114 protein-coding genes, 1 tRNA gene, 1 pseudogene and 1 riboswitch (1 of these 117 running past the window's edge) are annotated in these 113,594 nt (G+C 53.3%); of the genes and pseudogenes, 39 read left to right on the top strand and 77 right to left on the bottom strand.

The genetic code is table 11. The annotated features are described in order from the left end of the window. From BN2591_RS19170 to BN2591_RS24595, 4 genes are all read right to left on the bottom strand, one after another. Positions 1–664 carry the beginning of a beta strand repeat-containing protein gene (locus tag BN2591_RS19170; protein WP_086873439.1) on the bottom strand. 3,101 nt of this gene lie to the left of the window's left edge, so 664 of the gene's 3,765 nt are visible here — the first part of the coding sequence; its start codon is at positions 662–664; its stop codon lies off the left edge, out of view. 681 nt (positions 665–1,345) lie between these two features. Continuing rightward, entirely contained in the window at positions 1,346–2,377 is a 1,032-nt protein-coding gene (pstS, locus tag BN2591_RS19165; protein WP_425268961.1) for a phosphate ABC transporter substrate-binding protein PstS, read from the bottom strand. Positions 2,378–2,827: 450 nt separating this feature from the next. Continuing rightward, a complete protein-coding gene (locus BN2591_RS19160; RefSeq protein ID WP_086873437.1) occupies positions 2,828–4,384 on the bottom strand; it encodes an MFS transporter in 1,557 nt (518 codons plus the stop codon). A gap of 424 nt (positions 4,385–4,808) precedes the next feature. Then, on the bottom strand, positions 4,809–4,976 hold the full coding sequence (locus BN2591_RS24595; RefSeq protein WP_162842164.1) for a hypothetical protein: 168 nt from the start codon (positions 4,974–4,976) through the stop codon (positions 4,809–4,811). Positions 4,977–5,141: 165 nt separating this feature from the next. Here BN2591_RS24595 and BN2591_RS19155 point away from each other — a divergent pair, with 165 nt between their 5' ends. Then, a complete protein-coding gene (locus BN2591_RS19155; protein WP_086873436.1) occupies positions 5,142–5,834 on the top strand; it encodes a class I SAM-dependent methyltransferase in 693 nt (230 codons plus the stop codon). A 4-nt stretch (positions 5,835–5,838) separates the two neighbouring features. Here the strand turns inward: BN2591_RS19155 and BN2591_RS19150 are convergent, their stop codons facing one another. The 4 genes from BN2591_RS19150 to budA form a co-directional block, all read right to left on the bottom strand. Then, positions 5,839–6,606: a class I SAM-dependent methyltransferase gene (locus BN2591_RS19150; RefSeq protein WP_086873435.1), complete on the bottom strand. Its 768-nt coding sequence runs from the start codon at positions 6,604–6,606 to the stop codon at positions 5,839–5,841. 130 nt (positions 6,607–6,736) lie between these two features. Beyond that, positions 6,737–7,507, bottom strand: a complete 771-nt coding sequence (locus BN2591_RS19145) for a (S)-acetoin forming diacetyl reductase (RefSeq protein ID WP_017457519.1) — start codon at positions 7,505–7,507, stop codon at positions 6,737–6,739. A 16-nt stretch (positions 7,508–7,523) separates the two neighbouring features. After that, positions 7,524–9,203, bottom strand: coding sequence for an acetolactate synthase AlsS (alsS, locus tag BN2591_RS19140; protein ID WP_086873434.1), 1,680 nt, complete (start codon positions 9,201–9,203; stop codon positions 7,524–7,526). Positions 9,204–9,225: 22 nt separating this feature from the next. Then, positions 9,226–10,005 carry an acetolactate decarboxylase gene (gene budA, locus BN2591_RS19135; protein ID WP_086873433.1) on the bottom strand — a complete coding sequence of 260 codons (780 nt, stop codon included), beginning with the start codon at positions 10,003–10,005 and terminating at the stop codon, positions 9,226–9,228. Positions 10,006–10,112: 107 nt separating this feature from the next. Here budA and BN2591_RS19130 point away from each other — a divergent pair, with 107 nt between their 5' ends. Beyond that, positions 10,113–10,985, top strand: coding sequence for a LysR family transcriptional regulator (locus BN2591_RS19130; RefSeq protein ID WP_086873432.1), 873 nt, complete (start codon positions 10,113–10,115; stop codon positions 10,983–10,985). A gap of 30 nt (positions 10,986–11,015) precedes the next feature. On the opposite strand, the gene BN2591_RS19125 is transcribed toward BN2591_RS19130, so the two are convergent. The 3 genes from BN2591_RS19125 to BN2591_RS19115 are packed head-to-tail and all read right to left on the bottom strand — an operon-like array spanning position 11,016 to position 12,078. Then, on the bottom strand, positions 11,016–11,372 hold the full coding sequence (locus BN2591_RS19125) for a TehB family protein (protein ID WP_086873431.1): 357 nt from the start codon (positions 11,370–11,372) through the stop codon (positions 11,016–11,018). Between the two features lie 24 nt (positions 11,373–11,396). Beyond that, on the bottom strand, positions 11,397–11,735 hold the full coding sequence (locus BN2591_RS19120; RefSeq protein ID WP_086873430.1) for a DUF1869 domain-containing protein: 339 nt from the start codon (positions 11,733–11,735) through the stop codon (positions 11,397–11,399). A gap of 10 nt (positions 11,736–11,745) precedes the next feature. After that, positions 11,746–12,078 carry a TehB family protein gene (locus BN2591_RS19115; RefSeq protein ID WP_086873429.1) on the bottom strand — a complete coding sequence of 111 codons (333 nt, stop codon included), beginning with the start codon at positions 12,076–12,078 and terminating at the stop codon, positions 11,746–11,748. Between the two features lie 210 nt (positions 12,079–12,288). Here BN2591_RS19115 and BN2591_RS19110 point away from each other — a divergent pair, with 210 nt between their 5' ends. Then, positions 12,289–12,876: a flavin reductase family protein gene (locus BN2591_RS19110; protein WP_086873428.1), complete on the top strand. Its 588-nt coding sequence runs from the start codon at positions 12,289–12,291 to the stop codon at positions 12,874–12,876. Between the two features lie 38 nt (positions 12,877–12,914). On the opposite strand, the gene BN2591_RS19105 is transcribed toward BN2591_RS19110, so the two are convergent. From BN2591_RS19105 to BN2591_RS19085, 5 genes are all read right to left on the bottom strand, one after another. Beyond that, entirely contained in the window at positions 12,915–14,009 is a 1,095-nt protein-coding gene (locus tag BN2591_RS19105; RefSeq protein ID WP_086873427.1) for a pectinesterase family protein, read from the bottom strand. Between the two features lie 10 nt (positions 14,010–14,019). Then, the gene (locus tag BN2591_RS19100) at positions 14,020–15,603 is read right to left on the bottom strand and encodes a rhamnogalacturonan acetylesterase (protein ID WP_086873426.1); all 1,584 of its coding nucleotides are present in this window, start codon (positions 15,601–15,603) and stop codon (positions 14,020–14,022) included. A 239-nt stretch (positions 15,604–15,842) separates the two neighbouring features. Beyond that, the gene (locus BN2591_RS19095) at positions 15,843–16,877 is read right to left on the bottom strand and encodes an ABC transporter ATP-binding protein (protein WP_086873425.1); all 1,035 of its coding nucleotides are present in this window, start codon (positions 16,875–16,877) and stop codon (positions 15,843–15,845) included. Position 16,878: 1 nt separating this feature from the next. After that, a complete protein-coding gene (locus BN2591_RS19090; protein ID WP_162494960.1) occupies positions 16,879–18,453 on the bottom strand; it encodes an ABC transporter permease in 1,575 nt (524 codons plus the stop codon). Positions 18,454–18,474: 21 nt separating this feature from the next. Beyond that, the gene (locus tag BN2591_RS19085) at positions 18,475–19,491 is read right to left on the bottom strand and encodes an iron ABC transporter substrate-binding protein (RefSeq protein ID WP_086873424.1); all 1,017 of its coding nucleotides are present in this window, start codon (positions 19,489–19,491) and stop codon (positions 18,475–18,477) included. A gap of 341 nt (positions 19,492–19,832) precedes the next feature. Between BN2591_RS19085 and BN2591_RS19080 the strand changes: the two genes are divergently transcribed. Next, positions 19,833–20,060: a hypothetical protein gene (locus tag BN2591_RS19080; RefSeq protein WP_086873423.1), complete on the top strand. Its 228-nt coding sequence runs from the start codon at positions 19,833–19,835 to the stop codon at positions 20,058–20,060. Between the two features lie 312 nt (positions 20,061–20,372). After that, positions 20,373–22,562 (top strand): TonB-dependent siderophore receptor, encoded by a 2,190-nt coding sequence (locus BN2591_RS19075; RefSeq protein ID WP_086873422.1) that lies wholly within the window; start codon positions 20,373–20,375, stop codon positions 22,560–22,562. A 284-nt stretch (positions 22,563–22,846) separates the two neighbouring features. On the opposite strand, the gene BN2591_RS19070 is transcribed toward BN2591_RS19075, so the two are convergent. Beyond that, on the bottom strand, positions 22,847–23,326 hold the full coding sequence (locus tag BN2591_RS19070; protein ID WP_244173033.1) for a hypothetical protein: 480 nt from the start codon (positions 23,324–23,326) through the stop codon (positions 22,847–22,849). Between the two features lie 435 nt (positions 23,327–23,761). Between BN2591_RS19070 and BN2591_RS19065 the strand changes: the two genes are divergently transcribed. The 4 genes from BN2591_RS19065 (at position 23,762) to fucR (ending at position 27,074) form a co-directional block, all read left to right on the top strand. Further along, entirely contained in the window at positions 23,762–24,319 is a 558-nt protein-coding gene (locus tag BN2591_RS19065) for a DsbA family protein (protein WP_086873420.1), read from the top strand. A 66-nt stretch (positions 24,320–24,385) separates the two neighbouring features. Then, the gene (gene yghU / locus BN2591_RS19060) at positions 24,386–25,249 is read left to right on the top strand and encodes a glutathione-dependent disulfide-bond oxidoreductase (protein ID WP_086873419.1); all 864 of its coding nucleotides are present in this window, start codon (positions 24,386–24,388) and stop codon (positions 25,247–25,249) included. A 131-nt stretch (positions 25,250–25,380) separates the two neighbouring features. Then, complete coding sequence (locus BN2591_RS19055; protein ID WP_086873418.1) at positions 25,381–26,367, top strand: sensor domain-containing diguanylate cyclase; 987 nt, start codon at positions 25,381–25,383, stop codon at positions 26,365–26,367. Beyond that, positions 26,364–27,074 (top strand): L-fucose operon activator, encoded by a 711-nt coding sequence (gene fucR, locus BN2591_RS19050; RefSeq protein WP_086873417.1) that lies wholly within the window; start codon positions 26,364–26,366, stop codon positions 27,072–27,074. The genes BN2591_RS19055 and fucR overlap by 4 nt, the downstream gene beginning before the upstream one ends. Here fucR and hybG read toward each other — a convergent pair. The 11 genes from hybG to yghX all read right to left on the bottom strand — a co-directional run bounded on the left by hybG (position 27,065) and on the right by yghX (position 37,712). Beyond that, entirely contained in the window at positions 27,065–27,319 is a 255-nt protein-coding gene (gene hybG / locus BN2591_RS19045; RefSeq protein WP_086873416.1) for a hydrogenase maturation factor HybG, read from the bottom strand. The two genes, fucR and hybG, sit on opposite strands and share 10 nt — an antisense overlap. A gap of 7 nt (positions 27,320–27,326) precedes the next feature. After that, a complete protein-coding gene (gene hypA, locus BN2591_RS19040; protein ID WP_086873415.1) occupies positions 27,327–27,665 on the bottom strand; it encodes a hydrogenase maturation nickel metallochaperone HypA in 339 nt (112 codons plus the stop codon). Then, positions 27,658–28,137 (bottom strand): hydrogenase-2 assembly chaperone, encoded by a 480-nt coding sequence (gene hybE / locus BN2591_RS19035; RefSeq protein ID WP_086873414.1) that lies wholly within the window; start codon positions 28,135–28,137, stop codon positions 27,658–27,660. The genes hypA and hybE overlap by 8 nt, the downstream gene beginning before the upstream one ends. Next, positions 28,127–28,624: a HyaD/HybD family hydrogenase maturation endopeptidase gene (locus tag BN2591_RS19030; protein WP_086873413.1), complete on the bottom strand. Its 498-nt coding sequence runs from the start codon at positions 28,622–28,624 to the stop codon at positions 28,127–28,129. The genes hybE and BN2591_RS19030 overlap by 11 nt, the downstream gene beginning before the upstream one ends. Continuing rightward, on the bottom strand, positions 28,624–30,327 hold the full coding sequence (gene hybC, locus BN2591_RS19025; RefSeq protein WP_086873412.1) for a hydrogenase 2 large subunit: 1,704 nt from the start codon (positions 30,325–30,327) through the stop codon (positions 28,624–28,626). The genes BN2591_RS19030 and hybC overlap by 1 nt, the downstream gene beginning before the upstream one ends. Then, positions 30,324–31,496, bottom strand: coding sequence for a Ni/Fe-hydrogenase cytochrome b subunit (gene hybB, locus BN2591_RS19020; protein ID WP_086873411.1), 1,173 nt, complete (start codon positions 31,494–31,496; stop codon positions 30,324–30,326). Before hybB ends, hybC begins: the two co-directional genes overlap by 4 nt. Further along, the gene (gene hybA / locus BN2591_RS19015) at positions 31,486–32,463 is read right to left on the bottom strand and encodes a hydrogenase 2 operon protein HybA (protein ID WP_086873410.1); all 978 of its coding nucleotides are present in this window, start codon (positions 32,461–32,463) and stop codon (positions 31,486–31,488) included. Before hybA ends, hybB begins: the two co-directional genes overlap by 11 nt. 2 nt (positions 32,464–32,465) lie before the next feature. After that, entirely contained in the window at positions 32,466–33,584 is a 1,119-nt protein-coding gene (gene hybO, locus BN2591_RS19010; RefSeq protein WP_086873409.1) for a hydrogenase 2 small subunit, read from the bottom strand. Between the two features lie 241 nt (positions 33,585–33,825). Continuing rightward, on the bottom strand, positions 33,826–34,113 hold the full coding sequence (locus BN2591_RS19005) for a DUF2623 family protein (RefSeq protein WP_025263833.1): 288 nt from the start codon (positions 34,111–34,113) through the stop codon (positions 33,826–33,828). 68 nt (positions 34,114–34,181) lie between these two features. Continuing rightward, positions 34,182–35,831, bottom strand: a complete 1,650-nt coding sequence (locus BN2591_RS19000; RefSeq protein ID WP_086873408.1) for a methyl-accepting chemotaxis protein — start codon at positions 35,829–35,831, stop codon at positions 34,182–34,184. Positions 35,832–36,818: 987 nt separating this feature from the next. Continuing rightward, entirely contained in the window at positions 36,819–37,712 is an 894-nt protein-coding gene (gene yghX, locus BN2591_RS18995; RefSeq protein WP_086873407.1) for a YghX family hydrolase, read from the bottom strand. Between the two features lie 165 nt (positions 37,713–37,877). Between yghX and BN2591_RS18990 the strand changes: the two genes are divergently transcribed. Beyond that, a complete protein-coding gene (locus tag BN2591_RS18990) occupies positions 37,878–38,918 on the top strand; it encodes an aldo/keto reductase (RefSeq protein WP_086873406.1) in 1,041 nt (346 codons plus the stop codon). 41 nt (positions 38,919–38,959) lie between these two features. Here BN2591_RS18990 and BN2591_RS18985 read toward each other — a convergent pair whose 3' ends face one another. Then, entirely contained in the window at positions 38,960–39,454 is a 495-nt protein-coding gene (locus BN2591_RS18985; RefSeq protein WP_017457486.1) for a TIGR00645 family protein, read from the bottom strand. A gap of 87 nt (positions 39,455–39,541) precedes the next feature. Beyond that, positions 39,542–40,048 (bottom strand): ESA_00282 family adhesion-associated protein, encoded by a 507-nt coding sequence (locus BN2591_RS18980; protein WP_086873405.1) that lies wholly within the window; start codon positions 40,046–40,048, stop codon positions 39,542–39,544. Positions 40,049–40,150: 102 nt separating this feature from the next. On the opposite strand from BN2591_RS18980, the gene BN2591_RS18975 reads away from it, so the two are divergent. From BN2591_RS18975 to BN2591_RS18965, 3 genes are all read left to right on the top strand, one after another. After that, positions 40,151–40,555 (top strand): hypothetical protein, encoded by a 405-nt coding sequence (locus tag BN2591_RS18975; protein WP_086873404.1) that lies wholly within the window; start codon positions 40,151–40,153, stop codon positions 40,553–40,555. After that, a complete protein-coding gene (locus BN2591_RS18970) occupies positions 40,548–40,991 on the top strand; it encodes a cytoplasmic protein (protein WP_086873403.1) in 444 nt (147 codons plus the stop codon). The genes BN2591_RS18975 and BN2591_RS18970 overlap by 8 nt, the downstream gene beginning before the upstream one ends. 115 nt (positions 40,992–41,106) lie before the next feature. After that, complete coding sequence (locus tag BN2591_RS18965; RefSeq protein ID WP_020455261.1) at positions 41,107–42,003, top strand: SDR family oxidoreductase; 897 nt, start codon at positions 41,107–41,109, stop codon at positions 42,001–42,003. A gap of 48 nt (positions 42,004–42,051) precedes the next feature. Here BN2591_RS18965 and exbD read toward each other — a convergent pair whose 3' ends face one another. Next, positions 42,052–42,477 (bottom strand): TonB system transport protein ExbD, encoded by a 426-nt coding sequence (gene exbD, locus BN2591_RS18960; protein WP_017457481.1) that lies wholly within the window; start codon positions 42,475–42,477, stop codon positions 42,052–42,054. Positions 42,478–42,483: 6 nt separating this feature from the next. Beyond that, a complete protein-coding gene (gene exbB, locus BN2591_RS18955) occupies positions 42,484–43,215 on the bottom strand; it encodes a tol-pal system-associated acyl-CoA thioesterase (protein ID WP_086873402.1) in 732 nt (243 codons plus the stop codon). Between the two features lie 251 nt (positions 43,216–43,466). Between exbB and metC the strand changes: the two genes are divergently transcribed. Continuing rightward, a complete protein-coding gene (gene metC / locus BN2591_RS18950; protein ID WP_086873401.1) occupies positions 43,467–44,654 on the top strand; it encodes a cystathionine beta-lyase in 1,188 nt (395 codons plus the stop codon). Between the two features lie 116 nt (positions 44,655–44,770). After that, positions 44,771–45,430: a DedA family protein gene (locus tag BN2591_RS18945; protein ID WP_017457478.1), complete on the top strand. Its 660-nt coding sequence runs from the start codon at positions 44,771–44,773 to the stop codon at positions 45,428–45,430. 34 nt (positions 45,431–45,464) lie between these two features. Here the strand turns inward: BN2591_RS18945 and BN2591_RS18940 are convergent, their stop codons facing one another. Next, positions 45,465–46,364: an AraC family transcriptional regulator gene (locus tag BN2591_RS18940; RefSeq protein ID WP_086873400.1), complete on the bottom strand. Its 900-nt coding sequence runs from the start codon at positions 46,362–46,364 to the stop codon at positions 45,465–45,467. 197 nt (positions 46,365–46,561) lie between these two features. Between BN2591_RS18940 and yqhD the strand changes: the two genes are divergently transcribed. Both yqhD and dkgA read left to right on the top strand, forming a co-directional pair. Then, entirely contained in the window at positions 46,562–47,725 is a 1,164-nt protein-coding gene (gene yqhD / locus BN2591_RS18935; protein ID WP_086873399.1) for an alcohol dehydrogenase, read from the top strand. Between the two features lie 101 nt (positions 47,726–47,826). Then, on the top strand, positions 47,827–48,654 hold the full coding sequence (gene dkgA, locus BN2591_RS18930) for a 2,5-didehydrogluconate reductase DkgA (protein ID WP_086873398.1): 828 nt from the start codon (positions 47,827–47,829) through the stop codon (positions 48,652–48,654). Positions 48,655–48,743: 89 nt separating this feature from the next. Here the strand turns inward: dkgA and BN2591_RS18925 are convergent. The 5 genes and pseudogenes from BN2591_RS18925 to BN2591_RS18905 all read right to left on the bottom strand — a co-directional run bounded on the left by BN2591_RS18925 (position 48,744) and on the right by BN2591_RS18905 (position 56,279). Beyond that, a pseudogene (locus BN2591_RS18925) lies at positions 48,744–51,013 on the bottom strand (YgiQ family radical SAM protein). 35 nt (positions 51,014–51,048) lie between these two features. Next, complete coding sequence (ftsP, locus tag BN2591_RS18920; protein WP_086873396.1) at positions 51,049–52,461, bottom strand: cell division protein FtsP; 1,413 nt, start codon at positions 52,459–52,461, stop codon at positions 51,049–51,051. 71 nt (positions 52,462–52,532) lie between these two features. Continuing rightward, entirely contained in the window at positions 52,533–53,270 is a 738-nt protein-coding gene (gene plsC / locus BN2591_RS18915) for a 1-acylglycerol-3-phosphate O-acyltransferase (RefSeq protein WP_086873395.1), read from the bottom strand. A gap of 242 nt (positions 53,271–53,512) precedes the next feature. Beyond that, the gene (parC, locus tag BN2591_RS18910) at positions 53,513–55,771 is read right to left on the bottom strand and encodes a DNA topoisomerase IV subunit A (protein WP_086873394.1); all 2,259 of its coding nucleotides are present in this window, start codon (positions 55,769–55,771) and stop codon (positions 53,513–53,515) included. Between the two features lie 118 nt (positions 55,772–55,889). Continuing rightward, a complete protein-coding gene (locus BN2591_RS18905) occupies positions 55,890–56,279 on the bottom strand; it encodes a YgiW/YdeI family stress tolerance OB fold protein (RefSeq protein WP_086873393.1) in 390 nt (129 codons plus the stop codon). 144 nt (positions 56,280–56,423) lie between these two features. Here BN2591_RS18905 and qseB point away from each other — a divergent pair, with 144 nt between their 5' ends. From qseB to BN2591_RS18885, 4 genes are all read left to right on the top strand, one after another. Beyond that, on the top strand, positions 56,424–57,083 hold the full coding sequence (gene qseB / locus BN2591_RS18900; RefSeq protein WP_065370044.1) for a quorum sensing response regulator transcription factor QseB: 660 nt from the start codon (positions 56,424–56,426) through the stop codon (positions 57,081–57,083). Continuing rightward, complete coding sequence (qseC, locus tag BN2591_RS18895) at positions 57,080–58,426, top strand: quorum sensing histidine kinase QseC (protein ID WP_086873392.1); 1,347 nt, start codon at positions 57,080–57,082, stop codon at positions 58,424–58,426. Before qseB ends, qseC begins: the two co-directional genes overlap by 4 nt. Before the next feature lie 107 nt (positions 58,427–58,533). Beyond that, complete coding sequence (locus BN2591_RS18890; RefSeq protein WP_086873391.1) at positions 58,534–59,115, top strand: NAD(P)H-dependent oxidoreductase; 582 nt, start codon at positions 58,534–58,536, stop codon at positions 59,113–59,115. Positions 59,116–59,149: 34 nt separating this feature from the next. Further along, positions 59,150–59,464, top strand: a complete 315-nt coding sequence (locus BN2591_RS18885) for a putative quinol monooxygenase (RefSeq protein WP_086873390.1) — start codon at positions 59,150–59,152, stop codon at positions 59,462–59,464. A 40-nt stretch (positions 59,465–59,504) separates the two neighbouring features. Here the strand turns inward: BN2591_RS18885 and BN2591_RS18880 are convergent, their stop codons facing one another. The 3 genes from BN2591_RS18880 to BN2591_RS18870 are packed head-to-tail and all read right to left on the bottom strand — an operon-like array spanning position 59,505 to position 63,886. Continuing rightward, positions 59,505–60,695, bottom strand: coding sequence for a glycoside hydrolase family 88 protein (locus BN2591_RS18880; RefSeq protein ID WP_086873389.1), 1,191 nt, complete (start codon positions 60,693–60,695; stop codon positions 59,505–59,507). A 46-nt stretch (positions 60,696–60,741) separates the two neighbouring features. Then, positions 60,742–62,001: an oligosaccharide MFS transporter gene (locus tag BN2591_RS18875; RefSeq protein WP_086873388.1), complete on the bottom strand. Its 1,260-nt coding sequence runs from the start codon at positions 61,999–62,001 to the stop codon at positions 60,742–60,744. 58 nt (positions 62,002–62,059) lie between these two features. Beyond that, complete coding sequence (locus BN2591_RS18870) at positions 62,060–63,886, bottom strand: DUF2264 domain-containing protein (RefSeq protein ID WP_086873387.1); 1,827 nt, start codon at positions 63,884–63,886, stop codon at positions 62,060–62,062. A gap of 165 nt (positions 63,887–64,051) precedes the next feature. Here BN2591_RS18870 and BN2591_RS18865 point away from each other — a divergent pair, with 165 nt between their 5' ends. Beyond that, positions 64,052–64,915, top strand: coding sequence for a helix-turn-helix transcriptional regulator (locus tag BN2591_RS18865; protein WP_086873386.1), 864 nt, complete (start codon positions 64,052–64,054; stop codon positions 64,913–64,915). Between the two features lie 10 nt (positions 64,916–64,925). Here BN2591_RS18865 and BN2591_RS18860 read toward each other — a convergent pair whose 3' ends face one another. Further along, positions 64,926–66,674: a hypothetical protein gene (locus BN2591_RS18860; RefSeq protein WP_086873385.1), complete on the bottom strand. Its 1,749-nt coding sequence runs from the start codon at positions 66,672–66,674 to the stop codon at positions 64,926–64,928. Positions 66,675–66,869: 195 nt separating this feature from the next. Here BN2591_RS18860 and BN2591_RS18855 point away from each other — a divergent pair, with 195 nt between their 5' ends. Further along, the gene (locus BN2591_RS18855; RefSeq protein ID WP_086873384.1) at positions 66,870–67,199 is read left to right on the top strand and encodes a hypothetical protein; all 330 of its coding nucleotides are present in this window, start codon (positions 66,870–66,872) and stop codon (positions 67,197–67,199) included. Positions 67,200–67,280: 81 nt separating this feature from the next. Here BN2591_RS18855 and parE read toward each other — a convergent pair whose 3' ends face one another. The 5 genes from parE to nudF are packed head-to-tail and all read right to left on the bottom strand — an operon-like array spanning position 67,281 to position 71,693. Beyond that, positions 67,281–69,173, bottom strand: coding sequence for a DNA topoisomerase IV subunit B (gene parE, locus BN2591_RS18850; protein WP_086873383.1), 1,893 nt, complete (start codon positions 69,171–69,173; stop codon positions 67,281–67,283). Between the two features lie 41 nt (positions 69,174–69,214). Next, on the bottom strand, positions 69,215–69,790 hold the full coding sequence (yqiA, locus tag BN2591_RS18845) for an esterase YqiA (protein WP_086873382.1): 576 nt from the start codon (positions 69,788–69,790) through the stop codon (positions 69,215–69,217). Beyond that, positions 69,790–70,617 (bottom strand): 3',5'-cyclic-AMP phosphodiesterase, encoded by an 828-nt coding sequence (gene cpdA / locus BN2591_RS18840; RefSeq protein ID WP_086873381.1) that lies wholly within the window; start codon positions 70,615–70,617, stop codon positions 69,790–69,792. The genes yqiA and cpdA overlap by 1 nt, the downstream gene beginning before the upstream one ends. Before the next feature lie 24 nt (positions 70,618–70,641). Continuing rightward, positions 70,642–71,064, bottom strand: coding sequence for a DUF1249 family protein (locus BN2591_RS18835; RefSeq protein ID WP_017457456.1), 423 nt, complete (start codon positions 71,062–71,064; stop codon positions 70,642–70,644). Next, positions 71,061–71,693, bottom strand: a complete 633-nt coding sequence (gene nudF, locus BN2591_RS18830) for an ADP-ribose diphosphatase (RefSeq protein ID WP_086873380.1) — start codon at positions 71,691–71,693, stop codon at positions 71,061–71,063. Before nudF ends, BN2591_RS18835 begins: the two co-directional genes overlap by 4 nt. A gap of 206 nt (positions 71,694–71,899) precedes the next feature. On the opposite strand from nudF, the gene tolC reads away from it, so the two are divergent. The 3 genes from tolC to BN2591_RS18815 all read left to right on the top strand — a co-directional run bounded on the left by tolC (position 71,900) and on the right by BN2591_RS18815 (position 75,307). Then, positions 71,900–73,330 (top strand): outer membrane channel protein TolC, encoded by a 1,431-nt coding sequence (tolC, locus tag BN2591_RS18825; RefSeq protein ID WP_086873379.1) that lies wholly within the window; start codon positions 71,900–71,902, stop codon positions 73,328–73,330. Between the two features lie 142 nt (positions 73,331–73,472). Then, positions 73,473–74,141, top strand: a complete 669-nt coding sequence (locus tag BN2591_RS18820; protein WP_020455288.1) for a DUF1190 family protein — start codon at positions 73,473–73,475, stop codon at positions 74,139–74,141. Positions 74,142–74,146: 5 nt separating this feature from the next. Continuing rightward, positions 74,147–75,307: a glutathionylspermidine synthase family protein gene (locus BN2591_RS18815; protein ID WP_086873378.1), complete on the top strand. Its 1,161-nt coding sequence runs from the start codon at positions 74,147–74,149 to the stop codon at positions 75,305–75,307. 38 nt (positions 75,308–75,345) lie between these two features. On the opposite strand, the gene BN2591_RS18810 is transcribed toward BN2591_RS18815, so the two are convergent. The 4 genes from BN2591_RS18810 to ygiD all read right to left on the bottom strand — a co-directional run bounded on the left by BN2591_RS18810 (position 75,346) and on the right by ygiD (position 79,310). Continuing rightward, complete coding sequence (locus BN2591_RS18810) at positions 75,346–76,632, bottom strand: TRAP transporter large permease (protein ID WP_017457451.1); 1,287 nt, start codon at positions 76,630–76,632, stop codon at positions 75,346–75,348. 29 nt (positions 76,633–76,661) lie between these two features. After that, a complete protein-coding gene (locus tag BN2591_RS18805) occupies positions 76,662–77,171 on the bottom strand; it encodes a TRAP transporter small permease (protein WP_086873377.1) in 510 nt (169 codons plus the stop codon). A gap of 62 nt (positions 77,172–77,233) precedes the next feature. After that, positions 77,234–78,211, bottom strand: a complete 978-nt coding sequence (locus BN2591_RS18800; RefSeq protein ID WP_086873376.1) for a TRAP transporter substrate-binding protein — start codon at positions 78,209–78,211, stop codon at positions 77,234–77,236. A 310-nt stretch (positions 78,212–78,521) separates the two neighbouring features. After that, complete coding sequence (gene ygiD, locus BN2591_RS18795; protein WP_086873375.1) at positions 78,522–79,310, bottom strand: 4,5-DOPA-extradiol-dioxygenase; 789 nt, start codon at positions 79,308–79,310, stop codon at positions 78,522–78,524. 196 nt (positions 79,311–79,506) lie between these two features. Between ygiD and zupT the strand changes: the two genes are divergently transcribed. Further along, positions 79,507–80,283 (top strand): zinc transporter ZupT, encoded by a 777-nt coding sequence (zupT, locus tag BN2591_RS18790; protein WP_017457446.1) that lies wholly within the window; start codon positions 79,507–79,509, stop codon positions 80,281–80,283. A 26-nt stretch (positions 80,284–80,309) separates the two neighbouring features. Here the strand turns inward: zupT and BN2591_RS24500 are convergent, their stop codons facing one another. After that, positions 80,310–80,483: a hypothetical protein gene (locus BN2591_RS24500; protein WP_017457445.1), complete on the bottom strand. Its 174-nt coding sequence runs from the start codon at positions 80,481–80,483 to the stop codon at positions 80,310–80,312. Between the two features lie 244 nt (positions 80,484–80,727). Then, entirely contained in the window at positions 80,728–81,381 is a 654-nt protein-coding gene (gene ribB / locus BN2591_RS18780; RefSeq protein WP_017457444.1) for a 3,4-dihydroxy-2-butanone-4-phosphate synthase, read from the bottom strand. A 106-nt stretch (positions 81,382–81,487) separates the two neighbouring features. Further along, positions 81,488–81,637: riboswitch (FMN riboswitch) on the bottom strand. Between the two features lie 122 nt (positions 81,638–81,759). Here ribB and ubiK point away from each other — a divergent pair. Continuing rightward, positions 81,760–82,059: a ubiquinone biosynthesis accessory factor UbiK gene (ubiK, locus tag BN2591_RS18775; RefSeq protein WP_086873374.1), complete on the top strand. Its 300-nt coding sequence runs from the start codon at positions 81,760–81,762 to the stop codon at positions 82,057–82,059. A 55-nt stretch (positions 82,060–82,114) separates the two neighbouring features. Here the strand turns inward: ubiK and hldE are convergent, their stop codons facing one another. From hldE to BN2591_RS18760, 3 genes are read right to left on the bottom strand one after another with little or no spacing between them, the layout of a single operon-like run. Then, positions 82,115–83,545, bottom strand: a complete 1,431-nt coding sequence (gene hldE / locus BN2591_RS18770) for a bifunctional D-glycero-beta-D-manno-heptose-7-phosphate kinase/D-glycero-beta-D-manno-heptose 1-phosphate adenylyltransferase HldE (RefSeq protein WP_086873373.1) — start codon at positions 83,543–83,545, stop codon at positions 82,115–82,117. A 46-nt stretch (positions 83,546–83,591) separates the two neighbouring features. Further along, entirely contained in the window at positions 83,592–86,441 is a 2,850-nt protein-coding gene (gene glnE, locus BN2591_RS18765) for a bifunctional [glutamate--ammonia ligase]-adenylyl-L-tyrosine phosphorylase/[glutamate--ammonia-ligase] adenylyltransferase (protein ID WP_086873372.1), read from the bottom strand. A 16-nt stretch (positions 86,442–86,457) separates the two neighbouring features. Continuing rightward, positions 86,458–87,759, bottom strand: a complete 1,302-nt coding sequence (locus BN2591_RS18760; protein ID WP_086873371.1) for a CYTH domain-containing protein — start codon at positions 87,757–87,759, stop codon at positions 86,458–86,460. Positions 87,760–87,998: 239 nt separating this feature from the next. Here BN2591_RS18760 and BN2591_RS18755 point away from each other — a divergent pair, with 239 nt between their 5' ends. After that, positions 87,999–88,613: a TIGR04211 family SH3 domain-containing protein gene (locus BN2591_RS18755; protein ID WP_086873370.1), complete on the top strand. Its 615-nt coding sequence runs from the start codon at positions 87,999–88,001 to the stop codon at positions 88,611–88,613. A 67-nt stretch (positions 88,614–88,680) separates the two neighbouring features. Next, positions 88,681–89,922, top strand: coding sequence for a multifunctional CCA addition/repair protein (locus BN2591_RS18750; protein WP_017457437.1), 1,242 nt, complete (start codon positions 88,681–88,683; stop codon positions 89,920–89,922). Positions 89,923–89,933: 11 nt separating this feature from the next. On the opposite strand, the gene bacA is transcribed toward BN2591_RS18750, so the two are convergent. Further along, positions 89,934–90,752, bottom strand: a complete 819-nt coding sequence (gene bacA / locus BN2591_RS18745) for an undecaprenyl-diphosphate phosphatase (protein WP_017457436.1) — start codon at positions 90,750–90,752, stop codon at positions 89,934–89,936. A 107-nt stretch (positions 90,753–90,859) separates the two neighbouring features. Then, the gene (gene folB / locus BN2591_RS18740) at positions 90,860–91,228 is read right to left on the bottom strand and encodes a bifunctional dihydroneopterin aldolase/7,8-dihydroneopterin epimerase (RefSeq protein ID WP_065370028.1); all 369 of its coding nucleotides are present in this window, start codon (positions 91,226–91,228) and stop codon (positions 90,860–90,862) included. A gap of 163 nt (positions 91,229–91,391) precedes the next feature. On the opposite strand from folB, the gene plsY reads away from it, so the two are divergent. Further along, on the top strand, positions 91,392–92,015 hold the full coding sequence (gene plsY / locus BN2591_RS18735) for a glycerol-3-phosphate 1-O-acyltransferase PlsY (RefSeq protein ID WP_017457434.1): 624 nt from the start codon (positions 91,392–91,394) through the stop codon (positions 92,013–92,015). 39 nt (positions 92,016–92,054) lie between these two features. Here plsY and tsaD read toward each other — a convergent pair whose 3' ends face one another. Further along, the gene (gene tsaD / locus BN2591_RS18730) at positions 92,055–93,068 is read right to left on the bottom strand and encodes a tRNA (adenosine(37)-N6)-threonylcarbamoyltransferase complex transferase subunit TsaD (protein WP_086873369.1); all 1,014 of its coding nucleotides are present in this window, start codon (positions 93,066–93,068) and stop codon (positions 92,055–92,057) included. A 238-nt stretch (positions 93,069–93,306) separates the two neighbouring features. Between tsaD and rpsU the strand changes: the two genes are divergently transcribed. The 3 genes from rpsU to rpoD all read left to right on the top strand — a co-directional run bounded on the left by rpsU (position 93,307) and on the right by rpoD (position 97,434). Then, complete coding sequence (rpsU, locus tag BN2591_RS18725; RefSeq protein WP_001144069.1) at positions 93,307–93,522, top strand: 30S ribosomal protein S21; 216 nt, start codon at positions 93,307–93,309, stop codon at positions 93,520–93,522. A gap of 168 nt (positions 93,523–93,690) precedes the next feature. Continuing rightward, complete coding sequence (gene dnaG / locus BN2591_RS18720; RefSeq protein WP_017457432.1) at positions 93,691–95,436, top strand: DNA primase; 1,746 nt, start codon at positions 93,691–93,693, stop codon at positions 95,434–95,436. Positions 95,437–95,592: 156 nt separating this feature from the next. Then, positions 95,593–97,434 (top strand): RNA polymerase sigma factor RpoD, encoded by a 1,842-nt coding sequence (gene rpoD, locus BN2591_RS18715; protein WP_086873368.1) that lies wholly within the window; start codon positions 95,593–95,595, stop codon positions 97,432–97,434. Between the two features lie 57 nt (positions 97,435–97,491). Here the strand turns inward: rpoD and mug are convergent, their stop codons facing one another. Beyond that, positions 97,492–97,998, bottom strand: coding sequence for a G/U mismatch-specific DNA glycosylase (mug, locus tag BN2591_RS18710; RefSeq protein ID WP_086873367.1), 507 nt, complete (start codon positions 97,996–97,998; stop codon positions 97,492–97,494). Between the two features lie 126 nt (positions 97,999–98,124). Between mug and BN2591_RS18705 the strand changes: the two genes are divergently transcribed. Then, positions 98,125–98,200 (top strand) — tRNA-Ile (locus tag BN2591_RS18705). Between the two features lie 143 nt (positions 98,201–98,343). Here the strand turns inward: BN2591_RS18705 and BN2591_RS18700 are convergent. After that, positions 98,344–98,562, bottom strand: coding sequence for a DNA-binding transcriptional regulator (locus BN2591_RS18700; RefSeq protein ID WP_020455311.1), 219 nt, complete (start codon positions 98,560–98,562; stop codon positions 98,344–98,346). A gap of 93 nt (positions 98,563–98,655) precedes the next feature. Between BN2591_RS18700 and BN2591_RS18695 the strand changes: the two genes are divergently transcribed. Next, a complete protein-coding gene (locus BN2591_RS18695; RefSeq protein WP_244173032.1) occupies positions 98,656–99,072 on the top strand; it encodes a hypothetical protein in 417 nt (138 codons plus the stop codon). A gap of 42 nt (positions 99,073–99,114) precedes the next feature. On the opposite strand, the gene BN2591_RS18690 is transcribed toward BN2591_RS18695, so the two are convergent. From BN2591_RS18690 to BN2591_RS18660, 7 genes are all read right to left on the bottom strand, one after another. After that, a complete protein-coding gene (locus BN2591_RS18690) occupies positions 99,115–100,290 on the bottom strand; it encodes a phage late control D family protein (RefSeq protein ID WP_086873366.1) in 1,176 nt (391 codons plus the stop codon). Continuing rightward, on the bottom strand, positions 100,290–100,766 hold the full coding sequence (locus tag BN2591_RS18685; protein WP_086873365.1) for a phage tail protein: 477 nt from the start codon (positions 100,764–100,766) through the stop codon (positions 100,290–100,292). The genes BN2591_RS18690 and BN2591_RS18685 overlap by 1 nt, the downstream gene beginning before the upstream one ends. Positions 100,767–100,778: 12 nt before the next feature. Further along, the gene (locus tag BN2591_RS18680; RefSeq protein ID WP_086873364.1) at positions 100,779–103,250 is read right to left on the bottom strand and encodes a phage tail tape measure protein; all 2,472 of its coding nucleotides are present in this window, start codon (positions 103,248–103,250) and stop codon (positions 100,779–100,781) included. Beyond that, positions 103,243–103,362 carry a GpE family phage tail protein gene (locus BN2591_RS18675; RefSeq protein WP_020455315.1) on the bottom strand — a complete coding sequence of 40 codons (120 nt, stop codon included), beginning with the start codon at positions 103,360–103,362 and terminating at the stop codon, positions 103,243–103,245. The genes BN2591_RS18680 and BN2591_RS18675 overlap by 8 nt, the downstream gene beginning before the upstream one ends. Before the next feature lie 32 nt (positions 103,363–103,394). Then, positions 103,395–103,670, bottom strand: coding sequence for a phage tail assembly protein (locus tag BN2591_RS18670; protein ID WP_086873363.1), 276 nt, complete (start codon positions 103,668–103,670; stop codon positions 103,395–103,397). A gap of 61 nt (positions 103,671–103,731) precedes the next feature. After that, positions 103,732–104,250 carry a phage major tail tube protein gene (locus tag BN2591_RS18665; protein ID WP_086873362.1) on the bottom strand — a complete coding sequence of 173 codons (519 nt, stop codon included), beginning with the start codon at positions 104,248–104,250 and terminating at the stop codon, positions 103,732–103,734. A gap of 13 nt (positions 104,251–104,263) precedes the next feature. Beyond that, positions 104,264–105,454 carry a phage tail sheath protein gene (locus BN2591_RS18660; protein ID WP_086873361.1) on the bottom strand — a complete coding sequence of 397 codons (1,191 nt, stop codon included), beginning with the start codon at positions 105,452–105,454 and terminating at the stop codon, positions 104,264–104,266. A gap of 27 nt (positions 105,455–105,481) precedes the next feature. Between BN2591_RS18660 and BN2591_RS24375 the strand changes: the two genes are divergently transcribed. Next, entirely contained in the window at positions 105,482–105,709 is a 228-nt protein-coding gene (locus tag BN2591_RS24375) for a hypothetical protein (RefSeq protein WP_143468267.1), read from the top strand. 70 nt (positions 105,710–105,779) lie between these two features. On the opposite strand, the gene BN2591_RS18655 is transcribed toward BN2591_RS24375, so the two are convergent. Further along, entirely contained in the window at positions 105,780–106,163 is a 384-nt protein-coding gene (locus tag BN2591_RS18655) for a HumD family translesion DNA polymerase (protein ID WP_086873360.1), read from the bottom strand. A gap of 524 nt (positions 106,164–106,687) precedes the next feature. Here BN2591_RS18655 and BN2591_RS18645 point away from each other — a divergent pair. Beyond that, entirely contained in the window at positions 106,688–107,797 is a 1,110-nt protein-coding gene (locus BN2591_RS18645; protein ID WP_159457501.1) for an acyltransferase family protein, read from the top strand. 322 nt (positions 107,798–108,119) lie between these two features. Here BN2591_RS18645 and BN2591_RS18640 read toward each other — a convergent pair whose 3' ends face one another. Genes BN2591_RS18640 through BN2591_RS18615 form a run of 7 tightly spaced genes read right to left on the bottom strand, consistent with a single transcriptional unit; the run spans position 108,120 to position 112,367 of the window. Beyond that, positions 108,120–108,455 (bottom strand): hypothetical protein, encoded by a 336-nt coding sequence (locus BN2591_RS18640; RefSeq protein WP_086873357.1) that lies wholly within the window; start codon positions 108,453–108,455, stop codon positions 108,120–108,122. Beyond that, positions 108,436–108,648: a phage tail protein gene (locus tag BN2591_RS24370; RefSeq protein WP_143468266.1), complete on the bottom strand. Its 213-nt coding sequence runs from the start codon at positions 108,646–108,648 to the stop codon at positions 108,436–108,438. The genes BN2591_RS18640 and BN2591_RS24370 overlap by 20 nt, the downstream gene beginning before the upstream one ends. Beyond that, positions 108,648–109,874 carry a phage tail protein gene (locus BN2591_RS18635; RefSeq protein WP_086873356.1) on the bottom strand — a complete coding sequence of 409 codons (1,227 nt, stop codon included), beginning with the start codon at positions 109,872–109,874 and terminating at the stop codon, positions 108,648–108,650. Before BN2591_RS18635 ends, BN2591_RS24370 begins: the two co-directional genes overlap by 1 nt. Continuing rightward, positions 109,871–110,482, bottom strand: a complete 612-nt coding sequence (locus BN2591_RS18630; RefSeq protein WP_086873355.1) for a phage tail protein I — start codon at positions 110,480–110,482, stop codon at positions 109,871–109,873. Before BN2591_RS18630 ends, BN2591_RS18635 begins: the two co-directional genes overlap by 4 nt. Further along, positions 110,475–111,383: a baseplate assembly protein gene (locus tag BN2591_RS18625; RefSeq protein ID WP_020455322.1), complete on the bottom strand. Its 909-nt coding sequence runs from the start codon at positions 111,381–111,383 to the stop codon at positions 110,475–110,477. The genes BN2591_RS18630 and BN2591_RS18625 overlap by 8 nt, the downstream gene beginning before the upstream one ends. Before the next feature lie 4 nt (positions 111,384–111,387). Then, positions 111,388–111,735, bottom strand: a complete 348-nt coding sequence (locus BN2591_RS18620; RefSeq protein WP_086873354.1) for a GPW/gp25 family protein — start codon at positions 111,733–111,735, stop codon at positions 111,388–111,390. Beyond that, a complete protein-coding gene (locus BN2591_RS18615) occupies positions 111,732–112,367 on the bottom strand; it encodes a phage baseplate assembly protein V (RefSeq protein ID WP_086873353.1) in 636 nt (211 codons plus the stop codon). Before BN2591_RS18615 ends, BN2591_RS18620 begins: the two co-directional genes overlap by 4 nt. 50 nt (positions 112,368–112,417) lie before the next feature. Between BN2591_RS18615 and BN2591_RS18610 the strand changes: the two genes are divergently transcribed. After that, positions 112,418–113,236 (top strand): hypothetical protein, encoded by an 819-nt coding sequence (locus tag BN2591_RS18610; RefSeq protein ID WP_086873352.1) that lies wholly within the window; start codon positions 112,418–112,420, stop codon positions 113,234–113,236. Positions 113,237–113,451: 215 nt separating this feature from the next. Here the strand turns inward: BN2591_RS18610 and BN2591_RS18605 are convergent. Next, positions 113,452–113,594: IS3 family transposase (locus tag BN2591_RS18605; protein WP_143468252.1), on the bottom strand; the 143-nt coding region annotated here is incomplete at its 5' end.

Genomic DNA, 113,594 nt, shown 5'->3' with positions numbered 1-113,594 from the left:
CGCCGCTTTCGGTGCTGATAAGATTAATTTTGTTCGCGTACATGCCGCCAACTTGCGCAACGTCAACGCTATAGCTGTTACGTGAACCCGACGCCGTGACCGTTCCGGTCACCTGACCGGCAGTATTAACGTAGTTATTACCCGCAACGATATTCAGTTCATCTGCGGTTACTTTTCCGCTGAGCACTACGTTGCGCGACAAAATTTCAGTAGGGCTGGCGTTATCCAGTTTGCTGATAGTAATGGTTCCGCCGTTTACGGAATAACCTGCAAGTTTGTCATTCTGAATATCTGGTGTGCCGGTGGTCAGGGTGAGTTTACCGGTATTAATCGTACCGCCACCATTAACCGTAATGCCATTAGGGTTGGCGATGATCAACGCGGCTTTATCACCTGCCACTTCCATCATGCCATTGATCGTCGACGCGTTTTTGGAGGTAACTTCATTGAGAATAACTTTTGCCGACCCGGATGTCAGATTGCTGTTACCCTGGATGGTGCCGCCCAACACCGTATCGGATGCTGAAGCGCTGTTATTAAAAATAACGCCATTTTTATCGACGTTGAGGTTGTCCCAGACGTTATGTGACAAGCCATTGCTGTTAGGTTTATTAATATCCACGACCGGCACGCCATTCGCATTATATAGCGTGCCATTTTTCATACTTAAACCAGCGGAATGCGCAACAGCAGGTAATGCCAATATCATTGCTACCGTCAACGGGGCCAGCTGAGTTCTCACAAGACGTTGAACTTTCTTTTCCGAATTAATCACGCTTTTGCTTCCCTTTAATTAACCTTCAGAACCCATTTGAAATAAAACGTTCTCAGTCTTGTTTCCTGAACCTGGAATCGATTTTTATTCGAATAAATTTATCGGTAAATGTGACCAGGCATACCGGATAAGAATAAAAAATTGAAACTTGGAATCTCGCGAGACGGCGGATTTTTTACAAAGCCTGTTAAAGAATTAACATCAGGATTGAACATCGCAGTGCCCCGCGAGCGGGGAAATAAACCAAGACCGGGGTGAAAACTAACAGGGGTTACGTAATAGAACAATATGTCATACTTCAAAATCAGATGATTCATTTGACCTGACGAGTGGAAAACACACACTCAAGCCACTTCATTTTCTATAGCACTTTAAAATATTAAGAAGATAGAAATATCGATGCAGAATTATCTTTTAAGTTAGCGTAAAAAATCGAATATTATTAACCTACTTAATACAATCATTCATCGATTGACTTAATAAAATAATAATAGGTTACGTAAGAGAACAGACTGGGACGAATAAATAAACCCGGTAGCGCACCGGGTTTATTTTTAAGAGATAGCGAGATTAGAACAGCGGCTTACCAGAAGTGTCCTGCACGTTGGCTTTCCATGCAGCGCGAACCTGAGCGGTAACCGAATCCGGTAGCGGCGCGTAATCCAGATCGCTGGCGATGGTGCTGCCATTTTTGTAAGACCAGTCGAAGAATTTCAGCACTTCGGCACCTTTCGCCGCATTATCCTGTTTTTTATACACCAGGATAAAAGTAGTGGAAGAGATAGGCCATGCATCTTTGCCTTTCTGGAAAGTCAGATCCTGCGCGAAAGATTTGCTCCAGTCAGCCCCTTTGGCACTGTTGCTGAAGCTCTGCTGCGAAGGCTCAACCACTTTACCATCGGCGTCGAACAGCTTTGTCCAGGTCAGGTTGTTCTGTTTCGCGTAGGCGTATTCAACATAGCCAATGGAACCCGGCAGACGCTGTACAAACGCGGCAACACCATCGTTACCTTTACCGCCTAAGCCAACCGGCCAGTTTACCGTTGAGCCTTTACCCACTTTGCTTGCCCAGTCAGCATTCACTTTCGATAAATAACTGGTGAAAACAAAAGAGGTGCCGGAACCATCCGCGCGGCGCACGACGTTAATATTCGTATCCGGCAGTTTGACTTTCGGGTTCAGTTTGGTGATTTCCGGGTCGTTCCATTTTTTAACGGTGCCCAGATAGATATCGCCCAGCGTTTTGCCGTCCAGCGTCAGTTCACCGGATTTTACGCCGGGGATATTAACCGCCAGCACCACACCGCCAATGACGGTCGGGAACTGAAACAGGCCGTTTTTCGCCAGATCATCATCACTCATCGGAGCATCGGATGCGCCGAAATCCACGGTTTTCGCAATAATCTGTTTGATGCCGCCGGAAGAACCAATCCCCTGGTAGTTCACCTGAGATCCCGTCTGTTTCTGGTATTCAGCTGCCCATTTTGCATACACAGGTGCCGGAAAAGTACCACCAGCACCCGTCACATTCGTTGCCGCGAAAACAGTAGTCGTCGAAAGTGCAAGAGCAGCAGCCATCAGGCGAACTGACGCATTAAGCATTGCCATAGTCTCTCCGAATCGAAATAGTGATTAAATTTTTGAGTAATATTAAGAGCCAGGGCAGCATAGAGCGAATTTATGACAATTTTGTGTCAACCGTGAAAAATAAAAAATGGCAGCGCAACAAGCAAAAAAAGACCTCCGGATCGCAATCGGGAGGTCTAAGCAAACCTTAAAAAAGATGAATTAACCTAACGGTTAAAATTTGCAACTCTGCGCGCTCTGCAGGAACGCACTGAGTTACAGTAGCCACGGCTATTAAACACGAAAACCGCAGCCCTCATATGACAGTTGTGCAACATTATGTAAGCTATTTTTTCCGTCCACAAATTAAACGCACCGAGAATAGTCCGCTGACGCAAAATGATATTCACTCTTCAATAAATGCTCTTGAAAAATAGCCAATCAATTTTTAAAAACATCAGCACAATATACACCGGGCGATTAATCTTATTTCGGCATATAACTTTTACTTAATCCGGCAGTTGATATCACCGTGCCATCTACTGTTGCATCAGACCAAAGCGTGTCGTAACGGTAACCTGTCAAATCTTCGACAATTTTACGCGCTTCAGGCGTCACACTCTGTTTACTTCCGTTGGCTTTCAGGCGGTCAAGTTCGTCGACAAAAATGCGGTGCGTGCGCTTATTGAGATGAAAGGTCAGCGCTTGCCACATCGCCACCAGCAAAAGCCCGGCGGTGCCGATAAACAGCAGCATTACAATGGTGGTGATTGCTTCCTGGGGCTGTTGCAGGCTGCCTTTTACAAAACCACCGCTCTGTAAGAGCAAACCGACAGCAAAGGTCGCAATGGCTACCGTGGTCTTACGTGAAAACGTCATCACGGCGGCAAATAACCCTTCACGGCGCTGGCGCGTAACCATTTCGTCAATGTCCGGAATAAACGGGAACACGTTCCACGGCGTGAATTCCAGAACGCAGCGCCCAACCTGATAAAACCCGGCGAGGATCACCAGCAGCACCACTTTGTTTTCCGGGGGGAACAGGTACACCAGAAAGAAACCGCCCAGGCACAGCAGCATCATGCTGTAGGCAAAAACATAAAGACGGGATGGGCCATATTTGATAATGGCGAAACCCGCGATGAGCGTTACCGGCAGCCCGACGATGCTCATCGACAGCAAGGTTCCCGCCAGGGAAGATGAGACATGCAAGCAATAGACACAGAAAAAGACAAACACCGTGTTATAAATGTCTTTCGCCGTGAAAGAAAAAAGATAAATAGCCAGATGCTTGCGAAACGCACGAATTTTCAGCGTCGAGGCATAATCTTTAAATAATTTAATCACGCCGGTGAGTGTTTGCGCCGCATTGCCCGTTTGACGTTTTTTCTCCATCTCCTGCATCATTTCTGGTGTTATTTCGCGCTCCCAGCTTACTTTCCAGGAAATAAATACGCAAACCATAAACAACACAGCAAAAACCACACCGTTAATCAAATAAGCATCGGCGTTTTTTTCGCCCAGCCAGCCAATTAGCACACCGGGGATAAAGGTCGCGAGAAACGTGCCGGAAGCAGAAAGAAACATACGACAAGTAGAAAGCTTGGTGCGATCGTTAAAATCTTTGGTCATTTCCGAGGGCAAGGTTTCCCACGGGATTAAAACCATGGCAGCAATAATTTCAAAAGCCAGGTAAACGGCAAGATAAAACCAAAAATTCATGCCATTAAGCCATAACAGAATATAAACCAGCATTAGTGGCGCGCCGATAAGTAAAAAGAAACGACGGCGGCCAAATTTCTTGCCTAAAAAATTTTTATAAAAATGATCGGTAAAACTGCCCATAAACAGGCTCACGATAGCATCAACAATCCTCGCGATCGCGACAATGGACGCCGCCTGAATCGGTGATAAACCGACAAAGGTGGTGTAATAAAACAGCAGCCAGGCACCAATTACCGTAAAAGCGCCACCGCCCATTATGTCTGTCATGCCGTAACCAATGCTGACAGGAATCGTCACTTTTCTGTTTTTACGGGTCATAGCCAACCCCCGCAATTGCTCAGCTTTCTACGCATCTCAAGCTGTAACTGTTGTTTATTTATCATGGACATAAAAACTCCATAAGAGAATTATTTGTGCAAGAACGGCTCCGCTAATAACGGACGCCTGTTGCCACCGGAAAACATCACAGTCTTCACTGTTATATCCCTTATGGAATTTATGTCTACTACCATACAAGTATCATTGTCGAAAATGTGACCTCAGGCATAAGCCAGAAAAAATCACGTTCATAAATTCAAAAAAAGTGAGAAATGAGATCGAAAGAACAGTTAAAAAACGGCGGTTGTGAAGTAACAAAAACCTTGTGCAGCACAAACAAAAAACCCGTCTGATATCAGACGGGTTTTACGCTTTAGCGCACAGTTCATTCCAGTAGCTGTAGCGCATCACCAGATGAAAGCGCTCATTTTTCATCGTAAATCCATACAGAAGGATGATAATCAAGACCATAAAGCAGGCCGAACGGGATCAGCAGCGCAACATGGCGCCCCGAATCATATTCCCCCGCTTCCGTCTGTAATGGCAGCGTCGGGGTAAGGCGATTAAGCCACTGTTGCAGCAATGTCTTCATCAGCACGTTCTCCAGCAAAGGTTGACGCCCTCAGTTAAACGCAAAGCCAGCTATTACCAAAACGATCATTTTTGCGCTGGTTTGCCGAAAAACGCATATGTCTTGCACCGCGTCATTTCATGTAATATTGTAAATTACATGACTTGCAGTAATCCCGGAGATAACGTGGCACAGAATACGAACGACATTTTTAACGGAGAATTCTCCCGCCAGTACGATGCTTACAACGAGCGGCTGGGCGAAATTGCCAACAATCTGCACCTGCTTATCTCTCTGCTACTGAAAAAAATGCCGCAGCACGCGCGAATTCTCTGTGTTGGTGTCGGCACTGGCAGCGAAATTATTCGCCTTGCGCAGCACCATCCGCAATGGCGCTTTACCGGCGTTGATCCCTCGCCGGATATGCTGGCTGTCTGCCAACAAAAGCTCGACCAGGCGGGCATTGCCAACCGTTGCACATTGCATGAAGGCTACCTTAATGAGCTTCCCGCCAGCGGCGATTATGATGCAGTACTCTGCCTGCTGGTCACGCACTTTATTCAGCATCCACAGCGCGATGGCATCTATTCACAAATGGCGAACCAGTTAAGAGGCGGTGGCCGTATGATCACGGCAGAGATCGCCGGGGATATGCACAGCCCGGCATTTGATGAACAGCTTGAAGCGTGGACAACCCTGCACGAAACCGCCAGCCAGGCACCGCGCGATAAGGCTGAAATAAAAGCGCAACTGTCGCAGCGCCTGCTGCTGTTACCCGCAGAAACCACGGAAGCGCTGATTGAACAGGCTGGTTTTACCCCGCCGCAGCGCTTTTTCCAGTCACTGCTGATTCACGGCTGGACGGCGCGCAAAACCTGATGTGTTACGCCTTGCGCGAACAGCAGGCAATGTAATTTAACTGGCGGCGATTGGCGCGGAAAAAGCGAAACATCCCCAGAAATCGCGTGCGGTTATCACGTGTGCGCAAACCATTAAAAACAATGCGCAGCGTACGCGCGAAGCCTTCATCACGTATCAGCCCAACGGGCGACATCAGCGACATTGCCCCGTGGCGCGTGTCTACTGCGGCAAAGCCATTGTCGATAAACAATGTTTTCCACGCCGCTTCTGTCATCGGGCTGACATTCGATTTCACCACCTGCTCCAGTTTTGCCTGGTTATCTGTCGCCAGCCCGCTGCGCACAAACATAATGTCGTGCGTCAGTAAACGGCCGCCGGGTTTCAGCACGCGATAATACTCGCTGATAAGCTTCGCTTTCGCTTTGTCCACATACATGGTCAGCATCGCTTCGTTAATCACCACATCAAAAGTGTTATCGTCGAACGGCAGCTTATTCGCATTGGCTTCGCTAAGATGAATGTGGCTTTCGAGACCGGCAGAAATCACGTTCTGCCGTGCCTGCGCGAGCGCGTTTTTATCCATGTCGATGGCGTCGACTATGCAGCCAAAACGCTGCACCAGTTCAATCGAGGTGGTGGCCATATTGCAGGCAACTTCCAGCACCCGGCTATGCGCATTTAGCTGCGCCTGGCTAAACAACCATTCGGTCGCTTCCACCCCGCCGGGACGCAAACGCGTTTTCCCGAGACTCGCCAGAAAGGTATGCCCTGCTTTATCACTGTCGGCCATCGGACTCTCCTTGCTAAAACACGCACATTAGATGCAACTTATCACAGCGGTATGGAGATGAGAATGACTTTCATCAACAAAAAAGCCCCTGCGTTTTCGCAAGGGCAAGGCTGTGTCCGAGCCATAGAAATTAGTTAAATACCATACCGCCATCAATCAGCAATGATTGACCGGTCATATAGTCAGAATCCGGCCCCGCGAGGTAGGAGACGCAGGCGGCAACGTCTTCAGGTTCCGAAAGACGCCCAAGCGTAATGCGTTTAGCAAACTCCTGCGTACCATACCCCAACGGTTTACCGGCCGCTTCCGAAACCTGGCGGTCAATCTCTGCCCACATCGGAGTTTTCACGATGCCAGGGCAGTAGCCATTAACGGTAATGCCAAGCGGCGCGAGATCCCGCGCAGCGGTTTGCGTGAGTCCCCGTACGGCAAACTTACTGGAACTGTACACGGCCAGCTCCGGGTTGCCGACATGCCCGGCTTGCGAACAGGCGTTGATAATTTTGCCGCCGTGTTTTTCCGCTTTGAAGGCTTTTACCGCTGCCTGGATGCCCCAAATCACGCCTTTTACGTTGATGTTATAAACCTTATCCACCACTTCCGGCGTGATGGACTCAATCGGTGTTGAAGGCGCAACCCCGGCGTTATTCACAATCACGTCAAATCCATTCAGTTTGGTTCTGGCCTCCTCTACCGCCGCAAAGACTTTGTCGCGGTCAGAAACATCCACCGTCACCGCAATCGCGCTGCCATTGTTGTGATTAATTTCGTCGGCCACCGCTTTTGCCGTTGCGGCGTTGTAATCGGCAACAGCGACGGCAAAGCCATCTTTCGCCAGACGCAGCGCAATAGCTTTACCAATGCCCTGACCTGCACCGGTCACGAATGCAACTTTTTTCATCATATCTCCTTGGTTTTCAAAGAATCTGGCTAAGATTGAGCTGGCCCATCAGCAGCGGGTTATCGCTGTAATCGACCGGAATGGCGACCACCGCCGGGCCGTCCGTATCCATTGCCGCTCGCAGCGTGGGCTCCAGTTCTGCCGTGCTTTCAACAGCGAACCCTTTGGCGCCAAACGCTTCGGCATAGGCTTTAAAATCGACCGGGCCAAAATTAACGCCAGACAGGCGCTGGTATTTTTTCTCTTCCTGAATGGCCACCATGTTGTAGGCGTTATCGACCCAGATGATATGCAGCACATTCGCCCCGAGGCGCACAGCGGTTTCCAGTTCCATGCTCGATTGCAAAAAGCCACCATCGCCGGAAACCGACACCACTTTGCGCCCCGGGTTGACCAGCCATGCGCCAATCGCCCATGGCAGCGCGACGCCCATGGTTTGCTGACCGTTGGAAATCATCACCTGGCGGGCGCGGAAGCTATAGAGATAGCGCGCAATCCAGATATGGAAACTGCCCATATCAACGGTCAGCGTGACGTCGTTATTCACGATGTCCTGCATCGCCCGCACAATGCGCAGCGGGTGAATAGCGAACTGGCTAAGTTGCGCGCCCTTACGGCTGAGCAGTTCCCGCTGGTTGCGGCGCTCAATCAGGATCTCGGAGGCGCGCGGAGTAAGGATCAGCGGCTTTTCGATTTTCGCTGCCAGTTTGTCGAGCGTGCTGGCAATATCACCAACCAGCTCGCAATCCGGTACATAATTGCGCTCTTCATAAGCGGGAAGCACATCGATATGAACCAGTTTCGCGTCACCGGTGTTCCACATTGCTGGCTCATATTCCACCGGGCTGTAACCAATACAGATAATCAGATCCGCCAGGTGCAGCAGCCGATCCCCGGCCTGGTTATTAAATAACCCCACGCGCCCGGCAAAGCGGGTGAAATGCTGCTGATTAACCGCGCCGGCTGCCTGATACGTGCTGGTGACAGGAATATGGCTTTTCTCCAGCAACTGATGCAGTGCCGAAATATTCTCCTCCCGGCTTGCCATCAGCCCGAGCAAAAATACCGGGTTTTGCGCCTGCGCGATAAGTTTCGCCACCTCGTCAATCGCCGCATCCGGCGCGGCGCCTAATTGCGGAACACCGCTGGCGGGCAGGATATTGCCGCTCGCGGGTTGATCGGCAATATCCTGCGGCAGGCTGACAAACGCGCTGCCCGGCCGGCCCTGCTCAGCGGCGCGAAACGCATTGGATACCACTTCAGCAATCGCGTCGGATGAGGTTATCTCTACCGCGTATTTCGTGACGGGGTTGAACATCGCCACCGTGTCCATGCTCTGGTGCACCAGTTTAGCTTTATCCGCCCGTTTCACCGCCCCGCCCAGCGCCACCACCGGGTCGCCTTCGCTGTTGGCCGTCGCCATACCGGTAATCAAATTGGAACAGCCGGGGCCGGAAGTGACCAGCGCGACGCCAGCCTTACCGGTGATGCGCCCGACCGCCGCGGCCATAAATGCCGCGTTCGCTTCGTGGCGCACCGGAATAGTTTGAATCGTTGAATCAAGAAGCGAATCAAACACTTTGTCGATTTTGGCACCGGGAATGCCAAACACATGTTTCACTCCCTGCGCTTCCAGTTGTCCTACCACCATATCGGCGCCATGCGCCCACTGGTGTGTGCGGCTCTCTTTACTCATCATTTACTCCTTTAAATGTTTATCAGTTCTCGACGGAACGAATGGCGGCGTCCAGATTGTCCGGGTGTAAATCGGCGTTGAGAAACGCCGCATCCGCAGGCAGATCAATCATCAAATGGTGGATCTCACCAAACGTCAGCGTGCCGCTTTCGAGCTGGTAATCCAGCAAATGTCCGCCTCCATGGCGGTCATCCGTAATAAAGTGTTCGTGGTAGCCCGCCACGTTGATCCCCTGCATATGCTGTGGTGTGCGGAACCCAACGAGCACGCCATGGCGCCCGTTGAAACGAAACACGGGTTGGTCGTCAAGCACGTCAGTCATGGCGCGATAAGGCGGCGTCTGGCGCGGAACGGTGCGGGTGTGCGCATGGCGAAAATGGCCATCGATACGCAGGGCGCAAAAGACGTTATCGGAGGGGATCGCCTTATCGATAATGTCGTGCAGCTGTTGGCGGCTGGACGGTTTATCCAGGTAAAACTCATGTTCTGGTTTAAACCAGGTCATGACCGCGAAAGGGGTTTTTTGCTGTCGGCTGGCTTCCCGTGCGCTGCCATCAGCACGCAACTGGTACACCTCGCTGTTGAACGCAATCAACTCACCGTCCAGCTCGTTAAATGTGCCAAGTCCAAAGTCGCCGTGATTAAGTAAATCCTCAATCGTGGTATTTCCTTCGTAAACACCGCTTAACAGCGCACTCATTAGCGATGTTTGATATATCACACATTCCGGACGGGTTTGTGAAAAGGCACGAAATGTTTCCCGCAGACTTTCCTCGCAAGAACAACCGGTTACATGACTCATTATCCATTACCTCGCTGAGCAGTCGTTTAGAAAAGCTGATAAATTATTGACTCGTTTCAGCGAGAGATTCCAATATACAAAGCATCAGGGTTTGAGATGTTTTTAATATGGAACTCCGTTATCTACGCTATTTTGTCGCCGTTGCGCAGACGCAACACTTCACCCGTGCCGCTGAAATGCTGGGCATGTCGCAACCGCCGTTAAGTCAGCAAATCCGTCGTCTTGAGCAGGAAGTGGGCACTCCGCTTTTTTACCGGCAAACTCGCGGCGTTGAGCTTACCGAAGCGGGCGAAGCGTTTTATGAAGATGCCTGCCAAATCATCGCGTTGAGCGATGCGGCAATGGAAAAAGCAAAAGGGATCGCGCGGGGAATTAACGGAAAATTGTACCTTGGCGTGACCAGCTCCAATGCGTTTCACTCGCAAATTTTTTCAGCGCTTCGCCAGTTTCAACAGCGCTATCCGCAGGTGGCGCTGTATCAAAAAGAGGACAATATGGCGACGCTGATGCAGGAGCTGGAAGAGGGGTTGATTGATGTTGCCTTTGTGCGCCTGCCGTGTGAAAACAGCAAAATGTTCAACCTGAAGTTGATCGATGAAGAGCCGATGGTGCTGGCGCTACACCGCTCGCATCCGCTTGCCGCGAAAACGGATATCTCGCTGAACGAACTGCAGCAAACACCGCTGGTGATTTTCCCTCCGCAAGTCGCGCCAGGGCTATATGAACTGGTGTACAACGCCTGTCTGCGCGCGGGTATTGATATGGAAAACCAGCAACAAGCTTCGCAGTTCTCCTCATCGCTGAGCATGGTAGCCGCCGGTTTCGGTTTCGCCATCGTTCCGCAATCTATGGCCTGTTTCAGCCACCCGCAAGTGACGTTTCACCGGATGGCGGAACAGACATTAAAAACCGATGTGGCGCTGGCGTGGCGCAAGTTCGAGCGTTCACCTGCCGTAAAACGGTTTATTGAGAACTTTTAAAAACGCTCGCCGCAACGCGGGCATGAAATGTTAGCTGCGGTGGGTATTCACCACCTGGCCAATCCCCTTCCCTTCCAGCGCGTCGTTGGGATCGGCAAAGAAATCGATATTGAAGTAGGTATCATCGGTTAACAGTTCAATATGGTGCCAGTATTGCGGCGGGCTGATGCCAAAATTCCCGGCCTCAATTACCACTTCCACTTCCGGCGTGGTGTCGTGCTCACTGGCAAAACCAAAATATTTCACCGCCCCCTGCATCACCGACAAACGGCCATAGACACCTTTTTTGGTGTTGTGATGAGTAAGCAGCGCCTGCGGAACCGTCTCTTTCGTCCAGAAAGGCGTTGAGCGGGTATGACGGAAATGAACAGGAATGTGATGCGCCATAATACCTCCTCGGGCAGCGTTCGGTTACCAGCCGCACACGTTAGTTTCTTCATCCGATTCATAACCCCGGACGATATTAATTAACTCTTTCACCGCATCTGCGGCATTTAGCGGATCTTTCAATTCATTAAGCGTGGAAAACGCTTTATCCACAGAAACTCCGTTATTATTGTTGGTCACCGTCAGGATAAATTCACTGGAACTTTCTTTAGGGTCAGTAAGACCCGCAATCAGCTCCGCAACCGCCTGCACCGCAACATCAGGAACATATAACGACATCGGCTTGAGAAAGATCTTTTCTTGCGTTTCATTGTTAGCACCATTAGAAACTGCTAAAGAATAACCTTTGTTTTCAGTTGTCATCAGAATTACCTCAACCTTCAATCAAAATTTTCGGGTCAACATAGAAATCGACGCTAAATATCGTATCGTCGCTTAATGCTTCAATGTTGTGCCATTTTTCCGGTGGGAAAACGCCAAATTCACCGGCATTAATCGTTAACGTTTCCACCGGTTGCGGGCTGTTTTCATCGGCGTAACCGTAATAGCGGATCGCCCCTCGCAGCACACTTAAACGCGGATAGACGCCCTGGCGTGTTCCGGCGTCGAGATGGCGCTTCCAGATGGACGCCGGGGCGGTTTCTTTAGTCCAGAACGGCGTTGAACGGGTGTGGACATAATTCGCGGGTATCGCAATACGTTGCATGTTTCATCCTCTTGGTGTCTCAGCAAAGCGGGTTTGCCGGGAGGGGGAAAAGCATTTGTTGCATATGATATACCTGTTTTATAATTTGTGGACTACTTTTTTTAGGGGTTATTTCCGCTGAATTTTGTTACTCAGAAAGGGTTATTGATAAATACGCCACGACGGGGGAAGAATGACAGATAATTATTTATAAGCAGGAATCAACGCACCATGAAAAACAAATCCAAACTCAACTCTTTTTATTATGGCTTTCCCGTTTTTTTAGTCACCACGCAAGATAAAGACGGCAACACAAATATTTCTGCGGCATCCTCGTCTATTTCCCTGGGCGAGAAACTGATTATTGGCATCAGTAAAGGCGGTAAAACCTACAATAATGTATTGGCCGGTTCAGACGCCGTGATCAATATTCCCGATCACACACTTTGGGAAAAAGTAGAGCAAATAGGCAAACTGACCGGTGGCGATAGCCTGTCGGAAAACCAGACCAAATGGGGCGTTGAAATCTGCCACGATAAATTCGCCAAAGCCGGGTTACACACAGAAGCCTCTGTCGATATCGCACCGCCGCGCGTCGCGGAGTGCCCAATCCAGGCGGAATGCCGTTTAGTCTCCACCAGCGACAAAGGCCGTTTTATGCTGGCTGAATTCGATATTGTGAACTTATGGGTTGAAAACGCGCTGTTAAATGAAAATGGTATTGTTGATTCAAGTAAATGGAAACCGCTGATTTTCAATTTCCGCGAATACATGACCGTGGGCGATACGCTCGGGTTTAACGTGAAATACGGCAACTGACTCTCATCAATTGCCCCCGCTCACGGGGGCAACATCCCTTACTCGAGCACCGCTTTATCCCAGCCGCTGAAAATCGCCGCCAGATTATATTGCGCGGCATCCGCCTTGCTTAATTGATATTTCGCACCGCCTTGCCCTGCGCCCGGACCACGGTTATCAAACTCATAAAAACGGCTGTCTTCCGGATAAAACCAGATTTTCTCCCCGGCTTTATCTTTGCCGGACATTTTATCCCAGCCGTAAATATGGTCGTCGATTTCGCAGTTGATAAATGCCGCCAGACCAATGGCGTTCGGATCGGCATAACGCCCGTCGCTGAACTGTGTTGTCGGGTGCCACGGGCGACCCAGCGCGAAACTTTTCGCCGGCACGCCCGCTTCCTTACTGAGCTTGCTGTTGATGATCAACAGGCCAAACTTCTCATCCGCCTGCGTCGCCGGCGCGGTGATGTAGCCATACGGCGGGGCGATATCATTGCGGTTACGGGCGATAATCTTGCAGCGGTCAAACACCGCAATGCCGGGGCCAAAGATAAAATCAACGTGCCCACTCACTTCACAGTCGGTGAAATAGCTGCGGCTCCCGCTCTTGCTGTAAAACGTGTCCTGGTAACCTTCAAGCCGGACATGGCGGAAACGCGCTTTATCAACGTTTTCCGAGACCATCAGCGCCACCGCTTGCGTGTCTTTCAGTTTCTTCGCATCACCATCCGCCAGCGCGGCATTAGCCGGAAAGTCAAAACTATTGCGAATAGTCAGGTTCTCAATGGTCACGCCCGATGCGCGCACTTCCACCGTGCTGGTGCGCCCGGTGCCAAGCTTCTGCCCGTCACTGCCTAATGCACCGGCGGGCGTATTCGCTTCAATCTGCGTTTGCTCTCTGGATTGCCCCACCAGCGTGACCGGTTTTTCAATCACCAGCCGTTCGTTCCAGCGCCCCTCTTTGACCAGGATCCGCCACGGCGTACCGCTGTCTGGCGCGGCGGCCAGCGCCTGGCTGATGGTGGCGAACTCACCGGCTTGCGGCGCGGTGGAGACAACGGCGTTCCACTCGCTCGCCTGAGCGGAAACGCTGATACAGGCCAGCAACAGTGCGGATGCGGAATAGTGCAGTGAACAGTGCAGTGTTTTCATCGGTCTCTCCTTAGGGTTTTAATGTGTCGGCAAGCGAGGTCAATTCAGGTGTGGTACGGATGAGATCAGCCACCATCGATGCGACAGCTTCTGCACCTTGTTGCTGGAAATGGGTGGTATCAGGATTGCTGCGAATCCCGGAAGTTTGCGTTTTATACCAGGGGTAGCGCGGGTCACTGGCATCCACGGCCAGCCAGTAATCCATCCAGTCGCTGGCGTGCGCATTGGCGAAATCGATAGTCGCTTTTTCCAGATCGATAAGCGGCACATGGTTGCGGTGGGCGGTCTGTTTGATGGTGTCAATGTAGTTCCCGGCAAAGCGGTAACCCGGCTTTTTCACCGTGTAATGACTACTGACGACCACATCGTCGGCGCCCTGCTGAAACGCCGTTTTCCCCGTGCGGTTTTTTACCCGCGTGGTCGGTGTCAACAGCACCGGCGTTGCGCCCGCCGCGCGCGCCAGCGTGATATAGCGCTCCAGCGAGTGCTGGAACGATAACAGCGGCTCGCCCGGCGGAAACTGTGGATTGCCGCTGGCATCATTAGGATAGGTGCAGAGGTTTTTCACATCCGCCGTGCCGCGCACCGCTTTATCGCCATCGCAGTTTTGATCGTTATGACCATGAGCGATAAAAACATAGTCGCCTGGACGTAAATCACGCGCCATTTGCTGGTACCAGCCTTCGTTGTAGAAATCCCGGCTGGAGCGCCCGGAACGCGCGCCGTTAAGCACCACCACGCCGCTATCGGCGCGAAAAGCCTGCTGGAAAACTTGTCCCCACCCCATGCGCGGTAAACGGGCGACTTCATAGGTGGCGGCAGTGGAATCGCTGACCAGCAAAATGCGCGTTTTCGCACTGCTGATCGCCTGCCGATCGCGCAGCGCACGCGGCAAATCTAACGGTTCCCACGGCCCGCTGTTCTGCAAACCGACAATCGGGCGAAAGGCGCTGTCGGTCAGCACTGTCCCGCCTGCCTCGCCGCTGTTGTTGTCATAATTGCGGTTGTGGTTAACCACCGACAAAATCCGCGCCATACCGTTGCCGGTGCGAATGGGCGTCTGTACCGGATCGACGGTTTTCGCATTCAGACCAGATAAACGCAACGCGTCGGCCATGCCATGACGGAAGTTAGCCAGCGGCCCGGCCAACAAACCGGCATTCAGCTTGCGGTTATCCCCCCGTTCAACCCACTGCTGTGGGCCGATATAGCCCAACTGACCGGCCACTTCGGAGACCAGCCTGTCGGTAAAAGGGGTGATGTTAGCGGTATTGCGGCGCTCTTTTTGCAGCGTAATGAGCAGAGAGGCCATGCAACGCGCACGCGGCTCATCGCTTCGCAAACAGGACTGCGCGGTTCCCGTGCTCTGGAAAGTGGAAAGGGTTAACGGTGGAGTGAGCGCATCAACCGCCAGCGAATAGCGTCCATCGCTACGCGTTTTGGTGGTAAGGCGCTTGCCTGAACTGTCGGTCACCGTTACCAATGCCCCCGCCAGCGGCGCATCGGCAAAAACCGCGCCTTCCAGTATCGTTGCCGCATTCGCCATCACTGGCAGGCAACAAAACAACACGCTAAGTCCCAGAGGGTATTGCATAGGTCATTCTCCTGAAACAGGTTCTCCCGGCAGGCTGCACCGGTGTAATCGCGCGTTTCTGTTTCTGGAAAATGTGGCCAAGCGTGAATGCCAGCAGGCATTACGGATCAATAAAGGCTTTTATTTTTATTCTGATACAAAACGGAACTAAGTTTTACACATATAAAAACATTGTTTTGAGATCGGATTCAAGAATATGACAATTGATAAATCAGCCCGCCGTTAACCGGGCTGTATATTCAGCGGGGGAATACGCGGGCGCTACCGTTAACCTGCAGATTCACGTTCATGCCGGGTCGCCAGTCCGGGCGGGTGATGGCTTGTAATGTCAGGCGTTCGCCGCTTTGCGAAAACCGCAGCGTCAACGACGAAAGATAGCCAGCAAAATCCATATCGATAATTTGTGCCTGCGGGCAGGTTTGATGCTCATCGCACGGCACCACACTCACCTGTTCCGGACGCAACATAATGCGATGCGTGCCAGAAAGCGCCGGGGTATCTACCGCCACATCGCCAAGCAGGCAGTGCGCACGCCCTTGCGCCACATCGGCAGATAAAATCAGCGCATCGCCCAAAAACAGCGCCGTCTCCTCATCAACCGGTTGCGAATAAACCGCGAACGGCGATCCCACCTGCGCAAAGCGGCCGTGGCGGATCACCACAATCTGGCTGGCGAAAGAGAGCGCTTCTTTCTGATCGTGCGTAACCAGAATTGAGGCAACGCCCGCCTCGCTCAGCAAATCCGCCGTGGCCTTACGCGTGGCGGCGCGCAAGCCGGTGTCCAGTGCTGAAAACGGTTCGTCAAGCAACATTAGCGCCGGTTTCTGCGCTAGCGCTCTGGCCAGCGCCACACGCTGCTGCTGACCACCGGAGATCTCATGCGGCCAGCGCGCCGCCAGTTTACTGTCCAGCGACACCATCGCCATTAACTCATCGACACGGCGTTGCTTCTCGTGACGCGAGCCTTTAAGCCCCCAGGCAATGTTTTCTCCCACCCTAAGGTGCGGAAACAGCGCGCCCTCTTGCGGCACAAAGCCAATGTTGCGCTGGTGGGCCGGGATAAACTGGCCGTCGCCAAACAAGGTTTTTCCCTGCAACACGATGCGTCCACTGTCCGGCACTTCAAACCCGGCGATCAAACGCAGCAACGTGGTTTTCCCTGACCCGGATGGGCCGACAATCGCCGTGCGGCTACCCGCAGGGATCACCAGATTCACATCATCCAGCACGCGCGCGGCGGCAAAGCTTTTCGAAATGGTTGCCAGTTCTAACATCTTAAAGACCCGAAAGTTTTTGTGATTGCTTATACAGCAGGCCGGTCAACGGCAAGGAGATCAAAATCATCAGCAAGGCATAGGGTGCCGCCGCCACGTAGTCGATCTCGCTGGTCAGCGCCCAGAACCCTGTCGCCAGCGTGCGGGTGCCAAGCGGGGAAAGCAGCAGCGTGGCGGTTAGTTCTGTACTCACACCCAGAAAAACTAATGCCGCAGCAGTAGAGGCTCCCGGCGCTGCCAGCCGTAGTGTAACGCTCACCAGCGCTCTGCCAGGCGAGGTGCCAAGGCTTTGCGCCACCTGTTCAAGCTCTACCGGCGCTTGCGCAATCCCGGCGCGTAAGTTGATCAACGCTCTGGGCATAAACATCAGCAACCAGGCGAGAAACAGCGTCACTTCAGTCTGGTAAATTGGGCGCGCGTAATGAATGGTCACAGTGACCAGCGCCAGCGCCACCACAATGCCGGGTAAGGCGCTGGTGATGTAATTACAGCCTTCAAGCAGGCGAAATACGCGGCGCGGATGGCGCACCGAGAGCCACGCCGTCGGAATGGCGAACGCGGTGGTGATCAGCGCCCCGCAAACGGCCAGAAAAAGGGTCTGGCGCAGTGAAAGCCAGAGATCGGCGCTATGCCAGTTATCGAATCCGCCAAGCCACAGCCAGCGGCCAAGCACGGCAATCGGCGTACCGAATGACAGCACCACTGTGCACACCGCCAGCAATAGCCCTAACCCGCTTCCCCAGCGCCCAAGCGTGCGGCGCTGTTGCTTGCGCGCTGAACCTGAGCCCACCCGCGCATAGCGCGCTTTTCCGCGCGCCGCTGTCTCCAGCAGCAGCAACGCCAGGCAGCAAAGCGCCAGCACACCGGCGAGCATATTGGCGGCCGGGCCGCTGAACGTTGACTGAAACTGATCGTAAATCGCGGTGGTGAAGGTATCGAAGCGGATCATCACAAACAGGCCATATTCCGCCAGCAAGTGCAGCGCCACCAATAACGCACCGCCACAAAGCGCCAGCCGAAGCTGGGGTAAGATCACGCGAAAGAAGATGCGCCACGGCGGGGTGCCAAGTGATGCCGCCACATCCTCAAGGCTGGGATCGAGGCGGCGCAATACCGCCGCGACCGGCATATAAATAAACGGAAAATAGGCCAGCACGGCGATAAACACCGCCGCGGGTAGCCCGTGAAACGCGGGCAAAACGCTAACCCAGGCATAACTTTGCACAAACGCCGGGATCGCCAGCGGCGCAACCGCCAGCACTGCCCATATGCGCCGCCCAGGCAGCGACGTCCTTTCAGTGAGCCACGCCAGCGACGTACCAAGCGCGACGCTGGCGGGTACAGCAAGTGCAATGAGCCAGAAGGTGTTGACGAGCAACTCGCCCACACGCGGGCGAAAAATGAGCGCCTGTACCGTCGCCCAACCGGTATCAATACCGACACCGATGACAAAACCAACAGGCAGTAAGGCTAGTGCCGCGACAAAAAGGGCAAATACCACCAGCAGCCGCGAAGGACGGTGCCGGGCGGCGTGGCTGGCCGCATTGCTTGCCGCCGGGAGACTCAAACTGGACATCAGGCACTCATTCCTGCGTGATTACAAAAGACCGGCTTCGGTCATTAACTCGCTGACTTTTTTGCTGTTAAGCGCGGAGGGTTCCACTTTCGGTGCGTCTAATTGCGCCAGCGGAACCAGTTTTTCGTTAGAAGCCGCACCTTCCCCTACTGCGTATTCAAACGCGGTGTTGGTGCGCAGCATCTCCTGGCCCTGCTTGCCGGTTATCCACTTGATAAACGCCTGCGCCTGTTTCTGATGTTTGCTGGAGGCTAAAACGCCGCCGCCAGAGATGCTGACAAACGCACCCGGATCCTGATGTTTAAAGTAGTGAAGCTGGGTATTTTTGCTGTTCTCGCCGGTTTTCGCCTGATCGACAAAGTAGTAGTAGTGATAAATCACGCCGCCGTCGATTTGCCCGGCATTGACCGCTTTCATCACCGTGCTGTTGCCTTTGTAAGGCACAAAGTTGGTTTTCATCGCTTTCAGCCAGTCCAGCGTGGCTTTTTCGCCTTTCAGGGTCAGCATCGCGCTGACAATTGCCTGGAAGTCCGCGCCTGAAGGCGATGCCGCCCAGCGACCTTTCCATTCCGGTTTGGCTAAATCCATGATCGATGCAGGTAACTGCGAAGCGGAGAGTTTCGCCGGGTTATAGACAAAAACGGTGCTGCGCGCGGCAATGCCAATCCAGCGACCATGCGCCGGGCGGAACTGAGCCGGAACTTGTTTCAGCGTATCCGCATTGAGCGGCGCAAAAAGCCCGGCGTTGTCGACCAGCGTCATCGCCGGGGAGTTTTCCGTCAGAAACACATCCGCTGGCGAAACGTTGCCTTCCTGCACCAGCTGGTTACCCAGCTCCGTGTCGCCGCCGTTACGCAGCGTGACGTTGATGCCGGTTTCTTTGGTGAATTCGTCGACCCAGGATTTTGTCAGATTTTCGTGCTGCGCGTTATAGACCACGATACCGTCGTCGTTGCCGGCGGCGAACGCCGCGGGAGCAGCAAAAACTGAAGAGATGACCAGTGCAAGTGAACAGAGCGGCAAAAAGCGGTTCTTCATCATCATTCCTTTTAAATTATGTGTAATCGTCAGCACATACGAGCCGGGCTGGATTTTAATCGTAGTGGAAATGAAATGAGAATCAAAATTATTATCACACGATCGAGTTTGAAATTAAATATCATCAAAAATTAAAAAATGAATTAATCCACCATCCCGCAATTGCAGGATACGTTAAAGATTAAGACAACCTTAACATGAGGTTAAATGTTTCATATATTATCAATCCAGCGAATCAGACAACCGTGGCTATCTTTTCCGTGAATAACAAATTAACATCAGATTGAGTGGGTTTAATACCAAACATCGCAAAACAACCTGCACAGGTAAGACAAATAATCATGAAAAATAAAAAGATAGATACGATGGCAAAAGTGGCTATGCGCAGCAGGGGATTGTCTGTAAAAGAAAAGCGCGTGCGTTATCAGGGTAAGATATTTACCTTTAAATATGTTTCTGGCCATTATGAAATCTTTTTCGAAGACGAAAAAGTGGATGCCATCGCAACCGATAACATCAATCAGGCGATTGCGGACTTTAAAGAAAAACATAACAAAACGAAGCGCTAAACCCCGCTAAAATACCTTTTCATTTACCGTTCAAACTTCAAGCAATAAATACCAGTAACCTTATTATACCGGGCGGTATTATTATCGAACCCGGTGCACTCCCCGCCCTTTGCCAGTTCAGTCACTCGCGCAAAAACCTTAAAAACTTCATGGAAATCACCGGGTTAATCCAACATTTTTTTACATAAAGCGTTTACTTGGTAACGATAATTCATATCATCTTGATAATCGCTATCAACAAATGGCGATACTGCTTGCGGCTCGGGAGGATCAGCGCCGCCGTACTTCTGTTAAATCAGGATCACCATAACAATGAAATCTCGTTATCTTTGGGCATTAAATCCTTGTTTATTGATGATGTTTTCCGTTAACGCCTCGGCGGAAGGTCAAAAAGAAGAGACGCTGGTGGTTGCCGCCAGCCGCGCAAACCACAGCGTTACGGATATGGCGCAAACCACCTGGGTCATTGAACAGGCTGACATTGAGCAGCAGGTTCAGGGCGGCAAAGAGTTAAAAGAGGTGCTGGCGCAGTTGATTCCCGGCATGGACGTCAGCAGCCAGGGACGTACCAATTACGGCATGAATCTGCGCGGCCGTTCAATGATGGTGATGGTCGACGGGGTACGCCTGAACTCGTCCCGCAGCGACAGCCGCCAGCTTGATGCAATCGATCCGTTTAACATTGAGCGCATCGAAGTGATTTCCGGCGCGACATCACTGTACGGCGGCGGCAGCACCGGCGGTTTAATCAATATCGTCACCAAAAAAGGCCAGCCGGAAACCCAGGTTGAGTTCCAGACCGGCACAAAAAGCGGTTTTAACAGCCATAACGATCACGACGAGAACATCGCCGCAGCGGTCAGCGGCGGTAATGATAACGCTTCAGGGCGTCTTTCTGTGGCCTATCAGCGCTATGGCGGCTGGTATGACGGCAAAGGCAATGAAGTGATTATTGATAACACGCAAACCGGTTTGCAGTACTCAGACCGCCTGGATGTCATGGGCACCGGCACGCTGAATATCGACGATCATCAACAGTTGCAGCTCACTACGCAGTATTACAAAAGCCAGTCTGACGGTAAGCACGGCCTCTTCCTTGGCGAGAACTTCTCGGCAGTGCGCGGCGTCGGCAACGCGTACAACAAAAGTAACCTTGATTCCGACCGTATCCCCGGCACTGAACGCCACTTAATTAACCTGCAATACGCCAACAGCGATTTCTGGGGCCAGGATTTACTGGCACAGATTTATTACCGTGACGAAAGCCTGACGTATTACCCCTTCCCGACGCTTTCCGGCGGCTCGGTGACCAGCATTGGCGCATCGCAGCAAAAAACCGATTTCTACGGCGGCAAACTGACCCTTAACAGCAAACCGCTGGAAGATCTGACATTAACCTGGGGCGTGGACGCCGAACATGAAACGTTCGATGCCAACCAGCAGTTTTTCAATCTCAGCAAAGCCGCCGCCAGCGGCGGGATGAAACTGGATAACGCTTACAACGTCGGGCGCTATCCCGGCTACAGCATCACGAACCTCGCGCCGTTCCTGCAAAGCAGTTATGACATTGCGGCCATCACCCTGAGCGGCGGCGTGCGCTATCAGTACACAGAAAACAGAGTCGAGGACTTTGTGGGCTACGCGCAGCAACAAGGTATCGCCACCGGCAAAGCGACCTCGGCGGACGCCGTACCTGGCGGCAAAACGGATTACAACAATCTGCTGTTCAACGCAGGCATCCTCGGCCACCTGAGCGAACGCCAGCAATTGTGGTTTAACTTCTCGCAAGGCTTCGAAATCCCGGACCTCGCGAAATATTACGGTTCCGGCACCTACAAGCTGGAAAACGGCCACTATCGCCTGGTGAACAGCGTCAACGTTAATGATTCGAAGCTGGATGGCATTAAAGTGAATGCCTACGAGCTGGGCTGGCGTTACACCGGCGATAGCCTGCGTACGCAGATCGCCGCGTACTATTCGCTTTCGGATAAAACCATCAACATCAACAAAAGCGACATGACCATCAATATTGAAGATGATCAGCGTCGTATTTACGGTGTGGAAGGCCAGGTCGATTACTTCTTTAGCAACAGCGAATGGAGCACCGGCGCGAACTTTAACGCCATCAAGTCGCAAACCCGCGTCGATGGCAAGTGGCAGAAACTGACCGTGGATAGCGCCAGCCCGTCGAAAATGAGCGCGTGGGTCAACTGGGCGCCAGGCGACTGGACGTTACGCCTGCAAAGCACCCAGACCTTTGATCTTTCTGACGCCGATGGCAAACATATTGACGGGTACAACACCGTTGACCTGCTCGGCAGTTATCTTTTGCCCGTCGGTAAGTTGAGTTTTAGCGTTGAAAACCTGCTGGACGAAGATTACACCACCGCATGGGGACAACGCGCACCGGGTTTATACAGCCCAACCTACGGCGCAGCGGGTTTATATACCTATAAAGGCCGCGGTCGTACTTTTGGCCTGAATTATTCCGTTCTGTTCTGATGAGATCTGCCGCCTGTCTATCAGGCGGCACATTCTGTTTTATTCAGCCCAATAAAAACGCCAAAAAGCCGATATCCTCAGCCACTATTTTGCTGAAAACATATCGTGTTATTTCTGCCTTAAGCCAAATAGATGACTGTGGCTATGTTATTTCCCGGTCAGCGAATGCGTAATATAAGATATATGCAATCCACAACCGCTAAATATAAGATCCAGATATAGACACTGGAGTAATACAGCTAACAATAATACCCCTGAAATAAGAAAGGATTTACTTGCGTTCTTTATTGCATATCCGTCGGTTCAGATTCGCCCGCCGTTATCGGCTCTTGCTGTACCGCTGTTTTCGCGTCCAGTTTGTGTTGCTCAGCCACACGTTTCTCTTTCTGTAACTGCGCTGCGGCTAACTCTTGTTGCGTCACTTTTTTACCTGAAAACGCGTCAACCATTTCCGTTCTGCCGTCAGGATATTTAACGATGGTCACCAGCCGTCCACCAAATTGCGGAATACCGGTCATCGCCAGTGAATAATCAATCTCATGATTTTCCACCTTTTTCTTTTCCTGAACCTGCTGCTCGGCTTTTATCTCATTGCTGTGTTTGTGTTTTTCCGCGCGGCTGGAGAGCGTCACTTTGGTGCTCTCATCATGGGAAGCGCTATTTGCCGCGCCGTTATCCGCATGCGCCGCCGATTTATGGTTTGTATTTTCTTGTGTTGTGGCAAGGTGCGGGCTTGCCTGAATCGCCTGAATCTCCTGCATCATTATCTCCGCTATCAATGACCAGATATTCCGCCAAATGACTCTGCCTGAGCCGAAAAAAAGATCCTCATAACGATTATCGACAGGCGAAAGAAACAGATTAATAACAAATAGCGCTGAAACAGGATGATTTACATACAAAAATTAAATAAGCACGCGCTATTTAATAAAATAATAATTTTACTTAAATCAGTTGGATATTAAAAAATATACGTTAAGTCAGGGCATATAATTAAAAGCAGAAGCACAGCCCATTTTTATCACTAAATTTTAACAAACAGATTTCTGTGGCAGCGCGTACTGTTTTAACGCCCGTATCGGCAAAATAACGCAACCGCTTTTGTGCTTAACCGCATCGGCGGCAAAGCGCCTTTCCCCTGGCTGCGGCATGCTGCTACTCTTTGAAACGCGAAAAAATATTAAATATCAGGAGTGAAAATGAGCCAACAACCGCTACATGCCGCCCCGCTCAGTTGGGGTCACGGCCCGCGCACGTTCGAGGTATTTATCGAACCTACGTGCCCTTTTTCTGTACGCGCGTTTAAGAAACTGGACGCGCTGCTGCAACACGTCGGCGAAGATAACGTCACCGTCAAAATCCGCCTGCAATCACAGCCGTGGCATCTGTTTTCCGGTGTGATTGTCCGCTGTATCCTCGCGGCATCGACGCTTGCAGACGGCAAAAACGCCGCACATAAAGTACTGCAAGCGGTTGCCGATCATCGCGAAGAGTTTGAATTTACCGACCACTGCAGCGGCCCGAATATGCACGCCACACCGCAGCAAATCATTGAGCGCATCGAACAGTACAGCGGTGTGCAGCTGGCAGAGGCTTTTGCCCGTCCGGCTCTGCAAAATGAGATCAAATGGCACTGCAAATACGCGCGCCAGAATGGCATCCATGTTTCGCCAACCTTTATGGTTAACGGCTTAGTGCAGGCCGATCTCGGTAGCGGCGACGACATCGAGGTCTGGGCGCAGCGTATTCTCGCCTGAGACGACTGCTACACTGCTTTGCAAGCGCTTAACTTCTTCAACACATCAACGAAAAGGCAGGCCAAAATGTCAGACAACTATCAGCCCCCCAAAGTCTGGACGTGGGATAAATCCGGCGGCGGCGCGTTTGCCAATATCAACCGCCCGGTTTCCGGCCCAACACATGACAAAGCATTGCCGGTCGGCAAACACCCGTTACAGCTCTATTCGCTCGGTACGCCGAACGGCCAGAAAGTGACCATTATGCTCGAAGAGTTACTGGCGAAAGGCGTTAGTGACGCAGAGTACGACGCGTGGTTGATTCGCATCGGTGAAGGCGATCAGTTCTCCAGCGGTTTTGTCGATGTTAACCCAAACTCCAAAATCCCGGCGCTGCGCGATCACAGCACCACCCCGCCGACGCGGGTGTTCGAATCCGGCGCGATCCTGCTCTATCTGGCGGAGAAATTCGGTCACTTCCTGCCAACAGATCCGGCGAAACGCACTGAAACGCTGAACTGGCTGTTCTGGCTGCAAGGTTCCGCGCCTTTCCTCGGCGGCGGTTTTGGTCACTTCTATAACTATGCGCCGGTAAAAATCGAGTACGCGATCAACCGCTTTACCATGGAAGCCAAACGTCAACTGGACGTGCTGGATAAACAACTGGCGCAGCACACGTTCGTTGCCGGGGATGAATACACCATTGCCGATATGGCCATCTGGCCGTGGTACGGCAATGTGGTGCTGGGCAATGTCTATAACGCGGCGGAATTCCTCGACGCGGGCAGCTACAAAAATGTCCAGCGCTGGGCGAAAGCGATTGCAGACCGTCCGGCGGTAAAACGCGGACGAATGGTTAACCGCACCTTCGGCGAGCCGAGTGAGCAACTGCACGAGCGCCACGACGCCAGCGATTTCGACACGCAAACCGAAGATAAACGCAACGCCTAATCTTGCCCACCGGGCGGCATTCCGCCCGGTTTCTCGCGTCATTCACCACACCTTCTGCTCTTTTTTCACACCATATTTACATAACCGAAATAACTCGTAAGAATGCCTTTTATTTACCCGTAGCCCGCCAAATGTCTGAAAACGCGTTAAAACAGCAGATCCAGAATCTGAAAAAGCACAACGCCCGGCTGGTGCGGATCGCGCGCGATGCGCGTAATAAACTCAGCGCCGCGCTCGACGGCACCGGGCTGTGTTTGTGGCAACTGGATGTGCCAAGCGGCAAGCTCATCATCTTTAACCGCCGCTGGGGAGCGATGCTTGGCTACCAACCCAAAGCGTTGAGCGCCCATTTTGATGTCTGGCGCGAGCACCTGCATGAAGATGACCGGCAACGGGTACTGGACGCGTTTTATGACCATTTGCATGGCAAAACCCCGTTTTACGAAGCATTACACCGCATGCAGCATAAAAACGGCACCGTGACCTGGGTGCTCGATCGCGGTCGCGTCACTGACCGGGACGCCAGCGGCGCGCCGCTGAAAGTGACCGGCACGCATATCGATATGACCAAAGAGAAGCAGTACGAAGAGCAACTGGCGCTGCTTGCAAACCACGATCCGCTGACTGGTCTTGCGAACCGCCATGCGCTGCTGCAACACTTCGCGGAACTTACGCTCGCCGGGCCGTTGTGCGTCGCGTTTATCGATCTGGATGATTTCAAAGCGGTAAACGATCCGTTTGGCCACCGCAGCGGCGACGAGTTGTTGATCCAGCTCAGCCAGCGCCTGCGCGCTGCCTGTCCTGAGGGAACCGTCATCGGTCGGCTTGGCGGCGATGAGTTTGTCTTGCTGCTGCCCTTTGAGCTCAGCAGCCTGCTGATTAATAGCACCGCGCATAGCTGTTTGCGCGCCATACTCAGCCCATTTGAACTGGACAATGGCGAAGCGTCGGTAGGCGCATCAATAGGCATTGATGAAGTGCAAGGCGGGGATGATTTCGTGAATGCGCTGATGCGCGCCGATCGCGCGATGTATCACATCAAGCACACCGGTAAAAACGGCGCGGCTATCGGCAAGATCCTGATTTCGCTCTCGCCACGGCATGAGGAAACACCATGAAGCAGGCGCGCCAGCAAGCGATTCTGCAGCTTCTCACCCGCCAGCACAGCATTACCACCCAGGCGCTGGCGGCGCAGTTGAATGTCAGTATTGAAACCATTCGCCGCGATCTGAACGCGCTACAAACGGCGGGGAAAATTGTGCGTCGCCACGGTCTGGCGCGCACGCTGCATGATGGCGGAGAGCCGTTTCGCACCCGACTAAAAAGCCACTATGCGGATAAAGCCGACATCGCCCGCCATGCACTGAACTGGATAGACGCCGGGATGACGCTGGCGCTGGATGCCAGCTCCACCTGTTTTCATCTGGCGCGGCAGTTACCGGATATCCCGCTGACGGTGCTGACCAACAGTTTACCCGTGTGCCAGGAGATGGCGCGCCGCGAACATATTGAGCTTATCTGCTCGGGTGGCCGTCTGGCGCGCACGGAGCGCTGCTACGTGAACCCGGCTCTCGTAAGCCTTTTGAAATCGCTGGAGATTGATCTGTTTATCTTCTCCTGCGAAGGCGTGGATGCACGCGGCGATATGTGGGATTCCACCCGCCACAATGCGGCGTTCAAAGCCCAGCTGTTACGCCGGGCGCAGCAATCATTGCTGTTGATTGATAAGAGTAAATTCTATCGCGCCAGCGAAGCGAAGATCGGCAATCTGGCGCAGGTCACGCAGATGGTGACAGACGCGAACATCGACGCGCCTCACCTTTGAGGGGCAAACTCGTCTATTTCCATGTTGCGCAGCGCTTCCAGCGTCGCCAGCGCTTCGTGCTCATCAATCACGCTCATGGCGAAACCAACATGCACCAGCACCCATTGTCCCAGTAATTCACGCGGTGAATCCTCGCACACCAGCGCGATATTGACGTCGCGGCGTACGCCGCACACATCCACCTGCGCCAGTTGATGAAAATCGTCGCCAACGGCCACCACCTGCCCCGGTACGCCTATACACATCTTCGCTTTACTCCACTTCGATACTTTTGATCTGCACGCCGTCGCTGCGCTCAATATGCAGCGTCGGACAGTGGCAGAGCGGGCACTCATCATGCCGCTCGATTTCCACCGTCTGGCTGCAATTCCAGCACCAGGCCTGCGCCGGTTTATGGAGGATATGCAGTGTGCAGCCCTGCGCCAGCGTCTCGCGGCAGGCGATATCAAAACCAAACCGCAGCGCGCTCTCTTCCACACAGGCCAACGCGCCCACTTCCAGCCATACGCCAGTCACGCGCTTCGCGCCGTTTTGCCGCGCCTGTTGTTCAATGATTTCTACCGCGTTCTGGCACAGGGATAACTCATGCATGCGCTTTGTCCCGCAGCCCTTGCAGCAACGCGCGACGGCTTAACGCGGCATCGGTGACCGGCAACGAAAGCGCCATTTTCAGGCAGTTATCGGCAAGCGCGATACCCGCATCAACAGACAATCCCCGATCGAGCGGCGACATCAGCGAGCAGCTCAGATATTGCCCCAATGCGGGTAATTCGCCGACAGTAAAGGTCATTTCGCCATAAGGCAATCGCAGCCCCAGCCGCTGGCTCACCGGGCGGCGAGGCCAGCACTGCTGCGGGCCGGGGTAGATTTGCAGACTCAGCATCCACGGCGTCAGCACGCAGCCCAGCCATTGCTCTTCAAAGCGGGTGAACGGCGTGACATACACCGGCATCGTTGCATGGACAAACGGCAGACCCTGCATCTCCTGCTCGGCTATCGCCATAAAAGCCGCCTGTACTTCGCAGTGCGGCGAAACGTCAAACCCCATTACCTCATCCTGCATGTTCGGTCTCCCGTAAAACAGGCTCCACGCCGGATTCACGTAGCGCTTCCAGCACCGCCCGTAGCGCGGTTTCCAGGCTCGCCTCCACCAGCGGCGTCATGCCGATATGTGGCTCCAGCGAGGCGGGAATAATGCCAATCAGGGTCAGTTTTTTCGGAAACTCCCCGGTAAAACGCAACGCCGACAGCACATCCGATAGCCCCAACTGGTGCGGCGAAATTTTATTGCTGAACAGCGTAGGTACGTCGTCATCGCGCAGGCAGATAACGGCACCCGGCTCGCTTTTGCGGCTGACCACCGCATCGGCGATGATTAAATGATCGCGGTTAGCCATTGCTTCAAGTAATTCCATGCCCGCCGTGCCGCCGTCCAGCACCTCGACATGCTCCGGCAGGCGGTAACGCTGTTCAAGCGCTTCCACCACCCGCACGCCAATCGCTTCATCGGTGAGCAAAATGTTGCCCACGCCTAACACTAAAATCGACATCACAGCACCTTCACCGACACCACATCGTTGCCGTCAGCATCAACCACGTGTACCGCGCACGACATACAGGGATCGAACGAGTGAACGGTGCGCACCACTTCCAGCGGTTTTTGCGGATCGGCAATCGGCGTACCCACCAGCGACAGTTCGTATGGCCCGGCGTCGTCATTGAAGTTACGCGGCCCGGCGTTCCAGGTGGACGGCACAACCGCCTGGTAGTTGTCGATTTTGCCATCTTTGATAACAATCCAGTGGGAGAGCATGCCGCGCGGCGCTTCAAGGAAGCCGACACCTTTAAACTCGCCGCTGGTGGGGATCTCCGTATGGGTAATGGTTTGCACATCGCCTTTGCCGATATTGTCTATCAGTGCCTGATACTGCTGCTGCAACACCTGATGTAACTCGCAGGCATGTACCGTGCGCCCGATAATGCGCCCCAGCGTAGAGTGCAGTTGTTCCACCGCCACCGTTTTGCCGGTGAGTTTCTGATAAATGGCGGTGATATCGTGCAATTTTTCCGTCGTTGACGGGTGTTTTGCCGCCAGCTTGCAGAGCATATTGGCGAGCGGCCCCACTTCGACCGTTTTGCCGTAAAAGGTGGGCGATTTAACCCAGGAATATTTGCCCTCTTCCTGCCAGCCGGTGTACTGCGGCAGCGTAGTACCCTGCCACGGCTCCTGCGGCGCGTCGTCTTTATACCAGGCATGTTTCGCGCTCTCCTGAATACCTTTGATCAGGAAAGGATCGGTGTGGGTGTTGATTTCCCGGTAGGTCGTAAGATCGGCATTTTCGATGTATCCGCCAGCGAACAGGAAGCTGCCGTTGTTGGCATCGGTGGGGAATTCCGGCGTGCTCAGGTAGTTCACCGCGCCTTTACCCAGCGTGAGCCATTCCGGGTAAAACGCCGCAATCACCGCCGTGTCGACTTTATAAACCTGCTCGATAAACCCTTCCAGCTTGTCGATAAATGACTTGAGGTACATCAGGCGTTCAAGGTTCAGCACTTCGATGCCATCAAGGTTTATCGGATTGGCAACCCCGCCAACCGCCAGGTTCTGAATGTGCGGCGATTTACCGCCAAGCAGCGCGACAATGCGGTTAGCGTCGCGCTGGCACTCCAGCGCTTGCAGGTAGTGCGCCACGGCAATCAGGTTCACTTCCGGCGGCAACTTCATTGCCGGATGTCCCCAGTAGCCGTTGGCAAAGATACCCAGTTGGCCGCTGGCGACCAGCGATTTGATCTTCTCCTGCACCGCTTTGAAGTCGTTTTCGCTGTTAAGCGGCCAGTCGGAAAGCCCCTGTAACAGCGCGGCGGCTTTCGCCGGATCGGCATTCAGCGCGCTGGTGATATCGACCCAATCGAGCGCCGAAAGCTGATAGAAATGGACGATATGATCGTGAATCGAGTGGGCGGCCAGAATGATGTTGCGGATGTACTGGGCGTTGCGCGGCACCTTCACCGCCAGTGCGCTTTCTACCGCCCGCACCGAGGCAATGGCGTGGATGGTGGTGCAAACGCCGCAAATGCGCTGCATGATTATCCATGCGTCGCGCGGGTCGCGGTTTTTGACAATCTCCTCCATCCCGCGCCACATGGTTCCTGACGACCAGGCCTTTGATACAATGCCGTTTTCAATTTCGCAATCAATGCGTAAATGACCCTCAATACGGGTGACCGGATCAATGGTGATACGTTGACTCATGCTTTACTCGCCTCATGTCGCGCAGATGTTTTTAACGGAGGAATAATCGGCAACAGACGTATCAGTAAGATGTACGCGCAGACTTCAATTGCCACAAAACCGATGGAAATCAATAACTCTTCCGCTGTCGGGAAGTAGTGGTAGCCGTTGCCGGGATTAAAGGCCAACAGCGAATAAGAGAGCCGCCACAGCGCACAGCCGAGCAGCATGCTTAATGCGCCCAGGAACAAAAAGCGGGAATCACGACGCAGACGCGGCGCGCGCAGGATCAGCAGCGGCAAGGCCAGCAATGCCATTTCCAGCCAGAACGTCAGGCTGTAAAAATCACCGGCGAAAGCGTAATGCCATTTGTCGCGCCACGTGATCTCTCCCAACCGCAGCACCAGGAACAGCGCTAACAGCACACTCAGGATGTTGATCAGTTTGCAAAACAGACGTTTTTCATCCGGCCCGTTGCCGCGCAGGCTGGCCTGCATTAATGAACCTTCGAAAATGACAATCGAGAAGCCCATAATAAACGCGGTCAGCAACGAGAATACCGGCAGCATTTCATAGCTCTGCCATAGCGGGTAAACCTTATACCCGGCGGCAATCATCAACGAGCCCATCGACGACTGGTGCATGGTTGGCAGCAGTGCGCCAAGCGCGATGATGAAAAACATCACTTTATTGAGACGGCGCAGTGAGACTTTCCAGCCGAGCCTTTCCAGCAGCGCCGGCGCGAACTCCAGCGCCATCACGCCGATGTAAATCGTCATGCAGACCGCGGTTTCAAACAGCACTGAATTGACGTTGAAATGGCCGGGAATATAGAAGTAAGGCAGGTTCCAGTAACGCCCGACATCAATGGTGATGGACAAGCCGCCCAGCGAATAACCAAACAGGCTGCACAGCAGCGCCGGGCGCACCAGCGGGTGATAATCGCCCCGGTTAAAGACATACACCGCCCACGCCAGTGCCCAGCCGCCACAGGCAAAGCCGGTGCCGATCAGCAAATCAAACGCGATCCAGATCCCCCACGGATAACCACCGTTCAGATCCGAGACCGATCCGAGCCCGAAGATCAAACGCTTAAGGATAAAGATCGCGCACAGCACGATCAGCGGGGCGAACAGCAGCACCGGTTTACTCAGCAGTTTGCCGCCCATCGCTTGTGGATCATGACTCATGATCGCCTCCGTCATGCTTGTCCCGCGTATTGCGGCGCACCAGTGCCGTTAACCCCGCCAGCACGGCGAGCGGCAACATCATGCCTTTGTACACCGTGTGTTGAACATGCTCAGAGCGCGCGCCGGTTGCCAGGTCATCCAGCTCCGGCAACCCCAGATCCTGATAAGGAACGCCGGTTAGCACCAGCACCTGCGTGCCGCCGCCCTCTTTTTCGCCGTACAGATGCGGGTAGTAGCTGGGCACGTTATGCAGATAGGTATCGTTGGTGTGCAATGTCTGACGCGGGTAGCGGTATTCAGAACCGGGTTTCATCGCAAGGCGTTTTTTGGCTTCGGCGAGCAGCTCTTCACGCGTGCCGAAAATCACCGCGCCCGCCGGGCACACCTCCACACAACCGGGCAGTTCGCCGTTGTCCAGACGGGCCACGTCTTTCTGGTTGCAGAGTTCGCATTTATGCAGCGCACCGAAGGGATTGTCATAGTCATACTTCGGCACATCGAACGGACAGGCAACCATACAGTAGCGGCAGCCGGTACAAACGCTGGCGTCGTAGTGAACGATGCCGGTTTTGGCGTCTTTTTTCAGTGCCTGCACCGGGCAGACGGAAACACAGTTGGCATCTACGCAGTGCATGCACTGTTTTTTGATATAGGCGTAGCCGTCGCGCAGCTGGTCTTTGTTTTCCCCGCTGCCGCTGCGCCAGACCTGAATAATGTTGTTGGTATAAGGCGAAAGTTTGTCGTTATTCGACCAGGTTTGCTCGCCCTGTGGATTGCGCCGGGGCGTGTTAATTTGCTGACAGCGCGTCACACAGGCCTGACAACCGACACAGAGCGTGGAGTCGTACAACATCCCCAGCGCGCCGGGGATCGGCGGGCGGTTTTGCGCGGCGGCAAAACTCGCGGACGATCCCCCCACCAGCAGCGCCCCGCCGGACGCCACTTTGAGAAAATCACGTCTGTTCACGGCTAGTCTCCCTGTGAATCCGTGTCGTTTTTCTTCTGCTGGCGGCCCAGTTCACGCACGGTCATCACGCCGACACCCGCCACCAGGCCTACGACGCCACCCAGCAAACCGACAGCGCTTGCCGACACAGTGCCGCCCTCTTTCAGATTGACGTCGGGTTTCTCGGCGCGCGGCGTAGGGTTATCCACATGCGCAAGCTGGGAGATGCCTTTGTGAAAACCAACCCCTTCTTCGTTGCAGCCATAGCATGGGTGACCAATGGCAACCGGCCAGACACCGCCCACATCGCAAAACTGCAACGTTGAGCAGTTGCCCCAGGTTTCCGGGCCTTTGCAGCCTAAGTGGTACAAGCACCAGCCTTCGCGATGCCCCTGATCGCCATACGCTTTCGCAAAGCGCCCGGCATCAAAATGCGGCCGACGTTCGCAGTGCTCGTGAATTAAGCGCCCGTAGGCAAAGCGGGGACGATTTTTGGCGTCAAGCGCCGGAGGTTTGCCGAAGGTGATGATATGCGCCACCGTGGCAAGGAAGTTTTGTGGGTTCGGCGGACAGCCGGGAATGTTGATAACCGTTTTGCCGGGCAACACCTCTTGCAGACTGACTGCGCCAGTCGGGTTGACGCCCGCCGCCGCCACGCCGCCCCAGGCGGCACAGGAACCAATAGCGATAATCGCCGCCGCGTTTTCCGCCGCTTTGCGAATATGATCGACAATCGGTTCGCCTGCCACCATGCAGTAAACCCCGCCGTCTTTCATCGGAATCGAGCCATCGACCACCAACACGTACTGGCCTTTGTACTGCTCCAGCGCCCGGTGTTTATTCTCTTCAACCTGGTGACCAAAGGCGGCGGAAAGCACTTCGTGGTATTCCAGCGAAATGGTTTCCAGCACAAGGTTTTCTACGGTGGGGTGGGTCGCGCGAAGCAGTGATTCGGTACAGCCTGTGCACTCCTGCGCGCCAATCCAGATAACGGGTGGACGCTGAGGATGGCTGACCGCTTCGGCCATTTCGGCAGCGGCCTTGCCGCTTAGCCCCATGGTCGCCGCCAGTGCAGCGCACAGTTTCATAAAATCACGACGGCTCACGCCATGAGACGCAAATTGTTGGTTCTCTCCTGCCATTTATTGTTATCCCTTAGCCTGGACTAGGATTATTCTCCACCTATTTGGCAGATGAATGCTGCGATCGCCCCGACAAATAATCACATAAAAAACAAGGGTATTATGCAAAAAGCCGGAGAGTGTTGCAGTAGTCACAGAAAAATGAGGGGCTTAGGGGCACAAAACGGCAAAAAAAATGAAAGTCACCCTCGACAAAAGTGACCTTCACAAAAGAGAACGGCATTGTGAGCAAAGCTTATTTTTAGATTTCGAGACGGTAACCCGCCATAAAAAATCGGATCACAGTGCTGGAGTGGCTCTCGCGAAAGAAATCCATCACCATGTCCTTATCCAGCCCGTAGCGACGCGTAAGAATGCCTGCTTCCCACGCGCTGAGTTGACGATCGCCCGTTTTTTCAAACATACGATGCGAAAACCCGAGTACAAAACCACGCTTATAGTCCGGGCAGAAATGCGCCACGTTGCTGGCGCTATCCGCCTGTGCCGCATTCAGCCCGGCCATCAAGCCCTTACCAAAATGGTTATCCATCGTTATCACCCCCACAAACGCTATGTAATAAATTATATAGCGATATTTTGTGGCGGCGATAGCATTGATTAAAACGCGACCCACTCATCCGAAGAGGCTGCCGCTTTACGCGGTGCGCCGCGTGATAAATCCGGTTTTACCAGCGCGGTGGCAGCAGATTTCTGTTGCTCGTCACTGGAAAGGCGGAACTGCTGAACGGAACGCTGCAACTCTTCGGTCTGGCGCTCCAGCGCTGCTGCTGCTGCGGAAATCTCTTCCACCAGCGCGGCGTTCTGCTGCGTTACGCTGTCCATCTGGGTGATTGCCACGCCCACCTGAGAGATGCCTTTGCTCTGTTCATCCGTCGCAGAAGCAATCTCTTTCATAATGGTGGTTACTTCTCTCACCGCCCGCAGGATGCTTTCCATGGTGGTGCCGGTATCATTGACCAGTTTCGCGCCTTTCTCTACGCGGGAAACGGAATCCGCGATCAGCGTTTCGATCTCTTTCGCCGCGCCGGCGCTACGGCTGGCGAGGTTGCGAACTTCACCGGCTACCACCGCAAAGCCGCGCCCTTGCTCACCCGCACGCGCGGCTTCCACGGCGGCGTTCAGCGCAAGAATGTTGGTCTGGAAGGCGATGCTGTTAATCACGTTGGTGATTTCAGCGATTTTCTTCGAGCTGTCAGAGATGCCATCCATCGTGCTGATCACTTCTTTAACCAGCGCGCCGCCTTTGCTGGCGGTGTTCGACGCCACTTGCGCCAGTTCGCTGGCCTGGTTGGCGTTATCCGCGTTCAGTTTTACCGTTGAGGTCAGCTCTTCCATGCTGGCAGCGGTTTGTTCCAGCGCCGCGGCCTGCTCTTCCGTGCGCGAAGAGAGATCGTTATTGCCGGTGGAGATCTCAGATGCCCCGCGCCAGATATTCTCGCTGCCGTGGCGAATGCTGCTCACCGCTTCACGCAGGCTATCCTGCATGGCTAACAGCAGCGGGATCACCTGCCCCACGCAGTTACGCCCCATATCTTCCAGCGGCTGGCTGAGATCGCCCTGCGCCATCAAGCGGAAGTGCGCGCGAATGCGGTTCAGCGGCTTCACCAGCATGGTAACCAGATAGCGGTCGGTAAAGAGCAGGATCAGCAGGCCAATCACCATCGCCACGATGATCGCGGCACGCGTAGTGCTGGTGCGCCCATCGACCATCACGCGCGTCTCGTCGAGGCTGTTGCTGGCGGCTTTGTTAAAGCTTTCCGCTGCGGCGCCAAAACTGCGGCTCAGCCCCGGCGTGACGTTGTTCGCCTGCTGGCGGTACGCGTCTGGCGTGCCTTGCTGCGCAAGCTGCATCTGCGGGGCGACCCCTTGATCCAGCAGCGCCTGCCAGGTGGCAATCACTTGTTCAGAGACTTTCGGATCCATCGGGCCTGGCGATACGGCTTTAAACTCCGTCAGTTTGCGCGACATGGTATCCAGCGCCTGTTGTACCGGTGCCATATCCGGCGAGCCACCCGCAGCTTTGGCTTCCATGACACGGCTAAGACGGGTAACAAATCGGAAGTACTGATCATTACCCTGGCTCAGAAGGGTCATTTGTGTCACGAGCTGGCGATCAACGTCATTGCCCTCCGCCACTTTTGACAGAGAAAAAACGCTATACAGGCCGACGCCAGACCACAGCGCGCCGAAGATCCCAAGGATCACCAGCATCACGGCCCGTATAGTAAAATTGCGAAGCATATTCATAATATTATCCTTGCGGTAATGGTGCTTTCTCGCCTGCGCGCGAGAGTTATCTCCATTTATCGGCAACGTTTGGAAAATATTAAATGTCTGGCTTAAAAATTTTGCGCCAAAACCATTTTTACCTTTTCATTTTTCAGGGGAATTTAAGTCACGCCAGGGAAAGTTACCCTGCTAACTTATTTGTCATAAAAGCTTTTCTGGAAGACGATGAAACTCAACAAAGAAATAAAAACAATTCATTGATATTAAACATATTTTTATTATTTAAATTATTTAGAAAATAAAGTTATTGTTATTACAAAACAAGACGCAGATGAATAAAACGAAAGACCAACAAAATTAAAACCTGAATTAAAATAATAAAATAACCAGCCAAAATATAACAAAAACAAGACATCATCATGCCATCCATCGGCTTATTCTCTTCACGTTTAAAAATTCCGATAAATATCATTAAACATTGACTGAAAAACCATTAAAAAACATAGTTAAGTATTATTTAAATATTTGTAAAGCGAGGTTAAAGGAGTTGGTTTTTTATGCAACAATCAGGTGTCGCCAGCCAGATACGCATAAAGGAGTAAAGGCGAGACGCCTTTGTTCATGCGGCCTGTAGCGATGCTGTCTGCTACGCATTTGGCGATGGCATTCATCAGCGTGGGGGAGTCGCGATCCTCGCCCGGATATTTTTGTATACATTGATAAATATTATGATTAGTTCGCAATGATTACAGCCGCGGCGTTTTTATCGGCATTTTTCCAGGAATTTTCGTAGAGAAAAGTCGGCTTTTAAAGTAAATCAAAGCGACTATTTTTTCTGAAACAAGAAAAAGTAAAAACAATCACACTGCGTGACTTAACTATTTCTATCTATTTGGTCGAACAATAATTTCAATGCAACACAAACCAACAAACGATTAAATCAATAAACTCAAAAAATTCAGCATAGTGACCCATTTTGCGTTTTCGGCGTCCTTGCCCGTCTCATCACACCGGGTGCAAATAGGTTTTAAACCAGTCGAGTGTCCGTTGCCAGGCCAGTTCAGCCGCCGCCTGGTCGTATCGCGGCGTCGAATCGTTGTGAAAACCGTGGTTAACGCCGGGATAAATCCACGCCTCGTACACTTTTTGCCTGGCCTTTAACGCCTGCTCGTACGCAGGCCAGCCTTCGTTGATGTTCTTGTCCAGCGCAGCGTAATGCAGCAACAGCGGCGCATTGATTTTCGCGACATCCGCCGCCGGAGGTTGCCGGCCATAAAAAGGCACCGCGCACGCCAGTTCCGGGTAAGCCACCGCCGCCGCGTTTGACACGCCGCCGCCATAACAAAAACCGGTGATCCCCACTTTGCCCGTCGCCTGCGGGTGCTTTTGCATAAACTCGATGGCGGCAAAGAAATCATTCATCAGTTTTGTCGGATCAACTTTCTGCTGCAATGCGCGACCTTCATCATCATTACCCGGATAGCCGCCCACGGAGCTTAAACCGTCCGGAGCCAGCGCAATGTAGCCTGCTTTGGCGACGCGGCGAGCCACATCTTCGATATACGGGTTCAGGCCGCGATTTTCATGCACGACCACCACTGCCGGTACTTTACCCGGTGCTTTTGTCGGTGTGACCAGGTAGCCACGCACATCGCCGTGCCCGTTCGGCGACGGGTAAGTGATGTATTCCGAATGAATGTCCGGATCGGTGAATTCCACTTGCGTTGCCAGCGCGTAGTTCGGTTTCAGCAAGTTGAAGAGCGCCAGCGCCGTCATGCCGCCAACGGCATATTTTCCCGCCAGCTGTAAAAATTCACGCTTATTGATCTTGCCGTGCGCGTAGTAGTCGTAGTAATCGAGCAATTCCTGCGGAAAATCTTTCGCCGTTAAACGCGTCATCGGTTATCCCCTCTTTTTATGCCTCTCTAAGCAAAGCATAGCGCTCCGCTTTTCGCTCAAAAAATATCCAGACACAACCTCACCTTTTGATGTACCGAAAACAGACGTAAGATAGAAACGTTGTTTCGAATTTTCATCGATAAGATTAAAAAGAAAGGAGACATCATGCCTGGTTTCGCCAACCCGAATCGCTACGAACAGATGCAGTACCGGTACTGCGGCAAAAGCGGCCTACAACTGCCCGCGCTTTCGCTCGGTTTGTGGCACAGTTTTGGTCACGGGCACGCCCTGGACTCACAGCGCGCCTTGCTGCGCAAAGCATTTTCCCTCGGCATTACCCACTTTGATTTAGCCAATAACTATGGACCGCCTGCCGGTAGCGCGGAGGAGAATTTTGGCCGCTTGTTACGTGAGGATTTTGCCGCATACCGCGACGAGATCATTATCTCCACCAAAGCCGGTTACGATATGTGGCCAGGGCCGTATGGTTCCGGCGGTTCACGCAAATACCTGCTCGCCAGCCTCGATCAGAGCCTGAAGCGGATGGGCGTTGAGTACGTTGATATCTTTTATTCGCATCGGGTTGATGAAAAAACACCCATGGAAGAGACGGCATCCGCATTGGCGCAGGCGGTGCAGAGCGGTAAAGCGTTGTATGTCGGCATCTCTTCCTATTCCACCGAGCGCACACAGCAAATGGCGGCGCTGCTGCGCGAATGGAAAATCCCGCTGCTTATCCATCAACCCTCTTACAACTTGCTGAACCGCTGGGTGGATAAAACCGGCCTGCTGGATACGCTGGAAGATAATGGCGTGGGTTGCATTGCCTTTACCCCGCTGGCACAAGGGCTGCTGACAGGGAAATATCTGAACGGCATTCCGGAAGGTTCTCGCATGCAGCGTGAAGGCAAAAAAGTGCGAGGTCTGACGGAGAAGATGCTGACAGAGAGCAACCTCAGCAGCTTGCGCTTGCTCAATGACATGGCGCAGCGCCGTGGTCAGTCGATGGCGCAAATGGCGCTGAGCTGGCTGTTAAAAGATGCGCGAGTCACGTCGGTGCTGATTGGCGCAAGCCGTCCGGAACAGCTGGAAGAGAACGTTCGGGCATTGAACAACCTGAGTTTCAGCAGTGAGGAGTTAGCGCAGATCGACAAGCACGTTGCCGATGGCGAGCTGAATCTGTGGCAGGCATCTTCAGATAAATAAAACGGTAATGCCGGGCGGCAGAACGCGGCCCGGCAATGCACTCAGTGTTGGTGGCGGGTTAATCGGTCCAGGTAGCCCATCACAAAAGCGGAAAGCACAAACGTCAGGTGAATAATCACATACCACATCAGTTTGTTATCCGGGACGTTTTTGGCATCCATAAAGACGCGCAGCAGATGAATCGACGAAATGGCGACAATCGACGCGGCCACTTTGTTTTTCAGCGATGTGGCGTCCATTTTGCCAAGCCAGTTCAACTTCTCTTTATGCTCTGCGATATCGAGCTGTGAGACAAAATTTTCATAGCCGGAAAACATCACCATCACCAGCAAACCACCCACCAGCGTCATATCCACCAGCGACAGCAGCGTCAGGATCAGATCCGCTTCCGCCAGATTGAAGATGTTGGGCAGGACGTGAAAAATCTCCTGGAAGAATTTTACCGTCAGCGCAAGCAGGGCGAGAGAGAGGCCGAAGTAAACCGGGGCGAGCAACCAGCGCGAAGCGTACATTGCGTTTTCCAGAAAGCGTTCCATGTTGCGTAAAGTCTCTTCAGATTGCTAAACCGGCGCTCAGTATATCCCAGCCAGGCAAACAATTTGCAACACTAAAGCAACACGGCGCTACACCTCGTCGGGGTTGACCCACGGACGTTGATTCTCGGGCCACACCAGTACGACCAGCGCCGGATACGCTTCCATACTGAATTCACGAAAACACTGACGCAGGTTGAGCACATCCAGATCTGAATGCGGGACTTTTTCACCATTTACGCAGCGCTTTTTTATATTGTCGTAATACTTATACACCGCAGAATTCAGATCGCTACAGCGACGCTGCGCTTCAAATAACCCAGGCGTACTATTTAATTCCGCCATATTCATGCGCTTAATTGTCGCATGAAGAAAATCTATATATTCATGATTAACGCGCCAGTACCACACCGGAGTAATCGCATTCATTAACGCGGAGAAATGATCTTCCCCCTCCTCTTTTGACAACGGCTGTGGTGGTAAAGGCAAATTGTCAATTTCACTAAGGGGAGCTTTTTTATTGTACTCGCGCATCAATAAAAGAACGCCGCCCGTCAGCAGCAATAAAGCAATAACAGAATAAAAAATACTGTTCATGAGCAGGCTCCTTTTTTTTGATTTTAAAAGTGCGTCATGATATTGTCAACGAACCTCACGCCTGAACACCCTCTTCCCTGTTGATATTAAAGGACATTGGAAATGCTTCCCGAGAATCTTGTCCCGGCACGATTTCACATTTCTGCCGTTGAAACCAAGCCTGGAGAAGAAGGAAAAGAGCCTAATTTAACTCAGGGTAAAAGAACACTCGCTGAACATGCTAACGATATATTAGCGAATGCCAACCGTACCGGGCAGTCGAGAAATATGCTGCTGGAAGAACGCGACCGCCATATAAAAGAGCGGTTATTGCGTGTGGTAAAAATCGAGACCTTCGCACGTTTACTTAATGATTTACAAGCCGAAGGCGAGATAGATGCCCAAACATTAAGCCAAATAATTGCGGATAAAACTCAGCAAATAAATGAAGCCGGTAATGAGATTTGGCTTAATCTCATTACCCGAGAAAAAGATACGCCCATATTTTATAAGTTCGGGGATGAATAACGTGAAAGAGGTCGACAATAATAACGTCTATTTAGCTTTAGAAGAGAAAAAAAGCGATGAATTTATCTTAAAGCAAAATAAAGAAGCCCTGATATTAAGTAAAAACGAGGCTATTGAGCGAATCGCGCGTGAACTGGTTTCTATTCCTGCGGCGCTGGTGCGCCTGAAATGGCAGAATCGTCGCGAAATTTATCCCTTACAGGTGAAAGAAGAGATTTATGGTGCGGTGATCGAGGCCATCATCGCGCAGAAACCAGAGTTGCGGGACAAAATCATGGGGCGCCTGGAGGCGAACTATCAATACATTCTGAGCCGCGAAACCGCGACGTTACGCCTGAGCCGCAAACTAAGCGATGGCAAATACCGCACCTCGAATGTAACGACCGTGGCGCTGGAAGAAGACGCGGCGGCAAAACAATCCGCCAACATCAAATAGCCCTTTACCTTTCGCACGCTGATACATTTCGCCTCAAGATAATCCTGAATTAGTCTGCATTTTCAGCTCAGGCTTCTACCCTTAAGTACTCAACAACCGATATGGAGGGTACGTAATGGCGAATAACCAGACGAAAATGCAGGATCCCACCACGCAGTATTACACTGGCGAATACCCGAAGCAGCGGCAACCCACGCCAGGCGTACAGTCGAAGATGGATCCCGTTCCCGACTGCGGCGAGAACAGTTACGTCGGTAGCGGGCGGCTAAAAGATCGCAAAGCGCTGGTGACCGGCGGCGATTCCGGTATTGGCCGCGCGGCGGCTATTGCTTATGCGCGCGAAGGCGCAGATGTCGCCATCAACTATTTGCCTGCGGAAGAGGAAGACGCACAGCAGGTGAAGGCGCAAATCGAAGCCGCCGGGCGCAAAGCGGTGTTAATTCCCGGTGACCTGACCGATGAATCTTTTGCCCGTTCGCTGCCGCATAAGGCAAAAGAGCAGCTTGGCGGGCTGGATATTCTGGCGCTGGTAGCAGGCAAACAAACTGCCGTGGAAGAGATTGCCAACCTGACAACGGAGCAATTTACCCAAACCTACACCGTTAACGTGTTTGCGCTGTTCTGGATCACCCAGGAAGCCGTACCGCTGCTGCCACCGGGCGGGAGCATCATCACCACCTCGTCCATTCAGGCGTATCAACCCAGCACGCATCTGCTGGACTACGCTTCAACCAAGGCGGCAATTCTCAATTACAGCCGCGGACTGGCGAAGCAGGTCGCGGAAAAAGGCATCCGCGTTAATATCGTCGCACCAGGACCAATCTGGACGGCGCTGCAAATTGCCGGCGGTCAGCCGCAAGAGAAACTGCCGCAGTTTGGCCAGCAAACGCCAATGAAACGTGCCGGGCAACCTGCGGAACTGGCGCCTATTTATGTCTATCTGGCGAGCCAGGAATCAAGCTACGTCACGGCCGAAGTGCATGGCGTGACGGGTGGCGAACACCTCGGATAACAGGCATAAAAAAAGCTGGCATTCGCCAGCTTTTTTATTGAGTCAGTATTACTTCGCTTTCGCGACTTCTTCGCCCACCAGACCGATCTTCAGATATCCCGCCTGATGCAGCGTATCCATCACCTTCATCATCGTTTCGTAATCCACGGTTTTATCCGCGCGAAAGAAAATAGTGGTGTCTTTTTTCCCTTCGGTTAGCGTATTCAGCGCGTTAACCATCGTTTCATCGGTAACCTGATCGTTACCAATAAACATGGTGTTATCTGCTTTTACCGACAGATAAACCGGTTTTTCCGGGCGCGGTTGCGGCTGGCTGGTCGATGCCGGCAGGTTAACTTTCACATCGACCGTGGCAAGCGGCGCGGCCACCATAAAGATAATCAGCAGCACTAACATCACGTCGATAAACGGCGTGACGTTGATTTCATGCATTTCGCCGTTATCGTCCAGGTTTTCATTAAGACGCATTGCCATGGCGAATCAACCTACTCGTAATTTTTGCGCGGTACGAACCGGCTGAGCGTTGCTGGCGGCCAGATCCAGATCGCGGCTTTGCAGCAGCAGAACCTGCGCGGCAACATCGCCAAGCGTTGCTTTGTAGCTGGCGATCATACGGGCGAAGATGTTGTAAATCACTACCGCCGGGATAGCAGCAACCAGACCGATCGCCGTGGCCAGCAGCGCTTCTGCGATGCCCGGCGCGACAACCGCGAGGTTGGTGGTTTGCGTCTGCGCAATACCGATGAAGCTGTTCATGATGCCCCAGACGGTACCAAACAGGCCAATAAACGGCGAGATCGCGCCAATCGTTGCCAGATAGCCGTTCCCGCGCCCCATATGGCGACCAGTGGCGGCAACGCGGCGTTCCAGACGAAAACCGGTGCGCTCTTTAATGCCTTCGTTATCTTCGCTGCCTGCGGATAACTCCAGTTCGTTCTGGGCTTCGTTGATCAACATTGTGCTCAGGCTACGCGCGTGGAAAGCGGATGCAATTTCACTCGCCTGATCCAAAGAGCGCGCTTCAGCCAGTTGCTGCTGCTCACGCTTGAGTCGACGTTTGTGTGAAATCATCTCAACGCTTTTGCTGAAGAAAAGCGCCCACGTGACGACCGACGCCAGAATCAGGCCGATCATCACCACCTTCACAACGATGTCGGCATGCTGGTACATGCCCCACACGGATAGATCCGTCTGCATCAAATTATTACCCACAGTGTATCTCCGAGACGCAAATCACAAAATCTGTGCGTCATGATATCAAAAAGTCGTCGAATTGATAGTAGTTCTCATTAGTATTTGCATAGTGCCTGAATTAAAAGCCATTTTCTTTGCGCTTACGCAGTAAACAAACTCCATTGAACATTTTCTGGAAAAAATTCGCTCACTGACATAACACTGCGAGGCATCCGTCGACAATCATGGTAGTCTGGACATCCAGACGTATAAAAACAGGTTGAGCGACAATGACAGCAAAGCATCTTGATACCGCTCTGGTTAACGCAGGGCGCAGCAAAAAATACACGCAAGGGTCGGTGAATAGCGTTATCCAGCGCGCTTCTTCGCTGGTATTCGACACCGTTGAAGCCAAAAAACACGCAACGCGTAACCGCGCCAACGGCGAGCTGTTTTACGGGCGTCGCGGCACACTCACGCACTTTTCGCTGCAAGAGGCGATGTGCGAACTGGAAGGCGGCGCGGGTTGCGCGCTTTTTCCCTGTGGCGCTGCGGCGGTGGCCAACACCATTCTGGCGTTTGTTGAACAAGGCGATCATGTGTTGATGACCAACACCGCCTATGAACCCAGCCAGGATTTTTGCACCAAAATTCTCACCAAACTGGGTGTCACCACCAGTTGGTTCGACCCGATGATCGGCTCCAGCATCGTGCGGCTGATTCAGCCGAACACCAAAGTGGTGTTCCTGGAATCGCCCGGCTCAATCACTATGGAAGTTCATGACGTTCCGGCGATTGTGCAGGCGGTGCGAAGCGTTGCGCCAGAAGCCATTATCATGATCGATAACACCTGGGCGGCGGGCGTTCTGTTCAAGGCGCTGGAATTTGATATTGATATCTCGATTCAGGCGGCGACCAAATACCTGATTGGCCACTCGGACGGCATGATCGGTACAGCGGTATCCAATGCCCGTTGTTGGGAACAACTGCGCGAAAACGCCTATTTGATGGGGCAAATGGTGGATGCCGACACGGCATATATGACCAGCCGCGGTCTGCGCACGCTGGGCGTTCGTCTGCGTCAGCACCACGAAAGCAGCCTGAAAATTGCCGAATGGCTGGCCGCACATCCGCAGGTTGCGCGCGTGAATCACCCGGCGCTTCCCGGCAGCAAAGGCCACGAGTTCTGGAAAAGGGATTTTACCGGCAGCAGCGGCTTGTTCTCGTTTGTGCTCAATAAGCGCTTAAGCAATGAAGAGTTAGCCAACTACCTCGACCATTTTTCGCTGTTCAGCATGGCGTATTCCTGGGGCGGTTACGAATCGTTGATCCTTGCCAACCAGCCAGAGCAACTGGCGGCGATTCGCCCGGATGGGGACGTGGATTTCACCGGTACATTAATCCGGGTGCACATTGGTTTAGAGAATGTTGACGATCTGATTGAGGATTTAGTGGCGGGCTTCCAGCGCATCGTGTAAACCAGGCTTACGGGCGTAAGTATTCAGAAAATTCTCGTTTCTTGCGCCCCCGATCAAGGTGTTTCAGGCGAACTGGAGTACAATAGCCTCCTCTACGCGGTTCCACGGGAAAGTCCATGGCTGTTATTCAAGATATTATTGCTGCGCTCTGGCATCACGACTTTGCTGCGCTGGCAAATCCACATGTTGTGGGTGTTGTTTATTTAGTAATGTTTGCCACCCTCTTTTTAGAAAACGGCCTGCTTCCTGCTTCGTTTTTACCCGGTGACAGTTTACTGCTGCTGGCCGGTGCGCTGATTGCGCGCGGCTGCATGGATTTCGTCGCGACGTTAGCCATCCTCACTTCCGCCGCCAGTCTCGGTTGCTGGCTGAGCTATATCCAGGGCAAATGGCTTGGTAATACGCGCGTGGTGAAAAGCTGGCTATCGCAGCTACCGGTGAAATACCACGAGCGTGCAACCTATATGTTTGACCGCCACGGTCTGCTGGCACTGCTGGCGGGACGTTTCCTCGCCTTTATCCGCACCCTGCTGCCAACGATGGCGGGCATCTCCGGCCTCTCTAACCGCCGTTTCCAGATATTTAACTGGCTGAGCGGGCTGCTGTGGGTCGGCGCGGTGACCTCGCTGGGCTACGCCATCAGCATGATCCCGTTTGTAAAACGCCATGAAGATCAGGTGATGACATTCCTGATGCTGCTGCCGGTGTTCCTGCTGGTTGTCGGCCTGGTTGGCGCGGTCACGGTGGTGCTGAAGAAAAAGTACTGCAACGCATAATGCGTTCCCCTCTTCGCCATGAAGAGGGGACGTTTTACATTCCCTGCATCATGCGAATTCTCGCTACATCTTCTCCCGGCGTCAGGCCAAAATAGCGCTTAAACTCACGACTAAATTGTGACGGGCTTTCATAGCCAACACGCATGGCCGCCGCCCCGGCTTTCATGCCATCGTGCACCATTAACATGCGTGCTTTATGCAGGCGGTAGGTTTTCAGGTATTGCAGCGGCGAGGTGCTGGTCACCGATTTAAAGTTATGGTGAAACGCCGAGACGCTCATATTGGCTTCCGCCGCCAGTTGGTCAACGCTGAGGTTTTCCGTGTACTGGCTTTCGATGCGTTTGAGGACGCGGCTTATCAGGCTGAAATGCGTCTGTCGGCTGACTAACGCCAGCAGCGCCCCACCGCGCGGCCCAGTCAGCACGTGGTAGAGCATTTCACGGATAATCTGTTTGCCGAGGATACGCGCATCCAGCGGGCGCTCCATCACATCCAGCAGACGCTCGGCGGCACAAAGGATCTCTTCCGATAACACCGCCGAGTTAATGCCGCTTGCCGCCACATCCGGGCGAAAATGCTCATCTTCGCCGATATCCATTAACAGTTCCTGCAATTGCAGGATATCGACATTCAAACGGATACCCGCCAGTGGCACGTCCGGCGTGGCGAAGGTTTCACACTCAAACGGCAGCGGCACGGTCAGCAGTAAATATTCATTGGTGTCATAACGAAAGACTCTTTCATTGATATAACCAATTTTGTGACCGGAAAAGAGAAAAACGATGCCAGGCTGATACATCACTGGCGTACGGGTTCCCGGCTGAGTACCGTACAGCAAGCGGATATCCGGCAGCAGTGCATTGAGCCTATTTTCATTCACTTTCAATCGCTTAATCTTTTCAGTGAGCTGCAGGCAAATCTCTTCACGCTTCATTTTTCGCCACTCCGGCAGGCTATTTCGACCCGTACAGTGTGCAAACTTTTGTGCTTTTTCTCCAGTCATATGGAGAAACAGGCAAGACATCGGCAGGAATGTGCATTGAGAGCGCGGTTGCCCGCGCCCACAATGATCGCCACTGGGCAAATCACCGCCGCACTCTTTTTTTCACCTCACTAAGAAGGGAACGAGCAATGAACAATTTTAATCTGCATACCCCGACCCGCATCCTGTTCGGCAAAGGTGCCATCGCCAATCTGCGCGAGCAAATCCCGGCTGGCGCTCGTGTCTTGATCACCTACGGCGGCGGCAGCGTGAAGAAAAACGGCGTGCTCGACCAGGTTTACAGCGCGCTGCAAGGTCTGGATGTGCGTGAATTCAGCGGCATCGAACCGAACCCAACCTACGAAACGCTGATGAAAGCGGTACAGGTTGTTAAAGATGAAAACATCACCTTCCTGCTGGCGGTCGGCGGCGGTTCCGTGCTGGACGGCACCAAATTTATCGCCGCTGCGGCGCACTATGCCGAGGGCGTTGATCCGTGGCACATTCTGCAAACGCGCGGCGGCGAAATTAAAAGCGCGATCCCGATGGGTTCCGTGCTGACACTACCGGCGACCGGTTCCGAGTCCAACGCGGGCGCAGTGGTGTCACGTAAAGCGACCGGCGACAAGCAGGCGTTCCACTCCCCGTTCGTTCAGCCGGTCTTTGCGGTGCTGGATCCGGTCTACACCTACACCCTGCCGCCGCGCCAGGTGGCGAACGGCGTGGTCGATGCCTTTGTTCATACCGTTGAGCAGTACGTCACTTATCCGGTCAATGGCAAAATTCAGGATCGCTTTGCCGAAGGCATTCTGCTGACGCTGATTGAAGAAGGCCCGAAAGCGTTGCAGGAGCCGGAAAACTACGATGTACGCGCCAACGTGATGTGGGCGGCGACACAAGCGCTGAACGGCCTGATTGGTGCAGGTGTGCCGCAGGATTGGGCCACGCATATGCTGGGCCATGAACTGACAGCGATGCATGGTCTTGATCACGCACAGACGCTGGCGGTGGTTCTGCCTGCGCTGTGGAATGAGAAACGCGACACTAAACGCGAAAAACTGCTGCAATACGCCGAGCGCGTCTGGAACATTACTGAAGGTTCTGAAAGTGAGCGCATTGATGCGGCTATCGAAGCCACGCGCAACTTCTTCGAAAGCATGGGTGTTCCGACCCGTCTTTCCGGTTACGGCCTGGATGGCAGTTCCATTCCGGCACTGCTGGCGAAACTGGAAGAGCACGGCATGACGAAACTGGGCGAACGCCAGGATATCACGCTGGATGTGAGCCGTCGTATTTACGAAGCGGCACGCTAAGGTCGTATTGCCCCGCCTTCCGTTTTTGGTTTTTTCGACCACACTTAATGCACATCACCTTACCGGGCTCGTCCCGGTAAGCTTATTCAAAGGAGAAATGCATGACACATCCAACCGTGATTAAGCTTTCTGACGGCAACCTGATGCCGCAACTGGGTCTTGGCGTGTGGAAAGCGAGCAACGAGGAAGTGGTAACCGCCATCCAAAAGGCGCTGGAGGTGGGATATCGCTCCATTGATACCGCCGCCGCCTATCAGAACGAAGAGGGCGTTGGCAAAGCCTTAGCCAGCGCAGGCGTGCCGCGTGAGGAGTTGTTTATTACCACCAAGCTGTGGAATGACGATCAAAAACATCCCGCCGAGGCGCTGAAAACCAGCCTGAAAAAGTTACAACTGGATTACGTTGATCTCTATCTGATGCACTGGCCGGTTCCGGCTATCGATCATTACGTTGAAGCCTGGCAAGGGATGATCGAGCTGCAAAAACAGGGGCTGGTAAAAAGTATCGGCGTGTGCAATTTCGAGATCCACCACCTGCAAAAGATCATTGATGAAACCAACGTGATCCCGGTTATCAACCAGATCGAACTGCACCCGTTAATGCAGCAGCGGCAACTGCATGCCTGGAATGCGACGCATAAAATCCAGACCGAGTCATGGAGCCCGCTGGCACAGGGCGGCGAAGGGGTATTTGATCAGAAAATTATTCGCGATCTGGCGGATAAATACGGCAAAACACCTGCTCAGGTGGTGATCCGCTGGCATCTTGATAGCGGTCTGGTGGTGATCCCGAAATCGGTGACGCCGGCGCGTATCGCCGAGAACTTTAACGTCTGGGATTTCCGCCTTGATAAAGACGAGCTAGCGGAGATCGCCAAACTGGATGCCGGTAAACGACTGGGGCCAGACCCGGATCAGTTTGGGGGTTAAGTTTTTTCAGCAAGCCACAACACTGTCGTTGTCGCTTTTTTGCCTATAGAAAACAAAAATCCCGGCATCTCGCCGGGATTTTCATGTGTTTAGCGCACGCGTGAGGCTTTCTTCTTCGCCGGCGCAGCGGCAGCATTTTTACCGTTGCTGCGCTGATGCACAATCGGCGTGTGTTTGGTTAATGCCGGACGTGACTGGCGGTTCTGGCGGCGCGCTTCGCGCATTTCGTCAAGCGTAGGCGCAGGTACCAGGCATTCACGGCGTGAACCAATCAGGTGCTTTTTACCCATCGCTTCCAGCGCCTGGCGCAGCAGCGGCCAGTTGGCTGGATCGTGATAACGCAGCAGCGCTTTATGCAGGCGGCGCTGTTTATCCCCTTTCGGCACCACCACCTCTTCGCTCTTGTAATCGATCTTCGACAGCGGGTTTTTCCCGGTGTAATACATGGTCGTCGAGTTCGCCAGCGGCGACGGATAGAAGTTCTGCACCTGGTCTAAGCGGAAGCGGTGGCGCTTCAGCCACAGCGCCAGGTTCACCATATCTTCATCACGCGTGCCGGGATGCGCAGAGATAAAGTACGGGATCAGATACTGCTCTTTACCCGCCTCTTTAGAATAGGTATCGAACAACTGTTTAAAACGATCGTAACTGCCCATCCCCGGTTTCATCATCTTCGACAGCGGCCCCTCTTCGGTGTGCTCCGGGGCAATCTTCAGATAACCACCGACGTGGTGCGTCGCCAGCTCTTTCACATAACGCGGATCTTCCACCGCCAGATCGTAACGCACGCCGGAAGCGATGAGGATTTTCTTGATGCCTTTCAGATCGCGGGCGCGGCGATAGAGATCGATCGTCGGCTGATGGTTAGTGTCCATGTGCGGACAGATATCCGGATAAACACAGGAGAGACGACGGCAGGTCTGCTCGGCGCGCGGTGATTTACAGCGCAGCATATACATGTTGGCGGTTGGCCCGCCAAGATCGGAGATAACGCCGGTAAAACCAGGCACCGTATCGCGAATCGCTTCGATCTCGTTGATGATCGAGTCTTCGGAACGGCTCTGGATAATGCGCCCTTCATGCTCGGTGATCGAGCAGAAAGAGCAGCCGCCAAAGCAGCCGCGCATGATGTTAATCGAGAAGCGGATCATCTCGTAAGCCGGAATTCGGCTGTTACCGTACGCCGGGTGCGGTACGCGCTTGTACGGCAGTGCAAAAACGCTGTCCATCTCTTCAGTCGACAGCGGGATCGCCGGTGGGTTGATCCAGATATAACGGTCACCATGCTTTTGCAGCAGCGCACGGGCGCAACCGGGGTTCGTTTCGTGGTGCAGAATGCGCGACGCATGCGCGTAGAGCACTTTATCGGCTTTCACCTTCTCAAAGGAAGGCAGCAGCACGTAGGTTTTCTCCCACGGTTTCGGGCGCGGTGGCTGAACGGTAACGCGTTTTGCTTCCTGCGCTTTCGGCTCAACCGGTTTGTTATCGGCGCACGGCAGATCGTCGCCGTACGGATGCGGAATCGGATCGATTTTGCCCGGTGTATCAAGGCGCGTGGAATCCACGCCGCTCCAGCCAGGCAGCGCTTCTTTGACGATGATCGCGGTGTTACGCACATCGCGGATTTCACCGATCGGTTCACCGGCAGCGAGGCGGTGTGCCACTTCCACCAGCGGGCGCTCACCGTTACCGAACATCAGCATGTCGGCTTTGGCATCGATCAGCACCGATCGGCGCACCGTATCAGACCAGTAATCATAATGCGCGGTACGGCGCAGGCTGGCTTCGATGCCGCCGAGGATCACCGGCACATCTTTCCACGCTTCTTTACAGCGCTGGGTATAAACCAGCGTCGCGCGATCCGGGCGTTTACCGGCAACGTTATCCGGCGTGTAGGCATCGTCATGGCGCAGCTTACGATCGGCGGTGTAGCGGTTGATCATCGAGTCCATGTTGCCGGCGGTCACGCCGAAGAACAGGTTCGGTTTACCGAGGCGCATAAAGTCGTCTTTGCTGCTCCAGTCCGGCTGGGCGATGATGCCAACGCGAAAGCCCTGTGCTTCCAGCATACGGCCGCAAATCGCCATACCGAAACTCGGGTGGTCGACGTAAGCATCACCCGTCACCAGAATGATGTCGCAGCTATCCCAGCCAAGTTGATCCATCTCTTCGCGCGACATCGGCAAAAACGGCGCGGGGCCGAAGCAGGCCGCCCAGTACTGGGGCCATGAGAAAAGGTCACGATCCGGTTGGATCAGGGATATTGCGCTCATCTTGCTTCCAAAAGTGGTAAAAAAATCATCAAAGGGCGGCGATTATACGCCGTAATCTTGCACGAAATGAAGGAGGATTTTGTCAAGGCCTGATAAGCGCGTAGCCACCAGGCCAGGTCAGTTATGGCGCGGGATTTACCAGCAGTTGCCCCATCGAACCGCGATCGGCCATTTCCAGCGTCTGGCTGTGATACTGGAACGGGAAATGCGGCCACGAAGGCTGACCAAACCACACCAGCAACTCCACCTGCCCGTCAATCCAGACCGTATCTTTCCAGCCCCGATCTTCCGGGAAAGGCATCGCGCCATTCACGTTGCGAACCAGGAACATGACGCCTTCAATATGGAACGACTGCGGCATCTCTGCACGTACCGTCCAGCGCTCCCAGGTGCCCTGCTGGGCGGTAATATCGATACGCTGCGTGTCCCACAGCTGGCCGTTAATGCCCGGATCGCTACCCAGGGTAATGTCGCGGTTGCGGGTTGGCGTACCGGCCTGAATATCGGACGGCAACAGGCGCATCGGCAGCGTGTCGGTAACCAGCGGCAGCAGGCCGGTAGGTCGCAGCGTCAACACCAGCGTGGAGATCAAAATGCTCGACGGCTCAAAGAAACCGCGCAGGCGATCCATAATGCTCGCCGCTTCACCGCAGGTGATCGACACTTCATCGCCGTTGGTCATATCCACCAGCACTTCGCGCCGCTCGCCCGGTGCCAGTGAAAGTTGCTTAACCGAGACTGGCGCAGGCAAAAAACCCTGATCGCCAGCAATCACATGCAATGCCCGGCCATCACTCATTTGCAGTTGATAACGACGGGAGTTGGAAGCATTCAACAGGCGCAGGCGCACCCAGCCGCGAGAGACTTCGACATACGGGCTTTGCGCGCCATTGACCATCAGCGTATCACCGACAAACCCACCGCTACCCGGTTCGCTGTATTCCGGCGTGCCGAAATTATCCAGCCGTTTGTCCTGAATAATGACCGGGAAATCATCCACACCGTAGTGCTTAGGGATCGGCAGTGATTTGCTGAGATCATCTTCGACCAGCCACATTCCCGCCAGGCCGTTATACACCTGCAGTGCGGTACGGTTCGGCGTATTGGCGTGATACCACAGCGTTCCCGCGCTCTGGCGGATCGGCAGTACCGGCGCCCAGTCGTTATTGGCGGTCATCATGCGCGCCGCGCCGCCGATAAGCGGCCCCGGCACCTGCAAACCGCTCACGGTCATGGCCACGTTTTCCGCCAGCCGGTTGCTGTAAATCAGCTTAACGTCGTCGCCGTTCCAGACGCGGAGCGTCGGCCCAAGATAGCGCCCGTTGATGCCGGAAACCTGCGCCCGTGTGCCGGTGGCAAACGACCAGTGCGCGCGTTGTAAGGTCATAAACAGTGGCTGACCGCGCCGGGATTCCAGCAGCGGCGGAATGGGCAGCGGCGGTTGCGGCCCGGCAGCATTTGCCCTCAGCGGCACCGCGCCTGCACAAAGCGCAACCCCGGATGCCTGAAGAAACTGACGCCGACTGAGTGACATATTTGCTCCGTGAAAAACTAACTCAATGCGCCGGAGGCTTACTCTCCTCCGGTGTTGCGAAATAAAACAGATTAAACCCGGCCGGTTGCTTCGCGTTCTGCAACTTCTTTATCGAGCTCTGCAATTTTTGCCGCCATCAGTTCGCGACAGTGCGTCGCCAGCTGGCGTACCTGATCTTTACCAAATTGCGAAACATCTACCGGCGGCAGCATCTCGACAATCACCAGCCCGTTACGCAGCCGGTTAAGGTTAACTTTGTTCGCATTGTTGGAAACACACACCGGGATGATCGGAACACCGGCGGCAATCGCCGCATGAAACGCGCCGGTCTTAAACGGCAGCAAACCGCGACCGCGGCTGCGGGTGCCTTCCGGAAACATCCAGATGGAAATATTGCGTTTCTGGATCTGTTTCACCACTTCGGCAATGGTGCCGTGCGCTTTTGCGCGGTTATCGCGATCGATGAGCAGGTTGCCGGTCAGCCAGTAAAGCTGACCGAAGAATGGCACCCACAGCAGGCTTTTCTTACCGACAGTCACCGTTGGCGGCAGCACAATGCTGGAGGCGGTCACCATATCGTAGTTGCTCTGATGATTAGCAATATAGATAGCGTTGCCGAACTTTTCCGCGCCTGGCGGCAGACGGGTTTCGACTTTCAGCCCGAAGACCGGCGCAAGGCGACCGAACATATGACCGAAGGTAGCAACGTGTTTAGGATTACGCGGACTGAATAAACAATAGAGAGAACCGAATACGCACACCAGAATGGAGTAGATGACGACAATAATGACGCGAAAAATGAATAGCATAACAAACCTCTGAAGCCCATACCTTTGAGCATTATATGCACGCCAGAGCCCTCACGCTGAAGCTGGCTGTGTCGCCGTCGACCCGCAACGGGCCTGGGCTATTTTTTTAAAGGCCGCAGTAGGGTGTGCGGCCTTTAAAAAAACGTATTGTTAATCGCAATGCACGAATTAACAACGCTTTTACGGGAAATTTTCTCAGAAAGATCTCCCCACCGGGAAGGTGGGGAGCCTTACGGCGAAGATTACTCTTCGCTGTCGCCCGCGCCCTGGCGGGAAGGCGCGTCAATCTCAACGCGATCAATTTTTTGCAGGCCGCGCATCAACGTACCGCGACGCCCGCGCTCGCCCTGCACTTTTTGCAGCTCTTCGGGGCGCAGTTTGATTTTGCGTTTACCCACGTGGATGGTCAGCGTGCTTTGTGGCGGCAACAGATAGAGATGCGCAAGATTATCTGCGCCAGTCGCCGCGTCAGCGGAAGGGATACCGATAATCTTGTTACCTTTACCTTTCGACAACTGCGGCAGCTCGCTGACCGGGAACATCAGCATGCGGCCTGCGGCGGTGATCGCCAGCAGCATATCGCTGTCGTTCTCGATCTCCAGCGGCGGCATTACTTTGGCGTTTTCCGGCAGGCTGATCAGGGTTTTACCGGCACGGTTACGCGCCACTAAATCATTGAAGGTACAAACGAAGCCATAACCCGCATCGGACGCCATCAGCAGTTTTTGATCCTCGTTGCTCATCATCATATGCTCAACGGTCGCCCCCGGCGGCAGTGTCAGCTTACCGGTTAACGGCTCGCCCTGACCGCGTGCGGAAGGCAGCGTAATCGGATCGATAGCGTAGCTGCGCCCGGTGCTATCAATAAACACCACCGGTTGGTTGCTCTTGCCTTTCACGGAAGACTTCCAGCTATCGCCCGCTTTGTAGCTCAGCCCTTGCGCGTCAATATCGTGGCCTTTGGCGCTACGCACCCAGCCCATTTGCGACAGCACAATGGTCACCGGCTCAGACGGCTGCATATCGTGCTCGTTCATCGCTTTCGCTTCTTCACGCTCGTGTAGCGGTGAACGGCGATCGTCGCCAAATGCGTCGGCATCGGCTTGCAGCTCTTTTTTCAGCAGGTTGTTCATCTTGCGCTCGGAGGCCAGAATCGCCTGCAATTGATCGCGCTCTTTTGCAAGATCGTCCTGCTCACCGCGGATCTTCATCTCTTCCAGTCTGGCGAGATGGCGCAGTTTTAACTCAAGGATCGCTTCCGCCTGCGTTTCGCTGATGCCAAAGCGCGACATCAGCGCCGGTTTCGGCTCATCTTCCGTACGGATGATCTCGATGACTTCATCAATATTGAGAAACGCCACCAGCAAACCTTCGAGGATATGCAGGCGTTTGAGCACTTTCTCCAGCCGGTGATTCAGGCGGCGACGTACGGTGTCGCGGCGAAACGCCAGCCACTCGGTGAGGATCTCCAGCAGGTTTTTCACCGCCGGGCGACCATCCAGGCCGATCATGTTCAGGTTGATGCGGTAGCTTTTTTCCAGATCGGTGGTGGCGAACAGGTGGTTCATCACCTGCTCCATATCCACGCGGTTGGAGCGCGGCACGATCACCAGCCGCGTCGGGTTTTCATGATCCGACTCGTCACGCAAATCATCGACCATCGGCAGCTTTTTATTGCGCATCTGGCTGGCGATTTGCTCCAGCACGCGCGCGCCAGAAACCTGGTGCGGCAGCGCGGTAATAACTACTGCGCCATCCTCTTTTTTCCACACCGCGCGCATACGCACCGAACCGCGACCGTTCTGGTAGATTTTGCGGATTTCAGCGCGGGAGGTGATGATTTCCGCTTCGGTTGGATAGTCTGGCCCCTGCACGATATCCAGCAGCTCATCAAGCGTGGTTTTCGGTTGTTCAATCAGGGTAATCGCCGCGTTGGCCACTTCGCGCAGGTTATGCGGCGGAATATCCGTTGCCATACCGACTGCAATACCGGTCGTACCGTTGAGCAGGATATTCGGCAGGCGCGCAGGCAGCATTTTCGGCTCCTGCATCGTGCCGTCGAAGTTCGGCACCCAGTCAACGGTGCCTTGGCCCAGTTCGCTCAACAGCAGTTCGGCGTATTTGGACAGACGGGATTCGGTGTAACGCATCGCCGCAAAGGACTTCGGATCGTCCGGCGCCCCCCAGTTACCCTGGCCGTCGACCAGCGGGTAACGGTAAGAGAACGGCTGCGCCATCAACACCATCGCTTCATAGCAGGCGCTGTCGCCGTGCGGATGGTATTTACCCAGCACGTCGCCCACGGTACGGGCGGATTTTTTGAACTTCGCGCTGGCGTTCAGCCCCAGTTCTGACATTGCGTAAACGATGCGACGCTGAACGGGTTTCAGGCCATCACCGATAAACGGCAACGCCCTGTCCATGATGACGTACATGGAGTAGTTCAGGTATGCGTTTTCCGTAAATTCATGCAGCGCAAGGCGCTCTGCCATATCGCTCATTAATCGTGATTCCTCAACGTATGCGCCCGCCTGTGCGGCGGCAATATTGCCGCAGATACTACCTTATCTGCGGCGAGGAGTCATAGCGATGAGCGATTTTTTCGCGCGCGTTTAGCGCTTACTGCGTGACTTTGCGGATCTCTTTGACATCGATTTCGACTGAATTCCAGTCTTTATCGACTTCGCCCTGGATCTCTACCGTATCTTGTGGCCCAACGGTCACGCCGTTCCAGCGCTTGTGGTTAATATCGACATTGATGGTGCCGGTCGAATCTTTGAACAGATAGGTATCATCAGAGATGCGCTCGACAATATTACCGCGCAGCGTCACCCAGGCGTCGTCGCGCAGTGATTTCGCGCTTTCAACGGTTGCTTTGCTGCCGTTCGGCCCGGTAAAACCGCCGCTTTGCGAGGTTACGCCCGGTCCGGTAAAGCCGCCAGGATTCGCCGCGAAAACGGGGGCGGAACAGAGTGTGAGAACAGCGACAAGTGCAGCAATCTTTTTCATGTTTTATCTCCCTTACGATGGTTAACGTCCATTTAACCCGTCACTCCTTAACGACTTCTTAACGGGAAAAAAGATTTATTTCCGCTGTACATTGTCGACCAGCAACGGTTTTACTGCCAATAACATGGAGTAAAAGGAGGCAAAATGCGCATCTTACTGGTGGAAGATGACACGCTCATCGGTGACGGTTTAAAAGCCGGGCTGGGGAAAAAAGGCTTCAGCGTCGACTGGTTTACCGATGGCAAACAAGGCAAGGCAGCCCTGTTTAGCGCGCCGTATGATGCGGTGATCCTCGACTTAACGCTGCCCGGCATCGACGGGCTGGATATTCTGCGCGACTGGCGCGAAAAAAAACGTACGGAACCGGTGTTGATCCTCACCGCGCGCGATGCCATCGACCAGCGCGTTGAGGGGTTGCGCCTCGGCGCAGATGATTATCTGTGCAAACCCTTTGCGCTGGTTGAAGTGGCGGCCAGGCTCGAAGTGCTTATTCGCCGCCGCCACGGGCAGACGCAAAGCCTGCTGCGCCACGGCAATATTACGCTCGATCCCGGCAATCTGGTCGCCACGCTTGACGGCGAAACGCTGGTGCTAAAACCGAAAGAGTTCGCCCTGCTGGAGCTGCTACTGCGCAATGCCGGGCGCGTTTTGCCGCGTAAATTAATCGAAGAGAAACTTTATACCTGGGATGACGACGTCACCAGCAACGCGGTGGAAGTGCATGTCCACCATTTACGCCGCAAGCTCGGTACAGCGTCTATCCGCACCGTTCATGGCATCGGTTATACCCTGGGAGACGCATGAAACTGACCCGTCCGCTGAGTTTACGCCTGCGCCTGACGATGCTCTTTTTGCTGCTGTCGATGGTCGCCTGGCTCAGCGCCAGTCTCGCTGCCTGGCAGCAAACCCGCGATAAACTCGACAAACTGTTTGATACCCAGCAAATGCTGTTCGCCAAACGGCTCAGCGTGATGGAGTTTGAGCCGCTGAAAAACGCCGCGCCGTCGCTCGGTAAAAAGAAGATCAAACACGGTCATCTGGATGATGATGCGCTGGCTTTCGCTATCTATTCGACCGACGGCAACATGCTGCTGAACGACGGCGAAAACGGCAAAGCAATCCCTTACAACTACCGGCGGGAAGGGTTTGCAAATGGGCAGCTACGTGATGATGACGACCAATGGCGTTTTCTGTGGCTTACTGCGCCGAACGGGAAATTCCGTGTGGTAGTCGGCCAGGAGTGGGATTATCGCCACGAGATGGCGCTGGAGATTATCACCTCGCAGCTCACGCCGTGGCTCATCGCCCTGCCGCTGATGCTGGTGCTATTGATCGTGTTGCTGAGCCTTGAATTGCGGCCGCTGAAAAAACTGGCGCAGGCGCTACGCTCACGGGCGCCGGATCGTGCCGATCCGCTCAGTAATGAGGGCGTTCCCAATGAAGTGCGCCCGTTAGTGGATGCGCTGAACCAACTCTTTGATCGTACGCAGAATATGATGCAGCGTGAACGGCGCTTTACTTCCGATGCCGCACATGAGTTACGCAGCCCGCTGGCGGCGCTGAAAGTGCAAACCGAGGTCGCGCAGCTTTCCGATGATGATCCCGCCGCACAGCAAAAGGCTCTTGCCCAGTTGCACGTCGGAATCGATCGCGCCACACGTCTGGTGGATCAATTACTGACACTTTCCAGGCTCGACTCCCTGAGCAACCTTGATGATGTGGAAGAGGTTTCGCTGGCTTCCCTGCTGCAATCCGCAGTGATGGAGATTTACCCTACCGCGCAGCAAGTCGGTATCGATATACGCCTGCATCTTAATGCTCCTGCGGTCAGCCGCCAGGCGCAACCGCTTTTGTTGAGTTTGCTGGTGCGTAACCTGCTGGATAATGCCATTCGCTACAGCCCGCCAGGCAGCGTGGTTGATGTGACGCTGAGAGCTACTGAGTTTAGCGTTCGCGATAATGGCCCCGGTATTGACGATGAAGCGCTGGCGCGCATTGGCGAGCGTTTTTACCGCCCGCCGGGACAAACGCAAACCGGCAGTGGGCTGGGGTTATCGATTGTGCAGCGCATTGCCCGCCTGCATCACATGCGCGTCGCGTTTGGCAATCATCCGCAAGGCGGTTTTATCGCGCAGGTGAGCTGGTAGCGGCGTTTATTGCGGCTCAAGCAAAAGTCTTTGCACGTTTTGCCAATTTTTCCGCACCGTTGGTCCGGTTAAAATCGCGGTCAAACGCATTTAACCGAGGATCTCTCATGAGCAATATCTTAATTATCAACGGTGCGAAGAAATTCGCTCACTCTAACGGCCAGCTGAATGACACCCTGACCGAGGTCGCGGAAAGTTTTCTGCGCGACGCCGGGCATGATGTTAAAACCGTTCGTACCGACGGCGATTACGACATCAAAGCGGAAGTGGATAACTTCCTGTGGGCTGACACCATTATCTGGCAGATGCCAGGCTGGTGGATGGGCGCGCCATGGACCGTTAAAAAATATATGGACGATGTGTTTACTGAAGGCCACGGTTCACTGTACGCCAGCGATGGACGCACACGTTCTGACGCCTCGAAAAAATACGGTTCTGGCGGTTTGATTCAGGGCAAAACCTATATGCTGTCGCTGACCTGGAACGCGCCGATGGAAGCCTTTACCGATGAAGAACAGTTCTTCCACGGAGTTGGCGTTGATGGTGTTTACCTGCCGTTCCACAAAGCGAACCAGTTCCTTGGTATGGACGCGCTGCCGACCTTTATCGTTAACGACGTGATTAAAATGCCGGACGTGCCGCGCTATATCGCAGAATATCGCAAGCATCTCGGTGAGATTTTTGCTTAACTGTGAAGCTGGACTTATAGGGAGTAGGTTAATCATGTTGACAGTAATTGCAGAAATCCGTACCCGTCCAGGACAGCATCACCGCCAGGCGGTACTCGATGAGTTCGCGAAAATTGTGCCTGTGGTATTGCAGGAAGAGGGTTGCCACGGCTACGCGCCGCTGGTCGATCACGCGGCTAATGTGAGTTTCCAGGCGACTGCACCGGACTCGATCATGATGGTGGAACAGTGGGAAAGCGTTGCACATCTTGAAGCGCACCTGCAAACACCGCATATGAAAGCCTGGAGTGAAGCAGTAAAAGGCGACGTGCTTGAGACGCATATCCGCATCCTGGAAGCGGGTCTCTAAGCGTTTGTCCCTCTCCGTTTAAAGAGAGGGACACTGCTTTTCACCAGTAGAGTTTCCAGCTCTGCGAAAAGCGCATCAGCGCTTCCACATAGAAGTAATCTCCCCAGCTACAACACTCATCAACGCCCTTATTGCTCGCCAGGTGATACACGGAATGTTTCAGCAATCCGTTGGTCGCTTCGTTTTTACCCGCCAGATAGTGTTTATTAAGCGACGACATAATGCGCATTGCCCATTGCTGATAGCGTTCTCTGTCCGGATCGGTTACGGGCAGATGCTTAACCAGCTCCAGCAGGCCGCATACCGCAATCGCCGCCGATGACGAATCGCGCAGCGCATCGGTGCCCACCAGCGCCAGATCCCAGTGGCACACCGCATCTTCCGGCAAGCGGTTGAGAAAGTAGTTCGCCAGCCGTTTCGACAGCGCCACCATCTGCCGATCACCGGTGTAGATAAAGCTCAGCAGAAAACCGTAAATCCCCCACGCCTGCCCGCGCGACCAGCAGGAATCATCCGCGTAGCCCTGCTGCGTATTGCCATAACGCGGCGCACCGGTGTCGATATCCATATAGTAGGTGTGAAACGTGGAGGCATCTTCGCGAATCAGGTATTTCGCCGCCTGCCGCACATGGGCTTGTGCCGCATCAGCAAAGCGCCGATCCCCGGTCTGTTCGGTCGCCCAGTAGAGCAGCGGCAGGTTCATATTGCAGTCGATGATCATCCGACCGGCCTGTTCGGGATCGCGCAGATCGCCCCACGCCTGGATAATCTGCGCTTTGTGGTGGAAGCGCTCCAGCAGCACTTCTGCCGCCAGCAGGGCGAAAGCGCGCGCATCGCGATTGCCAGTCAGCCGCCAGCTTGCCACGCACGAAAGCGTATATAAGAAGCCGAGATCGTGAGTGTTAGTGTCGCTGCGCCCGGCAATGCGCAGGCCGAACGAGCGCACATGGCGCTCTGCCAGCGCACGGAACGGCTCATCACCGCTCATTTCCCACGCCAGCCAAAGCTGCCCGGTCCAGAAACTGGTGGTCCACTCAACATTGTCGGTTAACGGGTAATAACCCTGCACGCAGGTTTCGGCGGGAAAATATTCTCCGAATTCCGTTAAATGACGGCGAATCAGTTCAAGGGTATGGCTACGCGCAGAAGCAATTTCATCTTTAAATACCTGCGCATCCACAGGTGCGCCGGGATAATCGCGTAACGTTTCCTCAACGATTTTACTTAACATATTTCGGTTCCTTGTTGGTGCATAATTTAAAATAGCCGTTAACGCGTTAGTTATTTCCCGCAATATCCAGGGTGCTATGCTGACGCCATTTACTCTGGCAGGCCGATAACGTAAACAGGGAAATTAATGTGAAGGTCAGCGCCACGCAGCCCATAATAATATAGGTATTTTCAAAACCAATACGGTCATACAAAATACCGGCCGGGGAAGAGACCACAACGTTACCGACATATAACATGGCCTGGTAGCCTAATAAATACATGGTGGCATTAACGCGTTTATCGAAATGTTCAGCAATATATTTAAATACCGATACCAGCAGCAGACAAATCTCAAGACCGTATAACGGTTTTAATACTGAAATAAGCAGATGCGATTCGCACAGCCCGGAAATAATCAACCGCGCGCCCACCACCAGCCCGACAATCAATAACCCGCGTTTCGCGCCGATGAAATTCACAAACAGCGGGATCACCATATACATGACGAATTCCATGCCGGACTGTACCGTGCCCAGGTAACCAAACACGGCGTTGCCCTGATGAACGTCGTCAAAGAAGGTGACGAAATAGCGGGAGAACTGCTGCTCGGCGATAAACATCATCCACGCTACACCGGCAACATAGAGACAGAAAGCCCAGAATTTGCGGTTACGCAGCAGGGCGTAGACATCTGCCGGGGCGATTTTCTCCTTGGTCAGCACCTCGCTGGCGTTGGCGGCGTTAACGTTGACTTTCAGGCTCAGCAACACCGCCAGCATAATAAGCGACGCGACCGATCCCATGATGAAGTTATACGCCGGTGAGAGGTTAAACAGCAGGCCGGAGAACGAGGACGCCACCGCCCAACCGAGCGAGCCCCACATCCTGATTTGGCCAAACTCCATGCCGTTTAAGCGGCTGTAGCGGTCGGTATAAGATTCGCAGGCGGCGACACCCGCATACCAGGCAAAACTTAAATAGATAGCCCCGACAATAATGCCCAGCAAAGTATTAGAAATTAATAACGGTTGATAAACGTAGATAAAAAAGGGCGCCATTAATGCCGACATCAGCACGACAAAATAGAGCAAATATTTGCTCATGCCGATTTTATCCAGAATATAACCGTAGATCGGTTTTAAAATAACGGAAAAGATGCCATTAATGGCAAACACCGTACCAATCACTGTGCCGCTAAGATTGGCTTTTTGTCCTAACCAGATAGCCAGCAGACCGATACTTGCCGACCAGGTAAAAAAATAGAGAAAGATAAAGCTACTGATTTTGTAATATTCGGCTTTATTATTTATGGTGATCTTTTCCATACTATCCTCGACGAAAGCATGTAGGGTTCAGAGTTCATAGCCCGGCCGTAACCGGGAATTAAAAGGCAATAACAATATTGTTTTTCTGCTCCGGTGTATTAATTACCAGCGCCTGTTCTTCGATGTGCAACTGCGGTAAGACAAAATCAAAAGCCTGCTCCGTAATAGCAGCCTGAACCGCACAGGCCAGCCACTGCCTGCCCGGCGCAATATTTCCACGCAGCACCGGGATTGACGCGCAAGGAGAAAACATAATGTTGCTGTTGGGCGGTGTGACCACGCTATCGGCTTCACGCGGCGCAGTGCCCGCTAATTCAAAGATGCCGCTAACGCCATTTTCCGCGCTCACCAGGCTACCGCCCTGCTCGTTGCGGTGCGGCGCTTTCAGCACCGCGAAACCGCCCTCCACGCTTTGCAAATGACGTGCGGAATCAATGCGATGCACGCGCAAGTGCCAGTCACCGCACGGTATAAGCCAGCTTGCGATATGCACGTCTGCCCACGGCGACCAGCGCGAGAAAATCGCCTGTTCTGTCACAACCACCTCGTCGCACTCACGGCGACCACGAAAATAGTTATCTCCTTCACTGAGCAGCAACATCGAATCGCAGGCGGCGTGTTTAATTCCGTACCGCCCGCGTTCAATGGTGAAACCAAAACGGCTGGAGTAGGCAAACTTGGTGTACTTCGCCTCGGTATTGACGTAGTTGTTCAGCTCCAGTTGGCCGGCGGTGAGCATCCAGACATGCCGCGAGCGATCGCTGTGGACAATGATCTGCCCGGCAGGCGCAATCGTACGCTGCGTGTTTAGCGCAGGCAGCGGCAGTTCTGGTGCTTGCCAGAAATCGTCTGATGACGGCAACGCCAGAATCAGGAAAACTTTCAGCGCCCAGTATGGCGAGCCCGGCGAATTGTAGTCTTCACACATCGCGAGGTTCGGGTAGGCGAAACCGAGCGTTAAAATGCCGTCGCGATCGAAAATCGGCTGCTGTAACCACCAGCGCAAATGGCGCAGGACAACCCCTTTCACCACGCCAGGTGAAAACACCGCCAGCCCGGAAAAGGCCACCGCACTCCAGAAGGCCACCATCGCGAAACGGTACGTCAGGCTGCGGCCAAAAGGCACTGATTCGCCCTGCGCCGCTGACATATAGATAAAATCTTCGGCAAAAAGTGTTGCCCGCTCGCGCAGCGTCGCCGCGCGCGATGCATCGTCTTCCCCATTCAGCGTGGCGTAAATCAACCCGTAAAAATGAAACGCCATTGAGATGTAGTAATCTTTTGGTCGTCCTGGGCCATCGGAATACCAACCGTCGCCAAGGTAGTAGGCATCCATCATGCGAAAACGCCGTTCAATGGCTGCGGCATCCCAGGGTAATCCGGCGCGTTTAAAACCAAGCTGCACCATGATGGCGAAAAAATTCCAGTTGCTGTCAGGCATCTGCGCGTCGGTGATTTGGTTCAGCCACTGGTGCAGATTGCGGACATCCGCTTCGCTCAGCAACGCGGTCAATTTATCGCCCAGCAGCGCCAGCCCCAGACCATAAGCCGCCATCTCCACCAGCCGCTGATCGTAGGGTTCTGTTGCCCCCCAGTAGCCCGCGCTTTGTGGATCGACGCCGCGTTTGATCGCCGCCAGATATTTGTGGCTGAAGGGTTCTGCGTCGCCGCCTGCCATTAACGGAAACAGCCCCCACAACGCGCGGGACAGCCCTTCCATTTCGGCAATCGCATCGCTGTAATGCGCGCTGGTGGCTCCCAGCGAGAAATGCGACGCCCCTTCAGGAAACTGTTTATCCAGCGCCGCCAGCATCTGCTTCAACGCGCCGACCACATCGTCACGGGATGACAATGGATTTGATGTTTTCACTTCCGCCGCCTGCATAGCGTTCTCTCCCTCATGGTGTGGCTGAAGGATAGTTAATGAACAACCGCCGGAAATGTTAGCTCTGTCACATCGGCATGCTTTGCCTGAACCCACTGTTGAGAAAATTTAAAACCGTGGTTTATAAATGTGCCTTGCGGGGTAAAAATTGAGATGGGTTGCACTATGACGACACCATTGCAGAACGAACGTCTTGAACTGATCACGTTAAACGATGCAGTGGTATCGTTTAGCCGACTTTTCGCCAATACCGTACGCTACCATCACTGGCACCAGTGTCTGGAGGTGCTGTATGTAGAAGAGGGTTTTGGTGTGGTGATGGTTGATAACCGCCAGTACACCATGCGGCCGGGGCGGCTCTTTTTCTTTCCGCCTTTCACCATCCATAAAGTGATGGTGGATGAGCAAGCGCAGGCTATCTATCGCCGCACCATTATTCACGTTGATCACCACGCCGTGCTGCAAAATCTGCGCGCGTTCCCGCACAATCACCAGCGATTGCAGCATCTCGCTTTACGCGGTGGCCCGGCGGTGGTAATGGATGTCGCGGCGATTCACCCGCATATCGACCACCTGTTTAGCAGCTACGCGAGGCTTGCCGAAAACCACAGTCTGAATGGCGAGCAGGTCGCCTGTTTGTTGCTTAATCTATTGAGTATGTTGCCAGAAGATAAGCAGAAATTACCGGATGAACGCAACGGCATTGCCACACCGGTGATGTTCTGGCTGGAGGAGAATTACCGGCAGAAATTCAGCCTTGCGCGGCTGGCGCAGGAGTTGGGCAAATCCCGCAGCTATGTCTCGCGCCGTTTCCATTTTGAGACCGGCGAACCCATCCACCAGTATCTGAACACCCTGCGCTTGCGCAAAGCATGCGACTTGTTACTGCATAGCGCACTGGCCATTCACCATATCGCCAGCGAAGTGGGGTTTTCCGATGTGACTTACTTTATCAGCGCGTTTAAGAAAGGCATTGGCGAAACGCCGCTGCAATACCGGAAAAGCCGGGCTACTTCTGCTGAGGCATAGGTGCTCATGCTTAGCGCCCACCAGCATTTTTCATCGGCAACCTAAAGCTATTAATCAATTCCCTGGCCGCTTTTTTCCCCAGTTGAAAACGGCTTACAGAAACCGGCTCGTCATACCACGCATCGATTTGCTGCAGGCATTTATCATCGGTGATTTTTACTGCCCCCCACGCCTTCTCATAGTGGTAATGCATACCCCATAACAACTCTTCGAGTTTTTTCAGTTTATTATCCAGCGTGACATGGGAAAGATAGTGCCGCAGTAAGTGGCCATCAAAAAGATCGAGCGCGGCCTGAATATTGCCCACGACATCCTCTTTATTATTATGTGGCAGGATTTTCGCCGGGTTCCCGGCACCATAACCCGCAGCAGTAAACATATTTTGCTGGGGTAAAAGCATATTAATGACTATCGCCTTTTTCAGATCGATATGAATTTTTTCAGGTGAGATATCAGCATGCGTAAGCTGAGAAAAATCATCGCCGCAGGATTTTTTCAGCTGCGAAAAGAGGGCAATAATTCCCGCAAGAGAGGGAACAAAATCTTCACAGAAAAAATATCCCCAGCATTTAAAGCCCGGCGACAGTTCATTTAGCTTTTCAAGTACGGCAGCATATTTTTGTTTAATCGTTGCGACATCAGGATCATCAAAAACATTCATACCATTAAGAATCGATAATAAATCAGAGTTTCTTTGCGCTTCATTTCTTTTGCAGCCTTGCAAATCCGTATCAATAGCAGTTCGTATAGTATACAACGCGCGAAATAATTCAGAGTCTGCCAAAAGCCAGGCATGATAATTCACATAAATTGATAAGGCACTTTTGAGTCTGGTGTGCGGATCGACATTATCCAGCGACTCAATTTTGGGCTGTTCAGAAAATAAAAATGCCTCACGCGTTTTATCTTCTTTATTGATTTCATAGAACTGAGTAATAACGTTCTTTATCTCATCAATCTTCTCTTGTGCGCGAGTAATAAAGCGCGTATCGGCAAACCCTACTTCGGTTTCATAAGGGTATTTATCACATAATTGCTTAAAAAACTGCTGCTTGCCAATGCCGGGAGCTTTTCGTTGGCTCTCAAAAGCAAATGTCGCGAGGATACCTGCACAATTTTTAAGAGTTAACGCGGTTTTTCCTTCACTCAGCGTTTCCAGGCCATCTTGCTTGCCGACAACCGCCACAGCCCATTTCAACGCCTGGCGGAAAGAGGTTTTCTTGTCATCGTAATAAACAGAAATATAACCGCTCTGTTTGTCTATTTGACACGAGATACGATTACAGAACAGCAGATTATCCTTACGAATTAACTCCAGCGGACGCAGCTTTTGCAATATGTCTGCGAGTGCTTGCTCATCAAAAAACGTAAAGCCTTTTGTCAGATGGTGCACGGAAAAATAATTTTCAAGCAGTAACTCGGCACTTAATTTCTTTCTGAGCGCTTCGGATAAAATATCTAATGACAGAACGAGGTTCCTATCCATTTTCATCATCCTGACATAGCGCGGAATATCCGTATGCGCGGCTTTTCCTGCAAGGACAAAATAGATTTGCTGCGCCTTATATGGATGATGCTCAGTCAAATATAAATTGATCGCATTCCATAAATCCGTCTTTGCGGGAATGGAACTCTGCACAACCATTTTTTCCAGGTAATCAATGCCCTCAACCTGGCTTTTATATTTTTGCAGCGCCGCGTGGTAATAGATGCCGGTTTCGAAGATTTTCGTAATTCTTTCCTGAATGTCGATTACCACGTCATAAGCCTCCGTAAAAGTAGCGCCGGGATCGATCAGCCAATCACCGTGCAGCTAACACACTTAAAGATAAATAACAATACTGAAAAAATAATTTCCTGTGGCATACCAACCCCTTTGCCAGCGGGCTACATTGGCGGCGCTGACTGATTGTACCGTCAGCGCAATCAATCATGTACATGAAAAGGGGGACTTATGTCCGATAAAGCAAAAAGCAATCTGCCGCAGGTAGCGGCGCAGGAAGGCGAATGGCTGTCAGGCTCGCAAAGCGCTGGAGGTGGCGGTGGAGGTTCGTATCTGGACGGGTTTAAAGACGGTTTAGCCGTTGGGGTTCAGAGCGGATTTAACGAAGCGGTGAATCAGTTCAACGACATCTTGCCGCAACTTATTCAGCAAGAGTTGATGAAACTGCCACAGTTGAAAAGCGCCCTGTCAGACGGGTTGCGCCACGGCAGCCCGAACTGCGGCCGCGCACTGGTCAATATCTATCGCTACGAGAAGAGCAACTATCCCAAACTGAACTGATGGTGAAAGTGGCTGCGTTGCACACTCTGCTTACTTACCCGGCCCGCGCATTCGCTAGCCGGGTAAACCTTTCGGACTGTATCAGGCTTCAATATCCGCCATATCGCCTTTTTCTTGTAGCCAGTTGCGGCGATCTTCTGAACGTTTCTTAGCCAGCAACATGTCCATCATCGCGTTGGTCTGCTGCTCGTCTTCGTCGTTGATCACCAGTTGCACCAGGCGGCGGGTATTCGGATCAAGCGTGGTTTCGCGCAACTGCATCGGGTTCATTTCGCCCAGCCCTTTAAAGCGCTGTACGTTCGGTTTACCCTTTTTGCGTTTTAACTGCTCCAGCACACCGGTTTTTTCTTCTTCCGTGAGCGCGTAATACACCTCTTTGCCGAGGTCGATACGGTACAGCGGCGGCAGCGCCACATGAACGTGGCCATTTTTCACCAGCGCACGGAAGTGCTTCACAAACAATGCGCACAGCAATGTGGCGATGTGCAGTCCATCGGAATCCGCATCCGCGAGAATACAGATCTTGCCGTAACGCAGCTGGCTCAGATCGTCGCTGTCTGGATCGATACCGATTGCCACCGAAATGTCGTGCACTTCCTGCGAGGCCAGCACTTCATCGGAAGAGACTTCCCAGGTGTTCAGGATCTTGCCTTTTAGCGGCATGATCGCCTGGTATTCACGATCGCGCGCCTGTTTCGCGGAGCCGCCCGCCGAGTCACCTTCCACGAGGAACAGTTCGGTGCGGCTCAGATCCTGCGCGGTACAATCCGCCAGCTTGCCAGGCAGCGCCGGGCCGCTGGTCAGCTTTTTGCGCACCACTTTTTTGGCGGCGCGCATACGGCGCTGGGCGCTGGAGATGGCCATCTCCGCCAGCAGTTCCGCCGTTTGAATATTCTGGTTCAACCACAGGCTGAATGCGTCTTTCACCACGCCAGAGACAAACGCAGCACACTGACGGGACGATAATCGTTCTTTGGTCTGCCCGGCGAACTGCGGGTCCTGCATCTTCACCGACAGCACATAAGCGCAGCGATCCCAGATATCTTCCGCCGACAGTTTCACGCCGCGCGGCAGAATATTGCGGTATTCGCAGAATTCACGCATCGCGTCCAGCAACCCCTGACGCAGACCGTTAACGTGGGTGCCGCCCTGCATGGTGGGGATCAGGTTGACGTAGCTTTCCGTCAGCAGTTCACCGCCTTCCGGCAGCCACAGTAGCGCCCAATCGACCGCTTCGGTTTCCGCAGAGAAATTGCCGATAAACGGTTTCTCCGGCAGCGTCGGCAGGCCATTTACCGCTTCGCTCAGGTAATCGTTCAGACCATCCTGGTAGCACCAGCGCTGCTCGGCGTTGTTCACCTCATCTTTAAAGGTGATCTCGACGCCCGGGCAAAGCACGGCTTTGGCTTTCAGCAGATGCGTCAAACGGGAAACGGAAAAACGCGGGCTATCAAAGAAGGATTCGTCCGGCCAGAAATGCACGCTGGTGCCGGTATTGCGTTTACCGCAGGTGCCGATCACTTGCAGATCCTGCACTTTTTCACCGTTTTCAAACGCGATGCTATAGACCTGGCCGTCACGCTTGACGGTCACTTCCACGCGGCGGGACAAGGCGTTAACCACCGAGATACCAACACCGTGCAAACCACCAGAGAACTGGTAGTTTTTATTGGAGAATTTACCGCCCGCGTGCAGACGACAGAGGATCAGCTCAACGGCCGGAACGCCCTCTTCCGGGTGGATATCCACCGGCATACCGCGCCCGTCATCGATCACTTCCAGCGACTGATCGGCGTGCAGGATCACGTCCACGCGCTTAGCGTGGCCGGCCAGCGCTTCATCGACGCTGTTATCAATAACTTCCTGGCCCAGATGGTTAGGGCGCGTGGTATCGGTGTACATCCCCGGACGGCGGCGAACCGGCTCAAGCCCGGTGAGTACCTCTATGGCATCAGCGTTATAGGATTGCGTCATGGTTTGTTCGTAGATAGTGACCGCATCGTTTCCCTGATGGCTCAATGCAGCCCAAGGAAATCGATAATCTGTGTGAAATGATTCTCAAAGCCCACAAAAGCATGGTTTCCGCCCTCTTCAACTGTCTGACGGCAGGCATCGTAATAAGCCACCGCCTGGCGGTAATCCAGCACTTCGTCCCCGGTTTGTTGTAGCAGCCAGATTAAATCCGGCGCTTCGAGCGGGTCAACTTGCATCACTTTGAGCTCGTAAATATGGCGAGACTCTAGCACATATTGCTGCCCTGTGTAGGGGTTCTCGTTATGCCCGAGATAATCTGCCAGCAATTCAAACGGTCGCACCGCAGGATTCACCACCACCGCTGGCAACATGAAACATTGCGAAAGCCAGGTGGCGTAATAGCCGCCGAGCGAGGAACCGACGATCCCGAGCTGTTTTCCGCCCTGTTCCAGCACCAGAGATTCCAGCAGTTCCGCCGCTGCCGCCGGATAAGGCGGTAACTGGGGCACAATCACGTTGATCTCCGGGTGATGCTGCGCCAGCCATTGCGAAAGCTGCGTCGCCTTGGCGGAACGCGGCGAGCTGTTAAACCCGTGCAGATAAAGAAGCGTGGACATCAGTAACCTTCTGAAGCGGTGTCCGGCCTGAACCGGGTACTTTCCAGGCGGCAAACTTCGGTGTGCAAGGTTCCGTCCGGGTAGAGTTCCAGCCAGCGCCAGCCTGGCGCGATGGTATCGAGCGTAAAGTTGGCGCAGTGCGGTTTAAATTGTACGCAGGTCGATGGCGTCGCCAGCAGACGACGGCCATTCCAGTCGAGATCCAGCTCCTGATGAATATGCCCGCACAACAGATACCGCACCTGCGGAAAACGCTGTAACACGTTATCCAGCTCACCCGCGTTACGCAGGCTGTGTTGATCGAGCCAACTGCAGCCGGAAGGGAGTGGATGATGATGAAGCAGCAATAAGGTGTGGCGCTGCGGGCTGTCGGTGAGTTTCTTCTCCAGCCAGTCGAGCTGGAACTCGCTCAATTCACCATGCGGTACGCCAAACACCTGGCTGTCCAGCAGCAGAATTTGCCAGTGCTCGCCGATAAAAACGCGTTTCGCCGGCGAGATCCCCGCATCCTGCAACGCGCTGTACATAGCGGGCTGGAAATCGTGGTTGCCCGGCAGCCAAACGCAAGGCGCGTCAAAGCTTGCGATGCCATCAGCGAAAAGCTGATAAGCCGCAGCGGTATGGTCCTGTGCCAGGTCGCCGGTGGCGACAATAAGATCGCATTCACGCTGCTGAGAGCGGATAGCTTCCAGTACCGCCTGATAGCTTTCCCAGGTATTCACCCCTAACAACGTTTCATGCTTTTCGGCAAACAGGTGAGAATCAGTTATTTGTAATACCCTCACTCTGGGCTCACCCGCCAGAGAGAGGTTTAACAGGCTTTCCAAATGGTGTCCTTAGGTTTCACGACGCTAACAAACCGGAATCGCCATTGCTCCATGTGCTAAACAGTAACGCAGCCAATCGGCCAGAAACTGGTTAATTTGATGCTTTTCGTCGCGTTGATGCAACTTTTTATTCGGATAATCATAACGCGCTTTGAAACGAAAGATCTGCTGACTCGAACACACTTCGGCCACCATCGCATCGTGATAAAGGCGCACCGTCATTGACGGCAAGCTCCAGTAACTAATCGATGGCGCGGTCTGCTCAATTTCCACAAGCGTAGTGTAGCGGGTGGACTCGACTATCGTTAACCGGTACTGCGCGTTGGTCACCTGATAGCTCACCGTTTCGCCCGCTACGTCATTACGCGGCAGCAAGCGGCGCAACTGGGCGAAATTGGTTTCGCACAGGCGCATCATTTCTGGGAAGTCAGGTGTATAACGCTTCATTTTTTCCACTCGTTTCGTAAGCTCTCATGATGCAGTTGCAGCCATTGCAGGGCAATGACAGACGCTGCGTTGTCGATTTTCCCCTCTTCTACCCACTGGTAAGCCTGTTCCCGACTCACCACATGAACACGAATATCTTCGTTTTCATCCACCAGACCATGAATACCCGAGGCCTGCGTGGCATCCACTTCGCCCACCAACACGGCGGAACGCTCGCTGGTGCCGCCAGGGCTTGCCAAATAACTCAACATTCTTTTCACACGACCAACGTGCAGACCGGCCTCTTCGATGGCTTCGCGACGCACAACATCTTCATCGCTTTCGCCTTCTTCAATCATGCCGGCCACCATTTCGAGTAACCATGGGGTTTCGCTGGTATCAAACGCCGCAATGCGGATCTGTTCGATCAGCACAACTTCGTCGCGCACTGGGTCAAAGGGTAGCAAGACTGCGGCGTGACCGCGTTCAAAAATTTCACGGCGGACTTCACCGCTCATTTCGCCATTGAATAACCGGTGGCGAAAGCGGTATAGATCGAGCGAAAAAAAACCGCTGTAGAGCGTTTCCCGTGCAATAATTTCTACATCGTTTTTTGTGAAAGTCACTGCGGATGCTACTGGCTTACTCATGGGCGGCGTCTCTTTTGAAATAATGACAAAGCAGTAGATTTCAAGCCTGTATAGCTATCGTTTCAAGTGCTATGTGATAGATTGATGCATATTTACGCCGATGGCACGTTACGCCAAGCTGAAGCGGTGCTTCTATCTGGTAGAATCGGCGATTATTTTTTCTAATTTAGACCAGCGCTAATACTGCTTCACAACAAGGAATGCAAATGAAGAAATTGCTCCCCCTCCTTATCGGCCTGAGCCTGACCGGCTTCAGCGCCATGAGCCAGGCAGAAAACCTGTTACAGGTTTATCAGCAGGCGCGTTTGAGCAACCCGGATCTGCGTAAATCCGCCGCTGACCGCGATGCTGCTTTTGAAAAGATTAACGAAGCGCGTAGCCCGTTACTGCCTCAGCTTGGTTTGGGTGCAGATTATGACTATTCCAATGGCTACCGTGACAGCAAAGGCGTCAATTCGAATGTCACCAGCGCCTCCTTGCAGTTAACGCAAACCATTTTTGATATGTCGAAATGGCGCGCTTTGACGCTGCAGGAAAAAACCGCAGGTATTCAGGACGTCACCTGGCAGACCGATCAGCAAACGTTGATTTTGAATACGGCCACCGCCTATTTCAACGTGCTGAGCGCCATTGATACGCTTTCCTACACCGAAGCACAGAAACAGTCGATCTACCGCCAGTTGGATCAAACGACCCAACGCTTTAACGTTGGCCTGGTCGCCATCACCGACGTGCAAAACGCCCGTTCGCAGTATGACACCGTACTGGCAAACGAAGTGACCGCGCGCAACAATCTCGACAACATGGTGGAAGCGCTACGTCAGGTCACCGGTAATTACTACCCGCAACTGGCCTCGCTGAACGTCGACAATTTCAAGACCGAGAAACCGCAAGCCGTTAATGCGCTGCTGAAGGAAGCGGAAAACCGTAACCTGACCCTGCTGCAGGCGCGTCTGAGCCAGGATCTGGCGCGCGAGCAAATTCGCCAGGCGCAAGATGGTCATTTGCCAACGCTGAATTTAACCGCCTCGACGGGTGTTTCTAACACCTCTTACAGCGGTTCCAAAAGCGCGCAAAACCCGGATGTTGACGCCGGTCAGAATAAAGTGGGCCTGAGCTTCTCCCTGCCGCTGTACCAGGGCGGCCAAGTGAGTTCGCAGGTGAAACAGGCGCAGTACAACTTTGTTGGCGCGAGCGAGCAACTGGAAAGCGCGCACCGCAACGTGGTGCAGACCGTGCGCTCCTCCTTTAATAACGTGAATGCCTCCATCAGCAGCATCAACGCCTACAAACAGGCGGTGGTTTCTGCCCAGAGCTCTCTGGATGCGATGGAAGCGGGTTACTCCGTGGGCACGCGTACTATCGTCGATGTGCTGGATGCGACCACCACGCTGTATAACGCCAAGCAGCAGCTCTCCAGCGCGCGTTACAACTACCTGATCAACCAGCTGAACATCAAATCCGCGCTGGGTTCTTTGAACGAGCAGGATTTGCTGGCGTTGAACAGCACGCTGGGTAAACCGGTCGATACCGCGCCGGAAAGCGTCGCGCCGGAAGATGCGCAGCAGGCAGCAAGTGTTGATAACTTCAACGGCAACGCACAACCTGCCGCAGCACGCACCAGCGTGAAACGTTAATCAGTACTTTTCGACAACGGGGGCATCCAGCCCCCGTTTTTACGTAAGGCAACGTAAAGGCCTCCCCTCCTTGCTTTAACTTCCCTCCCTCATCCTCTATCCTGAGCGTTTACTCATGCCTTTGGGGTCCAGGAATATTACAATGAAACGGACAAAAAACATCCAACACGCAACGTTCCGCAAAAGCTGGAGCGCACGCCATCTGACGCCTGTCGCGCTGGCGGTTACCGCTGTTTTTATGCTGGCGGGTTGTGAAAAAAGTGACGAGACAGTTTCCCTCTATCAAAACGCGGATGATTGCTCATCGGCGAACCCGGGGAAAAGCGCGGAATGTACCGCCGCGTATAACAACGCGCTGAAAGAAGCTGAGCGCACCGCGCCGAAATACGCCACGCGTGAAGATTGCGTTGCCGAGTTCGGTGAAGGTCAGTGCCAGGCCGCACCGGTACAGGCTGGCGTAGCGCCGGAAAACCAGGCGCAGGCGCAGTCCAGCGGCAGCTTCTGGATGCCGCTGATGGCTGGTTACATGATGGGTCGTATGATGGGCGGCGGCGCGGGCTTTGCACAGCAGCCGCTGTTCAGCTCGCGTAATCCGGCAAGCCCGGCTTATGGTCAGTACACCGATGCTTCCGGAAAAGGCTATGGCGCAGCGCAGCCCGGTCGTACCATTAACGTGCCGAAAACGGCGATGGCACCAAAACCGGCTACTACCACCACGGTAACGCGCGGCGGCTTTGGTGAATCTGTGGCGAAGCAGAACACCATGCAGCGTAGCGCCAGCGGTACAACCACCCGTTCAATGGGCGGCTAAGCGCCATGGAAAGAATCAGTATTACCGAGCGCCCGGACTGGCGCGAAAAAGCCACCGAGTACGGCTTCAATTTTCACACCATGTACGGCGAGCCCTACTGGTGTGAAGATGCCTATTACAAGCTGACGCTTGCGCAGGTTGAGAAGCTGGAAGAGGTGACCGCAGAATTGCACCAGATGTGCCTGAAAGTGGTAGAGAAAGTCGTCGCCAGTGATGAGCTGATGGCGAAGTTTCGCATCCCTAAGCACACCTGGAGTTTTGTGCGCCAGTCATGGGCCACGCATCAACCCTCTTTGTATTCGCGCCTCGATCTCGCCTGGGATGGCATTGGCGAACCGAAGCTGCTGGAAAACAATGCGGATACGCCGACCTCGCTGTATGAAGCCGCCTTCTTTCAGTGGATCTGGCTGGAAGATCAGCTCAATGCCGGTAACCTGCCGCAAGGCAGCGATCAGTTCAATAGTCTGCAAGAGAAGCTGATTGAGCGCTTTGCCGAGTTGCGTGAGCAGCACGGTTTTCAGCTCCTGCATTTCACCTGCTGCCGCGATACGATCGAAGATCGCGGTACGGTGCAATATTTGCAGGATTGTGCGGCCGAAGCTGAGCTGGCCTCCGAATTCCTTTATATCGAAGACATTGGTCTTGGGGAAAAAGGTCAGTTCACGGATTTGCAAGACCAGGTGATTGGTAACCTGTTTAAGCTCTATCCGTGGGAATATATGCTGCGCGAAATGTTCTCTACCAAGCTGGAGGACGCAGGCGTACGCTGGCTGGAACCCGCCTGGAAAAGCATTATTTCCAACAAAGCACTGTTACCGATGTTGTGGGAAATGTTCCCGGATCACCCGAACTTGCTGCCGGCTTATTTTGCCGAAGACGCGCACCCGGAGATGGAAAAATACGTTGTTAAACCTATTTTCTCCCGCGAAGGCGCCAATGTGTCGATCATTGAGAACGGCAAAACGGTCGAAGCCGTCGAAGGGCCGTACGGCGAAGAAGGCATGATCGTGCAGCAGTTCTGCCAGCTCCCTAAGTTCGGCGACAGCTATACGCTGATTGGCAGCTGGCTTATCAATGATCAACCTGCCGGGATCGGCATTCGCGAAGATCGCGCCTTGATAACGCAGGATCTCTCCCGCTTCTATCCGCACATCTTTGTGGAATAAGCGAAAACCCGGCGACTCAGGCCGGGTTTTTTATTGCCTTACAACACACCAAACAGTTTCGGCAGGAACAGCGAGATCGCCGGAATATAGGTTACCAGCATCAGTACTAAAAACAGGATCAGGTAGAACGGCAGCATCGCTTTTACTACCTGTTCGATCTTCTGTTTGCTGACCGCACTGGCGACAAACAGCACCGATCCGACAGGCGGTGTGATCAAGCCAATTCCCAGGTTTACCAGCATGATCATGCCGAAATGTACCGGATCGATGCCCAGCGCATTGGTCACTGGCAGCAGCACCGGCGTCAGGATCAAAATCAGCGGCGCCATGTCCATCAGCGTGCCGAGCAAGAGCAGCATGATATTAATGCACATCAAAATAACGTATTTGTTATCCGAGATTTGGGTGAAGGCTTCCGTAATGCGAGCGGGTAATTGCATATAGGTCATCACCGCCCCGAACGCGGCGGCAAAGCCAATCAGGATCATCACAATCGTCACTGTTTTCACCGTGCGGTACATCAGCTTTGGCAGCTCCGACCATTTGTAATCGCGGTAAATAAACATGGTGACGAAAAAGGCCCACAGGCAGGCGATCGCCGCTGACTCTGTCGCAGTGAAAATCCCGGACAGGATGCCGCCCATGATGATCACCACCGTCATCAGCCCCCACAGCGTATCCACGAAGATCTTCAACGCCTGGCGAAACGGCACGCGCTCCCCTTTTGGATAACCGCGTTTATGAGCGAATGCCACGCACATCACCATCAGGGTAAAACTGAGCAACAAACCCGGCAGGATCCCGGCAATAAACAGCGCGGCAATAGAAACCGTACCGCCCGTCGCCAGCGAGTAGATCACCGAATTATGGCTCGGCGGCGTTAAGATCGCCTGCACCGATCCACTGGCGGTAACCGCGGCGGCAAAATCACGCGGATACCCTTTTTTGTCCATTTCCGGGATCATCACCGAACCGATCGAGGCGGTATCGGCCACGGACGATCCAGAAATCGCGCCGAAAAACGTGGAAGCGACAATATTGACTAACGACAGCCCGCCGCGAATAAAGCCGACAAAAATATAGGCGAAATTGACCAACCGCCGGGCGATCCCCCCTTCGGCCATGATCGCGCCTGCGAGAATAAAAAACGGGATCGCCAGCAACGAGAACTTATTCACGCCGTTAGTCAGCTGGATCATCACCGCTTCCAGCGGAATATCGATATACCACGCGCCAAGCACCGCGCTAATGCCCACGGCGTAAGCCACCGGTACACCCACCGCCAGCATAATGGCCAGCGTAAAGACCAGAATAAATGCATCCATAAACGTTCCTTACGGGATGTGATCGGGGATTAGCTCGATGAACCCAGCATCACCACCGGGCGGTGATATTGCGCGCCAAAAAACATTTTTTCGATAATAAACAAGATGGTAATGGCAGAACCGACAGGCAGTGGTAAATAGCTTTCTCCTGCGGTAAAGAGCGGGAATTCGGCGACCGGTTGTTCCCATAATTCCGCGCATAGCGCCGTGCTATACCAGAGAATAAAAACGCTGATCGCCAGCAGCATCAAATCCGCAAACACAAAGCAGACTTTGCGCAGCGGTTCGCTTAAACGATCGGTAACCATACTGACCGCAATATGCGAACCCGCGCGGTAGCTCACGGCGGCGCCAATAAAGGTAAAGGTCACCATGCAAATAATCGCGACCGGCTCCGGCCACGATAACGCGCTGTTCATGACGTAGCGGGCGAAAATGCCCACCGGAATAATCGCCACCATAATTAACAGCGCCAGACCAGCAATCCACATCGATATCCGGTACAGAATATCCATCAACAACGAATAGCGTTCAGCCATAGCAGTTTTCCAGGTGAAAGTTGCAAATGGGCAGGAGATAAAACAAGCCTGCCCGGCAAAAGTTATTGCACTTGTTGAATACGGGTAATCAGCTCCTGATGCGCTTTGCCGTATTTATCGCGCACCGGTTGGGTCGCTTCAAAAAACGCTTTGGTATCAATGTCATGGAATTGCACGCCACCCGTTTTCATCGCTTCCAGCGATTTTTCGTTATAGGTTTTCCACAATTCGCGCTGTTCTGCTTGTGCCTCTTTCGCCAGTTTGAGAATTAATTCCTGATCCTCTTTTTTCAGCTTGTCCCATTTGGCTTTTGAGAACAAAAACAGCTCGGGAATAATAAAATGCTTACTCCAGGTATAATTTTTGACGACCGGTAAATAGTTATGCGCGACGAATGTGGGCGGGTTATTTTCGGTGCCATCAATTACGCCGGTTTGCATTCCGCTGAACACTTCGCTGACCCCCATCGCCACCGAGTTAGCACCCATCGCTTTCAGCGTATCAAGCGCAATGGGGCTGCCCTGCACACGGATTTTCATGCCTTTAAGATCTTCCGGCTTAGTGACTGGCGCTTTGGTGATCAGGTTACGCGTTCCGGCGTCCATCCAGCCCAGGAAGATCAGGCGCGATTTACTGCTTTCCGACAGGCGATTACCAATTTCCTGGCCAATCATGCCATCCAGAACTTTATGCATATGGTCTTCATCGCGAAAAATATAAGGCAGCGTAAAGACGTTGATTTCCGGTAATATCGCCGCGACTGGCGTCATCGAGACACGAATAATATCAATGGCACCAATTTGTGCTTGTTCAATGACTTGCTTCTCGTCGCCTAATACGCCGCCTGGAAAGGTCTTAATATCCAGCCGACCATCTGTCGCCTTGCTGAGTTTTTCACCCATATGTTTTACCGCCACCACATTCGGGTAGTCGGCGGGATGAACATCGGCAGCGCGAAAGGTTTGGGCGACAGAGGCGTGGGAGATAAACAGCAGAGCGGAACTAATACAGACTTTTTGTAAGGTTTTCGCTGAGTTCATATTTCCGTGTCTCCAGAGGGTTTAATTTTTAGGCGCAAAAGACCGACCGCGAACAGAATGTTCGTGGCATTACACCGGATTGTTTTTATGGGTATGTCTGAAAACCAGACACTCTGAAGCGTAGTCACTCAGGTGGGTTATTGCGACGATGATGTTCACAAAAAGAGCCGAAATTCAGCACGCCGTTTCATTTTTGTAGCGAAGCTCTTTTTATTTTCAAAAAAACCGTATTTCAGGTGCTTTTTTTTGCGATCCTCCTCGAAGTTTTCTATTTTCAGGCGAAAAAAATGGCGCATAACGCGCCATTCATTTAGCCAACCTGGACCGAAAGCATACTGAGCGATCCCATCTCGATACCCTCGACCGGTATCGACACCGGTTCCTTGCCATCCCATGCGCCAAGCACATACAGCAGAGGCAGGAAGTGATCCGGCGTCGGGTTAGAGAGCGAACCGCCTTCATGGTCAAGATAATTGACTAACGGATGCTGCTCAGTTGGCCCCTGCCAGGTCAGGTTCTCTTTCACATAATCATTGAACGCCGTTGCCCACGGATAAGGGGTATTTTCGCCATGCCAGCGCGCGGTACGCAGGTTATGTACCACGTTACCGCTGGCAACCAGCATGATGCCTTCATCGCGAAGCGCCGCCAGCTTGCGGCCCATTTCGAAGTGCCATGCCGCCGGTTTGGTGCTGTCGATACTGAGCTGCACCATCGGAATATCCGCGTTCGGGTACATTTTGATCAACACGCCCCATGAACCGTGGTCAAAACCCCAGGCTTCTTTATCCAGCGTTACTGGCACAGGCGAGAGCAACTCCACCAAACGCTGAGCCAGCTCTGGCGAGCCAGGTGCCGGATAATGCGTGTCGTACAACGCCTGCGGAAAACCGCCAAAATCATGGATAGTTTTTGGCGCTTCCATGGCGGTTACGCCGGTTCCGCGAGTAAACCAGTGCGCGGATACCACCACAATCGCTTTCGGGCGTGGCAGCGTCTCGCCCAGAGCGCGCCAGGCGCGGGTATAAACGTTATCTTCCAGCACATTCATTGGGCTGCCGTGGCCCAAAAACAGTGCGGGCATGCGAGGTGCTGACATGGTGATATCCTTACTGAGTGTGTCTATTTGATAAACGTAGATTACGCTTTTTCGGTAGGTGAAGAACTCAGATAACCGTGATGAAGATCATCAGTAATTTTGAATGTAAGGAATGCGTAAAGCCAGCCAACCCGTCTCGCTTTTCGTGCAACAAAAACGTAGATTAATGAGAATGATTATCATAAAGGAGCAACCTATGTCAGTACCTTTGATTCTGACCATCCTGGCAGGCGCGGCGACGTTTATTGGCGCGCTTCTTGGTGTTATCGGCCAGAAGCCCTCAAACCGCGTACTGGCGTTTTCGCTCGGTTTTGCCGCCGGGATCATGCTGCTTATCTCGCTGATGGAGATGTTGCCCGCCGCACTGGCAACGGAAAATATGTCGCCTATGCTCGGCTACGGCATGTTTGTCGTCGGCTTGCTGGGCTATTTCGCGCTGGATCGCATGTTACCGCACGCCCATCCGCAAGATTTAATGCAGGGCACACAGCAAACTTTTCCGCGCGGTATTCGCCGTACCGCCATTTTGCTGACGCTCGGTATCAGCCTGCATAACTTTCCGGAAGGGATCGCGACTTACGTTACCGCCAGCAACGATCTGGAGCTCGGTTTTGGCATTGCCTTCGCGGTCGCGTTACACAATATTCCTGAAGGGCTGGCGGTCGCCGGGCCGGTGTATGCGGCAACCGGGTCAAAACGCAGTGCGGTATTCTGGGCGGGCATCTCGGGTATGGCGGAAATCCTTGGCGGCGTGCTGGCGTGGCTGATTCTGGGAAGCCTGGTCTCGCCGGTAGTGATGGCGGCGATTATGGCGGCGGTTGCCGGGATCATGGTGGCGCTGTCGGTTGATGAATTAATGCCGCTGGCAAAAGAGATCGATCCGAATAACAACCCGAGCTACGGCGTACTGTGCGGCATGTCGGTGATGGGGTTAAGCCTGGTGGCGCTACAGGCAATGGGATTTGGCGGTTAAATAAGGTGATTGCGGGCAGCGGTGTTTTAATCGCCCTGCCCAACGCGCCGCAGTTTTTTCACCTCATCAAGCACGCGTAAATAACCTTTATAAATCGCTTCGCGATCGTGACGGCAGGCTTTGCAATTACGTTTAAGCACGTGGATATAGCCAACAACCAGCACAACAATAGCCACAATCCAATACCAGGAAATAAACACATTGCCTCCGTCATATATTCGGCAAAAATTGCTTCACAAATGAATCACGAAGCCACTTAATTTGAACGAGTTAGAAAAATCTCAAATCCGTTTTAATACTCGCTGCAGCGCTTACCACTTTATAAGTAGAACAGCAGATTTTCAATGCGTGCTGACCAGAAGCGCGCCAAACTTTGACGCAGAACAGGCAAAAAAAATCCGCAGCTAAAAGCTGCGGATTTTTATGAATAAGGCGAACGATTAATTAACTGGCTTTGCGCTCATGTTCCTGGCGATAAGCCACCAGGTCTTCAATTGTCACTACTGCCATATTGTGCTGTTTCGCAAAGGCGATGCATTCCGGCGCGCGCGCCATCGAACCATCGTCATTGGTTAATTCACACAGCACACCCGCCGGTTTGAAGCCCGCCAGCGTCACTAAATCGATAGTCGCTTCTGTGTGACCACCACGAGTCAGCACGCCACCCGGCTGCGCACGCAGCGGGAATACGTGACCAGGACGGTTCAGATCGGACGGTTTAGCGCCATCGGCAATCGCCGCACGAACGGTGGTAAGACGGTCAGCCGCCGAAACGCCGGTGGTTACGCCGTGCGCCGCTTCAATGGTCACAGTAAAACCGGTGCCAAATGCGCTGGTGTTGTTCTCTACCATCATTGGCAGATCGAGTTGTTTACGGCGTTCGTCGGTCAGGCACAGACAAACAATGCCGCTACCGTGGCGAATGGTCAGCGCCATCTGCTCAACGGTCATGGTTTCAGCGGCGAAAATCATGTCGCCTTCGTTTTCGCGGTTCTCGTCATCGAGCACCATCACACCACGGCCTTCGCGCAGCGCGGCAAGAGCGTGTTCAATACGTTGGAAAGGCGTGCCAAAAGAAGAAAGCAGCGTCTGATTCATGGTAAAAGACCTCAATAAAGTTATGGTTACCAGAATCAGGGCAGTCTTAGGAGTGTCGCAATGCGGCAAAAAAATAACGCGAGCGGGCGTCATTGCCCGACAGATTCGTTACTCTCTCCCATCCGGACTTTAACCGTCGGCTCCGGAATTACACCGGATCTGCTGACCTTCAGGCGGTAACCTGAAGCGCTCGCGGGCTTTCAGCATGCGCTGATTTACCGCCGGTGGGGAATTTCGCCCCGCCCTGAGAATAAGCGCGATAACTATAACGCCATTGATAATCTTCGGCAATGCATAAGCTTCAAACAATTCTGGTTTATCACCTGGGGTTATCACACTACAATAACTCCATGAACCTATCCGAACAGGGACCCCAACATGATTGATCCGAAGAAAATTGAACAGATTGCGCGACAGGTTCACGAATCCATGCCGAAAGGGATCCGTGAGTTTGGGGAAGACGTTGAGAAGAAGATCCGCCAGACGTTGCAATCGCAGTTAACCCGCCTCGATCTGGTCAGCCGCGAAGAGTTTGACGTACAGACACAAGTTCTGCTGCGCACCCGCGAAAAACTGGCGTTGCTGGAACAGCGCCTCAGCGAGCTGGAAAGTCGCAACAGCGGCAATGTCACTGAAGTGAAACCGGCCCCTGCTATTCCACCGGTTGATGAACAATAGTAAAAAGCCCTCATAAAGAGGGCTTTTTCTTTTTCACCATTCACCAGCCGCGCCGTTATTGGCTATCTTTCTGGATCTTTTTGATGATGTTGGTGGTTGAGCAACCGTCTTCAAAGTTGAGCACAAGCACTTCGCCACCGTTCGCCCAGACTTCTTCGCTACCGGCGATCTGTTCGGGTTTGTAATCACCACCTTTCACCAGCAGGTCCGGCAGGATCCCGGCAATCAGGCGCTGCGGCGTATCCTCTTCAAAGGACACCACCCAGTCCACGGCTTCCAGCGCGCTCAGCACAATCATGCGCTGCTCAAGCGGGTTAACCGGGCGAGTTTCCCCTTTCAGGCGTTTGGTAGACGCGTCACTGTTAACCGCAACAATCAGGCGATCGCCCAGTTTGCGCGCATTCGCCAGATAAGAGACATGCCCGGCATGCAGAATGTCGAACACGCCGTTAGTCATCACCACTTTCTCGCCGCGCTTACGCGCCGCCGCGACGGCGACTTTCAGTTCGTCTTCCGTCATCACACCAAAACCGGTTTCTGAACGACCACGCACCGCGTTTTCCAGCTCAATTGGCGACACGGTTGAGGTACCGAGTTTACCGACCACCACGCCTGCAGCAGCGTTGGCGAAATAGCATGCTTCTTCCAGTGAATTCCCGGCCGCCAGCGTCGCCGCCAGCACGCCAATCACCGTATCGCCCGCGCCAGTGACGTCATACACTTCCTGCGCCTGGGTCGGCATATGCAGTGGTGCTTTGCCCGGCTGCAGCAGCGTCATCCCCTGCTCGGAACGAGTCACTAACAGTGCAGAAAGTTCATAATCGGCAATCACTTTCATGCCGCGTTCGACGATCTCGTCTTCGCTTTTGCACTTCCCGGCTACCGCTTCAAACTCAGAAAGGTTCGGGGTCAGCAGAGTGGCGCCGCGATAGCGTTCAAAATCAGTGCCTTTCGGATCGATAAGCACCGGCACACCCGCTTTGCGCGCCAGCGCGATCATCTGCTGAACACTTGCCAGCGCACCTTTGGCGTAATCCGACAGCACCAGCGCGCCAATGTTGCCAAGCGCCTGGCTGATGCGTTCATGCAGCGGTTGCGGATCGACCCCGTCAAAGCCCTCTTCAAAATCCAGGCGAATCAGCTGCTGGTTGCGCGACAGCACACGCAGCTTAGTGATGGTGGGGTGCGTCGGAACAGAAACGAAGTCACATTTAACATTAACATCCGCCAGCGCTTTGCTCAGCGCGCGCGCCGCATCATCAATGCCAGTCAGGCCAACCAGACGCGCCGTTGCGCCCAGCGAGGCAATGTTCATCGCCACGTTTGCCGCACCGCCCGGTCGCTCTTCAATAGTATCGACTTTCACAACCGGAACTGGCGCTTCCGGAGAAATGCGGCTGGTTGGGCCGTACCAGTAGCGATCCAGCATCACATCACCCACCACCATGACACCGGCTTGCTTAAACTCTGGCAGCGTAACTTTCATTCCTGTCTCCTGAGAGATACAAAATTTGCGCGCGATGATACCACACTTACGCCGGGGCGCACGGTTCCACCAGCCACTTGTCCCAGCTGGTTTTGATAAGCGCACGCTCGGCGACAAAACAGGAGAGCGCCACATGTCCTGGCAGCTCTTGCAGCGCCAGGTGGTGCAGCTCATCACGCAACGTGGTGTACGCCAGCGTCAATGCCTGCGCTTCCTGCTCATCCATGATGCCGTTTTGCGCCAGCCCTTCGAGGATGCGCACATTATCCGACCAGCGCGTCAGTTTCGGCTTCTCATGGGCAAAGCGCAGCACCAGATACTGAGCGATAAACTCAATATCGGTAATACCGCCTTCATCGGCTTTTAGATCGAAACGGTCTTTGTGCTTGTTACCAAGATGGGCGCGCATTTTCTCACGCATTTCGCGCACTTCGGTTTGCAGGGTGGCCGCATCGCGGGAGGTCATCAGGATATCGCGGCGAATGGTGTCAAATTCGGCGGTCAGTTGCGGATCGCCGTACACCACGCGCGCACGCGCCAGCGCCTGATGCTCCCATGTCCAGGCTTCATTTTTTTGATAATCGGCGAACGCTTCCGCAGTGGTCACCAGCATTCCGGCCGCGCCGGACGGGCGCAAACGCGCATCGACTTCATAAAGAATGCCGGACGACGTGCGCGTGCTGAACAGGTGCATCACGCGCTGTGCGAGGCGCAAATAGAACTGGCGGCCATCGATTTCACGCTCGCCATCGGTCATCACATCCATCGGGCAGTCGTGCAGGAACACCAGATCCAGATCGGAGCTGTAACCTAATTCCCAGCCGCCAAGTTTGCCGTAACCGACCACGGCGAAACCGCGCCCTTCGCGATCGTGCAGATGCGTCGGCTGGCCGTAACGCGCCACCATCTGGTTCCAGGCTTGCTGCACCACCGCATCGATAATCGCTTCCGCCAGCCAGGTTAAGTGATCGCTCACTTTCATGACGGGTAACGTACCGGCGATATCTGCCGCCGCTACGCGCAACAACTGCGCCTGCTTAAACTGCCGTAGCGCCTCCAGTTGCTGCTCTTCATCCTCTTCCGGCACGCGCAACAGGTATTGTCGCAGTTCATCGCGATAGGCGTTCATCGCCGTCGGTTGATAGAGCGTGTTCGGGTCGAGCAGTTCATCGAGCAGGATCGGGTAGCGCGCCAGTTGGCTGGCCACCATCGGCGACGCGGCGCACAGGGAAATGAGGTGTTTCAGCGCACCGGGGAATTCACTCAGCAGCTCAAGGTAAGTGGTGCGGGTAATAATCCCGGTGAGCAGCGGCGTCAGGCGCGACAACGGCACTGGCGCATCGTCACGCGAGCATACATCGCTGAGCAGATGCGGCATTAAGTGATCGAGTACTTGTCGCCCGCGAGGGCCAATGGTGCGTTTATCCAGCTCTTTGCGAAAATCGGCAATCAGCGCCACCACACGGCGGCGATCGTCCTCGGAAAGATGCGCCAGCACGGGCGTGGAGTCCTCTTCCTGCAACGCATCTTGCCACAATTCGCGCCAGCCCTCAGAAAGCGCATCTTCCGGCGAATCCGTTTCATCATCGCCAATCAGATCGTTGAAAATCTGCCGCACCGCCGACATATGCGCTTCCAGCGTTTCGCAGAGCGCTTCCCAGCTCTCTTTGCCCATTCCCCAGGCGAGGCGCGCGCGATTCAGATCATCGGCCGGCAGCGTCTGTGTCTGTTCGTCATTAATGCTTTGCAGCAAGTTTTCCAGCCGTCGCAGCCACAAATACGCCTCGCGCAACCGGGGTGCATCACCATCCGGCAGCAGATGCAGTTGATCAATGGCAGCAAGCGTCGGCAACAGCGAACGCGATTGCAGCGCAGGCTCGCGACCGCCGCGAATCAACTGGAAAACCTGCACGATAAACTCTATTTCGCGAATACCGCCCGCGCCGAGTTTTATGTTGTCCTTCAGGCCGCGACGCCGCACTTCGCGGGCAATCATGCCTTTCATGTTGCGCAGAGACTGGATCACGCTGAAGTCGATATAGCGGCGGAAAACGAACGGGCGCAGCATGGCGCGCAACTCTCGCGCATGGTCGCCGTCGTTGTCCCCCATAATGCGCGCTTTCACCATCGCGTATCGTTCCCAGTCGCGCCCCTGCTCCTGGTAGTAATCTTCCAGCGCGGCAAAACTCAGCACCAGCGGGCCGCTGTCGCCAAAGGGACGCAAGCGCATATCGACACGGTAGACAAAGCCATCCTGCGTTGGCTGGTCGAGGACTTTAATTAGCCGTTGACCAAGGCGGGTAAAAAACTGTGCGTTATCCAGCTCACGGCGTCCGCCGCGCGTGGCGCCATTTTCCGGCCAGGCGAAAATCAAATCGATATCGGATGAGAAATTGAGTTCGCCGCCGCCAAGTTTACCCATACCGAGCACCAGCATCGGCTGCGCGACGCCTTGCGGATTGCACGGCGTTCCCCACTCACGGCAGCAGGCGTCATAGAGCCAGTCGCGCGCGGCGACGATCAGGGTTTCCGCCAGCACGCTGAGCTGTTGCAGGATATCCTCTTCCGCCACCAACTGTAGCGCCTGACTCCAGGCGATGCGCACCATAATGCGACGGCGAAACAGCCGCAGCGTGCGCATCAGCGAGGTTTCATCGGTGACGCCCTCCAGCGCCGCTTGCAGCCATTGCGCGTAGTGTTGCCACTCGTTCGCTGGCGGCGGTGCGCTTTCAAGCTCTGCCAGCCACTCAGGATGCGCGATGATGCTGTCCTGAACAAAATCACTAAAAGTGAGCACTGACTGCGCCTGCGCGCTCAATGGTTGCGCGGTGAGCGCTTCCGGCAGACGAGAAAAAACCGTTTGCCAGTGCTGCGACAATCCTGCGTGGTGCGGCATGCGAAATATCCTTTCGTTAACGTTTTCCGCTGTGCAACCAGAACGGCTCCTGGGTAATGGCGGTATTACGGAAATGTTCGATTTCAACTCTCTGGCGCGTTTCAATAGCGTGCTGAAGCCCCTGCCAGTTTTCCAGCCACTCCACGGCGCGCGCGCGATCGTAATGTCCGGCCAGCAATAACGCGCTGTCGATATCACGCGCCAGCCGCGGTAACTGGTCGCGATAGCTGTCGCCCAGCGGCTGGGCAAAGGCTTTTTTCAGCTCGGCGGCGCTGCGTGAAAGATGAACGTCAGCAAAGCGTTTAAAGGAGTCGGCAAACTTAGCCTGCGCTTTTTCATCAAGGAAGGTTCGCCAGCCCTGCGTCACTAACCACTCGGTGAGCACCAGTTTCGCCAGGGCTGATTGCGCACTCCACACCGCCGTATCTGCTGAAACGGCTGAAGTAATGGTCGCTTCGGACTGCGTCAACAGATCACGTAAGTGAGCGCTCGCTTTACGAGGAACGATACCGCCAAACAGCGTCAGCGTGTGACGCAGCAACGCAATGGCGCTCAACACATCGGCTTTCGCTTTCTCATTGCCACGCACCCACAGCTCTTCATGGTATTGCCATTGCGACAACGCCAGTTCCAGCGCGGCGGCAAAAGCCTGCTCAATGCTGGCCTTCGCGGGGGTTTGCAGAATCGCCGTTGGGCGGCGTTCGCGCACGGCATTGCCCTGTGCCAGGTGATAACCACGCGCCGCTTTACTCAGGCTGCCCTGACGCAACCCGGAGACATTTATCAGTTGGCGCGCCAACTTGAGGATATCCGCCGGAGAACCGCTCAGCAGTTCCAGTTCCAGTTCACAAATCGGCTCAACAAATTCACCCGCTTTGACTTCGCCTAAATCAAGGCCAATCTCAATGCGGCTCTCGCCAACGTTAACCAGCCATTTTTCACGGTAGAAATCCGTACTAAATAGCGGCTGCGCTCGCGCCTGTAAATCTTGCGGAAGTACACCATCAGGCCACACTTCCGCCGGGAAGCGCGCCAGATCGAGTTCCGGCTGAGTAAGCGGGATATTGTATTCAGGCCGCTGATGCAAACCGCCAATCACCCGCCCGGCGATTTTCATCGTCATTTCGTACTGGCCGTCAAAACCACGGATGCGCAGCCCCATATCGTGGCCGCGCAGCCAGTTATCCGGCGTCTCGTAATAGATGTTGAGTAACTGGCTGGACGCGATATGTTCTTCGGTCAGCGTATGCAGATGTTGACGAAGCGTTTCCACGCTGTCGCTCTTCACGATAAACTTTAATTCGATTTCCTGAGCCATGGCCTTGCACTTATGGTTATGTCACATCAGTGAAAATTTCGGCGAACTAACGCGCCCGATGTTTGTCAGTAGATAGTATTTTGCGTCAAATTGCCATGCAATGCGCAATCTGACGGGTGCAAAAGTTCGCGTAAGTGCGCAGTTTGACCTGGAAGATTCCGATTGATGCCAGCAGCCAGGTATCGTCAGACTGTTGCCACTGTTTATCACTCACATTTAATGAAAAAAATGACTGCCTGATGCCAAAATTACGCCTGATTGGATTGACCCTTTTTGCACTTAGCGTGTCCGTTGGTACCCACGCCGAAGAAAAACGTTACGTTTCCGATGAACTGAATACCTGGGTTCGTAGCGGCCCGGGCGATAATTATCGCCTTGTCGGCACGGTGAATGCCGGTGAGGAAGTCACGCTGTTGCAGGAAAACAGTGATTACGGCCAGGTGCGCGACAGTACCGGGCGTACCGCGTGGATCCCCCTGAAAGAGCTGAACAGCCAGCCAAGTCTGCGCACCCGCGTGCCAGAGCTGGAAAACCAGGTGAAAACGCTGACCGATAAACTGAGCAATATCGACAATACCTGGAACCAGAAAACCGCCGAAATGCAGCAGAAAGTCGCCCAGAGCGATAGCGTGATTAGCGGTCTGAAAGATGAAAATCAAAAGCTCAAAAATGAGTTAATCGTGGCGCAGAAGAAGGTGAATGCCGCGAACCTGCAACTGGATGACAAACAGCGCACCATCATTATGCAGTGGTTTATGTATGGTGGCGGCGTGCTAGGCGCAGGCTTGATCCTCGGTCTGCTGTTACCGCATATGATCCCTACCCGTAAACGCAAAGATCGCTGGATGAACTAAGCAGATTCGCCATCTTCTCTACACTTACGTATTATCTGTCGGCAAATGTGTAGAGGAGAGTGGCGGCGTGAAGAGTTATCTGGTCGGTGGTGCAGTACGTGATACGTTGTTGGGCCTGCCGGTCAAAGACAAAGATTGGGTTGTTGTTGGCGCAACGCCGCAAGAGATGCTCGACGCGGGTTACCAGCAGGTAGGCCGTGATTTTCCTGTGTTCCTCCACCCGCAAAGCCACGAAGAGTATGCGCTGGCGCGTACCGAGCGCAAATCTGGCTCCGGCTATACCGGTTTCACCTGTTATGCCGCGCCAGACGTCACACTGGAGCAGGATCTGCTGCGCCGTGATTTAACCGTGAACGCGCTGGCACAAGATAGCCAGGGTGAGATTATCGATCCCTATGGCGGTCAGCAGGATTTGCGTAACCGCATTCTGCGCCACGTCTCGCCGGCGTTTGGTGAAGATCCGCTGCGCGTGTTACGCGTTGCGCGCTTTGCTGCCCGTTACGCGCACCTCAGCTTTCGTATCGCCGATGAAACACTGGCGCTAATGCGCTCGATGACCGATGCGGGCGAACTTGAGCACCTGACCCCCGAACGGGTGTGGAAAGAGACCGAGAGCGCGCTGCAAACCCGTAATCCTCAGGTTTATTTCCAGGTGCTACGCGATTGCGGCGCGCTGAAAGTGCTGTTCCCGGAAATCGACGCGCTGTTTGGCGTACCGGCACCGGCGAAATGGCACCCGGAAATCGACACCGGCATACATACGCTAATGACGCTCTCGATGGCGGCAATGCTCAGCCCGCAGGTGGATGTGCGCTTCGCCACGTTGTGCCATGATTTAGGCAAAGCGCTAACGCCAAAAGCGCTCTGGCCGCGCCATCACGGGCACGGCCCGGCGGGCGTCAAACTGGTCGAGGGGTTGTGCCAGCGACTGCGCGTACCAAACGAGATCCGCGATTTAGCCAAACTGGTGGCCGAGTTCCACGACCTGATCCACACCTTTCCTATTTTGCAGCCGAAAACCATCGTCAAATTGTTCGATTCCATCGACGCCTGGCGTAAACCGCAGCGTGTTGAGCAAATCGCGCTGACCAGCGAAGCGGACGTGCGTGGGCGCACCGGTTTTGAAGCCTGCGACTATTCGCAGGGGCGTTTACTGCGCGAAGCCTGGGAAGTGGCGCGCGCCGTGCCGACGAAAGCCGTCATAGAGGCAGGGTTTAAGGGAGCGGAAGTGCGTGAGGAGCTGACGCGTCGGCGGATTGCCGCGCTGGCGGTCTGGAAGGAACATCGTTGCCCTCAGCCAAAAGACTGAGGGCGCAAGTCTTAGAAGAAGACCAGATAAACCGCTGCCGCGACCACAAAACGGTAAATCGCGAACGGAATAAAAGAGATGTGTTTAATCAGCTCCAGGAAGGTTTTGATGGCAATCAGCGCAACGATAAATGCGGTGATAAAACCGACGGCGAACATTGGGATATCACTCACGGTGAGAAAGCCCATGCTCTTGTAGAGATCCAGTACCGTCGCGCCCATCATCATCGGCACCGCCAGCAGGAAAGAGAACTCGGACGCCGCATAGCGGCTAACGCCCATCAGCATCCCGCCTGAGATCGTCGCCCCGGAACGGGAAAAACCCGGCCACAGTGCCAGACACTGGAAGCAACCAATCATAAAAGCCTGGCGATAAGTCATATCATCCACGCCCTGCGCGCGCGGGACTTTCGGCTTCAGCACTTCAGCGGCAATCAGCAAGAAACCACCCACCACCAGTGCATAGGTCACGTTTAGCGGGTTAAACAGCGATTTGATGGTATCGTGGAATACCAGTCCCAGCACCACCGCCGGGATCATGCCTAACAGGATATGAATCAGCGTCAGGCGGCCGGTGCCAGTGCCTTCATGCGGCTGCTTGCCGAAATGAATGCCAATCAGGCCAAACAAACGCCGCCAGAACATCACCACTACCGCGAGGATCGAACCTAACTGGATCACCACCTCGAACGTTTTTGCCGTATCACCTTCAAAGCCTAATAAATGCCCAACGATTATCATGTGACCGGTACTGGATACGGGCAGAAATTCTGTGAGACCTTCAACGACACCCAGAATGGCTGCTACCAGCAATGAATGCATATCGCCCATCAAATAAACCCCTAAAAAGATATAAAAAACGGCTTATCCCGCGGAGAAGCCGTGAAAGACCGAGATCTATGACCTGAATACTAGCGCTTGGTTTAACTATTATGAATTTAAATACTTTCTTTCGGATTTAAGCCACGCTCAATGATTACGCCCACATTCAGCGCCCGCGCAACCGCACCTGGTTTGCTCAATTTGATACGCACCCAGGGCGAATTAAAGCGCGCCAGCAACAGCTCAGCCACCTCCTCCGCAACGCGTTCAACCAGCGCAAAACGCCCGCCTTCGACGTGGCCGATAATGACATCTGCGATATCCGCATAGCTCAGACAATCGTTCACATTGTCGCTTTTTGCCGCAACGCGGTTATCCCAGGCCATTTCGATATCGAACACCAGCTTCTGCTCAATGGTCTGTTCCCAGTCGTAAACACCAATGGTGGTGATAACCGAAAGCTGCTCTATAAATACAATGTCCATCTCACCTCGCCTGCTATTTGCTCCGCCATTGCCGCTGCCAGGCCGCATCTTTAGTGGCTGCCTGTCAGATTTTGCGCAAAACCTGGATACCACTTTCCATCATTTATGCGTATTATCCATGGATGCAGAGAATAAAACGACATTTTCACAACGGAACAGCGTTATGAGTGCAATCGCGCCTGGGATGATTCTCCTTGCATACCTTTGTGGCTCTATTTCCAGCGCCATTCTGGTCTGCCGCATCGCCGGTCTGCCCGATCCGCGCGAGAGTGGCTCCGGCAACCCCGGAGCGACCAACGTATTACGCATTGGCGGCAAAGGTGCAGCGCTAACGGTACTGATTTTTGACGTCTTAAAAGGCATGCTGCCGGTGTGGGGCGCGTACGCGCTTGGCGTAACGCCGTTCTGGCTCGGCCTTATTGCGATTGCCGCCTGTCTTGGTCATATCTGGCCGGTTTTCTTTAAGTTTCAAGGCGGTAAAGGGGTGGCAACGGCATTTGGCGCTATTGCACCTATCGGCTGGGATTTAACAGGCGTGATGGCGGGAACCTGGCTGTTAACGGTACTGCTGAGCGGCTATTCATCGCTGGGGGCGATTGTCAGCGCGTTGATCGCGCCCTTTTATGTCTGGTGGTTCAAACCGCAGTTCACTTTCCCGGTCGCGATGCTGTCCTGCCTGATTCTGCTACGCCATCACGACAATATTCAGCGCCTGTGGCGACACCAGGAAGGCAAAATCTGGTCGAAGCTGAAGAAGAAAAAAGAAGAGAAAGAAAAAGCGTCGTAACAGTGCCCGGCGCACCTTGTGCTACCGGGCCATCACGGTTTACGCCGCAGGCAACTCCGCCAGTGGCCAGCGCGGACGCACCGTCACACCCAGCCCTGCATCATTACCCGCTTTCAGACGCACCATTCCCGCATAGGCGATCATCGCGCCGTTATCGGTGCAAAACTCCGGGCGCGCATAGAACACTTCGCCACGACGTTTGTGCATCATTTCCGCCAGTTTCGCACGCAGCGTACGGTTGGCGCTCACACCGCCCGCCATCACCAGACGCGTAAAACCGGTTTGATCCAGCGCACGCTTGCATTTGATCATTAGCGTATCAACCACGGCATCTTCAAACGCACGCGCAATATCGGCGCGGGTTTGGCCGTCAGAACCGTTGTTACGAATGGTATTCGCCGCGAAAGTTTTCAGACCGGAGAAGCTAAAATCCAGCCCCGGACGATCGGTCATCGGACGCGGGAAGACAAAACGACCTTCCGTGCCCTGAGCCGCCAGTTTTGAGAGCATCGGCCCACCCGGATAATCAAGCCCCAGCAGCTTAGCCGTTTTATCAAAAGCTTCCCCGGCGGCATCATCAATCGACTCACCAAGCAGCTCATAATGTCCGATGCCAGTTACGCTGATAAGCTGCGTATGCCCACCGGAAACCAGCAGCGCAACGAATGGAAACGCCGGTGGATTCTCTTCCAGCATTGGCGCCAGCAAGTGCCCTTCCATATGGTGAACCGGGATGGCGGGAACGTTCCAGGCGAAAGCGAGCGAACGACCAACCGTCGCGCCAACCAGCAGCGCACCGACAAGACCAGGCCCTGCGGTGTAAGCCACTGCATCGATATCTTTCGCAGTTAATCCGGACTCTTTCAACGCGGCCTGAATCAGCGGTACGGTTTTACGCACGTGATCGCGCGAAGCCAGCTCTGGCACGACGCCACCGTAATCGGCGTGGAGTTTTACCTGACTATACAGTTGGTTGGCCAGAAGCCCTTGTTGATCGTCATAAATTGCGATGCCGGTTTCATCGCAGGATGTTTCAATGCCCAGTATGCGCATGACTCTGTTTACCTCTTTGCAATAGCGCGCAGTGTAGGGCGAATGCGGGTCGAAGTAAAACTTTGCTCACTCATGCAGCGGAGTTCGTGTATACTCCTCACCCTTACAAAAGTCCCCTTTCAAAAAGGGCGGCGGTGCTTTACAAAGCAGCAGCACTTGCAGTAAAATTCCGCACCATTTTGAAATAAGCTGGCGTGAACGCCAGCGGCAAACCGAATTAATCAAAGGTGAGAGGCACATGCCGGTAATTAAAGTACGTGAAAACGAGCCGTTCGACGTAGCTCTGCGTCGCTTCAAACGTTCCTGCGAGAAAGCAGGTGTTCTGGCGGAAGTTCGTCGTCGTGAGTTCTATGAAAAACCGACTACCGAACGTAAACGCGCTAAAGCATCCGCAGTGAAACGTCACGCGAAGAAACTGGCTCGCGAAAACGCACGCCGTACTCGTCTGTACTAATCTGTCAGGGCAAGCGCCCTTTAGTTTAGACCGAGTTGTAGTTGTAAGGCCGTGCTTCCGAAAGGAATGCGCGGCTTATTTTCGTTTATAACCTGATATAACCTGCGGATTTCGGTCGCATTATGTTGGCCTGGAAAACAACGGCTATAAAAGATCAAAACGGGGCTTATGGCTGGACGAATCCCACGTGTCTTTATTAATGACCTGCTGGCGCGCACCGACATCGTCGATCTCATCGACGCGCGTGTAAAGCTGAAAAAGCAGGGCAAAAATTATCACGCGTGTTGTCCATTCCATAACGAGAAAACCCCCTCTTTCACCGTGAACGGTGAAAAACAGTTTTACCACTGTTTTGGCTGTGGCGCGCATGGTAACGCCCTCGACTTCCTGATGAACTACGACAAGCTCGAGTTCGTGGAAAGCGTCGAAGAACTGGCGGCAATGCACAACCTTGAAGTGCCATTTGAAGCAGGCAGTGGACCCAGCCTGATAGAGCGCCATCAACGGCAAACGCTCTATCAATTAATGGATGGGCTAAACGCGTTTTATCAGCAATCGTTGACACAACCTGCCGCAGAGCCTGCACGCCAGTATCTGTCCAGACGCGGTTTGAGCAGCGAAATCATTGAGCGGTTCGCCATTGGTTACGCACCTCCCGGCTGGGACAACGTATTAAAACGTTTTGGCGGCAACAGCGAAAACCGTAAATCACTGATAGATGCGGGTATGCTGGTCACAAACGATCAGGGACGCAGTTACGATCGTTTCCGCGAACGGGTCATGTTTCCCATTCGTGACAAACGTGGCCGGGTGATTGGTTTTGGTGGGCGCGTTCTGGGTAACGATACGCCTAAATACCTGAACTCCCCGGAAACAGATATTTTCCATAAGGGCCGCCAGCTGTATGGCCTTTATGAAGCGCAGCAGGACAATGACGAGCCCCAGCGACTGTTGGTCGTTGAAGGTTATATGGACGTGGTGGCGCTGGCGCAATACGGCATCAACTACGCGGTGGCTTCGCTCGGAACGTCAACAACGGCGGATCATATTCAGTTACTTTTTCGCGTAACTAAAAATGTTATCTGTTGTTACGACGGCGACCGTGCTGGCCGTGATGCCGCATGGCGGGCGCTGGAAACCGCGCTGCCTTATATGAGCGATGGCCGTCAGCTGCGTTTTATGTTTTTACCGGATGGTGAAGATCCGGACACGCTGGTGCGTAAAGAGGGCAAAGAGGCATTCGAAGCGCGGATGGAGCAGGCACTACCGCTCTCCACGTTTCTGTTTAACAGCCTGTTGCCGCAAGCGGATTTAACCACGCCGGACGGTACAACGCAGCTTGCCGCATTAGCGCTGCCGTTAATCAACCAGGTGCCGGGTGAAACGCTACGCATCCAGTTGCGCCAGCTGTTGGGGAATAAAATTGGCATTTTCGACGATGCGCAACTTGATCGATTAATGCCAAAACAAGTGGAAAGCGCAACGACACGCCCCGCTCCTCAGCTAAAACGCACAACCATGCGTATACTGATAGGGTTATTGATCCAGAACCCGGAATTGGCTCCAAAGGTTCCGCCGTTAGAGGGTTTGGATCAATCAAGGCTTGCCGGGCTTGGCTTATTTACAGAACTGGTCAACACTTGTTTGTCACAGCCAGGCCTGACTACAGGTCAATTGCTTGAGCACTATCGCGGCACAAAAGAGGCCGCAACCCTTGAAAAACTGTCGATGTGGGACGATATAGCAGATAAAGACATCGCTGAAAAAACGTTCACCGACGCGCTCAATCATATGTTTGATTCGATGCTTGAACGGCGGCAAGAAGAGTTGATAGCTCGTGACCGCACACATGGTTTAAGCAGCGAAGAACGCCGGGAACTCTGGCAATTGAACCAGGAACTGGCAAAAAAGTGAATTCAACGGCTTAAGTGCCGATAACCGATCGGGAAGATCCCGACAGCCGCGACGAGGGCCAGCGGCAAAAATATAAATACACCCTCGCGTTAAATGTTGGCGGTTTATTTCGCCGACCGACACCAACCCTCATGAATTAAGTGTGGATACCGTCTTATGGAGCAAAACCCGCAGTCACAGCTGAAGCTTCTTGTCACCCGTGGTAAGGAGCAAGGCTATCTGACCTATGCCGAGGTCAATGACCATCTGCCGGAAGATATCGTCGACTCCGATCAGATCGAAGACATCATCCAAATGATCAACGACATGGGCATCCAGGTGATGGAAGAAGCACCGGACGCCGATGATCTGTTGCTGGCCGAAAACTCCAACAACACTGACGAAGATGCGGAAGAAGCCGCCGCACAAGTGCTTTCCAGCGTTGAATCTGAAATCGGGCGAACCACTGACCCGGTGCGCATGTACATGCGCGAAATGGGCACCGTTGAGCTGCTGACCCGCGAAGGCGAAATCGACATCGCTAAACGCATCGAAGATGGCATCAACCAGGTTCAGTGCTCTGTTGCCGAATACCCGGAAGCGATCACCTATCTGCTGGAGCAGTATGATCGCGTTGAAGCTGAGCAGGCTCGCCTCTCTGATCTGATCACCGGCTTTGTCGATCCAAACGCTGAAGAAGACCTGGCGCCAACCGCGACCCACGTCGGTTCTGAACTCTCCAGCGAAGAGATGGATGATGACGAAAACGAAGAAGATGAAGAAGACGACGACAGCGATGATGACAACAGCATCGATCCTGAACTGGCGCGTGAAAAATTCGCTGAGCTACGTACCCAGTACGAACTGACTCGCGACACCATCAAAGCCAAAGGACGCAGTCACGTTGCCGCGCAGGAAGAGATCCTGAAGCTGTCTGAAGTGTTCAAACAGTTCCGTCTGGTGCCAAAACAGTTCGATTACCTGGTTAACAGCATGCGCGTCATGATGGATCGCGTACGTACCCAGGAACGCATCATCATGAAACTGTGCGTTGAACAGTGCAAAATGCCGAAGAAAAACTTCATTACGCTGTTTACCGGCAACGAAACCAACGAAACCTGGTTCAACGCTGCGCTGGCCATGAATAAACCGTGGTCGGAAAAACTGCATGAAGTGGCAGAAGAAGTTCAACGCGGCCTGATGAAGCTGCAACAGATTGAAGAAGAAACCGGCCTGACCATTGAGCAGGTAAAAGACATCAACCGTCGTATGTCTATCGGCGAAGCGAAAGCGCGTCGTGCGAAGAAAGAGATGGTGGAAGCGAACTTGCGTCTGGTTATTTCTATCGCCAAGAAATACACCAACCGCGGTCTGCAGTTCCTCGATCTGATTCAGGAAGGCAACATTGGTCTGATGAAAGCGGTTGATAAGTTCGAATACCGCCGTGGTTACAAATTCTCCACCTATGCAACCTGGTGGATCCGTCAGGCGATCACCCGTTCCATCGCGGATCAGGCGCGCACCATCCGTATTCCGGTGCATATGATTGAGACGATCAACAAGCTCAACCGTATCTCTCGCCAGATGCTGCAGGAAATGGGCCGTGAACCGACGCCGGAAGAGCTGGCTGAGCGTATGCTGATGCCGGAAGATAAGATCCGTAAGGTGTTGAAAATCGCCAAAGAGCCGATCTCCATGGAAACACCGATCGGTGATGATGAAGATTCGCATCTGGGTGATTTTATCGAGGATACCACCCTCGAGTTGCCGCTGGACTCTGCTACCACTGAAAGTTTGCGCGCCGCAACACACGACGTTCTGGCAGGCCTGACCGCTCGTGAAGCGAAAGTCCTGCGTATGCGTTTCGGTATCGATATGAACACCGATCACACGCTGGAAGAAGTAGGTAAACAGTTTGACGTAACCCGCGAGCGTATCCGTCAGATCGAAGCGAAGGCGCTGCGTAAACTGCGTCATCCGAGTCGTTCTGAAGTGCTGCGTAGCTTCCTCGACGATTAATTCGTTATGCATTAAAAAGCTCCCACTCGGGAGCTTTTTTTTGCCCGCAATTTGCCATTACAGGCCGCGCGTCACCAGTGCCTCATCCAGTTCACGATACGCTTCCACCAGCTTATCCAGCGTTGCGCGATTAAGCCCGCTGGGGTTCGGCAGCACCCAAACCTGCGTCACGCCAATCGTCATATTTTGCTTGCCCCAGCTCGCACCGCGTACGCTAAACGCCTGCTCAAAGGCTTGCTTTCCTAAAACTGCCAGCGCAGCTGGCTGATAATCCTCAATTTTCCTGACCAGTTCCCTGCCTCCGCTACGCAGCTCATGCAAGCCGACTTCGGTGGCCTGTACCGTTGGACGCTCAACCAGCATGGTAATGCCACAGCGGGTATCCAGCAGATGCCGCTCATCTTCCGGGCGCAGTTGCTGATCGGTAAAACCGGCCTGGTGGATAACTTTCCAGAAACGATTACCCGGATGGGCAAAGTGGAAACCGGTATGGGCAGATGATTTACCCGGATTGATGCCGCAAAATACCACCCGCAGCCCCGGCGCCAGAATATCGTGGATCATGCTTAACTCCCGAATAAAAGCGATAAACTCCAGTATAAGAGATTGAAAATGCGTTGTTTATAAAAACATCAGCCAGGTGATTCATGCTGGATTGCAGGGGTAAGTTACTTTATAATTCCCCGCCACGGCCCCTTAGCTCAGTGGTTAGAGCAGGCGACTCATAATCGCTTGGTCGTTGGTTCAAACCCAACAGGGGCCACCAAATTTTAGCTTTAAAATCATATAATTAAGCCACCTTTCACGGTGGTTTTTTTATTGTCTGATTCTCAATTGGCAGCAAAATGGCAGCAGAATTTTTTCCGATTGCAGAAAAGCCCATAAAAAACCCGCTCAAGGCGGGTAAGTTTAAAACCATAATTGGCGCTGTCCGGTCTGATTTGGGTGCGGTGGTGCAGGGTCAATTTTACCTGGCGTCACAATATAGCGCTCTATCGACTCCATCGTCACAAAGGTGCAACTGCAATTGATATTGGTGCACTGATGGTAGCGTTCTTTTGTGTTCTCACTAAGATAGCGGCTAGTACGAGCATGCGCAGCGTGCTTACACTGTGGACAATGGAACATGACTCACCTCCATTCACGAAACGTGAACGCATCATACCCCATTATTCACAAATCGTAATCTATGTTTTCTGATTAACCGAAAAAGGATGTTCTATGTCTGTTTTGAAACATTGTATGCTATGTTCATTGTTGCTAATACCTTCTGCAGTAATGGCAAGAACGCCTGACAATACGGTTAGGCTATTGCAAAAAAGCCTGAAACCCTGGCAGCCAACAGCCATCACGCAGACAGAGAAAGCCTTAACAATCATCCTGCCAGAGAAAAGTATCCCTTCCGAAGCATACGAAGCCTTAGCCACATCAGGTATATGTTCCCCTATATGGACAAAAGATGTTCCCGCGTCTTTCTTAAAAAATATCACTGAGATCAATATCGTTAATCAGTTTAAAGCGACGGGTTACACATTTGAGAACCCGGCGGCAAGTTGTAGTGAAATGGGTAAGCTGATGGACGAGCCCGCAAAAGCTTTGTTGCTGTCCAAAACCCGGTTATTTAAACCAGCCAAATAAACTGGACAGAGAATAAACAACCCGCGTAAAGCGGGTTATTTTTTAATCTTCGCTGTCGTCTGCATCATTGTCGTTATCATCAGCCTCATACTCGACGTCGGATAGTTTCACCTCCAGTTCTAAGGCCGTCGTATAGCCGTTGTTGCTTAGAGCGTGAGTTACTTTGGTAACGATCCACGCTTGCTCATCTATGATGCTTTTAAAGCCCGATACTTTAACTGGCGTTTCCGGGTACAGATCAGCGCGACCAACAGCAAGACTTATCGAGAACTCTGCCACGCCGCGCTGTAACTTGTCCCACTTTGCTTTTGCTGCCCGCATCGCCTGGGCTTTTGTTGAATAAACCGTGGTTAGTGCGAATACGTTATCAGCCTCACCGGCCATGTATTCACCCTCGCGCGCCTCCGGGACTTTGGCCTCTTTCTTTTTCGCTTTGGCTTTCGGGTGTTGCAGGGCGCGCAGGTGCTGCTCTTTCGGCTTGCGCTTCACTTTCACTTTTTTTGGCTTCGGTTCTTTGGTATGCAGCCATTGCGCCGTTACGCCGGTATAAGCGCCCCGGTCAGCAATCGCAAACTGGTGCCGGTCGCCGTCGCTGCGGATAATGGTCACCTGTGGGATAGGTTTACCGCTGGCACTGACCGCATTGCCCGGTTTGAGGAACAGCAGTTTCCCCGCTTTGACAGACACCTCGCCTCCGTTCCGGTCGGCAAGTCGGGTCAGGAATTTAGCGTCGGACTCCTGTGACTGGTCGATATGCGGAATAACGATTTTTGCGAGCTCCGGCGCAACGGCCGCCGTCAGTTTGTTGCGTGTCGCGATGGTCTCGACAATCATACCCAGCGTTTTGTCGTGCCATGATTCCTCGCGTCGGGAATTCAGTGAGCCACGAAAATCAGCGCTCCGGGCGCGGATGGTCACCGTATCCGGCGCGCCCCGGTGTTCAACCTCATCCACGGTGAAACTGCCCTTGCCGATAAGCGCCGAACCTTTCCACCCCAGAAACAGCGTCAGCACCGCCCCGCGCACCGGCAGGACGACACGCCCGTCGGCGTCGTTGAGCTCGATATCGAGCTGGTCGGCTTCAAACCCCCGGTTATCGGTCATGGTCAGGCTAATCAGGCGGTCGCTGATATTGCCGGTAATATCTTTGCTGTCAATTTTCAGCATAAACGCGGGGGTGAGCGAGCTCCCCGCTTCGCTATACAGTATTTCTGACATCAGAACCCCAGGCTTGACGTTAATTTAGTTGCGGCTTCTTTTGCCTTACCGACCAGGCTGTCGGCCTGTTTATTCAGGTCGCCATACACCGCCGCGAGCGACTCGTCGACGCGGGTCAGTGTCATGGTGAACGAGATTTTCCGGGGCGAGCCGTCCGCGAAAAACTCGGTGCCGGTCTCGCTGATGCTGTTGATAACGTACATCCCGTAAATCAGGCCAGTCCCTGCCAGCAACGGCCAGGCGCGCCCCTCCTCCGCCATCAGGCGCAGCGAGGTCAGCGTCAGATGTCCGCCGGTGAGCTCCGGGAACAGCTCGCCGCTGAGCGTGATTTTCTCCTCACCGACGCCGAGAAACTGAAAGGCATCACGTTTGCCGACACGGTTGTTTGACGGCCAGCGGTATTCCGCGTCGCGCTGCATATTCTGAAACGGCAGCGTCTGACGCATAAAAACGAAAAAACCAAGTGCAAGCATCATTTCAGTGTTTCCTTATCCGTCGGTTCGCATACTGGCGCGTTCGCGGGCGCGCTTGTCCCGGTCGGCTTTTTCAACGGCATCCTGCAACTGACGCCCGAGGTCACCGCCCGGCGCACCACCGTTATTCAGTGTGATGTTGTAATGGCTCTGTCGGTTGTCGGTGTAGGCTTTCCCCGCGCCGGGTGCGGTAACAGGCTGATACCCCAGATAACCGCCGTAAGTGCTGGTTGCAGGGATATACCCGCCATTACTGATTGACGGATTTTGCGCGGCACTGGCTTTGGCGGCACCGGCTTTTTCCGCCGTTTTATCGAGGTCGCCCGATTCCTTGTTAATGACGCCGAGCTTTTCCAGTACCCACTCGATCCCCGCGCGCAGCTTGTTGAACGCTTTAAGCGGCAGCATCAGCGCATCAGCCAGCCCCTGGCCGAATCGCATCCCGGCATCCTTACAGGCGTTGAGTTGCTCCTGAGACGATTTCACCGGCTCAAGCAGGTTGGTAAACCAGTCCCACGCGGCTTTGAGTTTTTCCCCCAGCCAGTCAAACATCGGTTTCAGCGGTGAGAACAGTTCCCCGACCGGCACAAACGCCGCCTTAAGCCCTTCGATCACCCCTTCAAAAAATGCCGAAATGGGCTCCCAGTATTTGCGAATCAGCAATGCCCCGGCGACAATGGCAACGCCAATCGCGACAATCGGCCAGGTGAGCGCACCAAGTACCGTCATGATCGCGCCACCCACGACGCTGAAGACGGTGCCAAGCACCCCGGCAATCGCAATGATGGCGTTGATACCGCTGATAACCGGGAACGCCACCAGACCGATTGCGCCAACAACCCCGATAATCCCGACGGCCACCGCCGCAATGGTGGTGAGCGTCTGCGCCAGCCCTTTGTTTTTCTGTATCCAGCCGTCGAGCTTAAGCACATACCCGGTCGCGGTCTGCACCAGTTTGCGAAGGGAGGAATCCTGCTGGTCAAAAAGGTCAGTACCGACGGCTTCATAAGCCGACTGAAACTCTTTGAAGTCGCCGCCGAGGTTGTCCTGCATGACTTTAACCAGTTCTTCGGTCTTGCCATCGGACGCCTTAAACGCGGCGGTAAGCTGGTCTAACTTGCCGGTCGATGCGGCAGTCATCAGCACCTGTGCCGCTGAGCTCGCCTCCTCGCCGAAAATGGTTTTCATGTATTCGGCACGTTGCCCGGTGCCGAGTTTATTTTTCTCAAAGCTGGCCTGAATCTCTTTCAGGATGGTGAATATCGGGCGCGTGTTTCCCTTGCTGTCGGCGGTCTTGACACCAAGCTCTTTGATGGCAGTAGCCGCCTGGCCGGTCGGAGCCTGTAAACGGCTAAGCACCGCGCGGCTCCCCGTCCCGGCCATCGAGCCGGTAATTTTGGCGTCATGCAGCGCACCAATCATCGCCGCCGTTTGCTCAATACTCACCCCGGCATTTTTTGCCACCGGTGCCGCATAGGTCAGCGCATCGCTCAGGCCGTCAAAGTCGGCGGCGGTCTTGTTCATCGTCATCGAGAGAACATCGCCGATGTGCGCGACCTTATCGTTTGAAAGCTGAAAAGCCGATTTCATCCCCATCAGCAAACCGGCGTTTTCCTCCATCGTGCGCTTGTTTGCCAGCGCCATGTTCAGCGTGACCGGCGTTGTCGCCTGAATGGCGGCCACATCGCCACCGCCTTTGGCAATGATGATTTGCGCACCGGCAGCATCGTCAGCCGAGGCGGCAGTATTATCGCCGAGCTGGCGCGCCTGTTTGCGCAGGGCGGTCATTTCTGCCGAGTCTTTGGCAACACCGAGAACCGCCTGAAGCTCGGAGTTTTTCTGCGCAAAATCGTACCCCGGCTTTAACAGCGCCGTACCGGCCAGCGTGGCGGTTGTGGCAATCCCGACACCAGCAGCGCCGACCGCCGCCGATGTACCAGCGAGCTCTTTTCCCGCCTGATAACGCTGTTTGATCGCGCTCAGTTTGGCCTGTTGTGCACTGACGCGAGCCAGCGCCTCACGCTGCCGGTTAAGTTGCGAGGTGGTTTCACCAATACTGGTTTTCAGGCGGCGCTCATCAGCGGCCAGCGTGCGCGTGTTGATGCCCGCCTGGCTGAGTTCCTGCCGTGTACGCTGTACCGCTTCACGCAGGCTGTTATGTTTAATCTGGAGCGCGGCGGCATTTTTGCGCGCGGCTTCCATTGCGGCGGCCTGTGCGCGGGTCGGGTTCTCGGTCTGTTTAAACGCCACGGCCAGCGCGGCGGCTTCCTGTTTTGCTTTCGCCAGCGACTGGCTGGTCACGGCGAGCTGTGCGCTGGTCTTGCGAAAACCCTCGATTCTGGATGCCTGGCTGTTGAGTTCACGTAATGTGGTTTGCGTCGCCCGGATATCGCCGGCCAGCGTTTTGCTGGCCTTTTCGATGGACTTTAACGGGCGTGTCGCCTGGTCAACAGCCCTGAGCAATACCTGTAATTTCACATCACTCATTGGTGTTTCCGCTTCGCTGGAGCGCTTTTTCGCGCCATGTAACGAGCTCGGTCAGGCTCAGGGGAAATAACTCCGATGGCGGCCAGTGAAAAATCACCGCGATATCCGCCATCAGGTCATCGACTGAAAGATTTGGCGGGAAGGTTACTGCGCCGAATTCGGCGACAAAAAACCAATCACCTTACCGGCCAGCGCAACAAGGTCAGGCAGCTCCAGCGCGGCGACCTCCTGCTCGGTGAGTGATGGCGCAGTCACGCGGGGCAGCACTTTAATCAGGGCGTCGACGTCGGAGTTTGCCACCGAGGCCAGGCTGACGCCGCGCAGCGTACCGGCGTTGGGTTTCATCAGCGTAATCTGGTCGATGACCTGCTCGCCGCGTTTGATGGGGTTTTCCAGGGTGATCACATTTTCGTTTTTCATGGTGTTCTCGTCTTAATCGGGAATGGGGTTAACCGGCCAGCCTCGCTGACCGGGTGAAAAATTACAGGCCGATATTGCGGCGGTGCTGTTCGAGGCGGTCAGTACCGTTCACTTTCTCAATCATGTTGAGCGTGTCGATCTCAACCAGCTCTTTGCCGTCCATCGTCAGTTTGAAGTACGTGCAGATAACCGAGATTTTTGACTCGGTGTCCTCGCCCTGTTTACCTTCGCCGGTGTCGATCTCTTTCTGACGGCCACGCATGACCACTTCAACAGCCACCGTTTCGCCGGTGTCGTCGCGCTGGTAGGAGCCCGCAAAACGAATCGGCACAGCATCGACGCCGGTTGCGCCGTACAGCTCCCAGATAGCGGAATCCGGGAAACCGCCGAGCGACCATTCCATCGACAGGGCATCATCATCGAGCCCCATATCGATGGGCGCGACGCCGTTCATCCCCGCACCGCGATAGTTCTCCAGCTTGCGGGTCAGCTTCGGCAGGGTGATAGATTTGGCGATACCCTGATAGCTGTAGCTATTCAGGAACACATTCATGTATTTGAGCTTGCGCGGCATGGCCATTTAATCAGGCTCCTTATTTGCTGTTGACCGAGGAAACCAGCGTCGCCAGATATTTATCGGTGATTCGCTGGCGTAAGGTCAGGTTTTCCAGTGGGGGAACCGGCGTATAGTCATAATCGATATACAGTTTTCCGGCTTTCAGGGTCTCTTTGTCGTTGGCCTCTTCGTTAAACCAGCAGGTCGCATCGACGATGTAACCGTTCGTTTTGAGCTCGCGGAATTTGGCGTTGATACCGTCGACGATATCGCGGATAAGCGTCGCGGTGATGGGTTTGTCGACCGCCCACATGTGCGCGGCGGCCATCGTGTCGGCAATCACCTGCGCGGTGCGGGTGTAGTTCTCAAACAGGAAGAGCGGGTCATCCGAACAGGTGCGGTTACCCCAGAAACGAAAGCCATCCTTGCGAATCAGTGTCGTGACGCCCGCCTCGTTAAGCAAATCCGCATCGGTGCCGGGCTCCTGCAAATCCCAGAACACCGACGCGCTGATGCCGGTGACGCCATTGACGCCGACGTTAGACAGGGTTTTATGCCAGCCGACTGACTGGTCGATGTAGGCGCGCAGATCGAGCGCGCGGGCGGTGGCGTATGCCGTGGCGGTCGCATTTTTCACGGTGTCCCAGGCGAGAAAATCCGGCCAGATAACCATCAGCTCGCGCTGACTGAAATTGTCGCGGTACTTGATGGCATCAGATACCGTTTTGCAGCCCCACGCGCTGACATAGCCGAACGCGCACAGCTTCTGGCAAACCGGCGCAAGTGCGGTCGCCACTTCAAGCGTGTCGAAACCCGGCACACCAAGAATGCGCGGTTTCACGCCGGTGACGGCCTCGGCGGTCAGCAGTGCCTTGAGCCCGGTGTATTTGCCGTTCTCGTCCGTGGTGCCGATGATATTGGAAATCGTCTGCGCGAGCGCCTCCTCTTCATCGTCGCCGGTGCCCTCCGCGACACGCACAACAACAATCACCGGTTTTGCCTGGTCAGCGATGGCTTGCAAGGACGCCGCCAGCGTGCCTTTTTTACCGGCTTTTGCGATGGCGCTTTGTACGCTGGTAATCAGTACCGGCTCGTTAAGGGGAAAGGTCGCGGCATCGGCATCGCTGGCGGTGCATACCATGCCGACAATGGCGGTCGAGACGGTGGAAATGACGCGCGTGCCGTCGTTAATTTCGACGACCTGCACGCCATGATGAAAATCACTCATCCGTTTAACTCCGTGGTGTTGGGGTGAGTGTATTTTCCAGGCTGTGCGGGCGCGGGGCTATTTATTGGCGTTGGGGCAGGGGTACAACAACTGTTTAAGCACTGTGGAACAGAAAAAACCGCTTTTGCGGAAAAAGAATGGCTAACGGTATTTGAGCAAAGCGGCTCAAACACTGTAGCGCGGCGAAAATATTCGCATCGAAAAACACAGGCTTATGCATGGTTTAAATCTGGCAAAAAAAGAGATTATGCCTGATACCATACATCGCCGCGCTACGTGTTGCGGGGAGTCTCCCTGGCTGTGCTGACACATTAAAAAAAACAGATTACATAACCGGGCAGTCGTCAAACTCAAGCGTTCGCATATCGTTAACGGCATGGGTTATCACGCCAAAGATGCCATCATTTTCATCTGAAAAATGCGTGTCTATCCTTTCTGCCCGGCCATCCTCAAGCCTTTCATAATGTTTGTTCGGGTAAAGCCGCAAGCGCCGGATGTGGAATTCACCAGAAATACAGCAAACCACAACAGAACCATCACAGGTAGTCCGGGAGCGATCAACTATCAGCAAGGCTCCCTGCGTGATGCCCGCGCGCCAGTATGTATTCCCGGCGCGCAAAAAATAGGTCGCGTGCGGGCGCGAAATAAACTGCTTATCAAGCGAGATCCGGTCTTCAATGTAGTCGGTTGCCGGTGACGGAAATCCCATGTTCAAATCCCCCCATTAGAATTAAACATGAACCAGAGTTTGTCTTCCCCTAGGCCAAGGGTTATGTCCCGGAAAGCATGCGTATGCAACCTTATCCAGTCGTTAGCCTGTGCCAGTGACCAGTGATAATTGACCTCGGCGAGCTGGCGTACAAACTCGCCTGTCGTGACAACTCGACGCCCGGAAGGCTCAATTTTAATTGCACTGTAAAACGCAGGGATGATATCTGAACGGCGCGGCATGATTTGAACCTCTCAGACAATACTGTATTTATATACAGTAATTATTTTTTTACCTACAGATCAATACCGCTTCGTTTGGCTGGAACCAGTAAAAGACTGGTTTTCTTTTTGAAAGAAAAGGTTAGCAAGAAAAAATTATACAACCTGTGGTGCCACATCGAGATTCGGCTCACTATCGGTATTGTGACGGTGTGCCAATTGTAGTGTTTTGTTTTTATTGGTATGTTAAGATTTTTCTCATCAAGGCATTTTATCTTTTTCTTATTTTTCATTGAGAACGTAATGAATTCATATAACCCAGCTTACAAGCATATACCATCACTCGACGGTATAAGAGGACTTGCTATTGTTTTGGTTCTTATTGTCCATTATTTTTATGCTGGTCCATCAATTCATAAAAATCCAATACCTGCTGATCTGTTTATTTTTGGATGGACTGGCGTAGAGTTATTCTTTGTACTTTCAGGATTCCTTATAACATCAATTCTTATAAGGATTAAGAATGAGAAAAGGTCTTTTGCTACATTTTACATAAACAGGGCATCACGAATCCTACCTGTTTATCTTGCCTTTCTTTTTGCTGTATTATTAGCATCGATAGTTGGAAAACCAGAAATACTTTCATCACAACTGAATAATGTCAGGGAAAATTTCTATATTTATTTTTTATATATTTCTAACTTCTCATATTTGGCTGGATTGGATTTATCAAAAGCAGATGCAATCATGGGTCCGGCATGGTCTTTGGCTATAGAACAGCAGTTCTACTTAATATGGCCTTTCATCATATGCGCGCTAAGCATAAAAAACACAAAGATTATGCTCGTTACATCCTACCTCATTCTTGTGGTATCAAGATTTATTTTATCAGATTATTTCCATTACAATGTTATATATCACACAACCTTTCTTCACTTTGATGGTCTGGCTGTTGGATCTTTGGCTGCTCTATTTTATAAAAATATAATAAAACACAAAAAAAGTACATTTTTAATTTTTATTGCCATTTCTTCTTTGCTTATTTTAACATTCATTTATGCTGGATCGGTTCATTACAAAAATAAAATAATATATACAGTTGGATATCCTGTCATATGTCTGTTTTATTGCTACCTTATATTAACTGTTATAACGACAAAAAAAGCATCATCTTTTTTTGAATCAAGAGTAATGGTGGCTCTCGGAAAATATTCATATTGCATATACCTTATACATTGGCCTTCATTGATTATAACAAGAATAGCGATTCCCGAAGTTGGCTTAACTTTGTGGGTTTTATCTTTTTTGTGCTTCACGCTGATAATGGTAGTAGCTGCTAAAATTAGTTTTGTTTTTCTGGAAAGACCTGCATCAAAATTAATCAGACGCTTAAATTCCGAAGATGTGAGGTAATGGACTTAACATCATGAACTGACAGAATTAAATGGATAATAAAAGGTGTAATACATTGCTTTTTCCTGTTTAAATTTAACATCCGTTGGTATGTTTTGTTTTTGGCGCTAAGAATTGGTGTAGAACAATAATAAGCGCCATTATTGCATTTTAATCTTCAGGGCTTTCTGAAAGAGTTGTGGTTGATTTTGGCACTTTCCATTCAAATTCACATTCATTACAGCGATAATATTTAACTGTCGTACCTCCGATAACAATATCAACTATAATGATATCAGAAGAAACGCAGATCGGACAACGAAGCGTTAGAAAAGATGTCATTTTACACTCCATATTTTGCTTTTAGGTTTGTAATGTCTGCCTGATATTTTGACTTGCGTGAAACGTATTCGTTGTATATTGCCGTTTTTTTTGTTACTTCACTTACTCCATCAATCAATGCTGCCTTCGAAAAACTTTCAGAAAGTACGGTAACATCATAATTATATGCTAAAGCAAGTGCAGATAATTCATCGTTGAAAAGTTCAGCTTCTGGTTTTAATGGTTTTGTAGTTGTCGTTCCTTCAGGGTATGGACCTAGTTCATTTATGGTAATTTCATTACCGCTTGCATTATAAACGGTTTCTCCCCGATGATCCTCAATATAATCCCATTCCATTCCATACAATTGCCTTCCCCTCTTCTTCAACAGGAGGGGGGGGAATTGTTGAGTTCCCAGGAATTCCAAGCCCGACTAAAAGGTACTCATTTTCGCTTCCAATATATTCACCGGTTGATGGCTTGTAATTATATACAGTAATATTACCTTCGGAAATTGCTATATTTTTTTCATCAAGAATAGCGGTAGACATTACGCAGCCCTCACGATGTAGTTAAATGCGATGTTAACGGGACGGGTTTCTGTTGCTGTTCTGGCAACATTCGCAGCAGAAAAGTTAAGAACACCTGAGCGAGTATTGGCGTTCACGTTCGAGGCAGAAAAAGTTGACTCAGTGAGTGGGCCAGTAGTAAATGCTCCGGAGGCGTTTAGAGCGATACCCTGGGTTGATGATGTGCCATAAAGATTCACTGATCCCGTTATATTTTGAAGAGCATCAGCTTGAGTACTGAGCAATGTACGTCCTGTATCAATATTTTTCCCGTCATCCCAGCCGCGAATAAATTGCCCGCGCATATCCGGTAAAACAAGACCCGGATATACAAGTGCGAGCTTCGGATATTGTGCGGCGGTAAAAGCTGCGCCATTGCATTTAATCCAGCCTGCTGGCGCTGTAGATGTGGGCCATGGAATTGGCGTTCCAGCCGGCAGAGCTGAACCATCTCCCAGACCAAGGTAGTCGAGAATCGCAGCGGTACTCTTCCCCGACAAATCAGTCAGTGTTTTGTCAAGCGGCTGTTTTTTTGCCAGCTCCCCGGAAGTCAGTGCGGCAATGGCAGCCTGAACAAATGCAGTATTCGCGAGTTGCGTATCGTTTGATGTCTGTGCTGCCGTCGGCGCTTTCGGTGTGCCGGTGAAAACCGGGCTGGCAACCGGCGCATACTGCTTGTGCGGGTTGGTGTCGGCGATATGCTGTTTCAGCAGATTGTCGGCATACGCTTTCACTTCAATGACTGCGTTATCGACATACTGCCGCGTTGCCAGCACGACCGACGGGTCGATTTTCAGCGTGACGGCAGCGGTCGAGGAGACAATCAGCACCATGCGGATGGTCTGCGTGCGTCCGCTCCCCTCCTGTAACTGCGGCTTGTAGGTTTCCGGGCAGTTCGCCACGGCAATTAACACGCCGTTATCGTCATATAACCCGATTTCGCGTATCCAGAAACCGCCCTCGTTTTCGGGGATAACCTGCTCGGCAATAATCTGGCTGGAGTTGTTCGCGTCAACGCTCAGCATATTCAGCGGCGCAATGCGTTTCTGGTTAACCAGCTTTGTTTGCGTGGCGTCCGGCGTCGGCAGCGTGCCGTTGCCATCGCCGACGGCCATTTGCGTGATGTTTAGCTTAGTCCCGAGCGCGGTGGCGTTTGCCAGCAGTGCCGCGCCCTGGTTGGTCAGAATGGCAAAGAATTTCGCGGTCATGCGCTTACTCTCACGTTGTCGATAAAATGAATGGCCGAGGCCGGGAAATATTCCCCGCCGCCGGTGATGTCCTCAGGTAAATATGGGTAAACGACCAGCTCGTCTCCGGCATAGCTTCCCGCGTCGACGTAACACTCGCCCGGTGTGCTCAGGCTGATGGCAAGCCCGGTAAGGTGGCGGCTGGCGGGTTTGGCGTCGTTGATAAGCCGCTCCAGCTCCTGATACATCTCGTCGGTGATGCCGCCGTCGAGTACGCCCACCACCAGGCGAAACGTGCCCGGCTCCTCGTTAAGCTCCCACCACTCGCGCACTTCGATAAGAAAACCGAGCGGCTCCACCACGCGGCGCAGGGCGCTGATGGTGCCCTTGTGCTGATGGACGAAAAACGAGGCCGCAATCACCCGGCGTTTCGTGGCCTCCGGCCAGTCGGCACCCCACCGGTCGACCGACAGCGCCCACGCCAGATAGGGCAATAGCGCCACCGGGCAGGTCTGCGGGTTCCACAGGGTACGCAGCGGCACCGGAACACGGGCAATCTCAGCCGCTGCGGCTGCGGCGGCCACCTCCAGCGGCGACGAGCCGACGGGTAACAGCCGGTCACTATTCATCGTTCCCCCCGGCGGTGATGCTGTACCCGGTGCAGTAAGACGCCTGGTGTTTGCCGAGCACGATGTCGCCTGGCGGCGCGCTCAGCTCCACGCGCTGCACACCTTCAACATGCAGCGCGGCATAAATGGCTGACCGGCGCACGTCACGACCAAGCCGGTGCTGCGCGGTGATATAGGCTTTCAGTTTCTGCTCAGCCGTGGCGCGAATGGGCTCCGCTTCGGGGCCAGGGTAAAACCAGAGTGTGGCGGCCACCTCATACGGCACAATCTCCGCCGCCTGCACCGTCACGCGGTCGCCCACCGGGCGCACGTCCTCCGCGTTGAGCGCCTTTTCCACCACGGCCAGCAGGTCACCGGTGGCAGTGCCGTCACCCTCGCGGGCGAGTACGGTGATGGTCACACAGGCCGGTGTCGGGCTCTCGACAGAAATATCCGCGACACGCCCGTCGGCGCTGCGTCCGTGGTATTCATAGGCACCGACCGGACCGGCCACGCTCAGCCCCTCAAACGCCTGCTGGGCGCGCAGGCGCAAATCGGCGTCGGATTCCATCACCGCCGCCACCGGCGGGATGGCGGTATCGTCTGCCGGGGTGATGGTCAGCCGCGCGGTGTTGTTGTTCGCGGCCATCACATCAAGGTCGCTCCCCTCAGCACTTGCCAGCGTCACCGCGCGGGCGGCTTCGTTGACACGCTGCCGCCAGATAACCTCCCGGTAGGCGTTTTCCTCCAGAAATTTGGTCAGCGGCTCGGACTCCAGCGCCAGCGTACGGGCTACCGCGTCCTGTTGCTCCGCCGGAAACAGCGAAACCAGTGTCGCCTTGCGCTCGGCGAGGATGCTCTCGTAATCCAGCGCCTCAACCACATCCGGCGCGGGGAGCTGGCTTAAATCAACAATCGGCATGGTGTTAGCTCACAGGGATGATTAACGAAAGGGCGTCGCCGGTGCTGGCAATCTCGCCGGTCAGGCTGACCACCATGCGGCCATCAGACTGACGCTCCGTGGTCACCGCGCTTAAGGTGATGCGCGGCTCCCATTTCAGCACCGCGAAATAACAGGCGACCCTGATTTGCAGCTCCAGCGCCGGGGTCTGCGGCTGGTCAATCATGGCAGACAGCAGCGAGCCGTAATCCCGGCGCATGATGCGCGAGCCGACCGGCGTTCGCAGGATATCGCTCAGACTCTGGCTGATGTGTTCCGCGTCCGTGATTGTCCCGCCGGTGCTGCGGCGCAGACCGGTATAACTGGCTGTCATAGTGGCGCTCCTGTCGTGCCGCCACTGTCGCCGGGGTGTTTGTGGGTATGCAGCACTTTGCCGTTAGACGACAGCGCACCGCCGCTGTGCTCGATGTCGCCGCGCATCGTGCCGCCTTTCTGCACTTCCAGCGACCCGGTGATGAGCTTATTCGTGCAAACCACCTCCGGCGTATCGAGCGTGATGCGCGTTGAGGCTTTGACCGTTACCAGCGGCGCGGTGGCGGTGAGGGACTCGGATGCAGTGACGTCGGCAGTTTTAATACCGCTGACGGTCAGGGCGCTGGTCTCGGGTTCATACTCAATAACCGCGCCATCAGGGAAAGCAATATGCAGGGCATCCGCCGAGGCAGATGGCGCAGGGTTCTCATCGGAAAAAATTCCGGGCAGCACAAACGCGGTATCGAGCTCGCCGCCGACGGCCAGGATTAACACCTGTTCACCGACGGACGGAGCCCACCATGTACGCGCACGACCGGCGCGCTGGGTCAGCCACTGGAGCCAGTCGGTAATAATGCCGCCGGTCTGCACACGACAGCGACCGGCATTGAGATCGGTTTCGACCACAAAGCCGGTGCGCACCATATTGCGGATAGCGCGGGCAAGTTCGTTAATGTTTGCTGGCATGTTCATACAACGAAGAATGCCTAAAACATTAAAGGTATGGTATTGAAAGCCGTTATATGGATAACCACACATCATTTGGAGAGGGAGTTATGCCAGAGTCATTAGTCGAAAAAAAAGAAATATTAACTTACATCCTTTACATCGTTGTTTTTCTTTTTGTAATGAGCCGGGCTTATGGAATAGCCAACTTATTACGATTTTTATTTCGCCACCTGAATATTGGCTACTCAGACAGGAAGATGAAATCGCTCGATGAGAAATGGTTTAACGTTCAGCTTTTCAAAATAATAAACCGAATAAATATCACAAAAATAGAAGATGCAAGACTAATTCAGAAAGGTTTAAATGAGGGATTTTTAAAATCATCGGACTTTTATTTCACGAGCTCATGGGGAGATGTAACACTCCCTATGTCTTTACCAAGAAAAATCCGTTCATTTATGATGGGATTAACTCTGGTTATTCTTGGCTCTGTGGCATGGTATGTACAAGAGCCCATTATTGAAGGCTATGCAAAATTCGATTTTAAAGAGTTTAGTTATTATATCTCGAAGGATAAATTTTTCATCACAAACAAATATACTAAAAGCAGTCCTCCAACAATTCATAGTAAAGAAGATTGTAAAAATTCCTTAAAACTTATCGATAGCACATCAATCTTTGCGATAGCCTGCACAAAATTCCTTGATGAGAGTAAGTCATATCAATGGTGGCTTGCTGATGAAATAAAATCAATTAACAAAGCTAAAAACTCCTTATCAACATTAGCGTATATTTATTTAACACTTGGAACAATATGGCTATTTTCATTACTGCAACATTTGACAGCAGGAAAAAAAGTAAGGAAATATAAAGCCTCTATTGAAAATATATAACCAACATAAAAAAGTGCGTAGCCTTATACTCTTTAGGCTACGTATAACACTTAATGTTTTCGGCAACGACGCAACCTACATAGCGCACAATATAACTTTAGAGTTATCTGTCATAGAACTTTTCGACCATCTCCCTGCATTCCTCACATGCTTTCTCATAATCTTTAAACTCTTTACTATAGAATAAAAAGAAAGCTTGAATCGCCACGGATAATCTAGACACTTCTGAGTCGTCGATAATATTGATTTTCATATTCCGTCGGTGGCATCTGATCACTCGAACCATGCCGACGCTTACTGTTATAAAACATTTCGATGTAATCAAAAATATCGCTGCGGGCTTCTTCCCGCGTTCCAT

Source organism: Kosakonia pseudosacchari, assembly GCF_900184035.1.
Lineage (GTDB): Bacteria > Pseudomonadota > Gammaproteobacteria > Enterobacterales > Enterobacteriaceae > Kosakonia > Kosakonia pseudosacchari.
This window is presented reverse-complemented; position numbering and strand designations above follow the sequence as displayed.

Excerpts from the sequence above, each read along its gene's own strand:
- pstS (WP_425268961.1), bottom strand. The coding sequence starts at position 2,377 with ATGCTTAATGCGTCAGTTCGCCTGATGGCTGCTGCTCTTGCACTTTCG.
- BN2591_RS19160 (WP_086873437.1), bottom strand. The coding sequence starts at position 4,384 with ATGACCCGTAAAAACAGAAAAGTGACGATTCCTGTCAGCATTGGTTAC.
- BN2591_RS24595 (WP_162842164.1), bottom strand. The coding sequence starts at position 4,976 with ATGAAGACATTGCTGCAACAGTGGCTTAATCGCCTTACCCCGACGCTG.
- BN2591_RS19150 (WP_086873435.1), bottom strand. The coding sequence starts at position 6,606 with ATGGCCGACAGTGATAAAGCAGGGCATACCTTTCTGGCGAGTCTCGGG.
- BN2591_RS19145 (WP_017457519.1), bottom strand. The coding sequence starts at position 7,507 with ATGAAAAAAGTTGCATTCGTGACCGGTGCAGGTCAGGGCATTGGTAAA.
- alsS (WP_086873434.1), bottom strand. The coding sequence starts at position 9,203 with ATGAGTAAAGAGAGCCGCACACACCAGTGGGCGCATGGCGCCGATATG.
- budA (WP_086873433.1), bottom strand. The coding sequence starts at position 10,005 with ATGAGTCATGTAACCGGTTGTTCTTGCGAGGAAAGTCTGCGGGAAACA.
- BN2591_RS19130 (WP_086873432.1), top strand. The coding sequence starts at position 10,113 with ATGGAACTCCGTTATCTACGCTATTTTGTCGCCGTTGCGCAGACGCAA.
- BN2591_RS19125 (WP_086873431.1), bottom strand. The coding sequence starts at position 11,372 with ATGGCGCATCACATTCCTGTTCATTTCCGTCATACCCGCTCAACGCCT.
- BN2591_RS19120 (WP_086873430.1), bottom strand. The coding sequence starts at position 11,735 with ATGACAACTGAAAACAAAGGTTATTCTTTAGCAGTTTCTAATGGTGCT.
- BN2591_RS19115 (WP_086873429.1), bottom strand. The coding sequence starts at position 12,078 with ATGCAACGTATTGCGATACCCGCGAATTATGTCCACACCCGTTCAACG.
- BN2591_RS19110 (WP_086873428.1), top strand. The coding sequence starts at position 12,289 with ATGAAAAACAAATCCAAACTCAACTCTTTTTATTATGGCTTTCCCGTT.
- BN2591_RS19105 (WP_086873427.1), bottom strand. The coding sequence starts at position 14,009 with ATGAAAACACTGCACTGTTCACTGCACTATTCCGCATCCGCACTGTTG.
- BN2591_RS19100 (WP_086873426.1), bottom strand. The coding sequence starts at position 15,603 with ATGCAATACCCTCTGGGACTTAGCGTGTTGTTTTGTTGCCTGCCAGTG.
- BN2591_RS19095 (WP_086873425.1), bottom strand. The coding sequence starts at position 16,877 with ATGTTAGAACTGGCAACCATTTCGAAAAGCTTTGCCGCCGCGCGCGTG.
- BN2591_RS19090 (WP_162494960.1), bottom strand. The coding sequence starts at position 18,453 with ATGTCCAGTTTGAGTCTCCCGGCGGCAAGCAATGCGGCCAGCCACGCC.
- BN2591_RS19085 (WP_086873424.1), bottom strand. The coding sequence starts at position 19,491 with ATGAAGAACCGCTTTTTGCCGCTCTGTTCACTTGCACTGGTCATCTCT.
- BN2591_RS19080 (WP_086873423.1), top strand. The coding sequence starts at position 19,833 with ATGAAAAATAAAAAGATAGATACGATGGCAAAAGTGGCTATGCGCAGC.
- BN2591_RS19075 (WP_086873422.1), top strand. The coding sequence starts at position 20,373 with ATGAAATCTCGTTATCTTTGGGCATTAAATCCTTGTTTATTGATGATG.
- BN2591_RS19070 (WP_244173033.1), bottom strand. The coding sequence starts at position 23,326 with ATGATGCAGGAGATTCAGGCGATTCAGGCAAGCCCGCACCTTGCCACA.
- BN2591_RS19065 (WP_086873420.1), top strand. The coding sequence starts at position 23,762 with ATGAGCCAACAACCGCTACATGCCGCCCCGCTCAGTTGGGGTCACGGC.
- yghU (WP_086873419.1), top strand. The coding sequence starts at position 24,386 with ATGTCAGACAACTATCAGCCCCCCAAAGTCTGGACGTGGGATAAATCC.
- BN2591_RS19055 (WP_086873418.1), top strand. The coding sequence starts at position 25,381 with ATGTCTGAAAACGCGTTAAAACAGCAGATCCAGAATCTGAAAAAGCAC.
- fucR (WP_086873417.1), top strand. The coding sequence starts at position 26,364 with ATGAAGCAGGCGCGCCAGCAAGCGATTCTGCAGCTTCTCACCCGCCAG.
- hybG (WP_086873416.1), bottom strand. The coding sequence starts at position 27,319 with ATGTGTATAGGCGTACCGGGGCAGGTGGTGGCCGTTGGCGACGATTTT.
- hypA (WP_086873415.1), bottom strand. The coding sequence starts at position 27,665 with ATGCATGAGTTATCCCTGTGCCAGAACGCGGTAGAAATCATTGAACAA.
- hybE (WP_086873414.1), bottom strand. The coding sequence starts at position 28,137 with ATGCAGGATGAGGTAATGGGGTTTGACGTTTCGCCGCACTGCGAAGTA.
- BN2591_RS19030 (WP_086873413.1), bottom strand. The coding sequence starts at position 28,624 with ATGTCGATTTTAGTGTTAGGCGTGGGCAACATTTTGCTCACCGATGAA.
- hybC (WP_086873412.1), bottom strand. The coding sequence starts at position 30,327 with ATGAGTCAACGTATCACCATTGATCCGGTCACCCGTATTGAGGGTCAT.
- hybB (WP_086873411.1), bottom strand. The coding sequence starts at position 31,496 with ATGAGTCATGATCCACAAGCGATGGGCGGCAAACTGCTGAGTAAACCG.
- hybO (WP_086873409.1), bottom strand. The coding sequence starts at position 33,584 with ATGGCAGGAGAGAACCAACAATTTGCGTCTCATGGCGTGAGCCGTCGT.
- BN2591_RS19005 (WP_025263833.1), bottom strand. The coding sequence starts at position 34,113 with ATGGATAACCATTTTGGTAAGGGCTTGATGGCCGGGCTGAATGCGGCA.
- BN2591_RS19000 (WP_086873408.1), bottom strand. The coding sequence starts at position 35,831 with ATGAATATGCTTCGCAATTTTACTATACGGGCCGTGATGCTGGTGATC.
- yghX (WP_086873407.1), bottom strand. The coding sequence starts at position 37,712 with ATGACGCGTTTAACGGCGAAAGATTTTCCGCAGGAATTGCTCGATTAC.
- BN2591_RS18990 (WP_086873406.1), top strand. The coding sequence starts at position 37,878 with ATGCCTGGTTTCGCCAACCCGAATCGCTACGAACAGATGCAGTACCGG.
- BN2591_RS18985 (WP_017457486.1), bottom strand. The coding sequence starts at position 39,454 with ATGGAACGCTTTCTGGAAAACGCAATGTACGCTTCGCGCTGGTTGCTC.
- BN2591_RS18980 (WP_086873405.1), bottom strand. The coding sequence starts at position 40,048 with ATGAACAGTATTTTTTATTCTGTTATTGCTTTATTGCTGCTGACGGGC.
- BN2591_RS18975 (WP_086873404.1), top strand. The coding sequence starts at position 40,151 with ATGCTTCCCGAGAATCTTGTCCCGGCACGATTTCACATTTCTGCCGTT.
- BN2591_RS18970 (WP_086873403.1), top strand. The coding sequence starts at position 40,548 with ATGAATAACGTGAAAGAGGTCGACAATAATAACGTCTATTTAGCTTTA.
- BN2591_RS18965 (WP_020455261.1), top strand. The coding sequence starts at position 41,107 with ATGGCGAATAACCAGACGAAAATGCAGGATCCCACCACGCAGTATTAC.
- exbD (WP_017457481.1), bottom strand. The coding sequence starts at position 42,477 with ATGGCAATGCGTCTTAATGAAAACCTGGACGATAACGGCGAAATGCAT.
- metC (WP_086873401.1), top strand. The coding sequence starts at position 43,467 with ATGACAGCAAAGCATCTTGATACCGCTCTGGTTAACGCAGGGCGCAGC.
- BN2591_RS18945 (WP_017457478.1), top strand. The coding sequence starts at position 44,771 with ATGGCTGTTATTCAAGATATTATTGCTGCGCTCTGGCATCACGACTTT.
- BN2591_RS18940 (WP_086873400.1), bottom strand. The coding sequence starts at position 46,364 with ATGAAGCGTGAAGAGATTTGCCTGCAGCTCACTGAAAAGATTAAGCGA.
- yqhD (WP_086873399.1), top strand. The coding sequence starts at position 46,562 with ATGAACAATTTTAATCTGCATACCCCGACCCGCATCCTGTTCGGCAAA.
- dkgA (WP_086873398.1), top strand. The coding sequence starts at position 47,827 with ATGACACATCCAACCGTGATTAAGCTTTCTGACGGCAACCTGATGCCG.
- ftsP (WP_086873396.1), bottom strand. The coding sequence starts at position 52,461 with ATGTCACTCAGTCGGCGTCAGTTTCTTCAGGCATCCGGGGTTGCGCTT.
- plsC (WP_086873395.1), bottom strand. The coding sequence starts at position 53,270 with ATGCTATTCATTTTTCGCGTCATTATTGTCGTCATCTACTCCATTCTG.
- parC (WP_086873394.1), bottom strand. The coding sequence starts at position 55,771 with ATGAGCGATATGGCAGAGCGCCTTGCGCTGCATGAATTTACGGAAAAC.
- BN2591_RS18905 (WP_086873393.1), bottom strand. The coding sequence starts at position 56,279 with ATGAAAAAGATTGCTGCACTTGTCGCTGTTCTCACACTCTGTTCCGCC.
- qseB (WP_065370044.1), top strand. The coding sequence starts at position 56,424 with ATGCGCATCTTACTGGTGGAAGATGACACGCTCATCGGTGACGGTTTA.
- qseC (WP_086873392.1), top strand. The coding sequence starts at position 57,080 with ATGAAACTGACCCGTCCGCTGAGTTTACGCCTGCGCCTGACGATGCTC.
- BN2591_RS18890 (WP_086873391.1), top strand. The coding sequence starts at position 58,534 with ATGAGCAATATCTTAATTATCAACGGTGCGAAGAAATTCGCTCACTCT.
- BN2591_RS18885 (WP_086873390.1), top strand. The coding sequence starts at position 59,150 with ATGTTGACAGTAATTGCAGAAATCCGTACCCGTCCAGGACAGCATCAC.
- BN2591_RS18880 (WP_086873389.1), bottom strand. The coding sequence starts at position 60,695 with ATGTTAAGTAAAATCGTTGAGGAAACGTTACGCGATTATCCCGGCGCA.
- BN2591_RS18875 (WP_086873388.1), bottom strand. The coding sequence starts at position 62,001 with ATGGAAAAGATCACCATAAATAATAAAGCCGAATATTACAAAATCAGT.
- BN2591_RS18870 (WP_086873387.1), bottom strand. The coding sequence starts at position 63,886 with ATGCAGGCGGCGGAAGTGAAAACATCAAATCCATTGTCATCCCGTGAC.
- BN2591_RS18865 (WP_086873386.1), top strand. The coding sequence starts at position 64,052 with ATGACGACACCATTGCAGAACGAACGTCTTGAACTGATCACGTTAAAC.
- BN2591_RS18855 (WP_086873384.1), top strand. The coding sequence starts at position 66,870 with ATGTCCGATAAAGCAAAAAGCAATCTGCCGCAGGTAGCGGCGCAGGAA.
- parE (WP_086873383.1), bottom strand. The coding sequence starts at position 69,173 with ATGACGCAATCCTATAACGCTGATGCCATAGAGGTACTCACCGGGCTT.
- yqiA (WP_086873382.1), bottom strand. The coding sequence starts at position 69,790 with ATGTCCACGCTTCTTTATCTGCACGGGTTTAACAGCTCGCCGCGTTCC.
- BN2591_RS18835 (WP_017457456.1), bottom strand. The coding sequence starts at position 71,064 with ATGAAGCGTTATACACCTGACTTCCCAGAAATGATGCGCCTGTGCGAA.
- nudF (WP_086873380.1), bottom strand. The coding sequence starts at position 71,693 with ATGAGTAAGCCAGTAGCATCCGCAGTGACTTTCACAAAAAACGATGTA.
- tolC (WP_086873379.1), top strand. The coding sequence starts at position 71,900 with ATGAAGAAATTGCTCCCCCTCCTTATCGGCCTGAGCCTGACCGGCTTC.
- BN2591_RS18820 (WP_020455288.1), top strand. The coding sequence starts at position 73,473 with ATGAAACGGACAAAAAACATCCAACACGCAACGTTCCGCAAAAGCTGG.
- BN2591_RS18815 (WP_086873378.1), top strand. The coding sequence starts at position 74,147 with ATGGAAAGAATCAGTATTACCGAGCGCCCGGACTGGCGCGAAAAAGCC.
- BN2591_RS18810 (WP_017457451.1), bottom strand. The coding sequence starts at position 76,632 with ATGGATGCATTTATTCTGGTCTTTACGCTGGCCATTATGCTGGCGGTG.
- BN2591_RS18805 (WP_086873377.1), bottom strand. The coding sequence starts at position 77,171 with ATGGCTGAACGCTATTCGTTGTTGATGGATATTCTGTACCGGATATCG.
- BN2591_RS18800 (WP_086873376.1), bottom strand. The coding sequence starts at position 78,211 with ATGAACTCAGCGAAAACCTTACAAAAAGTCTGTATTAGTTCCGCTCTG.
- ygiD (WP_086873375.1), bottom strand. The coding sequence starts at position 79,310 with ATGTCAGCACCTCGCATGCCCGCACTGTTTTTGGGCCACGGCAGCCCA.
- zupT (WP_017457446.1), top strand. The coding sequence starts at position 79,507 with ATGTCAGTACCTTTGATTCTGACCATCCTGGCAGGCGCGGCGACGTTT.
- ribB (WP_017457444.1), bottom strand. The coding sequence starts at position 81,381 with ATGAATCAGACGCTGCTTTCTTCTTTTGGCACGCCTTTCCAACGTATT.
- ubiK (WP_086873374.1), top strand. The coding sequence starts at position 81,760 with ATGATTGATCCGAAGAAAATTGAACAGATTGCGCGACAGGTTCACGAA.
- hldE (WP_086873373.1), bottom strand. The coding sequence starts at position 83,545 with ATGAAAGTTACGCTGCCAGAGTTTAAGCAAGCCGGTGTCATGGTGGTG.
- glnE (WP_086873372.1), bottom strand. The coding sequence starts at position 86,441 with ATGCCGCACCACGCAGGATTGTCGCAGCACTGGCAAACGGTTTTTTCT.
- BN2591_RS18760 (WP_086873371.1), bottom strand. The coding sequence starts at position 87,759 with ATGGCTCAGGAAATCGAATTAAAGTTTATCGTGAAGAGCGACAGCGTG.
- BN2591_RS18755 (WP_086873370.1), top strand. The coding sequence starts at position 87,999 with ATGCCAAAATTACGCCTGATTGGATTGACCCTTTTTGCACTTAGCGTG.
- bacA (WP_017457436.1), bottom strand. The coding sequence starts at position 90,752 with ATGGGCGATATGCATTCATTGCTGGTAGCAGCCATTCTGGGTGTCGTT.
- folB (WP_065370028.1), bottom strand. The coding sequence starts at position 91,228 with ATGGACATTGTATTTATAGAGCAGCTTTCGGTTATCACCACCATTGGT.
- plsY (WP_017457434.1), top strand. The coding sequence starts at position 91,392 with ATGAGTGCAATCGCGCCTGGGATGATTCTCCTTGCATACCTTTGTGGC.
- tsaD (WP_086873369.1), bottom strand. The coding sequence starts at position 93,068 with ATGCGCATACTGGGCATTGAAACATCCTGCGATGAAACCGGCATCGCA.
- rpsU (WP_001144069.1), top strand. The coding sequence starts at position 93,307 with ATGCCGGTAATTAAAGTACGTGAAAACGAGCCGTTCGACGTAGCTCTG.
- dnaG (WP_017457432.1), top strand. The coding sequence starts at position 93,691 with ATGGCTGGACGAATCCCACGTGTCTTTATTAATGACCTGCTGGCGCGC.
- rpoD (WP_086873368.1), top strand. The coding sequence starts at position 95,593 with ATGGAGCAAAACCCGCAGTCACAGCTGAAGCTTCTTGTCACCCGTGGT.
- mug (WP_086873367.1), bottom strand. The coding sequence starts at position 97,998 with ATGATCCACGATATTCTGGCGCCGGGGCTGCGGGTGGTATTTTGCGGC.
- BN2591_RS18700 (WP_020455311.1), bottom strand. The coding sequence starts at position 98,562 with ATGTTCCATTGTCCACAGTGTAAGCACGCTGCGCATGCTCGTACTAGC.
- BN2591_RS18695 (WP_244173032.1), top strand. The coding sequence starts at position 98,656 with ATGTCTGTTTTGAAACATTGTATGCTATGTTCATTGTTGCTAATACCT.
- BN2591_RS18690 (WP_086873366.1), bottom strand. The coding sequence starts at position 100,290 with ATGTCAGAAATACTGTATAGCGAAGCGGGGAGCTCGCTCACCCCCGCG.
- BN2591_RS18685 (WP_086873365.1), bottom strand. The coding sequence starts at position 100,766 with ATGATGCTTGCACTTGGTTTTTTCGTTTTTATGCGTCAGACGCTGCCG.
- BN2591_RS18680 (WP_086873364.1), bottom strand. The coding sequence starts at position 103,250 with ATGAGTGATGTGAAATTACAGGTATTGCTCAGGGCTGTTGACCAGGCG.
- BN2591_RS18675 (WP_020455315.1), bottom strand. The coding sequence starts at position 103,362 with ATGGCGGATATCGCGGTGATTTTTCACTGGCCGCCATCGGAGTTATTT.
- BN2591_RS18670 (WP_086873363.1), bottom strand. The coding sequence starts at position 103,670 with ATGAAAAACGAAAATGTGATCACCCTGGAAAACCCCATCAAACGCGGC.
- BN2591_RS18665 (WP_086873362.1), bottom strand. The coding sequence starts at position 104,250 with ATGGCCATGCCGCGCAAGCTCAAATACATGAATGTGTTCCTGAATAGC.
- BN2591_RS18660 (WP_086873361.1), bottom strand. The coding sequence starts at position 105,454 with ATGAGTGATTTTCATCATGGCGTGCAGGTCGTCGAAATTAACGACGGC.
- BN2591_RS18655 (WP_086873360.1), bottom strand. The coding sequence starts at position 106,163 with ATGGGATTTCCGTCACCGGCAACCGACTACATTGAAGACCGGATCTCG.
- BN2591_RS18645 (WP_159457501.1), top strand. The coding sequence starts at position 106,688 with ATGAATTCATATAACCCAGCTTACAAGCATATACCATCACTCGACGGT.
- BN2591_RS18640 (WP_086873357.1), bottom strand. The coding sequence starts at position 108,455 with ATGGAATGGGATTATATTGAGGATCATCGGGGAGAAACCGTTTATAAT.
- BN2591_RS24370 (WP_143468266.1), bottom strand. The coding sequence starts at position 108,648 with ATGTCTACCGCTATTCTTGATGAAAAAAATATAGCAATTTCCGAAGGT.
- BN2591_RS18635 (WP_086873356.1), bottom strand. The coding sequence starts at position 109,874 with ATGACCGCGAAATTCTTTGCCATTCTGACCAACCAGGGCGCGGCACTG.
- BN2591_RS18630 (WP_086873355.1), bottom strand. The coding sequence starts at position 110,482 with ATGAATAGTGACCGGCTGTTACCCGTCGGCTCGTCGCCGCTGGAGGTG.
- BN2591_RS18625 (WP_020455322.1), bottom strand. The coding sequence starts at position 111,383 with ATGCCGATTGTTGATTTAAGCCAGCTCCCCGCGCCGGATGTGGTTGAG.
- BN2591_RS18620 (WP_086873354.1), bottom strand. The coding sequence starts at position 111,735 with ATGACAGCCAGTTATACCGGTCTGCGCCGCAGCACCGGCGGGACAATC.
- BN2591_RS18615 (WP_086873353.1), bottom strand. The coding sequence starts at position 112,367 with ATGAACATGCCAGCAAACATTAACGAACTTGCCCGCGCTATCCGCAAT.
- BN2591_RS18610 (WP_086873352.1), top strand. The coding sequence starts at position 112,418 with ATGGATAACCACACATCATTTGGAGAGGGAGTTATGCCAGAGTCATTA.